Source organism: Bacteroidota bacterium, assembly GCA_016720935.1.
Classification (GTDB): Bacteria; Bacteroidota; Bacteroidia; order AKYH767-A; family 2013-40CM-41-45; genus JADKJP01.
On the sequence record JADKJP010000007.1, the window covers coordinates 1 to 115,343 of the forward strand.

General features: G+C 41.3%; 101 protein-coding genes, 1 other RNA gene and 4 pseudogenes (1 of these 106 running past the window's edge). 48 read left to right on the forward strand and 58 right to left on the reverse strand.

All coding sequences use genetic code 11. The annotated features are described in order from the left end of the window. Positions 1-1,339 precede the first annotated feature (1,339 nt). Positions 1,340-1,769: pseudogene (locus IPP86_14245) on the forward strand (hypothetical protein). 509 nt (positions 1,770-2,278) lie between these two features. Here the strand turns inward: IPP86_14245 and IPP86_14250 are convergent. Then, positions 2,279-3,029: pseudogene (locus tag IPP86_14250) on the reverse strand (hypothetical protein). A gap of 244 nt (positions 3,030-3,273) precedes the next feature. On the opposite strand from IPP86_14250, the gene IPP86_14255 reads away from it, so the two are divergent. From IPP86_14255 to IPP86_14295, 9 genes and pseudogenes are all read left to right on the forward strand, one after another. Next, positions 3,274-3,462 (forward strand): hypothetical protein, encoded by a 189-nt coding sequence (locus tag IPP86_14255; GenBank protein ID MBL0139668.1) that lies wholly within the window; start codon positions 3,274-3,276, stop codon positions 3,460-3,462. Positions 3,463-3,700: 238 nt separating this feature from the next. Beyond that, entirely contained in the window at positions 3,701-4,318 is a 618-nt protein-coding gene (locus IPP86_14260) for a Crp/Fnr family transcriptional regulator (protein MBL0139669.1), read from the forward strand. A 135-nt stretch (positions 4,319-4,453) separates the two neighbouring features. Continuing rightward, on the forward strand, positions 4,454-4,735 hold the full coding sequence (locus tag IPP86_14265; GenBank protein MBL0139670.1) for a rhodanese-like domain-containing protein: 282 nt from the start codon (positions 4,454-4,456) through the stop codon (positions 4,733-4,735). A gap of 127 nt (positions 4,736-4,862) precedes the next feature. Then, positions 4,863-5,180, forward strand: coding sequence for a rhodanese-like domain-containing protein (locus IPP86_14270; protein ID MBL0139671.1), 318 nt, complete (start codon positions 4,863-4,865; stop codon positions 5,178-5,180). Then, positions 5,173-5,460 (forward strand): hypothetical protein, encoded by a 288-nt coding sequence (locus IPP86_14275; GenBank protein MBL0139672.1) that lies wholly within the window; start codon positions 5,173-5,175, stop codon positions 5,458-5,460. Before IPP86_14270 ends, IPP86_14275 begins: the two co-directional genes overlap by 8 nt. 36 nt (positions 5,461-5,496) lie before the next feature. Continuing rightward, positions 5,497-5,794 (forward strand): annotated as a pseudogene (trxA, locus tag IPP86_14280) (thioredoxin). Positions 5,795-5,800: 6 nt separating this feature from the next. Continuing rightward, positions 5,801-6,246: pseudogene (locus IPP86_14285) on the forward strand (OsmC family protein). After that, positions 6,243-6,992 carry a thioredoxin gene (locus tag IPP86_14290; GenBank protein MBL0139673.1) on the forward strand — a complete coding sequence of 250 codons (750 nt, stop codon included), beginning with the start codon at positions 6,243-6,245 and terminating at the stop codon, positions 6,990-6,992. The pseudogene IPP86_14285 and the gene IPP86_14290 overlap by 4 nt, the downstream one beginning before the upstream one ends. 134 nt (positions 6,993-7,126) lie before the next feature. After that, complete coding sequence (locus IPP86_14295) at positions 7,127-8,419, forward strand: acetyl-CoA hydrolase/transferase family protein (protein ID MBL0139674.1); 1,293 nt, start codon at positions 7,127-7,129, stop codon at positions 8,417-8,419. 37 nt (positions 8,420-8,456) lie between these two features. Here the strand turns inward: IPP86_14295 and IPP86_14300 are convergent, their stop codons facing one another. Continuing rightward, on the reverse strand, positions 8,457-8,861 hold the full coding sequence (locus IPP86_14300) for an outer membrane beta-barrel protein (GenBank protein MBL0139675.1): 405 nt from the start codon (positions 8,859-8,861) through the stop codon (positions 8,457-8,459). Then, positions 8,825-10,990: a TonB-dependent receptor gene (locus IPP86_14305; GenBank protein ID MBL0139676.1), complete on the reverse strand. Its 2,166-nt coding sequence runs from the start codon at positions 10,988-10,990 to the stop codon at positions 8,825-8,827. The genes IPP86_14300 and IPP86_14305 overlap by 37 nt, the downstream gene beginning before the upstream one ends. A gap of 164 nt (positions 10,991-11,154) precedes the next feature. Here IPP86_14305 and IPP86_14310 point away from each other — a divergent pair, with 164 nt between their 5' ends. The 5 genes from IPP86_14310 (at position 11,155) to IPP86_14330 (ending at position 17,737) form a co-directional block, all read left to right on the forward strand. Next, complete coding sequence (locus tag IPP86_14310; GenBank protein ID MBL0139677.1) at positions 11,155-12,438, forward strand: replication-associated recombination protein A; 1,284 nt, start codon at positions 11,155-11,157, stop codon at positions 12,436-12,438. A 158-nt stretch (positions 12,439-12,596) separates the two neighbouring features. Further along, a complete protein-coding gene (locus IPP86_14315; protein ID MBL0139678.1) occupies positions 12,597-14,195 on the forward strand; it encodes a hypothetical protein in 1,599 nt (532 codons plus the stop codon). Next, positions 14,173-15,462, forward strand: a complete 1,290-nt coding sequence (locus IPP86_14320; GenBank protein MBL0139679.1) for a hypothetical protein — start codon at positions 14,173-14,175, stop codon at positions 15,460-15,462. Before IPP86_14315 ends, IPP86_14320 begins: the two co-directional genes overlap by 23 nt. A 2-nt stretch (positions 15,463-15,464) precedes the next feature. Further along, positions 15,465-16,274 carry a 3-deoxy-8-phosphooctulonate synthase gene (kdsA, locus tag IPP86_14325; GenBank protein ID MBL0139680.1) on the forward strand — a complete coding sequence of 270 codons (810 nt, stop codon included), beginning with the start codon at positions 15,465-15,467 and terminating at the stop codon, positions 16,272-16,274. A gap of 5 nt (positions 16,275-16,279) precedes the next feature. Then, the gene (locus tag IPP86_14330) at positions 16,280-17,737 is read left to right on the forward strand and encodes a T9SS type A sorting domain-containing protein (GenBank protein MBL0139681.1); all 1,458 of its coding nucleotides are present in this window, start codon (positions 16,280-16,282) and stop codon (positions 17,735-17,737) included. A gap of 35 nt (positions 17,738-17,772) precedes the next feature. Here the strand turns inward: IPP86_14330 and IPP86_14335 are convergent, their stop codons facing one another. The 6 genes from IPP86_14335 to IPP86_14360 form a co-directional block, all read right to left on the reverse strand. Continuing rightward, positions 17,773-19,746, reverse strand: coding sequence for a PD40 domain-containing protein (locus tag IPP86_14335; protein ID MBL0139682.1), 1,974 nt, complete (start codon positions 19,744-19,746; stop codon positions 17,773-17,775). 141 nt (positions 19,747-19,887) lie between these two features. Further along, positions 19,888-20,502 carry a 7-carboxy-7-deazaguanine synthase QueE gene (locus IPP86_14340; protein MBL0139683.1) on the reverse strand — a complete coding sequence of 205 codons (615 nt, stop codon included), beginning with the start codon at positions 20,500-20,502 and terminating at the stop codon, positions 19,888-19,890. A 93-nt stretch (positions 20,503-20,595) separates the two neighbouring features. Further along, positions 20,596-21,498: a bifunctional 5,10-methylene-tetrahydrofolate dehydrogenase/5,10-methylene-tetrahydrofolate cyclohydrolase gene (locus tag IPP86_14345; protein MBL0139684.1), complete on the reverse strand. Its 903-nt coding sequence runs from the start codon at positions 21,496-21,498 to the stop codon at positions 20,596-20,598. A gap of 54 nt (positions 21,499-21,552) precedes the next feature. Beyond that, positions 21,553-22,887, reverse strand: a complete 1,335-nt coding sequence (gene ffh / locus IPP86_14350) for a signal recognition particle protein (GenBank protein ID MBL0139685.1) — start codon at positions 22,885-22,887, stop codon at positions 21,553-21,555. Positions 22,888-22,981: 94 nt separating this feature from the next. Next, positions 22,982-23,743: an MBL fold metallo-hydrolase gene (locus IPP86_14355; GenBank protein MBL0139686.1), complete on the reverse strand. Its 762-nt coding sequence runs from the start codon at positions 23,741-23,743 to the stop codon at positions 22,982-22,984. Between the two features lie 21 nt (positions 23,744-23,764). Then, the gene (locus IPP86_14360; GenBank protein MBL0139687.1) at positions 23,765-24,049 is read right to left on the reverse strand and encodes a hypothetical protein; all 285 of its coding nucleotides are present in this window, start codon (positions 24,047-24,049) and stop codon (positions 23,765-23,767) included. Between the two features lie 111 nt (positions 24,050-24,160). Here IPP86_14360 and IPP86_14365 point away from each other — a divergent pair, with 111 nt between their 5' ends. The 5 genes from IPP86_14365 (at position 24,161) to IPP86_14385 (ending at position 28,154) form a co-directional block, all read left to right on the forward strand. Beyond that, positions 24,161-25,291: a Re/Si-specific NAD(P)(+) transhydrogenase subunit alpha gene (locus IPP86_14365; protein ID MBL0139688.1), complete on the forward strand. Its 1,131-nt coding sequence runs from the start codon at positions 24,161-24,163 to the stop codon at positions 25,289-25,291. Positions 25,292-25,312: 21 nt separating this feature from the next. Then, the gene (locus tag IPP86_14370) at positions 25,313-25,675 is read left to right on the forward strand and encodes a hypothetical protein (protein MBL0139689.1); all 363 of its coding nucleotides are present in this window, start codon (positions 25,313-25,315) and stop codon (positions 25,673-25,675) included. Between the two features lie 10 nt (positions 25,676-25,685). Continuing rightward, entirely contained in the window at positions 25,686-26,000 is a 315-nt protein-coding gene (locus IPP86_14375) for an NAD(P) transhydrogenase subunit alpha (GenBank protein MBL0139690.1), read from the forward strand. A gap of 40 nt (positions 26,001-26,040) precedes the next feature. Next, on the forward strand, positions 26,041-27,423 hold the full coding sequence (locus tag IPP86_14380; protein MBL0139691.1) for an NAD(P)(+) transhydrogenase (Re/Si-specific) subunit beta: 1,383 nt from the start codon (positions 26,041-26,043) through the stop codon (positions 27,421-27,423). A gap of 314 nt (positions 27,424-27,737) precedes the next feature. Then, a complete protein-coding gene (locus IPP86_14385) occupies positions 27,738-28,154 on the forward strand; it encodes a nucleoside-diphosphate kinase (GenBank protein ID MBL0139692.1) in 417 nt (138 codons plus the stop codon). A 27-nt stretch (positions 28,155-28,181) separates the two neighbouring features. Here the strand turns inward: IPP86_14385 and IPP86_14390 are convergent, their stop codons facing one another. Next, positions 28,182-28,475, reverse strand: coding sequence for a DUF721 domain-containing protein (locus IPP86_14390; GenBank protein MBL0139693.1), 294 nt, complete (start codon positions 28,473-28,475; stop codon positions 28,182-28,184). A 32-nt stretch (positions 28,476-28,507) separates the two neighbouring features. Beyond that, complete coding sequence (gene recF, locus IPP86_14395) at positions 28,508-29,623, reverse strand: DNA replication and repair protein RecF (protein ID MBL0139694.1); 1,116 nt, start codon at positions 29,621-29,623, stop codon at positions 28,508-28,510. A gap of 187 nt (positions 29,624-29,810) precedes the next feature. Between recF and IPP86_14400 the strand changes: the two genes are divergently transcribed. The 4 genes from IPP86_14400 (at position 29,811) to IPP86_14415 (ending at position 33,179) form a co-directional block, all read left to right on the forward strand. Next, positions 29,811-31,226, forward strand: coding sequence for a tetratricopeptide repeat protein (locus tag IPP86_14400; GenBank protein ID MBL0139695.1), 1,416 nt, complete (start codon positions 29,811-29,813; stop codon positions 31,224-31,226). Further along, complete coding sequence (locus IPP86_14405; GenBank protein MBL0139696.1) at positions 31,223-31,990, forward strand: phosphosulfolactate synthase; 768 nt, start codon at positions 31,223-31,225, stop codon at positions 31,988-31,990. The genes IPP86_14400 and IPP86_14405 overlap by 4 nt, the downstream gene beginning before the upstream one ends. 66 nt (positions 31,991-32,056) lie before the next feature. Then, positions 32,057-32,545, forward strand: coding sequence for an LEA type 2 family protein (locus tag IPP86_14410; GenBank protein MBL0139697.1), 489 nt, complete (start codon positions 32,057-32,059; stop codon positions 32,543-32,545). Between the two features lie 55 nt (positions 32,546-32,600). Beyond that, positions 32,601-33,179: a DinB family protein gene (locus IPP86_14415; protein MBL0139698.1), complete on the forward strand. Its 579-nt coding sequence runs from the start codon at positions 32,601-32,603 to the stop codon at positions 33,177-33,179. Positions 33,180-33,357: 178 nt separating this feature from the next. On the opposite strand, the gene IPP86_14420 is transcribed toward IPP86_14415, so the two are convergent. Further along, positions 33,358-34,407: a T9SS type A sorting domain-containing protein gene (locus IPP86_14420; GenBank protein MBL0139699.1), complete on the reverse strand. Its 1,050-nt coding sequence runs from the start codon at positions 34,405-34,407 to the stop codon at positions 33,358-33,360. Between the two features lie 138 nt (positions 34,408-34,545). Here IPP86_14420 and IPP86_14425 point away from each other — a divergent pair, with 138 nt between their 5' ends. Further along, positions 34,546-36,198 (forward strand): HAMP domain-containing histidine kinase, encoded by a 1,653-nt coding sequence (locus IPP86_14425; GenBank protein ID MBL0139700.1) that lies wholly within the window; start codon positions 34,546-34,548, stop codon positions 36,196-36,198. An 18-nt stretch (positions 36,199-36,216) separates the two neighbouring features. Further along, a complete protein-coding gene (locus IPP86_14430) occupies positions 36,217-36,918 on the forward strand; it encodes a response regulator transcription factor (GenBank protein ID MBL0139701.1) in 702 nt (233 codons plus the stop codon). 149 nt (positions 36,919-37,067) lie between these two features. Here IPP86_14430 and IPP86_14435 read toward each other — a convergent pair whose 3' ends face one another. Further along, a complete protein-coding gene (locus tag IPP86_14435) occupies positions 37,068-39,317 on the reverse strand; it encodes a T9SS type A sorting domain-containing protein (protein MBL0139702.1) in 2,250 nt (749 codons plus the stop codon). 58 nt (positions 39,318-39,375) lie between these two features. On the opposite strand from IPP86_14435, the gene IPP86_14440 reads away from it, so the two are divergent. The 3 genes from IPP86_14440 to IPP86_14450 are packed head-to-tail and all read left to right on the forward strand — an operon-like array spanning position 39,376 to position 42,021. Next, positions 39,376-40,050, forward strand: a complete 675-nt coding sequence (locus IPP86_14440) for a hypothetical protein (protein ID MBL0139703.1) — start codon at positions 39,376-39,378, stop codon at positions 40,048-40,050. Between the two features lie 7 nt (positions 40,051-40,057). Beyond that, a complete protein-coding gene (locus IPP86_14445; protein ID MBL0139704.1) occupies positions 40,058-40,945 on the forward strand; it encodes a PD40 domain-containing protein in 888 nt (295 codons plus the stop codon). Next, on the forward strand, positions 40,942-42,021 hold the full coding sequence (locus IPP86_14450) for an FAD-binding oxidoreductase (GenBank protein ID MBL0139705.1): 1,080 nt from the start codon (positions 40,942-40,944) through the stop codon (positions 42,019-42,021). Before IPP86_14445 ends, IPP86_14450 begins: the two co-directional genes overlap by 4 nt. Here the strand turns inward: IPP86_14450 and IPP86_14455 are convergent. From IPP86_14455 to rnpB, 3 genes are all read right to left on the reverse strand, one after another. Further along, a complete protein-coding gene (locus IPP86_14455; GenBank protein MBL0139706.1) occupies positions 42,014-43,249 on the reverse strand; it encodes a M48 family metallopeptidase in 1,236 nt (411 codons plus the stop codon). The two genes, IPP86_14450 and IPP86_14455, sit on opposite strands and share 8 nt — an antisense overlap. Positions 43,250-43,256: 7 nt before the next feature. Then, complete coding sequence (locus tag IPP86_14460) at positions 43,257-45,347, reverse strand: hypothetical protein (protein ID MBL0139707.1); 2,091 nt, start codon at positions 45,345-45,347, stop codon at positions 43,257-43,259. Between the two features lie 169 nt (positions 45,348-45,516). Next, positions 45,517-45,909: RNase P RNA component class A (rnpB, locus tag IPP86_14465), an RNA gene on the reverse strand. 227 nt (positions 45,910-46,136) lie between these two features. On the opposite strand from rnpB, the gene IPP86_14470 reads away from it, so the two are divergent. From IPP86_14470 to IPP86_14490, 5 genes are all read left to right on the forward strand, one after another. Continuing rightward, complete coding sequence (locus IPP86_14470) at positions 46,137-48,506, forward strand: TonB-dependent receptor (GenBank protein ID MBL0139708.1); 2,370 nt, start codon at positions 46,137-46,139, stop codon at positions 48,504-48,506. Positions 48,507-48,534: 28 nt separating this feature from the next. Continuing rightward, a complete protein-coding gene (locus IPP86_14475; GenBank protein ID MBL0139709.1) occupies positions 48,535-49,443 on the forward strand; it encodes a DUF4249 domain-containing protein in 909 nt (302 codons plus the stop codon). Between the two features lie 52 nt (positions 49,444-49,495). Continuing rightward, positions 49,496-51,661, forward strand: coding sequence for a TonB-dependent receptor (locus tag IPP86_14480; GenBank protein MBL0139710.1), 2,166 nt, complete (start codon positions 49,496-49,498; stop codon positions 51,659-51,661). A gap of 67 nt (positions 51,662-51,728) precedes the next feature. Then, the gene (gene trxB / locus IPP86_14485; protein MBL0139711.1) at positions 51,729-52,673 is read left to right on the forward strand and encodes a thioredoxin-disulfide reductase; all 945 of its coding nucleotides are present in this window, start codon (positions 51,729-51,731) and stop codon (positions 52,671-52,673) included. A gap of 66 nt (positions 52,674-52,739) precedes the next feature. Then, complete coding sequence (locus tag IPP86_14490) at positions 52,740-52,985, forward strand: 4a-hydroxytetrahydrobiopterin dehydratase (GenBank protein ID MBL0139712.1); 246 nt, start codon at positions 52,740-52,742, stop codon at positions 52,983-52,985. 22 nt (positions 52,986-53,007) lie between these two features. Here IPP86_14490 and IPP86_14495 read toward each other — a convergent pair whose 3' ends face one another. From IPP86_14495 to IPP86_14510, 4 genes are read right to left on the reverse strand one after another with little or no spacing between them, the layout of a single operon-like run. After that, the gene (locus tag IPP86_14495; protein ID MBL0139713.1) at positions 53,008-54,612 is read right to left on the reverse strand and encodes a WG repeat-containing protein; all 1,605 of its coding nucleotides are present in this window, start codon (positions 54,610-54,612) and stop codon (positions 53,008-53,010) included. Positions 54,613-54,664: 52 nt separating this feature from the next. Beyond that, positions 54,665-56,317 (reverse strand): S8 family serine peptidase, encoded by a 1,653-nt coding sequence (locus IPP86_14500; GenBank protein ID MBL0139714.1) that lies wholly within the window; start codon positions 56,315-56,317, stop codon positions 54,665-54,667. Between the two features lie 3 nt (positions 56,318-56,320). Next, positions 56,321-57,058, reverse strand: a complete 738-nt coding sequence (locus IPP86_14505; GenBank protein ID MBL0139715.1) for a hypothetical protein — start codon at positions 57,056-57,058, stop codon at positions 56,321-56,323. Positions 57,059-57,074: 16 nt separating this feature from the next. Beyond that, complete coding sequence (locus IPP86_14510) at positions 57,075-58,109, reverse strand: alkane 1-monooxygenase (protein ID MBL0139716.1); 1,035 nt, start codon at positions 58,107-58,109, stop codon at positions 57,075-57,077. A gap of 151 nt (positions 58,110-58,260) precedes the next feature. On the opposite strand from IPP86_14510, the gene IPP86_14515 reads away from it, so the two are divergent. The 3 genes from IPP86_14515 to IPP86_14525 are packed head-to-tail and all read left to right on the forward strand — an operon-like array spanning position 58,261 to position 61,885. Then, the gene (locus IPP86_14515) at positions 58,261-58,923 is read left to right on the forward strand and encodes a carboxypeptidase-like regulatory domain-containing protein (GenBank protein MBL0139717.1); all 663 of its coding nucleotides are present in this window, start codon (positions 58,261-58,263) and stop codon (positions 58,921-58,923) included. 12 nt (positions 58,924-58,935) lie between these two features. After that, positions 58,936-61,452, forward strand: coding sequence for a TonB-dependent receptor (locus tag IPP86_14520; protein MBL0139718.1), 2,517 nt, complete (start codon positions 58,936-58,938; stop codon positions 61,450-61,452). A gap of 34 nt (positions 61,453-61,486) precedes the next feature. Then, the gene (locus IPP86_14525) at positions 61,487-61,885 is read left to right on the forward strand and encodes a hypothetical protein (protein ID MBL0139719.1); all 399 of its coding nucleotides are present in this window, start codon (positions 61,487-61,489) and stop codon (positions 61,883-61,885) included. A gap of 3 nt (positions 61,886-61,888) precedes the next feature. Here IPP86_14525 and IPP86_14530 read toward each other — a convergent pair whose 3' ends face one another. From IPP86_14530 to IPP86_14545, 4 genes are all read right to left on the reverse strand, one after another. Next, positions 61,889-62,692, reverse strand: coding sequence for an SDR family oxidoreductase (locus IPP86_14530; protein ID MBL0139720.1), 804 nt, complete (start codon positions 62,690-62,692; stop codon positions 61,889-61,891). A gap of 15 nt (positions 62,693-62,707) precedes the next feature. Next, positions 62,708-64,123: an FAD-binding protein gene (locus tag IPP86_14535; protein MBL0139721.1), complete on the reverse strand. Its 1,416-nt coding sequence runs from the start codon at positions 64,121-64,123 to the stop codon at positions 62,708-62,710. After that, positions 64,104-65,501 (reverse strand): hypothetical protein, encoded by a 1,398-nt coding sequence (locus tag IPP86_14540; protein ID MBL0139722.1) that lies wholly within the window; start codon positions 65,499-65,501, stop codon positions 64,104-64,106. Before IPP86_14540 ends, IPP86_14535 begins: the two co-directional genes overlap by 20 nt. Before the next feature lie 69 nt (positions 65,502-65,570). Next, entirely contained in the window at positions 65,571-67,400 is a 1,830-nt protein-coding gene (locus IPP86_14545) for a T9SS type A sorting domain-containing protein (GenBank protein ID MBL0139723.1), read from the reverse strand. A 198-nt stretch (positions 67,401-67,598) separates the two neighbouring features. Here IPP86_14545 and IPP86_14550 point away from each other — a divergent pair, with 198 nt between their 5' ends. Then, complete coding sequence (locus IPP86_14550) at positions 67,599-67,958, forward strand: DUF3127 domain-containing protein (GenBank protein MBL0139724.1); 360 nt, start codon at positions 67,599-67,601, stop codon at positions 67,956-67,958. A gap of 98 nt (positions 67,959-68,056) precedes the next feature. Here IPP86_14550 and IPP86_14555 read toward each other — a convergent pair whose 3' ends face one another. Next, entirely contained in the window at positions 68,057-68,548 is a 492-nt protein-coding gene (locus tag IPP86_14555) for an FKBP-type peptidyl-prolyl cis-trans isomerase (protein MBL0139725.1), read from the reverse strand. Positions 68,549-68,647: 99 nt separating this feature from the next. Between IPP86_14555 and IPP86_14560 the strand changes: the two genes are divergently transcribed. Then, positions 68,648-69,658, forward strand: coding sequence for a metal-dependent hydrolase (locus IPP86_14560; GenBank protein ID MBL0139726.1), 1,011 nt, complete (start codon positions 68,648-68,650; stop codon positions 69,656-69,658). Positions 69,659-69,823: 165 nt separating this feature from the next. Here IPP86_14560 and IPP86_14565 read toward each other — a convergent pair whose 3' ends face one another. From IPP86_14565 to IPP86_14580, 4 genes are all read right to left on the reverse strand, one after another. After that, positions 69,824-70,609: a (Fe-S)-binding protein gene (locus IPP86_14565; GenBank protein MBL0139727.1), complete on the reverse strand. Its 786-nt coding sequence runs from the start codon at positions 70,607-70,609 to the stop codon at positions 69,824-69,826. A gap of 139 nt (positions 70,610-70,748) precedes the next feature. After that, complete coding sequence (locus IPP86_14570) at positions 70,749-72,059, reverse strand: (Fe-S)-binding protein (GenBank protein ID MBL0139728.1); 1,311 nt, start codon at positions 72,057-72,059, stop codon at positions 70,749-70,751. Positions 72,060-72,245: 186 nt separating this feature from the next. Continuing rightward, the gene (locus IPP86_14575) at positions 72,246-73,229 is read right to left on the reverse strand and encodes an MCE family protein (protein MBL0139729.1); all 984 of its coding nucleotides are present in this window, start codon (positions 73,227-73,229) and stop codon (positions 72,246-72,248) included. 74 nt (positions 73,230-73,303) lie between these two features. Continuing rightward, positions 73,304-74,614, reverse strand: coding sequence for an N-acetylmuramoyl-L-alanine amidase (locus IPP86_14580; protein ID MBL0139730.1), 1,311 nt, complete (start codon positions 74,612-74,614; stop codon positions 73,304-73,306). 25 nt (positions 74,615-74,639) lie between these two features. Between IPP86_14580 and IPP86_14585 the strand changes: the two genes are divergently transcribed. Next, a complete protein-coding gene (locus IPP86_14585; GenBank protein ID MBL0139731.1) occupies positions 74,640-77,204 on the forward strand; it encodes an LPS-assembly protein LptD in 2,565 nt (854 codons plus the stop codon). 151 nt (positions 77,205-77,355) lie between these two features. On the opposite strand, the gene IPP86_14590 is transcribed toward IPP86_14585, so the two are convergent. Next, positions 77,356-77,874 carry a GNAT family N-acetyltransferase gene (locus IPP86_14590; GenBank protein ID MBL0139732.1) on the reverse strand — a complete coding sequence of 173 codons (519 nt, stop codon included), beginning with the start codon at positions 77,872-77,874 and terminating at the stop codon, positions 77,356-77,358. Positions 77,875-77,970: 96 nt separating this feature from the next. Between IPP86_14590 and IPP86_14595 the strand changes: the two genes are divergently transcribed. Then, entirely contained in the window at positions 77,971-78,723 is a 753-nt protein-coding gene (locus tag IPP86_14595; protein MBL0139733.1) for a toxin-antitoxin system YwqK family antitoxin, read from the forward strand. 57 nt (positions 78,724-78,780) lie between these two features. Here the strand turns inward: IPP86_14595 and IPP86_14600 are convergent, their stop codons facing one another. From IPP86_14600 to IPP86_14615, 4 genes are all read right to left on the reverse strand, one after another. After that, positions 78,781-79,248 carry an ABC transporter ATPase gene (locus IPP86_14600; protein ID MBL0139734.1) on the reverse strand — a complete coding sequence of 156 codons (468 nt, stop codon included), beginning with the start codon at positions 79,246-79,248 and terminating at the stop codon, positions 78,781-78,783. A gap of 88 nt (positions 79,249-79,336) precedes the next feature. Continuing rightward, positions 79,337-80,593 (reverse strand): MFS transporter, encoded by a 1,257-nt coding sequence (locus IPP86_14605; GenBank protein MBL0139735.1) that lies wholly within the window; start codon positions 80,591-80,593, stop codon positions 79,337-79,339. Between the two features lie 48 nt (positions 80,594-80,641). After that, positions 80,642-82,531: an ABC-F family ATP-binding cassette domain-containing protein gene (locus IPP86_14610; protein MBL0139736.1), complete on the reverse strand. Its 1,890-nt coding sequence runs from the start codon at positions 82,529-82,531 to the stop codon at positions 80,642-80,644. A 108-nt stretch (positions 82,532-82,639) separates the two neighbouring features. Continuing rightward, positions 82,640-83,182: a hypothetical protein gene (locus tag IPP86_14615; protein MBL0139737.1), complete on the reverse strand. Its 543-nt coding sequence runs from the start codon at positions 83,180-83,182 to the stop codon at positions 82,640-82,642. A 562-nt stretch (positions 83,183-83,744) separates the two neighbouring features. Here IPP86_14615 and mgtE point away from each other — a divergent pair. After that, positions 83,745-85,124 (forward strand): magnesium transporter, encoded by a 1,380-nt coding sequence (gene mgtE, locus IPP86_14620; protein MBL0139738.1) that lies wholly within the window; start codon positions 83,745-83,747, stop codon positions 85,122-85,124. A 30-nt stretch (positions 85,125-85,154) separates the two neighbouring features. On the opposite strand, the gene IPP86_14625 is transcribed toward mgtE, so the two are convergent. Continuing rightward, positions 85,155-86,030 carry an alpha/beta fold hydrolase gene (locus IPP86_14625; GenBank protein ID MBL0139739.1) on the reverse strand — a complete coding sequence of 292 codons (876 nt, stop codon included), beginning with the start codon at positions 86,028-86,030 and terminating at the stop codon, positions 85,155-85,157. 379 nt (positions 86,031-86,409) lie between these two features. Between IPP86_14625 and IPP86_14630 the strand changes: the two genes are divergently transcribed. Beyond that, positions 86,410-87,936 carry a SulP family inorganic anion transporter gene (locus tag IPP86_14630; protein ID MBL0139740.1) on the forward strand — a complete coding sequence of 509 codons (1,527 nt, stop codon included), beginning with the start codon at positions 86,410-86,412 and terminating at the stop codon, positions 87,934-87,936. A 29-nt stretch (positions 87,937-87,965) separates the two neighbouring features. On the opposite strand, the gene IPP86_14635 is transcribed toward IPP86_14630, so the two are convergent. Both IPP86_14635 and IPP86_14640 read right to left on the reverse strand, forming a co-directional pair. Continuing rightward, a complete protein-coding gene (locus tag IPP86_14635; protein MBL0139741.1) occupies positions 87,966-88,751 on the reverse strand; it encodes a DUF1573 domain-containing protein in 786 nt (261 codons plus the stop codon). A 10-nt stretch (positions 88,752-88,761) separates the two neighbouring features. Next, complete coding sequence (locus IPP86_14640) at positions 88,762-90,159, reverse strand: peptidoglycan synthetase (protein ID MBL0139742.1); 1,398 nt, start codon at positions 90,157-90,159, stop codon at positions 88,762-88,764. 114 nt (positions 90,160-90,273) lie between these two features. Between IPP86_14640 and IPP86_14645 the strand changes: the two genes are divergently transcribed. Further along, positions 90,274-91,116: an MBL fold metallo-hydrolase gene (locus IPP86_14645; protein MBL0139743.1), complete on the forward strand. Its 843-nt coding sequence runs from the start codon at positions 90,274-90,276 to the stop codon at positions 91,114-91,116. On the opposite strand, the gene IPP86_14650 is transcribed toward IPP86_14645, so the two are convergent. From IPP86_14650 to IPP86_14705, 12 genes are all read right to left on the reverse strand, one after another. Beyond that, complete coding sequence (locus IPP86_14650; GenBank protein ID MBL0139744.1) at positions 91,102-93,234, reverse strand: ComEC family competence protein; 2,133 nt, start codon at positions 93,232-93,234, stop codon at positions 91,102-91,104. The two genes, IPP86_14645 and IPP86_14650, sit on opposite strands and share 15 nt — an antisense overlap. A gap of 83 nt (positions 93,235-93,317) precedes the next feature. Continuing rightward, entirely contained in the window at positions 93,318-94,472 is a 1,155-nt protein-coding gene (locus IPP86_14655) for a SpoIID/LytB domain-containing protein (protein MBL0139745.1), read from the reverse strand. A gap of 1 nt (position 94,473) precedes the next feature. Beyond that, positions 94,474-95,598: a lipid-A-disaccharide synthase gene (gene lpxB, locus IPP86_14660; protein ID MBL0139746.1), complete on the reverse strand. Its 1,125-nt coding sequence runs from the start codon at positions 95,596-95,598 to the stop codon at positions 94,474-94,476. After that, positions 95,598-95,888, reverse strand: a complete 291-nt coding sequence (locus IPP86_14665) for a hypothetical protein (GenBank protein ID MBL0139747.1) — start codon at positions 95,886-95,888, stop codon at positions 95,598-95,600. The genes lpxB and IPP86_14665 overlap by 1 nt, the downstream gene beginning before the upstream one ends. Positions 95,889-95,892: 4 nt before the next feature. Next, positions 95,893-96,189: a hypothetical protein gene (locus IPP86_14670; GenBank protein MBL0139748.1), complete on the reverse strand. Its 297-nt coding sequence runs from the start codon at positions 96,187-96,189 to the stop codon at positions 95,893-95,895. After that, on the reverse strand, positions 96,173-96,961 hold the full coding sequence (gene surE / locus IPP86_14675; GenBank protein MBL0139749.1) for a 5'/3'-nucleotidase SurE: 789 nt from the start codon (positions 96,959-96,961) through the stop codon (positions 96,173-96,175). Before surE ends, IPP86_14670 begins: the two co-directional genes overlap by 17 nt. 152 nt (positions 96,962-97,113) lie before the next feature. After that, complete coding sequence (locus IPP86_14680) at positions 97,114-97,566, reverse strand: Hsp20/alpha crystallin family protein (protein MBL0139750.1); 453 nt, start codon at positions 97,564-97,566, stop codon at positions 97,114-97,116. 326 nt (positions 97,567-97,892) lie between these two features. Then, the gene (locus tag IPP86_14685) at positions 97,893-98,921 is read right to left on the reverse strand and encodes a hypothetical protein (GenBank protein MBL0139751.1); all 1,029 of its coding nucleotides are present in this window, start codon (positions 98,919-98,921) and stop codon (positions 97,893-97,895) included. Between the two features lie 22 nt (positions 98,922-98,943). Further along, entirely contained in the window at positions 98,944-99,996 is a 1,053-nt protein-coding gene (locus IPP86_14690) for a hypothetical protein (protein ID MBL0139752.1), read from the reverse strand. Between the two features lie 151 nt (positions 99,997-100,147). Next, complete coding sequence (locus IPP86_14695; GenBank protein ID MBL0139753.1) at positions 100,148-100,999, reverse strand: hydroxymethylglutaryl-CoA lyase; 852 nt, start codon at positions 100,997-100,999, stop codon at positions 100,148-100,150. Continuing rightward, positions 100,986-101,537: a redoxin domain-containing protein gene (locus IPP86_14700; protein ID MBL0139754.1), complete on the reverse strand. Its 552-nt coding sequence runs from the start codon at positions 101,535-101,537 to the stop codon at positions 100,986-100,988. The genes IPP86_14695 and IPP86_14700 overlap by 14 nt, the downstream gene beginning before the upstream one ends. Next, positions 101,534-101,998: a DUF4920 domain-containing protein gene (locus tag IPP86_14705; GenBank protein ID MBL0139755.1), complete on the reverse strand. Its 465-nt coding sequence runs from the start codon at positions 101,996-101,998 to the stop codon at positions 101,534-101,536. Before IPP86_14705 ends, IPP86_14700 begins: the two co-directional genes overlap by 4 nt. Positions 101,999-102,145: 147 nt before the next feature. Here IPP86_14705 and IPP86_14710 point away from each other — a divergent pair, with 147 nt between their 5' ends. Together IPP86_14710 and IPP86_14715 are read left to right on the forward strand one after the other, a co-directional pair. Further along, positions 102,146-102,826, forward strand: a complete 681-nt coding sequence (locus IPP86_14710; protein ID MBL0139756.1) for a tetratricopeptide repeat protein — start codon at positions 102,146-102,148, stop codon at positions 102,824-102,826. Between the two features lie 44 nt (positions 102,827-102,870). Next, positions 102,871-103,368, forward strand: a complete 498-nt coding sequence (locus tag IPP86_14715) for a 6,7-dimethyl-8-ribityllumazine synthase (GenBank protein MBL0139757.1) — start codon at positions 102,871-102,873, stop codon at positions 103,366-103,368. Here IPP86_14715 and IPP86_14720 read toward each other — a convergent pair whose 3' ends face one another. The 8 genes from IPP86_14720 to prmC all read right to left on the reverse strand — a co-directional run bounded on the left by IPP86_14720 (position 103,369) and on the right by prmC (position 112,847). Then, positions 103,369-104,472 carry a T9SS type A sorting domain-containing protein gene (locus IPP86_14720; protein ID MBL0139758.1) on the reverse strand — a complete coding sequence of 368 codons (1,104 nt, stop codon included), beginning with the start codon at positions 104,470-104,472 and terminating at the stop codon, positions 103,369-103,371. Positions 104,473-104,599: 127 nt separating this feature from the next. Further along, positions 104,600-105,058 (reverse strand): SAM-dependent methyltransferase, encoded by a 459-nt coding sequence (locus IPP86_14725; GenBank protein ID MBL0139759.1) that lies wholly within the window; start codon positions 105,056-105,058, stop codon positions 104,600-104,602. Positions 105,059-105,259: 201 nt separating this feature from the next. After that, positions 105,260-107,371 (reverse strand): TonB-dependent receptor, encoded by a 2,112-nt coding sequence (locus IPP86_14730; protein ID MBL0139760.1) that lies wholly within the window; start codon positions 107,369-107,371, stop codon positions 105,260-105,262. Continuing rightward, a complete protein-coding gene (locus IPP86_14735) occupies positions 107,335-108,234 on the reverse strand; it encodes a TonB-dependent receptor (GenBank protein MBL0139761.1) in 900 nt (299 codons plus the stop codon). The genes IPP86_14730 and IPP86_14735 overlap by 37 nt, the downstream gene beginning before the upstream one ends. A 172-nt stretch (positions 108,235-108,406) precedes the next feature. After that, positions 108,407-109,285 carry a 4-hydroxy-tetrahydrodipicolinate synthase gene (locus tag IPP86_14740; GenBank protein ID MBL0139762.1) on the reverse strand — a complete coding sequence of 293 codons (879 nt, stop codon included), beginning with the start codon at positions 109,283-109,285 and terminating at the stop codon, positions 108,407-108,409. Further along, complete coding sequence (locus tag IPP86_14745) at positions 109,282-109,809, reverse strand: hypothetical protein (protein MBL0139763.1); 528 nt, start codon at positions 109,807-109,809, stop codon at positions 109,282-109,284. The genes IPP86_14740 and IPP86_14745 overlap by 4 nt, the downstream gene beginning before the upstream one ends. Positions 109,810-109,842: 33 nt before the next feature. Continuing rightward, a complete protein-coding gene (gene ligA, locus IPP86_14750) occupies positions 109,843-111,927 on the reverse strand; it encodes an NAD-dependent DNA ligase LigA (GenBank protein ID MBL0139764.1) in 2,085 nt (694 codons plus the stop codon). Positions 111,928-111,965: 38 nt separating this feature from the next. Then, positions 111,966-112,847, reverse strand: a complete 882-nt coding sequence (prmC, locus tag IPP86_14755) for a peptide chain release factor N(5)-glutamine methyltransferase (protein MBL0139765.1) — start codon at positions 112,845-112,847, stop codon at positions 111,966-111,968. 79 nt (positions 112,848-112,926) lie between these two features. Here prmC and ribD point away from each other — a divergent pair, with 79 nt between their 5' ends. Beyond that, the gene (gene ribD / locus IPP86_14760; GenBank protein MBL0139766.1) at positions 112,927-113,967 is read left to right on the forward strand and encodes a bifunctional diaminohydroxyphosphoribosylaminopyrimidine deaminase/5-amino-6-(5-phosphoribosylamino)uracil reductase RibD; all 1,041 of its coding nucleotides are present in this window, start codon (positions 112,927-112,929) and stop codon (positions 113,965-113,967) included. 52 nt (positions 113,968-114,019) lie between these two features. Continuing rightward, a complete protein-coding gene (locus IPP86_14765) occupies positions 114,020-114,931 on the forward strand; it encodes a M20/M25/M40 family metallo-hydrolase (GenBank protein ID MBL0139767.1) in 912 nt (303 codons plus the stop codon). A 74-nt stretch (positions 114,932-115,005) separates the two neighbouring features. Here the strand turns inward: IPP86_14765 and IPP86_14770 are convergent, their stop codons facing one another. Next, positions 115,006-115,343, reverse strand: partial view of an acyl-CoA thioesterase gene (locus IPP86_14770; GenBank protein MBL0139768.1) — the 3' portion only. It continues 73 nt past the right edge of the window; the window shows 338 of its 411 coding nt (coding positions 74-411); its start codon lies off the right edge, out of view — the gene reads right to left on this strand; it ends in the stop codon at positions 115,006-115,008.

Below are 115,343 nucleotides of genomic sequence, written 5' to 3' on the forward strand. Positions count from 1 at the left end.
TCGTTCCTCACGAATCTTTTGAAGCCCCCCAGCCAGCCCACAAGCACGGCTTATGCAGTGGCTAACACACGAAGCCAGCCCTTCCACTACATCTATGGTGTTGCCGCCATTTTTAAACTGTCATACTTTTTGTGGCTATGCTCCCCACGCTTTTGGCACATTGCCTGTTCCGCTTCGCTACACAGCCAAAGAGCCAAGCCAACACAAGCATAGCAACAAAAAGACGCTGCACTCCAACCACCACCACCGTTTCGCTTATGCCAGTATAAAAATTGGCGGAAGCATACTTAAACATAATGCGGTCTTATGTGTTCGCTTCGCACAGCCACCCATCGCTTATGCAAGCATCCCACCGCAGTGGCTGTCACATAAGTCGCCATTATGTTAAGTAGCCAACACCATAGCATCCCGTGAAAAACGGGATGAAGCCGTGCTTTTGCCACCGCACCCCCAAAACCCTCGACACCCCGCCTCCCTTTCAATGGTGCAGTAAAAAATAAAGCATGAATTTATCTATTGCCATGTGCTTGCGGTAGGTTCATTCACTTCATCTCCATTCCGTTCAGGCGTTCCGTTCATTCCGCTTCGCTTCATTCTCTACACTATCCTTCACTACATTCCGCCTACGTTCATTTCACCAACCTCAGCACCGCACAGCAAAAGCAATTCCTTCTCTGCATTCCGCAAAGCCATCACACAGGCTTTCCGTGTCATGGCATTTGCTTATCCCACGCTACAATGGCTTTTATTTTTTGATAAGTTTCAATAGCCGCCAACGCTTCTAAGCAAACTGCTCATGCCACTCCAAGCCACCAACCCGGTTTGCTCCATTCCGTTCAGTCATTGCATTTGCTCTTGACCCACCGCACGATTGAAAGCGGTATGCTTTATTTTTTCCTGCGAAGTGTTTACCCCAGCCGACCCACGAAAGACATCTCCGTTCCAATTAAAATTTTATGATGATTGATAAGCATTGTAGAAATACAATTCGGATTTCTTTTTTCTAAAGGAGAATAGAAGTTGAAAAGATGATCCTGAAAAAAATAAAAATAAAAAGTGCAGCAAAGGTAGGTGGCTGGCACAGGCCAACGCTTGAAAAAAACCAAAAGACTACGGCATAATGAAAGGCAAATAATCTGTTTATTTTTTTATTGGTATTTGCCTTTCACCCTTCGGGACTTATTCCGTTTCCTTTTGGTTTTTTAGCCACGCCACCTCTGCGATTGCTTTCTTTTTTTTTCTGTTTTTTTCTTTGTCAAATTATATATGTGTTGCGTAGCGTAAGCGAAGCAGGGCAGTTGCAAAGATTCAAAGCAGCTTAAAATTTAAAGCTACAATCATGCACAGTCCAAAGTTTCAAACGTACAGCCCAAAAAATCAAGCCACAGAGTTTGAGTTTTACATCCTTTGCAAAGGATTAAACAGCGGTAAGCCTCTTACTGCACCTTGTCCAAATTCATTTGTTTGCATCTGCAAAAATCAAAAGCAAAAGGATTTTTTATTTCTGGCTGCTATTCGGTTTATGGAAAGCAAAGCATTTTCATCAGTTGCTCACTGGTTCCGTTATTCCGTTTATTCGGATTGCTGAATTTAAGCAAGAGGTAAGCACTCAGGCAGCAGTGGTAAGCACACAGGAAAACGAATACACCGCAACAGTTGATAAAATCAAACAACTGGAAGAAAGGGAAAAGAATATCCGGCAGCAATTGGCTTTAATAAATGACCTGAAAAGAGCCATGATTTACCGGCACTTAAAAAGCAAAATGTAGGGCAGCCCCTTACATGATACTGCTCGTTGCATAAATAAATTTTCATGTGCAAAGGTAGCATGGCGGGCAGACGCACAAAGCCAACCTAAAAAAACCAAAAGACTACGGCATAAACACAGACCCACCGCACAAGGCTATCATTTATTCCGTTTCCTTTTGGTTTTTTTATCCGCCATGCTGAGAGATGCACATAAAATTTATTTATTATGCAAAAGCATCCTCGTATCAGTTCCGGCAGCCATCCAGGCATTTGCCCATTTACTCCGCAGGTCCTTCATCAGTTCTTGCAGCTTTCACCTCATGCATATAGCCGCTATGTTCGCAAGTCGGCTATCATTGCCCAGCATCACACAGGCGTTAGGGTTTATCGCCTTCCTTGTGGTTGTTGCCTTTGGCGTTATCCATCAGGTGTTCGTCAGCTTTCAGCATTGCCCTTTTAGGGGCTTTGCTAAAAGAAAAGCCCCACCAAATCGGCAGGGCTTTTTCCTAACTGAAAGAACGAACAATTTTTATGCAGCATCAACGATGTTCAGCACGTTGTATGAGCCATTTTTAAGCGAATACTGAATACCGTTCACTTCCTGAAAGAACTCAATCAGCAACAGGTAAAACTTAGTGCCAGTACCAGCAGGAACACCGGCAGGGAGTAAGTGTTACAGGAGTGTTGGTTCCATCAATCGGCAAGTTGGTTACAGGACTGTACTCAATTGCACTGATTTCGTTGGTGAAGTCAACATTTGCAAAAGCACCTTTCATGCTGATATGTGTAGCCCCAGAAGGATACGAAATATCATTAATCGGTACAAACGCAGGAATGTTGATTACTCCTGTAAGAGGCACAACCGTAAAGGGTGCAAACATCACACCACTCAAAAGAGCTTTGTCGTTGAAATCAAAATCTTTCAACAAAGCCAATGCAGCAGGATCAGCAATACCATCGGCAACGGTGCGTTCACCACGAGGAGAAGCCACATCGTAATTTTTGATTTGCGTCATGATTTGAGTTAAACGACTGGTAACACGATTGTCAGCAGCGTTCATCATCAAATTACGAACTGCATTGCGGAGAACTTTACCGGCAGTTGCGGAGCTTCCAAATTCAGAACCGTTTTCACGGGTACGCTGAAAGTTTGGATCATTTGCAATACGGTCAGCAGATACACCACCTTTGGTTTTCACCAGGTGACCATCTTGTGTTTTGTAGAAGGTTAACTCATCCAGAGTTCCTTCAATTTTTAGAATACCTTTTAATTTTGCCATTGCTTAAAATTTTTATGAGTTAGTAAAACCGTTTCTTTTTTAGCTGTTTTATCAGCATTTGAAAACAAAAATAGAAGCAGTATTTAGGCTATGCAAAAGTTGAAAGTCATCCGTTCCGTTTCTTCCGCATTATTCCAACAAACACACTTTCACCGCCTATGAAAATGATTTATATTTGCAGTATCACTTTCATATTTGAAGTATATCATCGGTATGGATAGTGTATAAAAGTATAATTGAAATAATGAATAGACTGTGCATTTATCCGAAGGACATTCAGGTAATCACAGGCAGAAGCGACAGGTATGGAAGAAACCTCATCAAGAAGATTAAAGATCACTTCAAGAAGCAGCAGCACCAGGTTGTTACTGTTGATGAGTTTTGCCAGTACATGGGCTTGCAACCGGAAACAGTTGCAAAGCAACTTAGGTAAGTAGAAATCTTATCTTTGCTTTTGTCTATGATAAGGCACAGCACACCCTACCATCAACAAAGATTTTTCTTTTCTTTGTGTAGCGTTTTCCCTTGCTTAATCAGTTGTTGTTGGCTATTTGTTGCCCAATCTTCGGAAAGCCCTGATATATAAGGGTTCACTATTTTTTGTATCGGGAAGTGATACGTTCACATTACATTTCAATTTCAATTTGATTTCAAATACATTTCAGAAAACAATGACCATCAGCTCCACCCTCTTTAAAGATGCCTCTCTTGTAATTGATATTGAAAAATATTCAAAGCACAAGCAACTGGAAAAGGATGACATCCTGATGGAAACAGGCGATGCAATTCAGTTCATTCCGATTGTACAATCCGGTGTCCTGCGTATTGTACGCCAGGATCCTGATGGCAAAGAGGTATTTCTGTATCATTTGTATCCCGGACAAACCTGTGCCATGGCGCTCAATTGTTGTCAGACCGGGAAAAAGAGTATGGTGAAAGCGATTGCTGAGGACAAAACGGAAATCCTGCTGATTCCGGTGCAGCAAATCGAAGACTGGTTCAAATACCCGGAATGGCGTTCCTTTATTAATACAACGTACGGAAACCGGTTTTCCGAATTGTTGAATGTGATTGACATGATTGCTTTTAACAATCTTGACAAGCAACTTCTTCATTATCTGCAACAAAGAGCAAAAGCTGTGAATACCAAAGCTTTATACATTACACACCAGGAAATCGCGGATGAATTGCATACTCACAGAGAAGTTGTATCCCGGCTTTTAAGAACCATGGAAGAAAAAAAGATGGTTATTCTGGGAAGAAACACCATCGAACTCCTGCTCGATTGACAGTTTCTGCATTTCAATTATAGAAATTCTGCTTTTTTAATTCTCTCTTTTCAATTTTTATGATTTATCCAACAATTGTCACATGGACAGCGGTTGCTTGCCCCGACATTTGCATAAAAATAAGCAGATATCTAAATGGAAAAACTAATTCAGGAACTCCGTAATGGCAATGCCACAGTAGTTGACGTTCGTTCTTCACTTGAATTTATGGGTGGACATGTAGCAGGTAGTATTAACATACCTATGGACGAAATAGAAGAACGAATTGAAGAATTGAAAAAAATGAAAAATCTGATTCTTTGTTGCGCCAGTGGCAACAGAAGTGGCATGGTTGCCGATTATCTAAATTCAATTGACATCCCTTGTCACAACGCAGGCTCATGGCTTGATGTAAACTATTTACAACATTCAAAATAAAAAGAATTATCATCACTATACACACTACACGCTTCACTCTACACACTTCACACTACACACTTCACTCTACACACTACACACTTCACTCTACACACTTCACACTACATACCTCACACCTTACTAAATCATGCTCTCTCTCCTCAAAAAAGCTTTCGGAATCAGTCCATCTGTAAATGTCCATGAATGGATTCAGAACGGCGCCATCATCGTAGATGTAAGAACACCGGATGAATTCAGATCCGGTCACATCAAAGGATCGCTGAATATCCCGTTGAACAATTTGCCGGGACAATTATCAAAAGTGGATAAGGAAAAACAAATTCTCACCTGTTGTGCTTCCGGAATGCGTAGCTCTTCCGCCCGACACATTTTGAAGTCAAAAGGATTTGTGCATGTACACAATGCCGGAAGCTGGGTTAGTTTAAAAAGTATTTCAAATGATTAATTCTCTTGTACGATCACTTGCTGCCTGGAACCTGGTTCGCTGGATACGCTTTGGTTTGGGAACTTCCCTGCTGATTCAGGGAATTGTCTACAAAGATTCCTTGTCGGGTTTATTTGGTGCATTGTTGTTCTATCAGGCAATAACCAATACCGGATGTTGCGGTGTGAGTGGATGTACAACTGATCCCAATCCGAAAAATTCCTCACAAAACAGTATTACCGAATTCGTGGAAATAAAATCGAAACCTTCAGAATCTATAAAACAAAATTCTCGCTCCTGAATTTAGCTCAGGTTAGAGATATAAAACCAAAATAAAATGTCATCCTTTCAAGAATTAATCAGTTCCGGAAAACCCGTACTGGTCGACTTTTCCGCAGAATGGTGTGGTCCATGTAAAATGATGGCCCCGATCCTGGAGCAGGTAAAATCCAATGTCGGCGACAGGGTTACAATCATCAAAGTTGATGTGGATAAAAATCCTGGTGCCGCGGGAATGTATCACATCCAGGGGAGTGCCTACGCTGATTTTATTTCAAAACGGAGAAATAAAATGGCGTCAATCCGGTGTTGTACCAGCCGATCATCTTACCAATATCCTCTCAAAATTTAATTAAAAGACTATGGAAAAGGTTCATTATTATGATGTAAATTTGAAATGGGATTCGGATCGCAAAGGAACTATGAATTCGCCGGTGCTGACTACTTCCATAGAAGTCGCGACACCTCCGGAATTCGCAAAGGGAATGCCGGGAATCTGGTCTCCGGAACATTTGCTTGTCGCTGCCGTCAATTCCTGTCTGATGACAACCTTTCTGGCCATTGCTGAAAATTCTAAATTGGAATTTCTTAGTTTTGAATCCGCAGCAAAAGGGAAATTGGAAATAGTCGATGGTAAATTTATGATATCGGAAGTTGAACTGATGCCAAAACTTTCGATTGCTAAAAGCACTGATCCGGAAAAAGCATTACGAATACTTCAAAATCTGAAGCTGCCTGTTTGATTTCTAATTCAGTTAAATCAAAAATAATATTCAACCCAACAATACTCGTTCCTGAAACCATATGAGAAAATTCTTATCTGTTCTTAGTCTGCTTGTTTTTATTTCAACTGTATCATTCTCCCAAAATTCAGCAGAGAAACCTGCTCCTAAGACTCAAAGCAGCACTCCGATTTTAAAAAATCTGAACGTTATTGCATATGATCTGTTGATACAAAATAAAAATGACATTCAGATTGTAGACGTAAGAACACCGGAAGAATACAAAGGCGGACATCTGAAACATGCCATGAATATGGATTTCAGAAGTTCTGATTTCAAGACCCTTATCAGTACTCTTGACAAAAGCAAACCGACATTTGTTTATTGTTTATCCGGTGGTCGCTCCTCCTCTGCCGCTACTATGATGGCTGAAATGGGATTCCGGGAAATTTACAATATGGAAGGCGGAATGATGAAATGGAATGCTGCAGGCAAAAGTGTTGAAAGCGCGAACGATGCCGCAAATGAACCGGGAATGAGTCCTGAAGATTTTAAAAAATCACTTTCACCGGATAAATATACTCTGGTTGATTACAATGCAACATGGTGTGCACCTTGTAAAAAGATGTTGCCGGTTCTGCAGTCACTTGCCAATGAAAAGAAGGATAAAATGATTCTTTTATTGATTGATGCTGACAAAAACAAAAATCTGCTGAAGAGCAAAGGCATTGATGCTATCCCATATCTTGAATTGTATAAAAATGGCAACCTGCTATGGAAGCATAACGGATACATTGAAAAACAGAAGCTTTTAGACGAAACAAAATTATAAAACACTGATTCATGTCATCTGACATGATTTTAATTGAACATTTTTTCACTCTTTAACAGTTCATTTCTTCAACTTATTTTTTCCTGGCGCAATCAAACTTTTCTTTCCTTTGCACCACGAAATTATAGTCATTTATGATTGACAGGTATATTTATTCCAGAGCCGATGAGGCATTACGTGTAATTAAAAGTGGTCAGCGAGTATTCATACACGGAAGTGCCGCTACGCCAACCTACATGTTACAGAAGCTGGCGGAAAGAGCTCCCGAACTCAGAAATGTTGAACTGGTGTGTATCAGTGTTCTAGGTGATTTCCCGGTAGCCAATCCGGAATACGCGAACAGTTTTTATACAAATTCATTATTTGTCTCAGAACCCATCCGACAGGCCGTTCACGATGGCCGGGCTGATTATGTTCCGGTGTTTCTCAGTGAGATTCCGGATCTGTTTCGGAATAACATTCTGCCATTGGATGTCGCTATTGTACAGGTATCCATTCCTGACGAACACGGCTATTGTTCCCTTGGTGTTTCTGTTGACATTGCCCGTACAGCTGTAAACCGTTCAGCACATGTTATTGCTCAGGTGAACCCCCAGATGCCAAGAACACATGGCGACGGAATGATCCATGTAGATGCCTTTCACGCACTTGTTTATGCGGATGAACCGATCCACGAAATGACTTTTGGAGAACGGGTTTCAGATGATGAAAAAAGAATTGGTGAATACATCGCGGAATTAATTCCGGATAAAGCGACGTTGCAAATGGGAATTGGCGCTATTCCCGATGCTGTACTCAGTTTCCTGGGAAATCACAAAAACCTTGGAATTCACACAGAGATGTTCTCGGACGGAGTAATTGATCTGATCGAAAGTGATGTCATCAACAATAAATTCAAAGTCAAACATCCGGGCAGAAGTGTCACCGGTTTTTGTCTGGGATCAAGAAGATTGTACGATTATGTGCACGACAATCCATCCTTCGCTTTTCATGACATTGATTATGTAAACGAAGTTTCTGTGATTCGTCAGAATCCTAAAGTACATGCCATTAACAGCTGTATTGAAATTGATCTCACAGGACAAATTTGTTCAGATTCAATTGGAACATATCAGTATTCCGGAGTTGGAGGACAGATGGATTTTATGCGTGGTGCGGCATTATCTGAAGGTGGAAAACCAATCATCGCGCTTGCATCCAGAACCCGTAAGGGTACTTCGCGAATCGTTCCATTTCTGAAACAAGGCGCCGGTGTTGTAACTACACGTGCACATGTACATTATGTTGTTACGGAATTTGGTGTCGCTTTCCTGCTCGGAAAAAACCTCAGACAAAGAGCACAAGCCCTGATCAGCATTGCACATCCTGATGACAGAGAAATGCTGGACCGTGCAGCACACGACAGGTTTGGTGGAAAATTCATTTGATTTGATCAGAACGTTTTAATCTGATCAAATTCATTCATCAGAAGTCAATCATTTCAGGCGTATCCTGTTGTGGCATATTTCCACGTTGATTCTTTTTTCTCTGGAACAGATTGCTGTCTTGTTTTCCAAAACGATAAGTCAGTGTCAGCATTCCAACTCTGGATTCACGTGTCCGAATCATGTGGGAAATGTAATAATCGTTAAATGAAGTGATGTCCATTTTTCTGGTGCCAAAAACATCCGTTACATTCAGACTTAATGATCCTTTTCCTTTCCACAAATCCTGTCGTATCCCCGCATCTACTCCACTCATTCCTTTAAATCGTGATATCGGGCCCTTGAAGGGTGACATGTAATTGCCTGTTAGCTGAAATCCTGTAGTCTTTCCTAATCTCAAATTGACATTCAACCTTGCTGACCACTGTGTAGAAGCGCTTTGCAAATCCGCTTCAATATTTTTCCGTTGATCGTATTCTGATAAACATTAAAACTACCCATGACATTGCCGAGCTTATCCATTGTATACCGAAGGATTGCTTCCGCTCCGATATTTTCAGACGAACTGTAATTGATAAAAGTAGCGGTAGAAATCCCGGTTGTACCGTCAATGGTCCGATAGCGTGAAATCAATTGATCGGTGTGACGATAATAAACTGTTGTAGTCAAATTAAAATTGTTGATCATTCTTGAATAACCCAATTCAAGTGAATGAATAAATTCGGGTTTTAATTCCGGATTCCCTTTCCTGAGAAATAAGGAGTCAGAATAATCCACAAAAGGATTCAAGGAACGCATTTCCGGTCGGTTAACTCTTCTGCTATAGGAAATTTGCATATCCTGTTTATCAGAAATTATATATTTCAGAAAAGCGCTTGGAAAGAAAGCAAGGTAATCCTTACTGAAAGAAGTTGACTGCGACCTGGAATTTCCATTCGTCAGCGTTTGTTCAGCCCGTAAGCCGGCATTGTACTCAAATTTTTTCCATTTCCCTGTGTACATTGAGTATGCCGCAAAAACCTGCTCATCAAAAATAAAATGATCGGATTTTAATGCATTGGTGAGGTAGTCTGATCCGGCACTATCGAGGCTGGAAATGATCTGATCGTTATCGAATTGACGCAAGGTATTTTTTAAACCCGCTTCAAACTTTGAATTGTCTTTTATTGGCTGGACAAAATCAATCTGACTGATGATGGTCTGATATGTATTCAGGTTATCACTCAACTGATAAGGTTTATCCTTGTCAAAATATTTGCTGCTTGATAAACTACTTTCTTCTGTTCTTTCATTGGAAGTATAATTAACACTACCGGAAAGCTCACGCTTAGAACCTGTCCAGGTTCGTTTGTAATCCAGTCCTGCATCATAACTCGTGTTTTTATCTACTTCAGTAGACATCGTGTAATAGCTTTCATACACATTACCAAGACTATTCATAAAAGAGTAATCCGACTGACCAGGCTGATCATTTTTCCGTCTTGTAACGGAACCATTTATCCCAAGAACATTGTTTTTATTGAGATAAAAATCAGCACCGATTTTTCCGGTGTGAAATTCAGATTTATTTGTGGAATGTGAATTGTACTCATAGGAATACCGATCTTGTCCGGGGAAATAATTATCCTGATCGCCCGATCCGGTGTTGGTACGGTTTTCATGGCGAAATGAATAGTTCGCATAGAGATTCATTTTGGAACTCCTGTTGTTGAGTCCAAGCGAAAAGTTGTACTTGTCGTTGGTTCCAACTCCGGCAGCGACATTTCCATTCATCCCCTGCAATTTGCCTTTCTTGGTTTTGATATTGATGATTCCGCCCATTCCGTCAGCATCGTATTTCGCGGATGGATTTGTAATGACTTCTATCTGATCGACAGCACTGGCAGGGATCTGCTGAAGAACTGCTTTTCTGTCACCACCCAGCATGCCGGAGGGTTTTCCGTCGATGAGGATGGTAACATTTTCTGTTCCACGCAGACTCACTTTTCCATCCATGTCAACATTCACGGAAGGAATATTGGAAAGTACTTCAGTAACAGTTCCTCCGGTATTGACTATGTTCTTATCGACATTGTAAACTTTTCTCTCCAGTGAATTGATCAGGTCTGGCCTTTCAGCGGAAACATTGACTTCTTTCAATCTGGCAGTACTTGGATCAATAGAAATAACTCCTGCATCCACTTCAACATTTTGCGGAGTGATGACCATCGGTTCAGTATATTGAATTCCATATCCAAGGATGGTAATCTTGAGACGAAAGCGCCCCATTGGTAAATCTTCTATGAGAAATTTACCTTTTGTGTCGGTCAGTGCACCACCAACCATAGAAGAATCACGGGGTTTGATCGCGACGACGGAAGCATACTCGACCGGTTTATTGGTTTTGGAATCAATGATTTTCCCTGACAATTTTCCAATTTTAGGCATCGCGTTACGCAGGGAATCCGAACCGGGTCTGTTCATCCTCCCTGAATCCTGTGCTTTCAGAAAAAAACCTGCGCTGACAAAAAGCGCGATGAGAAAAAATAATCTTATGGCATTCGTTTGCTTTTCCATCGCTGCAAAGGTAATCATTTGGGTAGGTCAGACTAACTATAAATATTTCTTCATTCGTCCTTAAGAATCGTTAACCTGTTCAAGTTCAAGGATCGAGAATGGAGAATACAGAATAAATTATGCTGATTCTGAATGAAAATTGAACCGCCTTTGTAAGTATCTTTATCGGATCAAATTCCAAGATGACACCACTGGCAGAAAGGATGCGCCCAAATGATCTTGACCATTATATTGGCCAGGAACATCTTGTTGGCGAAGGAGCAATTCTAAGACGCTCCATTCATTCAAATTCAATTCCATCAATTATATTCTGGGGTCCTCCGGGTGTTGGTAAGACTACGTTAGCCGGAATTATTGCACGTCAACTTCGCAGACCTTTTTATGTTTTGAGCGCTGTAAGTTCAGGTGTAAAAGATGTACGGGAAGTCATTGAAAAAGCAGCCCGGTATGCTACGGAATTGAAAGAAGTTCCCGGGAGCCCGGTTTTGTTCATCGATGAAATTCACCGGTTCAGCAAAAGTCAGCAGGATTCATTATTGGGTGCTGTTGAGAAAGGACTTGTAACACTCATTGGCGCGACTACGGAAAATCCTTCCTTCGAGGTAATCTCTCCATTGCTTTCAAGATGCCAGGTCTATGTGCTGAAAGAATTATCAAAGGATGATCTTGTGCGAATCCTGGATCAGGCGATGAAAACAGATCCGATTTTACAAAAACGTAAGATAAGACTTGAAGAGACTGAATCATTACTTCGTTTATCAGGTGGTGACGCACGCAAATTGCTGAATCTGTTTGAACTGGTTGTCAATACTTTTCCGGAATCTGAAGAAGCCGTGATTACAAACGCTGTTGTGCAGGACATCGCCCAGGAGAAAACTGCTCTTTACGACAAAGGTGGTGAGCAACATTACGACATCATCAGCGCGTTTATAAAATCCATGCGAGGTTCTGATCCAAACGCGGCAGTGTACTGGCTTGCAAGAATGATCCGGGGAGGAGAAGATCCATTGTTCATTGCGCGCAGAATGGTCATTCTCGCTTCCGAAGATATTGGGAACGCGAATCCTACCGCTATGGTAATTGCAAATGCTTGTTTTGAAGCTTGTCAAAAGATCGGTTTTCCGGAAAGCCGGATCATACTTTCTCAAACTGCCGTATACCTCGCATCTTCGGCTAAAAGCAACGCGTCTTATATGGCAATTGAAGAAGCATTGTCGCTGGTAGATAAAACCGGTGATCTTCCGGTGCCTTTAAATATCCGCAATGCACCGACTAAACTCATGAAAGAGCTTGGTTATGGTAAAGGCTATGATTACGATCATTCGAAGGAAGGAAATTTCGCTAAACAGGAATTTTTACCTCAGGGAATCAGTGGAAGTAAATTATATGATCCGGGAAACAATCCAAGGGAAAATGAACTACGCTTATTCCTCCAACATCTTTGGAAGGAGAAATACAATTATTGATTCAATATCATATCAACCCTCAGTAAATTCCTGATTTTTACCTAAGGTCTCTGATCGGAATTCACCGTTCCTGAATCCAGAATAGGAATGACCTATTCGTGACATTCCCCTGTTCAATGTTCTAATATTTTTTTGCATCTTTACGCAGAAGCAGACTTGTGAAAAAAACACTCATCCCTCTACTTTTTCTTTCCCTCCTCTTCTTACAGTTTTCCTGTAAAAAAGAAAATGATCGTCCTCAATGGGATGTCGCTGTGATAGGTCCGATCCTGAAAGCCAGATTGAGTATTGACCAGTTGATCGCCGATTCATTGCAACAGATCAATCCGGATGGATCGGTAAGTTTATTTTATTCATCGGATGTTTTCAAACTTGATCCTGATTCTCTGTTTAAAATTCCGGATACAACATTAAAGACCCTGAACATCTGGCAATTCATTCCATATCCAGTTCAACCCAACACTCCATTCTATAGTGTAAATAACAATATTCGATTGGGAATTTCAGGTCCTCAGCTTACAGAAGTATTAATCCGTTCAGGTAAAATAAGACTTGAAATTCGAAACACATTACCAACCAAAGTAAAAGTGACCTACATTATTCCGAAAGCAATGAAAGATGGTTTGCCTTTTAAAGTTCAGGAATATGTAGACTCCGGGTCTGTAACATCTCCGGTTACTTTTAGTGGAACATATGATCTGGATGGATATTTATTTGATCTTACCGGTGCTGCCGGAAATCAAACCAACACGGCGTATTACAATGTTGAAGCAGTATCTGATCCCAATGGCCAGGTGTTCACTATTTCAATGGGCGATACTTTAATTAATTTAAATACTGTCATTCTCAGTCTTGTTCCTGAATATGGAAAAGGATATCTCGGCCAAAAGACAATTCATCAGACCAGCGAGGTAACATCCGGAATTGGCAGGTTAATTCAAAGTGGTACTGTTCAGCTTGACAGTCTTTCGATGGATCTTAAAATTGAGAACGGACTTGGAGCGGAAATTCAGACCTTGCTATCATCTTTTCAATCAAAGAATGAACACACCGGAACTACAATTGATCTCCTTGCTCCTACTGTATTGAATCGTTACATCAATCTCAACAGGGCTACTGAAACCGGGAATCCTTTATCACCTGTGCGCCCAACCTATACCACTATTCATTTAGACAATTCAAACAGCAACCTGATTAACCTTGTTGAGAATTTACCGGATAGATTTTTGTACGATCTTGATTTCAGTCTGAACCCTTTGGGTAACGTTTCAGGCAATAGCGATTTTCTATATCGTGACCATTTGGTGAATACACATCTGACGCTTCAATTACCATTAAGGTTTGCATTGAATCAGGTTCAACTCGCCGACACACAGGAAATCGCGACATCGGATCTGTTGAATCTCGATCCGGTTGGACCCTCAACTTTCACGCTTCTTGCTGATAATGGCTTTCCATTTACCATGGATCTTCAGCTGTTTCTGTTGAATGAAAACGGTGTAATGACCGATTCTCTGCTCATACCTTCTTCGATTGCGCAAGCCAACACCGATGCATCCTTCAGGGTAATTTCCCCTGTAAGAACCAAAATACCAATTCCGGTTGACGCATCCCGCAAGCAACATTTGCTTGAGGCGAAGAAGATGGCAATCCGTGCAAAATTCACTACTCCTTCTTATCCCGGCCTTGTACAGATGTACTCGGATTATCACCTGGACCTGAAATTAATTGCTGATGGAATTTATTCAATACGTTAATTTTCTGAAACGCTGTCTTATTCTTTTTTGCTTTTTCCTTTTCGCTTCAATTCATTTGAAAGCAGGAACATGGCTTGATTCTTTCGGGAAGGATACACAAAAAAAGTCGAAGATTGAATTAAGTACAGGATATGATTTCGCGAGTGATGCTATCACGAATAAACTTGCCTCTTCTTATTTTTTCGCCAGATTCATCAATACTGATATGAAAGATGAGGTCAGCAAAAATCTCTTTGCCGTAAATCGTTTTGGGGCTGATGCAGGTTACGCGATTACTTATTCGCAGCAACTGGATAAATTATTTCAGAAAGAAGGATTTTCATGGAACATCGGCATTGCCGATCTGAATCATCTTCACAGCAGTTTTACCCGCGATGCGTTTGAAATTTACTTCAGAGGAAATTCTGCATATGCAGGAAAAACCGCGGAACTTGGAGAGTTTGATTTCAGTTTGCTCCATTACCAGCAATTCACTATTGGTTTGTCAAAAGAAAGCAAAGGAAATCGGAGAACATATCTCTATCAGGCCGGAATTAGTTTTAATAAAGGACAAAAATTTCAAAGTATACATTCCGATCGTGCCAATTTGTTTACATCCGCGGATGCAGAATTTCTTGATATCGATTTTAATATTCACCTCAGAGGAAGTGATTCTTCCAGTACTGGACTCGGATCAATGAATGGAATTGGTGGCTCTGTTCATCTGGCAATCACGATTCAGGATGAAGATAAAAACGAATTCAGTGTACGGCTCAGCAATCTTGGTTTTATTCAGTTCAACGATAAATCCTATTCTGTTCCTGCCGACAGTTTATTCCGTTTCGAAGGAATTGACGCGAGTTCACTATTTGATTTTTCAGATTCCATCAGCACCAATGTTTCCTCAGACAGCGCGTTTGTACAAGGATTTTTACACAGAAGAAAAAATGAATCCTTTCAATATAATTTACCGGGAAAACTTTCATTGAATTATTGCAGGCATCTGAATAACCAAAATAGTATCAATATAGGTCTGGAACAGATTTTTTTCAGTTCCTATCTTCCCCACGGCTGGTTCCGATTTGAACATCAATTTAAAGAAAGACATCGACTTGGAGTAATGCTTGGTTATGGTGGATACACTCTCTGGCAGGCAGGTTTATCCTATGAAGTAAAAATTGGTCAAACATGGTTTTTAAAGCTAGCCAGTCAGAACCTGAGCGGATGGTTAAATACTAAATCGGGAAGAGCTCAGGGAGCTTTCGTATCTTTGTCAAAATATTTATAATTATGTTAAGTAATATACCGCACCTTCGAAATTTAGATTCAGGAAATTTCTTTCTGATGGCCGGTCCATGTGTTGTCGAAAGTCCGGAAATGTGCCTGATGATTGCTCGCAGGGTTAAAGACATTACTGATCGATTATCCATACCCTATATTTTCAAAGCGAGTTATCGTAAAGCCAACCGTACACGTTTGGATTCATTTACCGGAATTGGTGATGAAGAAGCATTGAACGTATTGGAGACTGTAAAAAAGGAAGTTGGTGTGCCGATAGTAACCGACATTCACGAGAGTCATGAGGCAGCTTTTGCCGCACGGGTTGCTGATGTCCTGCAGATTCCTGCTTTCCTGTGCAGACAGACCGAACTTCTTGTTGCAGCTGCTAAAACCGGAAAAACCGTCAACATAAAAAAGGGGCAGTTCCTTTCCGCTGATGCGATGAAATTTGCAGTAACAAAAGTTCGTGAAGCAGGTAATCCGAATATTATGCTCACCGAACGTGGAAATATGTTTGGTTACCAGGACTTGATTGTAGATTACAGAAACATTCCAGCGCTTCAGAAAAACAATGTTCCTGTTATTCTGGACATCACCCACTCTCTTCAACAGCCAAATCAGAGTTCCGGAGTAACCGGGGGAAAACCGGAATTAATTGAACTAATTGCGAAAGCCGGTATTGCGGCAGGTGTTGATGGCATCTTTGTGGAAACTCATCCTGATCCGGCTAAAGCTCTTTCAGATGGCGCAAACATGCTTCATCTGGACTTGCTTGAAGATTTGTTACGCAAACTGATATCGTTGAGAAAAGCGATTTGAAGCCTATGAAAATCCGACTCCCACTCCTTTTTATTTGCATATTCTTATTTTTTTCCGACCTGAATGGCCAATCTATATTTATCAGGACATTCGGTTTCGGACGAATGAATGAAGCTGCCTGGATTGGTCAGACGGCAGATTTGGGATATGCAATCACGGGATCTACAACAGGTAGCTGGAATGAAGTTCCTGATATGTACCTGCTAAGGACGGACTCCAGCGGTACTTTTTTATGGTCACAATTGTATGGCGGGAATAACATCGATCAATGCAAAGCAACGTTGATGACTTCTGACCATGGATTTATCCTGGCCGGGTACACAAATAGTTTTAATATTAATAACGATTACAACGGCTATCTGGTAAGAACCGATTCGATTGGAAATCTCTTGTGGAGCCGAACTTATGGTACATCGAACTGGGATCTGATTGAATCCATTGCACCAACTTCGGATCATGGATTTATTACTGCGGGAACCAGTTATGGAACAAGTAATGGACGACCAACCGGTTGGATACTTCGATTGGATTCTGTCGGAGGAATTGTTTGGGAAAAATTCCTTGATTCCCCATTTGATCTACAACTGAAAAATATAATTCCTGTTCAAGACGGTAACTTTGTCGCCTGTGGATATTTCATAGACTCAAATACATCAAAAGACGAGGCATATGCGGTTAAAATAAACGCATCCAACGGTGATACACTTTGGAATTATTTTTATCAGGGACCTGAAGCTACCAGATTCCATTCGATCACTGAATACAATTCAGGAAGTCTGGGATTATGTGGTTATATGCTTACTGCAGCGGACACAAACCGCGATGAATTAATTTTCGGGTTAAACTCATCAGGAATTAAAATATTTGAAAATCCTCTTCATGAGAATGGCAAAACCGAAGGGTTTAATAAAATCATGTACGTGAATGATACCCTTTTTGCTGCGGGCTCTACTTCTACTTTTGGTTCGGGAAATCAGGATTACCATTTGATGAAATTTGACACTTCCGGAAACTTCATCTATGCAGCGAATTGGGGTGGAAACGATGATGAAATCTGCTATTCATTTGTGCCAACTTCAGATACCGGTTTTGCATTAATTGGAACAACAAAATCATTTGGACCAACTTTTCAATCCATCATGCTGGTGAAAACCAATCATGCATTGACAACTACCAATGTCGTGACAATAAACGTCCCGGAAATTAGTAAGGAAAATCCATTTTCAATTTACCCAAATCCATGCAGCTCATTACTGACAATTTTTCCAAATAAACTTCAAAATTCAACAGAAAATTATTCTATCCGGATTTTTTCATCTGCAGGGATACTGATGAAATCTATTTCAAATAAAGGAGAATCTTTGCAGATTTCAACTGAAGAATTTCCAAATGGATTGTATTTGCTACAAGTTATTTCTATGAAAGGAAGCACCTACAATTACCGGATAATCAAAGAGGATTGATTTCAGTTTAAGAGATTAACACTCGTCGCGTCCCTTTAATTGACTGATAAAATTGTAAACTCCGTTCTGCGGTTTTGAGAACGACCCGAATCCGTGGAATTATCAGCAACGGCTTTTGTATCCCCATAACCTTTAAACTCTAATCTGGTTGAGGCAATTCCTTTTTGGATCAGATAATCATAAACTGATTTTGCCCTTTTCTCCGAGAGTTGCTGATTGTATTGCTTACCTCCGACATTATCAGTATGCCCACCTACTTCAATCCGAATTTTAGGATTCTTGTTCAGGAAAGAAATGAGTTTTCCTAATTCGGCCATGGATTCATCTTTCAAATCATATTTGTCAAAATCGTAAAAAATGTTTTTAAGTACCACACTTTGTCCGACTTTAATCGGTTTCATTCCAACATCTTTCAACACAGGATCTTTTGATGATTTTGAATCTTTGAGCTGGAAATTTTCTGAGTAAAATAGGTAACCGTCTTTAGAGACATTCAATGCGTAACTTTTACCGGTTGGCAGACACACCAGAAATTCTCCATTTCCACTATTTGATGTTGAACTGACCACTGTCTTTCCGGTAGCCAGATCAATCAATTCAAAGCTGGCGGCAAGTGGTTTCTTCGTTTCAATATCATACACTTTACCTTTCATGTAAGTCACCGGTTGAGGTCGCATATTTTCAGGCAACGCGAATTGATACAAATCCAATTGACCTTTTCCTCCCGGACGATCAGAGGCAAAAAATGCAAGTTCACCGGAAGGACTAACCAGGAGAGAATTTTCATCCGCTGTCGTGTTGATCGGATAGCCAAGATTCACCGGTTCTCCCCATACGCCCATAGGATTTCGTTTGCTCATGAAAATATCCAGTCCGCCCATACCCGGATGTCCGTCAGAAGAGAAATACAATGTCTGATCATCCGGATGTATGAATACCGACATTTCATCACCGCTGGTGTTAATTTTATCGGAAACGGAAACAGGTTCGCTCCATGCGGAGTTATCACCGATTTTGGATACAAGAATATCGCGTTGGGTGCGGCCATCACTTCCCTTTATTGCACGTACAAAATAAAGTGTTCGTCCGTCCGAAGAAAAGGAAGGTTGACTCTCCCAAGCTCCGGTATTGATTGGAGCTTCCAGATTTCTCGGCGCATTAAATTTATCGCCCACTTTTTTCGCGATAAAAATATCACAGCTGCCATTGGTTTTTCGTGCATCAGAGCTTTCAAACATTTCCTCACAGGCAGTAAAAAAGAGATATTGCCCGTCCGCGGCAAGAGAAGGTGCGCCTTCATTTCCAGCTGTGTTGATTTCCGTCACGGCCAATGCTTTTGTCCAATGTCCGTTTTCAAAATGGCTCAGATAAAAATCTTCCTGTTGAGAGTTTCTGCCTGATGTGTATTGCATTCTGATTCTTCTGGTGAACAAAAATGTTTTTGCATCCGCAGTGATGGCCGGGAAATATTCCTCCTCACCAGTATTGATACTATCACCCAGGTTTACCGGATTAAATGGCACCGGATTTTTTACCGCCTGTTCTGCAAACGCACAGTTTTCTATCATTTGCTTCGCGTTGGTGACCAGATTCGCTTTTAATTTCGGATAGGTGATAAATTTCTGGTAATGCAATTTCGCGTCGCCATAGCGTCCGGCGAGGTATTCACTTTTGGCAAGAGAAAAATAATTATTTGGAAAAAAATCAGGATTCAGGCGAATCGCTTCATTGTATGCTTCAATGGCTTTTTCATAATTCCGCATATCTGAATATATGTTCGCTCGCAACATAAACGCTTCAATAAATTTCGGATCAGCCTGGATGGCTTGTTCGAGGGATTCAAGCGCTTCCTTATTTTTCCTGGAATCGTAATAATTCAGCGCTGTATCAAAACTCCTGACGGCTTTGGGTACAGAAGTGGTGTATTCCTGTTGAGCGAAAAGTACGCTTGAAGAAAACAAAATGAGAATAAAAATACCGGTAAAGAAGTGATTGAATTTCCCTTGCATATTGAAGATGATACGGTTTGAAACAAATATACTGCCACACTGATTATGCAAACCCGGGCGTGAGAATTTTCATCACAGACTTTTCAACCAAATCCGAAGAAAAAATTGTCTTTAATGTCTGGATTTGGATCAGCGAAACTACTATGGAATCTGCAAAATTTTGTGCGTTTGCAGCGAAATGGTCCAATCGGGTGATTTCATTGCATAATCAACGATCAAAGGGCTTACCTTATTGAATACCGAATATTCCGGTTGTAAAAAAAGCATGCAGGTATCTTTCACTTTCAAACGATGTTGTTCAGCCCAGCTGAAATCACTTTCATTGTAAACAATCACTTTCAATTCATGGGCTGCATTCAGGACTTCGTCAAGAGGTCGTTTAAACTTTTTAGGAGAAACACAAATCCAGTCCCAATCACCCGTGAGAGTATAAGCACCTGATGTTTCAATATAACATTCAAGTCCCAGCTGATGCAAAGCATCGGTTAAGGAGGACAAGTCGTACATAGCAGGCTCTCCTCCTGTGATTACCACGCGTTTTGCTCCTGACTGTTTTACATAATCCACCATCGCATCAACAGTGACCAATGGATGTTTTCCTGCTTCCCAGGATTCTTTGACATCACACCAGACACATCCAACATCGCAACCACCAAGACGTAAAAAATAAGCTGCCTTTCCGGTATTCGCGCCTTCACCCTGTATGGTGTAAAAGTGCTCCATTAAAGGATAGGCTATTGAATTCTCTGCTGACATGTATGCGAATTTCTGAAAGGCAAAATCAAAATGGATTGCCCAAAAAATATGGGTATTAAACTGGTAAATAAATATTTTATCCGGTAATATGTTTCAGGAGATCAGCTCCCCTTTCCAGAATTCCACTTCGCCTTTTGCTGCACGGAGTGTATTCTGTAATAAACCGATAATGGTCATCAGACCAACTCCTCCGGGAACTGGACTCAGGTATGCTGCTTTGGAAGATACATCGTCAAAATCTACATCACCTGCGATTTTATAACCACTCTTGGTCAATGTCGATTGTTCACGGGTGATGCCAACATCAATCACCACAGCACCTTCTTTTACCATGGAAGCTTTTACAAATCGAGGTTTACCGATTGCAGCAATAAGGATATCCGCAGTCCTGGCAATCTCTTCGATATTTTTGGTTTTGCTATGACAGATAGTAACTGTGCAATTTCCGGGGTTGCTGTTTCTGGACAAGAGGATACTCATGGGCATTCCGACGATGTTACTTCGCCCGATGACTACACATTTTTTCCCGCTCGTTTCTATCTGATAATGCTCCAGCATCAGGAGAATTCCGAGTGGAGTCGCCGGAAGATAGCAAGGTTGATTTTGAACCATTCTTCCAACATTCACCGGATGAAATCCATCCACATCTTTTCTTGGGGAAATGGTTTCCGTCACTTTCTGTACTGCGATATGTTTAGGCAAAGGGAGCTGAACAATCAGTCCATCGATTTCCGGATCATCGTTGATCTCCCTGATTTTTTCGAGCAATGTTTCTTCAGCGATGTCTTCAGGGTAACGTAACAAGGTCGATCGGAATCCTACATCCTCACAGTTTTTTGCTTTGCTTGCAACATAGGTTTCGGAAGCACCGTCATTTCCGACAAGGATCGCGCAGAGATGTGGTGGTCTTTGTCCGGCTGCAATCATGGATTTCACTTCGGAAATGATCCTGGATTTAGCACTCGCAGCAGTTAATTTACCATCTAGAAGAATCATGGCGTATTGGATCAAAGAAAAACCTGTAGATAATTCCACAGGTTTTTCAGGTTGTTATTTTCTCATTCCGGGCATATTGCGCATCAGTTTGGCTGCCTGATCTTTATTGGAAAAGACCCTCATCATCTTCCGCATTTCTTCAAATTGCTTGAGCAGTTTGTTTACTTCCTGCACGGAAGTTCCACTTCCATTTGCAATACGTTGTCTTCTGCTTCCGTTGATCAGGGAAGGATTTTCCCGCTCCTGATGTGTCATCGACTGAATAATCGCCTCGATATGTTTAAAAGAATCGTTGCTGATGTCAATGTCCCGGATCGCTTTACCGACACCCGGAATCATGCCCAGCAGATCCTTCATGTTTCCCATCTTTTTTATTTGCTGGATCTGAGAAAGAAAATCATTAAAGCCAAACTGGTTCTTCGCGATTTTCTTTTGCAGTTTCGCCGCTTCAACTTCATCGTATTGCTCCTGGGCTTTCTCAACGAGAGAAACAATGTCTCCCATTCCCAGGATACGGTCCGACATCCGTTCAGGATAGAAAACGTCAAGCGCGTCGAGCTTTTCCCCGGTTCCTACAAATTTGATTGGTTTATTAACTACTGATTTGATGGATAATGCTGCTCCACCGCGTGTATCACCATCAAGCTTGGTGAGTACGACACCGTCAAAATTCAAACGATCATTAAATGCTTTCGCGGTATTAACAGCATCCTGTCCAGTCATCGCGTCAACGACAAACAAAATTTCATTCGGATTGATCGCCTTTTTAATCGCGGCGATTTCATCCATCATTTGTTCATCAATTGCCAGACGACCGGCGGTATCAATGATGACTACATTCCGGTTTGTTTCTTTCGCGTGTTGAATACCACGCATCGCGATTTCAATCGGATTTTTATTTCCTTCTTCGCTATAAACCGGAACATCCAATTGCTCACCCAGTACTTTCAACTGGTCGATCGCTGCAGGACGGTATACGTCACAAGCAACAAGCAATGGGTGCTTTTGCTTTTTGGATTTAAGATAATTCGCGAGTTTACCTGATAATGTAGTTTTACCGGAACCTTGCAGACCCGACATCAAAATGATCGCCGGATTTGAATCCAGATTAATGTCAACCTTTTGCCCGCCCATCAACTGAGTCAGTTCATCATGGGCAATTTTGATCATTAACTGTCCGGGAGAAACTGCTGTCAGTACGTTTTGTCCGAGTGCCTTTTCTTTTACTGTATCTGTGAACTGTTTGGCAACTTTAAAGTTAACGTCAGCATCCAGCAATGCTTTCCTTACCTCTTTCAGAGTTTCGGCTACATTGATTTCCGAGATTTTTCCTTCACCTTTCAGGACTTTAAAGGCCCGTTCAAGTTTATCGCTGAGACTTTCGAACATATTGAATTACAGTATTATATACACCTTTATGCAAACCAACGGAAGAGATTTCCGGGGACGTAAAATTAGGAAAAGAAAGGGGAATCTTCCCTATTTATACTTCTATTTTTAAGCCATCGTAAGCACAACGGATATATGGGGGAAGTTCTTTGTCAACGTCTTCGTGGCGACCCATTTGGTGACTTAAATGGATGAGCCATGCCTTTTCGGGTTTAAGTTCTTCGATCAATTCAACTGCTTCATTAAGTGTAAAATGAGAAACGTGCCTTTCCCTTCGTAAAGCATTAAGCACCAAGTATCTGGAACCCTTTATTTTCTCTTTTTCCGATTCAGAAATGAAATTGGCATCTGTGATATAGGTGAAGTCATTCATTCTAAACCCAAAAACAGGGAGATTGAGATGCATCACTTCAATTGGGGTAAACCGGATACCTTCTATTTCAAAAGGGAGGTTGTGTACTGTATGCAATTGTAATTTTGGAATACCGGGATAACTGGCACCGGAAAACACATAAAAGAATTCTCGTTTTAAAGCCTCCTGGACTTGTGGAGTGGCATAGACATCCATCGCCTTGCCGGAGAGGTAATTATAGGCTCTTACATCATCTAAACCGGCAATATGGTCTTTGTGTTCGTGCGTAAACAGAACCGCGTTCAGATGCTTCACATTTTCACGCAGCATTTGTTGCCGAAAATCGGGTCCTGCATCAATGACAACAGAGACTCCATCCTGTTCGACAAGAATAGAAGTCCGTAGGCGTTTGTCTTTGGGATCCCTGGAAGTACAAACTTCACAATTGCATCCGATCATTGGAACTCCCTGAGAAGTTCCGGTACCGAGAAAGGTGATTTTTATCATGTTCTCACCCTTCCAAAATTAGTCAGTAGTTGAAAAATTGATTTCGGTTTGACGGACTTCCTGAAGAAAACGAAGGTATTTTTCATCCATCAGACTCTCGTCAAGAGTAAGCGATTGAATGGCTTCTATGAGGTATGAAACTTTGGCTTCAACAGGGGCAAACTTGTTGAGAACAATGATTTTGGATGATTCGATGACACAACTACCGGATTTAAAATTGCCCTTTTCATTACGGACTTTATAGCCGGCAAGCGTTAATAATTCTTCCAGTTTATCAAGTGTATGTTGCGTGAGTTTTACCATGCCGCAAATATAGGCTTTAGGATGAAATGCCGGCATATCCCGAAAGCCGGTTTTCCACATAATGGATTTTATTGTTTTCTTTGCACCTCCTCAACCGAAAACAAATTTGCAGTGAAAGTAATTATCCCAAAAGAAACAAAAGAACGAGAACGCCGGGTGGCTCTGTCGCCGGATGTTGTATCGACACTTGTCAAAGCCGGTTTTGAATGCCTGGTTGAAAAAGAAGCAGGTATGCAATCCTATTTTGCCGATAGCGCTTACGAAAGTGCCGGTGCTCGTATTCTCAGTGACCGAAAGGAGCTCTACAGCCAGGCAGATATTGTCTTGAAGGTAAACGCTCCTTCTTCCGAAGAAATCAGCTGGATGAAAAAGGATGCTGTACTCATCTCCCTGATGTACGCGGCTACCAATCCACAACTGGTTGAAGCATGTGTGAAACAGGGAATCTCCGCCTTTTCCATGGACGCGATTCCCCGGATTTCGCGGGCACAGAAAATGGATGTTCTGAGTTCTCAGGCAAACCTTGCAGGTTACAAAGCGGTCATCATTGGTGCCGCGTCTTTGGGTAAAATTTTCCCGCTCCTGATGACAGCTGCAGGAACATTGAAACCTGCAAGAGTTGTAATCATGGGCGCAGGTGTCGCCGGTCTGCAAGCTATCGCGACCGCGAAACGTCTGGGCGCGATTGTGGAAGTGTCGGACATCCGACCGGAAACAAAAGAACAAGTGGAATCCCTTGGAGGAAAATTCATCGAATTAAAAGGTGATGATTCCGTAAAGCTGGAAGGCGGTTATGTAAAAAATGTTTCCGAAGATTTTTTGAAAAAACAACAAGCCCTCATTACCAAACATATTTCTGAAGCGGATCTTGTGATTACTACAGCCCTGATCCCCGGCCGCAAGGCACCTGTACTGGTAACGGAAGATATGGTCAAAGGGATGCGCATGGGTTCTGTAATTGTGGATATGGCGGTTGAACAGGGCGGTAATTGTACATTGAGTGAATTGAACAAGCATGTGGTTAAACACGGTGTTACCATCATTGGCGAAGGCAATCTTCCCAGCCTGCTTCCTCTCAATGCGAGTGAACTGTACGCCAAAAACATTTCCGCGTTTCTGACTCACCTTGCCGCTAAGGAAGGTTTCCGTTGGGAAATGGAAGAAGAGATCACGAAAGGTTCTTTGATCGTTCACAAAGGTGTGGCTGTACATCCTTCCGTCGCACAAGCAGTTCCCGCTTAATTCTAACTTTTCATTCCACAGATGCAAGATTTAAATTTCAAAAACTGGACAGAGAATTTCACACAGGCGATTCTGTCTTCCGCCATTGATTCCGGCAATCATCATGCAGCTATGTTTTTGCATCTGAAGTTGAAGGAATCCGTAAAATCTCTCAGTGAGGTTTGCTCAAAAATTCACACCTCCTCTACTCCTTCTGATTTTTATTATACACTCTGTGTATTCATTCAGGAGGCAAAAAATACATTGTATTGGTACGAACGTTCGTTGGAATACGAACAGGTAAATTTAAATAACTCCCAACTCATTCTGAGCCAGGGAAACAGTATGATCGAAGTCCTGGAAGCTGCCCTGCGGGTAATCAAGTACCAGGAGTCAATAAATTAAAATATAGAATATGAACGCTATCCTTTCTTTTCTGGGTGAAAATATCCAGATGATTTACATCGTGATCCTCTCCGTATTTGTGGGTGTTGAGGTGATTAGTAAAGTTCCATCAGTACTTCATACACCTTTGATGTCAGGAGCTAACGCGATTCACGGAGTTGTGATCGTCGGTTCCATCATTGTGATGCTCAACACAGAACCGGAAAATATTTTACTGCTCTGTCTGGGCTTTGTTGCCGTTGTACTGGGTACTCTCAACGTGGTAGGAGGATTTGTGGTGACAGACAGAATGCTGGAAATGTTCAAGAAGAAAGAAAAAAAGTAAGCTCTCTTTTCATTAAGACAAACGATCGAAATTCATTGTTATGAATCAAAAATACATCCTTGATATTATATACCTGATTGCCTCTGTCACTTTTGTGATCGGATTAAAAATGCTTAGTGGTCCTCAAACTGCCCGACGCGGAAACCTGTGGGCCGCTTTCGGAATGACGCTGGCTGTGATCGGCACCATTGTAATTCACGATCTGGTATCACCGGTCATTTACGGATTGATTCTGGGCGCGATTGCCATTGGTACCGTGATTGGATGGATGACTGCCAAGCGTGTGAAGATGACAGCAATGCCTGAACTTGTTTCGCTGTTCAACGGTATGGGTGGAGCTTGTGCCGCTTTAATTTCTTTGCTGGAATTTCACCACAACATCGGACAACCCGGTAGAATCGGAATTATTATGGCCGGGATGATCATTGGAAGCGTTTCTTTTTCAGGTTCCATTATCGCCTTCATGAAACTGAATGGTACATTAAAAAAATCCATTCGCCTGCCTAACTACAATACCATCAACACCGTGATGATGTTTGTTACTATCGCCAGCGGTATTTACATGACTGTAAGCGGTACCGACAGCGTTGCATTGTTGCTGGGTGTATTCGCATTGGCCCTGGTTTATGGGGTTTTCTTTGTAGCTCCAATTGGTGGTGCTGATATGCCGGTGGTTATTTCATTACTGAACTCATTCACTGGTCTTGCTGCCGCTTTTGGCGGTTTTCTTTATGGCAATCAGGTCATGCTTACCGGTGGTATCCTGGTAGGTTCCGCAGGTACATTGCTTACACTGGCGATGTGCTCGGCGATGAATCGTCCGTTGTTTAATGTCATCTTCGGAGCATTTGGTGAAACAGCTGCTGCAGGCGGTGGTGGTAAAACGGGTGGTTCTGTAAAAGATATCAGTATCAGCGATGCGGCTGTTTTGATGAACTATTCCAAAAAAGTAATCATCGTTCCCGGATATGGATTAGCTGTTGCTCAGGCTCAGCACGTGATTCATGAACTTGAAAAAATTCTGGAAGAGCGCGGTGTGGAGGTAAAATATGCAATCCATCCTGTTGCAGGACGTATGCCCGGACATATGAACGTACTCCTTGCTGAAAGTAATGTGGATTATGGAAAACTTGCAGAAATGGAAGAAGTCAATCCTGAATTCAGCAACACGGATGTAGTACTGGTCGTTGGCGCGAATGACGTTGTGAACCCGGCAGCTAAAAATGATCCTTCCTCTCCAATTTTTGGTATGCCGATTCTGGAGGTTGAGAATGCACACCATATTATCATCAACAAGCGCAGTATGAATGCCGGTTATGCCGGTATCGACAATGAACTTTTCTACAACACGAAGACAAGTATGCTCTTTGGTGATGCCAAGGATGCGCTTTCCAAACTTGTTGCGGAGTTGAAGACGCTCTGATTGTTAGTGCTTAGTGGTTAGTGCTTAGTGCTTAGTGGTTCGATGTTGGAGCCACGCTGTTTTTTCATTAACAAATTCCAAAAACAAAATATTTATTCTGCGTTTCCCATATCTGGTACCTAGTACCTGGAACTGAATACCATGGACCATGCACTAACCTCTAACCACTAAGCACTAAGCACCAAGCACTAAGCACTAACCACTAAGCACCAAGCACTAAGCACCAAAAAAATAGCGAGCCATTTACAGAGGGATACTTTCAAATCCGCTCGCTTTTCTCTACTTTTGCGACCTGTAAAAATCAAAACAAAAATATGTCAAACAGAACCTTTACAATGATTAAACCGGATGGTGTCGCCAACAATTACATTGGCCCGATTCTGGCTAAAATAAACGAAGCAGGCTTCCGGATTGTTGCTATGAAATACACCCGACTCACTCCTGATCAGGCAAGCCTGTTTTATGCTGTTCACAGTCAGCGTCCATTTTACAATGATCTGGTAAAATACATGTCAAGTGGTCCGATTGTAGCTGCTATCCTTGAGAAGAATAATGCTGTAGAAGATTTCCGTACTTTGATTGGCGCTACAGATCCGGCAAAAGCCGCTCCGGGCACCATTCGTAATCTCTTCGCGAAGTCCATTGAAGCCAATGCAGTTCACGGTAGCGACAGTGACGAAAATGCCGCGATCGAAGGCAGCTTCTTTTTCTCACAAACAGAAAGATTCTAAGAAATAGAATTTTGTGATTCCGGTATCTTACCGGAATACAATTTCATCAATTACCACAGCTCCTGCTTCTTTGTTCAGGAGCTGTGTTATTTTATCCCTGTCCTGAAAAAGCTCCTGTCTGAGAGAAGCGGAACTAAGGTTTACAAATAACTTCCTGTCGATGATCATCAATTCAGTGGTGCGGTGCGCGACGGCGGGGCCCATGACTTTTTCCCAGGATTGAATCAACTGAAATTTGTTCATCTTTTCTTTCAGATGAAACTGATTCAGCATCTCGTCAATTGCCGCTTTTATCGGCCGGTCATTGGTTCTCTTCGCCATACTTCTGGTACTAAATTTTTGTATTGCAAAAATCAGATTTCAATTTTCGAAGTTGAAACAACACCATCTTTCACCTGGAAACATCGGATACCGAGGCCGATATCATCGAATATTTTTTGAATCCTCTCAGGATGTGTATCTGAAATCAACAACTGTCCGAAATTATCTTTACTAACCAACTCCATCAGTCGGGCAACGCGGTCATCATCGAGCTTATCAAAGATATCGTCCAATAACAATATTGGCTTGATCCCTTTTACCACTCGAATGAAATCAAACTGCGCGAGCTTTAGAGCGATCAGGAATGATTTTTGCTGACCCTGTGAAGCGAATCGTTTGACAGGAGCGCCATGGATCATAAATGCAAGATCATCTTTGTGAATACCCACAGTGGTGTATTGCACTGCCCTGTCTTTTCCCTGCGCATTTTCCAACAGCACACTAAAATCTCCATCATTCAATTGTGAATCGTATCGGATATCAATCTCTTCTTTGCCACCCGAAATGAATTCATAATACTTTTTGAAAATCGGAATGAGCTCCGCGATAAATCGTTTTCTGACGGAATGAATTTTCTCCGCGAGTCTTACCAGTTGCAAATCCCATGCGGCGAGTGCGTCCGGTTCAAACTTCCGCTGTTGTGCAGCTTGTTTCAGCACACTGTTGCGCTGGGTCAGCACACGTACATAGTTGATCAGATCATCCAGATACAATTTATCGTATTGTGAGATAATACTGTCCAGAAATTTCCTTCTCTCTTCACTTCCCTCCGTAATCAGACTGGTATCTGTCGGAGAAACCATAACCACCGGAATCAATCCAATATGATCCGCTAGTCTTTCGTATTCCTTTTGATTTCTTTTGAAGACTTTTTTCTGATTGCGTTTGATACCGCAATAAACTTGTTCTTCTTTTCCATTCAATTCAAAGACTCCCTGGATCATAAAGTATTCCTCACCGAAACGGATATTTTGTCCGTCGATAGGGTTGAAATAGCTTTTGCACATCGACAGGTAATGCACCGCGTCGAGCAGATTGGTCTTGCCTTCTCCATTGCCACCGGTAAAGGCATTTGCAAAAGGATCCAGGAAAAGTTCCGCTTCAGGGTAATTTCTGAAGTTAATAAGGGACAGTTTTTGAAGAAACATGGGTGTTTGCGAAGGTACACAGGAACCCTGAAAGATGCACCTTTATAGGGTATGAAAAATAAAAACCTTGAAATTCCTCTCAATTAACCATATCCTGTGAATAACTCTGATTTCACAAAATTGAAATTCGCTGTAATTTCTTATCTTTGATGAAAGCATTCTCTTTAAGGAGAACTAACCCTTTTGCATGGAAGAAGAATTTCTGAATCCGCGCGACGAAAATAGTCTGGTTCGTCATTCCATAGAACGGTATGAGCAAATGATTCGCAACAAAGATGCTTACTTCTTTGATGTTGAAGCATTTTTAAGTATCATCGACTATTACATCGAACGTAACGATCCGGTGAAGGCCCTGCAGGTTGTTGAATTCGGACAATCGCAGCATCCCGCATCTGTTGAGTTTCTTTTGAGGGAGGCTCAGTTATTGGCAATGGTGGACCGTTATTCTGAAGCGCTGAGTATTCTTGATAAAGCGGAACAGATCACTCCTACTGACCCGGATTTATTCATGATCCGTGGTAGTATTTATTCTCAACAACAAAAATTCGAGCTTGCAATTGAGAATTTCAACAAAGCCATTCCACTCGCTGATGAATTGGATTTGTTGTATTTGAATCTTGCATATGTATACGAGAGCTGGGGTGATTACGACAAGGCACTCACCTATCTGACACTTTGCCTGGAGGACAATCCGGAGAATGAAGTTGCGATGTATGAGCTTGCCTTTTGCTTTGAATTCACTGAGCGTTTTCAGGACAGTATAGATTTTTATCTGAAATTCATCGACAAGCAACCGTATTCTTTTCCGGCATGGTACAATCTGGGAAATGTGTACAACAGGATGCATCGTTTTGATGACGCCTTGGATGCTTATGATTATTGTCTGGTTATCAAAGACGATTTTTCTTCAGCATATTTTAATAAAGGAAATACACTGGCAAATCTTTCCCGATATAACGATGCTATTGAATGTTATAAAAAAACATTTGAATTCGAAGCACCGGATGCCCTCACCTATTACAACATTGGTGAATGTTATGAGCAACTGGAAGATCTGCATCGTGCCAGGGAATATTACAAAAAATCTACAAAGCTCGATCCCAATCTGGCTGAAGCATGGCTCGGTATTGGGATCACATTACAGAATGAAGAACGTTGGTTTGAAGCGACTCGTTATATCAAAAAAGCGCTGGAACTCGATGAACACAATGCTGAATTCTGGTTTGCTCTCGGTGACGCGGAATACCATATGGAGAATTATGGTGCCGCGGAACAGGCCTATCAAAAAGTTCTTGATCTGGAACCGGAAAACCATGATATCTGGCTTGAGTATTCACATTTGCTCATGGTCGACAACCGCGCGAAAGAAGCTCTTGAGTTAATTGAAAACGGTCTCATCTATCATCCTGATGATGCTGAGATCCTGTACCGTATGGCTTGTTATCATTACAGCATGGGAAACATCCGCGAATCTTATCACACTCTTGAATCAGCTCTCGATAAAAATCCACACCTTTGCCACACAATTTTTGAATATGCACCGGTCATGGAAAATGACCATAACGTGCTTGAGTTGATTGATCATTACAAAAACAGAATATGAATTTTATCCTGGACCAGGTACCGCAGCGGACAGCAAAGCCCCGTGAGCATGGTTTAACCATGATTATGGACAAAGGACTCGGCGTTCGTCAAACAGAAGATTTTATTGAATCCGCATCTGAATTCATTGATATTGTAAAACTTGGATTTGGAAGCTCAATGATCACTCCAAATCTTGAAAAGAAAATAGATGTTTACCGCGCTGCCGGAATTCCGGTTTATCTCGGTGGTACTCTTCTCGAAGCATTCATTATTCGCAATAAGTTCGACGATTACCTGCGTCTTATTGAAAAACTGAGATTGAAACATGCTGAGGTGAGTGACGGAAGTATTTCCCTTCCTCACTCGAAGAAACTTGAATACATCCGTCAACTTGCTAAACATGTTACGGTAATCACGGAAGTTGGCTCGAAAGAAGAGGGTATTATCATTCACCCGAACAAGTGGATCGAAATGATTGAAAGCGAAGTTCAGGCCGGTGCCTGGAAAGTGATCGCGGAAGCAAGAGAGAGTGGTACTGTAGGTATCTATCGTCCAAGCGGAAAAGCACACGTTGTCCTGATCAATAAAATCATCTCCAGGATTCCTCCTGAGAAAATGATCTGGGAGGCTCCGAATAAAGGCGGACAAACCTATTTTATCAAGCTTCTTGGCGCGAACGTCAATCTCGGTAATATCGCTCCGAATGAAGTGATTGCTGTAGAAGCATTACGGATTGGCTTACGTAGCGATACGTTTTTCCAGTATCTGGATGTGAAATCTTAAAGCAATCAAGAAAACTGAAAATAGTTTTCTATCCTTCTCTGTTTCTCCCCGACTGTCACGCAACAGATGCCAACAATTTCGTTCCGTTTTCTTATTTATTCCGGACTTTTCTGTCTGCTCTCCATAATGAGCAGTTGCTTCAGTACGTTACCCGTAGAGATCAGAAAAATTGATCAGCTTACCGTTAATTCTGCAGGAAATCAGGCTGAAGTCAGCTTTAATTTGATGCTCCACAATCCGAACAATTGGGGATTCAGGATAGTGAAGATTCAGACTGAATTGAGTATCGATCAGAAGAACCTTGGAACGGTTACGCTTCCTGACAACCTTCGGATCAAAAGAAAAGCGGATGCGGCTCTTCCTATCCACATCGGAACGACAACACAGGAATTGCTGACTATTCTTCCCGGAAGTCTGGCCGCGCTCTTTGGTTCGAGCAGTATGGAATCGGTAGTAAAAGGAAATATTACATTCGGGAAATTTATTTTCAGAAAGAAATATCCATTTGAATTAAAACAAAAGATTGACAGTAAAACATTACAAAAGATATTCTGAAGATTCTTTTACGCGTTTCAAAAATCACTGAGAAATTTTCAGAACTCCATTCAACATGACTCAGGAATCAGATTCCACAAAATTAGTTTCAGACTGGATCCAAAGACTGGATGCTATTTCTTCGAAGGTTGAATTTGAATTTTCCGAATTGAATGCATCACAATTGAACTGGAAAACAAGCCAGAATAGCTGGAGCATTGGACAATGTCTGCTCCATCTGGTTGTATCGAATGAAAAGTATTTTCCAATCCTGGATGCTTTGAATTCAGGAAAATTCAAAGCAAGCTTCTGGCAAAAAATCAATCCACTCTCCTCCTACACAGGAAGAAAAATGGCGGAATCATTGGGGGCGAAAATCATCAAACCCTTTGTTGCACCAAAATTATTTGATCCCGGAAAATCCGCGGTACGTTCTGTTATAATTGCAGATTTTATCAAACATCAGGAACTTTTAAAAAGCAAAATCAGTAACTTGAAGAATCAGGATTTTCAAAAAACAATAGTATCCTCTCCTGTCGCGCCACTGATCACATTTCCGCTGAAAGATTGCATTGAAATTCTGATAGGACATGAAGAGCGGCATCTTGCACAAGCCCTTCTGGTGAAAGAGAATCCGGGGCTCTCTGCTTTGTGATCTGAACAGGATCAATCATTTGGTTCCGGGGAATAATTCAATGAAGTTTTCAAAAAAAAAATCCCCCCGGATTAGCGGGAGGACCTTCTGTTTAACCAATCAAGCTACTCTACCAAGAATTTGCTTTGATGGTATCCTGCGACCCAGCAGGATTTTTTTTGTGAGGGAAAAATTTCCTTTATTCCACAATAATTTTTTTCGAAATGCTTTTATTACCCTGTGCTATTTTCAGGAGGTAGTTCCCTTTTCCTTTATCTGAAATATCGATTTGGTTGGAATATTCCCCTGAAAATTTCTTTAGAGTTTCGTGGAAGACTTCCTTACCATTCGGATCGAAAATACTTACATCTGTATCACCCTCCGTATTCAGATAAAAATCGAGATCAAATTTTCCGTGATTCGGATTAGGATAATAACGCAAATGTCGCAATGACTCCTTCTCAAAACCGGATTCTTTTTCTGAATTGTTGATTTCCGCGGGCTGTGAACGTTTGAATACAAATGCTTTCTGTCCGTTTTTTCCAATGATTTCCTTTTCAAAAACCGGTGCATCTTCTCCCTCATCTCCAAAAAAGATGAGATGGTCTTCATCATCCACGCTGTCGATTCCATCAAACTGATCTTCTATTGAGCCGGAATGATGTTTAATGTGATGGTCTTTTCCGGCATGAAATGAAAAATCCATGGTTGAAGGAAAATCCGGTGGGACCGGAATTTCAGGTAATTCCGGCATTTCAAAATCAAATGTGAAATTATTGGTATCCGAAGAATTCACTTCGATGTGAATATTGTGCATTTCTTTGCATACTTTTTCCAATTCCGCTTTTGCTTCTCTCATCGAATTTTCAACCTCTTTCTCAATTTCGTCCTGTTCTTTCTCACCAAGTGTTGCACCATCAAAATGCATAACAATTTCTTTCTTCCTCCGTGATTCTTTTTTAGCAAGCGGGGCATCAGGAGGAGTTGGAATTTTCATGGATATATTATACTTTTCCTCCAATTGTTCGAGTAATAATTCAATAGCTTCCGGATCAGTAGTGCTGAGTGAAGTATCAATGCGAGTTGTTATCCCATTTTCTTTTTTTGTGATCTTTATTGAAACAGAATTCTTGTCTTTCCTGCTCCTTTGAGACTGAGGCTCCTGGGCAATAGCAAGCGAAACACCGAGTAAGATCACAGCAGAAACCAGTGCTATCCAGGCCAGAAGTTCTTTCGGATGTCTTGTCATTTTTTGAGAGATTAATTTTGAACGTGTACCAAAAGTAATGTCATGATAGTATCACGGCAGTTAAAAGGGGGTTAATCACTGTTAATATTTGGTTAAAATCGACAGTCAAGTGTTAAGGCTCTGTATTTTTGCAGCTGTATGAATAAAAACAGGATTCGGTGGATTATCGCGCTAATGAGCATCGCCTTGCTTGGGATTATCACCCTGCAGGTATACTGGATCATGCATGATATTCAGCTAAAAGAACAGCAATTTGAACAAACAGTAACTCAGGCCATGAGCGCCATTGTTGACAGGATAGAAACCAATGAAGCCATGACTATCCTGCATGACCGTATTTTCGACATTGATCCTGCCAAAATCAGCAGGATGATGATGAATGATACCATGGAAAGTATGGATCAGGAGGAACCAATTCCGATCACCATTACGGACACAAGTATTGAAATACCCGATATGCCAATGAGTCCGCCACCGCCTATTTGGGAAGATCTGGACAATGCGGATATCAATATTGAGTTTCACCGTCCGGGGAGCAATCAGACATTCCTGCGTTTACAGCGAAGGAATTTTGTGCATACAGACTCAATTTCTCAGCATACATTCAGATCATCGAGGATCATGCGCTTTTATGGCGACTCCGCTGAGGTGATCATCAAGCAAAATGAAGAGAAAATCAAGGCCCGGCTTGAAAAACTAAATCAGGTGATGCACAAAATGGCCGTAGAATTTGCCGGCCAGGATGACGACATACGAAAACGTATTAATCCAAAAAACCTTGATTCACTTGTAAGTTACGAATTAAAAAATCGCGGTCTTGATATAGATTATAATTTTGGCGTTTTAAATGGAGAAAGTAATGCATTTGTGTTAACTAAAAATTCATCTCAGACTGACGATCTTGCCAACTCTAAGTACCGAACTTTATTGTTTCCAAATGACATTGTTGCAAAACCGGATTTTCTCATCTTGAATTTTCCGAATACAATTGAATACCTGCTTGCCAGCATGTGGCTGATGCTCATCAGTTCCAGCCTCTTTACGCTCATCATCCTGTTTGGATTTGCCTATACCATTCAGGTTATTTTCAGGCAGAAAAAGTTGTCGGATATCAAAACCGATTTTATCAATAACATGACTCACGAATTCAAAACACCTATTGCAACAATTTCATTGGCAGTGGATTCAATCAAGGATCCAAGGGTTGTGGCGAATCCGGAAAAAATGAATTATTTCACCCGAATCATCAGGGAAGAAAATAAGAGAATGAATGTACAGGTTGAACATGTGCTGCAGATGGCCCAACTTGAAAAAGGTGAATTGAATATCCGTCATGAACCTGTTAATGTGCATGATGTAATCCAAAAAGCAGTTGATCTGATAAGTTTACAGGTAGAGAGCAGAGAAGGTCAGATTCATTCACAGCTTCTTGCAGAAATCCCGATGGTTGAAGGTGATCCAATACATCTTTCAAATGTGATTTTCAACCTGCTCGATAATGCAAATAAATATTCCCCTGAGAAACCCGTTATTGAAGTACGCACTGAAAATTTAGCAGACGGCCTTCTTATTAAAGTAAAAGATCAGGGATCTGGAATGACCAAAGAAACACAAAAGAGAATCTTTGAAAAATTTTATCGTGTTCCAACAGGAAATATCCATGATATCAAAGGATTTGGCCTTGGACTTAGCTATGTAAAAGCGATTATCGAAAAACATCGTGGCTGGATTATCGTAGAAAGTGAACCAAACAAAGGAAGCACATTTGAAGTATTTCTCCCCTATAAGTAACCCCCAACTACTCTAAATATGAACAACAAAACAAAAATTTTACTGGTAGAAGACGATCCAAACTTTGGTTCTGTTCTTAAAAACTATCTTGAACTAAATGAATATGATGTCAAATTGTGTACAGATGGTTTTGCCGGTTATGACCAGTTTGTTTCCGGAAAATACGATATCTGTATTCTTGACGTTATGATGCCTAGAAAAGACGGCTTTACTCTCGCGAAGGAAATCCGGGAGAAGGATGAATACATTCCGATTATTTTCCTCACAGCTAAAACCATGAAAGAAGACATGCTCAGTGGTTTCCGTGTAGGCGCGGATGATTATGTAACAAAGCCTTTCGATTCCGAAGTGCTTTTGTATAAATTGAAAGCGATCCTGAAGCGCAGTACTGAAAAGGGACACGACCCTTCTCAAAAAGAGTTTACTGTAGGGAACTACCATTTTAACTATGATCACCGCAGCATCAGCATCAACAATGAATCCCAGAAATTAAGTCCTAAAGAGGCGGACCTTCTTCGCATGCTTTGCATCTATAAAAATGAACTTCTCCCCCGTCAGAAAGCACTGAAGGAAATCTGGGGTGATGATAATTATTTCAATGCGCGAAGTATGGATGTATTCATTACGAAGCTCCGTAAATATTTAAAGGATGATCCTTCTCTTGATATCATCAATATTCATGGAAAGGGTTTCCGACTGATTGATAATGCCGGAGGTTGATTTCTTCTTAAATGATTTTTTAAAACATCACATCAGTAGCATGAAATTTCAATAAATAAAAAAAACGCCCATTGAGGCGTTTTTTTTATTTCCGTATTATTCTGTTCTCGTTTAAAGAATTTTAAATACTCCCCTTAAGATCAGACAAATTAATGGATGATCAGTTTTTTTGTCATGCTGCTCCCTCCTGCTGAAAGCCGGATGAAATATACGCCGGATTGAAAATTGCTTGTATTGATATCAAGACGATGATCAGTGATAATGAGTTTTTCATTCATATAAATCATCCTTCCACTGATGTCATGGATTTCAACGGATGCATCACCATTCTCAATGGATGTATTCAACCAGATATTATCTCTGGCAGGATTCGGATAGATAAAGAAGTTTTCAATTGTTTTATTTTCAGGAATGCTGAGTGTATTGTCCAATGTGATACTCTTTGAAAAGGATGCGCCAAAGTCTTTTACATAGTACAACACATTTCCATCAATTTTATTTATACTGAAAAATCCCTGCCCTCCTCCATAACAACATAAACCATCGCCATAGCTGTCATAGACACTTACAGTATAACAACCATTTGCGAGGTAAACGGTATCATTGGAAATCGCGTAAGCTCCGGGAAAAGCCGGACGTGAAAAGACAACGTTGTCATTTGCATCACGGATGTCCCAGGAAGCTTCATTTGGTGAGCCATCATTTTTCAATTGAATCCATAAACCATTTGCATTTATGATATTGGTAGCTACAAAATCGGAATTCATTGTATCATCAAAAACAAATTCATCAGGACTTAGATTAGGATTCTCCAGGTATGCAGTGAACGTATGATTTCCTGCTCCATAGATAATTGCAGGCAAGTCAATACTGATTGTATCAAGAAAATCAAGGGACCCTGTCCATTGAAGAGAATTCACCGTAGAGCCATCAATACCATAATTTATAGTGAGCGAAGTCAATGGATTGGTTCCATAATTTTTAATCAGGATTTGCGGCTGGGTTCCGTCACATACCGGATTGAGACGATTGTATTCAAAAGCTCCATTCGGTTTACGGATTTCAAGAATTGCGGCGTTATTGCTATAGTTCAACTGATCATAAAAAATTGCCTGTGACTGTATATAATATTCCGGTGGATACCAGCCTGAAGGACCTCCGGTAACTGTGTATGGTTGCATGTTATAATCAACCACCAATGAACCTCCCGGCTGAGCGAGTGAACTCACATTGTAGTCGTGGGGAGTTACATAAGATCCCGGACACCAATTCGCGCGTTGATAAAACCAGGTACTGGAATAGCCGGGAGCGCCTTGTGGATAAAGTGGATTGTTACCACAATCTGATCGCCAGAGATGCTGTGATAAAGTATCGGTACCAGCCACCAAATGGTGTGTCACGTCATAGAATTCCGCTACATTCTGATTCGGGTAACCTCCAAATCCATGTCCGGTAGTGACCAATCTGATTTTCGAGTAAACTGCCTGAGAATCTATCGAAATTGAAATCGGCTGCAAATGATTTTCAATTGGATTGCCGGTGTTTCCATAGGGAAAAGTTCCATTCCACAGATTGGTAATTTTATATGGATGTATCGGAGGTGTTCCTTCAATGAAATAGAAGTCAGTAGTGACCTGCCAGCCATTGCTGTACCCGCAAACATAAGTATACAAAGTAACACTGTCTTTTAACAAGGGTTTGTAATCCGATACATCATACCATAAAACAACACCTTGTCCATAGGGAGTAATAGCTCTGGCAATTTCAATCGGCTCAATGACTTCAAACGGATCCGAATAAACCGAATCAGGGAGATAATAAACCATGGAATCGGGTTGAACCAGAACAGAATCTGTTGCTATTCCATTGGCATCAAAAACATACTGATTGTAATAGGAAGGCCAGGCTGTGAGAGTATCTGTAGGAGAAAGCGGATTAAGTGTATCGCTGTAGAAAACTATCTGGAGGGATGGAAATGGGACTGAATCTATGCTGCTGGTTTGTGTGTTGTAAGAATACTGATATGAAGTATCTCTCATAAACCAGATTGAATCCTGTCTGTTCCCATCTACAATAAAATTCGGAGCAATGGTAAGCGTTGAATCATAGGTACCTGTATGACGAAGCAATTTTAATGTCGCGATTCGATCATAAATATCGCAACCAAAAGCAGGACAACTTAATTCATAACGCAACATCACTTTGTACGAATTCAAAGTATCAGAAGGAAATGCAAAAGTTCCCGTTCCGGAATTACAATTTTGATGGAGATAATTTTGAAAGCCATGGACAACAATTGTATCCCCGGGAGCCGCATAAGAGTTTCCGGGCCCGACAATTCCGTAGAGGCTTAAAAAAATCAAAAAGAAGGTAGTTCTGAAGTATTTAATTTGAATCATCTTACTTAGCTTTGGTGCAGGAATCAAAAATAAAATAAAATAACGGTTATCCGGTATTATGTCGTTCTACCTTGCCATAATCTGCTATATCTCCTCATTCGTCATTGCATTGGTTTTGATGATATTGGGTAAAAATCTGGGAAGATCCCGGTTTTTCCTTATTGCCGGGATGCATTCCATTCTCCTGTTTGGATTCATAGCATCCCTGATATTACGGCCGGCAAATACACCTGCTTCTACTTTTAATTATTTTTTTCTGATCTTTTTTTGTTCAGGTGTAATGCTCAGTGGCTGGGTATGGAGGATCACGCTGCCACTTCCAATCCGTATCTATTTCGCTGCTTTCATTATAGGGTTTCCGATGTTTTTGTTTTCTCCATCCATGATGGTCAATTTTTTGCTGACGAATAAATACACGGACTCATTTGGTCCTGCATTTAATGTTCAGGGAAATCTCTGGCTGGAAACCCAGAATACAGTTGCAAAGGAGGATTCCATTCCGCATTACAAGCTTATTCGTAAACGCGGCTTATACAGAGAGACAATAACAAGAGATCTTGTATTCCATGGCAAAGTGGATAGTATAAAACTTATTGAATTAAATCCCGGAGCAATGGTCTCCATTCGCGGCTATTCCTCCAGAATAACTTATGTAAGTACTGAAATTGACAGCGTTGATCTCGAAATTTCGCTTGCATCCAAAAAAAGAAACGGCATAGAATATCATTTATAAAATTATCATGAAACCAAACAGGCTATTTATTACTTTATCATTGATTTCATTTTGTACACTTTTGTTCGCGCAATTACCGGACACAGATATCTTTTTAACCGGAATTAAAAAAGAAGGTGGCAAATACACATTTACAACACCAGAGAACATTACAAAAAGAATAGGCTACGACAATCAGCCTTGTTTCAGTAAGGACGGAAAATCCATTCTGTATGTGAGTGTGGTTGATACGACACAATCGGATATTTATTCTGTGGATTTAGGAAGCAAAAAGATTAGTCAGCTTACCAACACCAAAGAAAGCGAGTTCTCCCCTACTTATAGTCCTGATGGGAAAAACCTGACTGTGGTTCGGGTAGATCAGGATTCAGGTCAGAGAGCATATTTATTACCTGAAAATTTACTTACATCCGCTCAACAAATCAAAGGCACTGATTCGATAGGCTATTTCTGCTGGCTCAACGATTCTCTATTATCCATGTTTATCCTTGGTCCTTCAAATACACTTCAGGTGCTGAATACTCATAGCGGACAGCGTACGTTAATTGCAAGTGATATTGGTCGCTGTTTAAAACTGGCACCGGATAAGAAATCACTCAACTTTGTTGTGAAAGCGAATGAAAAAGAATGGTTCATCTATTCAATGAATATTCAGACATTAAAAACAGAAAGATTGGTTCAGACTATTTCAGGCAATGAAGATTTCGCTTTCCTGCCTGATAACACTTTGTTGATGGGTAGTGAAGGAAAATTGTATAGCTGGAAAGCCGGATCTGACACTCAGTGGAACGAACTGGCAGATTTTAGTTCAACGGTTCATGCTTTTTACAGGATCTCTGTAAATGCTGATGGTTCAAGGCTTGCTTTGGTTGCATTCACAGGACAAAAACCATGAGTCAAATAAACGAACTTGATTATCTCATCGTCGGACAAGGGATCGCGGGTTCGTTGTTATCTCACTATCTACTCAAGCTGGGAAAAAAAATTCTGGTTGTAGAGCCCTTTACCGCTTCATCTTCATCACAAGTAGCAGCAGGCTTGGTTCATCCAATCACCGGACGTCGTCTTGTTAAAACCTGGATGGCTGACACTGCATTTCCCTTTGCGTTTTCATTCTACAAGGAATTTGAAAAAGAAACAGGAACCAGCCTATTCCATTCCATGAAAATTCTGGAAATCGTTACGAACGCGAAACAGTGGAATGACTGGAGCGGCCGTAAATCAGATCCTGAAATGCGGAACCTGATTGGTGAGCCAATTGATGAACAAGAGTACAAAAAGGTTTTACAACCATTTCTTCATTTTGTACCTGTATTAAACAGCGGCTGGTTGAATATGCCCGCATTTACGCATTCAATCAAAACAAAACTTAAGGAACAAAGTCAATTTCTGGAGGAACACTTTGAGCATGATAAGCTAGAAATTAGTAATGACGGTGTTTCCTACAAAAATTATCAAGCCGGAAAAATCATTTTCTGCGAAGGATATAAAATCTCAGAAAATCCATTTTGGTCATGGGTTCCAATGTTACCTGCAAAAGGAGAAATTCTCACGATAGAAGCTCCGGAACTTCCGGAGAATCATATTCTGATGAAAAGTATTTTCATTGTTCCTATTGGCAATACTTTGTTTCGTGTCGGTTCAACTTATTCCTGGAATCCTTTGGATGAAATTCCTACTGAAGGTGCTTTGCAGAAATTAGTGGAACAATTAAAGGAAGTAATCAATGTTCCATTCACAGTTGTCGGACATAAGGCTGGTGTCAGACCAACCGTCAAAGACAGAAGACCATTAATTGGCAGACACCCTGTGCATGAAAACCTTTTTCTTTTTAACGGACTTGGAACAAAAGGAGTATCCCTTGGTCCATATTTTGCGTCACATTTTATTGATCACCTTGAAAATGGGTCTCCGCTTGACCCGGAAGTAAATGTCAGTCGGTTTAAAGATCTCTACAGGAAAATCAGTTAACCGGATTTTGCAAGGCTTTCAATCTTTCCAATAATGGAGGATGAGAATAATGAACAAAAGCATAAGCCGGATGTGGAGTAAGGTTGCTGAGGTTATCCACAGAAAGTTTTTTCAAGGCAGTAACCAGATCAGCAGCATTACTGGTTTTTCTTGCAAAAGCATCAGCTTCGAATTCATGTTTTCTCGAAATCACATTCATGAAAATACTCAGCAGATGTGAAACCGGAGTATACAGGATTCCAAAGGCAAGAATATTTAAATGAAAGGAAGCGTCAATTGAACCGAGAGCAATTGCAAGTTCCTTATTCCCGAGAAAAAATGACAAGAAAAAAAACATTAGTCCTGTTTGTAACAATCCAAGCAACAAACCGGTTCGCGTATGTTTCAGCTGGTAATGTCCCGTCTCATGAGCAAGCACCGCGACCAACTCATCCGTAGAATGTTTTTCAATGAGGGTATCGTAAAGTACAATTTTCTTTTTCTTTCCCAGCCCGCTGAAAAAAGCGTTCGCTTTTGAGGATCGTTTGGAACCGTTCATCACAAAAATATTATTCAATGCAAAGCCCGCATTCCGGCAATATTTTTCAATGGCTGTTCTCAACTCTCCTTCCGGTAAGGGTGTCAATTTGTTGAACATTGGAATAATCCAGGATGCATAAAACATGGTAGCGAAAAGCATGATAATGGAAACAGTTAGCCATGCCAACCACCAGAAATTCGATCCTGTGCCAGTATAAATCAGCACCAAAACAGATAGTAAAATTCCCCCGATAATTACTCCAAGCAACATCCCTTTCAGTTTGTCCGCAATAAAAACAGAGGGAGTCATTTTGTTGAAACCATATTTTTCTTCAATTACAAATATTTTATATAATTCAAACGGGATTTGTAACACTGCTGATCCAAAAGATAAGATCCCGAAAAAAAGCAAAGCCAAAAGTACAGGGTGATTTGTGTATTGCCGGAGAAATAAATCGAGCCAGCCAAAAACACCCAGACTAAGCATCAGAATTGTAATCAGGAGACTTAGTCCGCCTGAAATCCAGGAAAACTTCTGATTAGTTTTATAGTACTGTTGACTCAATGCGTACTTTTCCGGATCGTAAATGTCTTTACATGCTTCGGGCAACTCAGGTTTCAGCAATTTCAGATTCAGCAGATCAAGTACAAATTCAAAAATTGAATCCGCAATCAAGATAAGCAGCATAAAAATGAGCAGCGGATGCATGTTTCTATCAATAAGCTCCTGCCCTCTTTCTCAGAAACCATTCAAGGCTTAGTAAAGCAAGCAAAAGGAAAAAGACCAATTTGATATTCACCAGATCCTGGAGTTTGTAATGAGCGTAAGAGACGGTTTTAATGTCCTCCCTGGCTAACAATGCATTTTGCAGTTCCGTCAATTGATTTGGATAAAACAACTCTCCGCCATTTTTATGAGCAAAATTGTACATCAGTTGATGGTCAGCGGAAGTCTCAGTTTGTTCTGCCTGCAGAGCGCTTACAGAGAAAGCACCTTCTGCGGTGTATACTTTATCACCCAACTTAACGGAGGATTTATATTTGTATTCTCCGGCACTGAGATATCCTGCACTGAGTGAATATGCTCTTTCCGTCTTTGAAAAAGTATACGGAAAGGATTTCTTTTCAGTATTTGTGATGGTCAGATTAATATCAGGAGTATTGATCAATTCGTAATTGTCATTGTATACTTCAGCATCAAAGCTGACGGGTTCATTTTCAGCAAAACTGTTTTTCACACTGATTTTAAAATGTGTCTTATTTTCCCTGGTACAGAGATTTTGAATGGTTTTGGTCAGAATTTCAGTAAAGGCATTAAACTGATCGTGCTGACGAAAATCCGCGAGCTTCCATCTCCAGATTCCTTCTCCGCACAAGACTCCGGTTTTTGATTCTCCGGATTCAAAAAACACCAGCAATGGATCTTCAGTAGAAACAGCGCCAATTTGTTGATTCAGCAATACCGCATTTGACGCAGTCAATGTATATCTGCCGAACGGAGCTAACAAGGGAGGAAATTCAGGCAGGATGTGTCGCGTCTCATCACTGAGTGTGAAAAGCGAAAATCCCGGGTTCACTGCTGCCTGTACAGGATTCGATTTATCCAGGCTTCCGGAAATGCTTAGTCCGGTATTCAAAGCGTTGAAAGCACGAACATTTGTTTGTGTACCCAGAATATAGAGTATCGGAATTCGGGCTTCGGCTGCTTTACGAATGATCGCAGCTGCATCGTGTTTTCCGGATGGAAGGTTGTGCAGAATCAGCAAATTATAATCCCTTAATGATTCATTTGCATCCTCAACACCTGCAATTTTCACTGCGTAGTTCTGAGATGCTTCTATTGTGGTTTTGATTACTCCCAAATCCGGATGCGGAGCATCAGAAACCAGGTATATTTTTTGTTTGTTCTCGAGTACTTCAATATAAATATCCCGTGAATTGTTATCCAGAGTTATTTCTCCATTGACACTGCTCAGCGAAAGTTTGTAGTGAAGAATACCCTTCTTTTTTGCATCGAGGATAACCGGAACTTCCTGATTGAAATTATTTCCACTCACAGAAATGGTGCGTGAAAACAAAACGACAGAATCTTGTTTTACAGTAAGTGTTGTCTGAGCACCGGAACATTGTTTCGCGGCAACCATTATTTGAACAGGAAAGGAATTGCCCAGATAGACAATTTTGTTAAAGGAAACGTTTTTGATCAGAAGATCTTTCTGTATGCTGGTATCACCAAGAGCAATTGTATAAACCGGCACTTTCAAACTTGTACCACTATAAACCGGGTTGCTGCCCCTGTTGTACAGACCATCACTCGCGATGACCAATGCACCTACATTTCTGTTTCCATAACGTACATTCACTTCATCCAGAAGTCCGGAAAAGTCAGTTTGCTGTTCATTATATGTATAATCAATATTCTCTTGTATTCGGTCACCCCAGGATATCGTTTTGACATCGTACTTGTCTTTAACGGCATCTATAAATTTCTGAACATTTCCGGGGTATGTCTGACGATAATAGACCGAATCTTTATTCAATAAGATACTTCTGGAATTATCCTGAGCGAAAACAAGGATGGGTTTTTCTGTTTCCCTGGAATTGATTTTGATCAAGGGCGTTAAAAGCAGGAAAGCCAGTATGGTAACAACAACAGCCCTGAAAACAAAAAGCATACGGCGCAGCCAGACATTTAGTGCTTCCAGGCTTTTTTCATTTCTGTAAAGCAAGACTGCGTAACCAATGCCAAGGGCAATGCAAAATATTAACCACCAAAGCGGTTGTTCTGTAATGAGTTGAAATTTCATACCGGGTCGTCAAATATAATCAATGAAAACGATTGCTATGAACTGGATCAGAAGAACGTTTGCACAAACGAAATATTCACAAGAACAATGAATGGAAAATGAGTTTAAGCGATAAAAATCCCTCATGTTCCCACTAAAAACAAAACGTCCTCCCGAAGGAAGACGTTTTGTACACCGTTGATTTGTAAGCCGGGTTCTGTCCCCTGATGCAAGCACCAGGGTTTCTATCATTTATCTGGGATGTCATTTGCACAACACCTCTATCGACCTACCCGCCAGGGGTTTGGACGAGCCGCCCTTACTGCCCAAAGGCATACCCTGACTTATTTGGTCTTTCAACTCCTGAGGTTTTCCCGCGCATCCATCGCTGAATACGCCGTGAGCTCTTACCTCACGGTTTCACCCTTATCCCGCTGTAGCGGGACGGTTTAGTTTCTGTGGCACTATCTGTAATCTGAGAATTTCTTCTCAAACTCCTTCCTGTTAGGAAGCAGGACGCCCTTTGTTGCCCGGACTTTCCTCCCTTCTGACGAATCAGAAAGGCGATAGAACCATCAACGATGATAAAGAACATTTCTTTCGACAAAGATAGCAAATCCTAAGGGATGCCGTTTAGGTTCAAGGGGAAACGGACGGGATTGCATTTCCGTCAAGTCCGGAAGTGTCCGACTATACAATCTTCTGCATTTTAAATATTTAATAACATTTTCATCGAAGGCTTTGCCTATTTTTGCGCCGTCAAAAACAATCGCTCCTTTCAAGCGTTGTTTTGTAATCTTTAGCCCCTTTATGAAATTTAAATTACGCTTCCTGCTCTTCCTGTTCATTTCTATTTTCACAATGTCCGTTTCTGCCCAAAATCATACAGTGAGTGGGTTTGTTAAGGAAGAAGAAACAGGTGAATCTCTCCTCGGAACCAATGTTTACATCAAGGAAACACTTAAAGGTACCAGTACCAATCAATACGGTTTTTATTCAATTACCGTTCCTGCCGGGAAGTACACTCTTGTCTTTTCCTATCTCGGATTTGTCACACAAGAGATGCCCCTTGATTTGAGTGCCGACAGAAGAATAAATGTCAGCCTCAAAAGTGTTGCCATACAGACAAAGGAAGTCAATATTTCAGCTGAACGTGAAGATCGTAATGTCCAGAGCATTGACATGGGCAAGGAAAAAATTGAAGTTGAAAAAATCAAACAGCTTCCTGCCTTCATGGGTGAAGTGGACATTTTGAAAACGATTCAATTGCTCCCGGGTGTTCAATCGGCCGGGGAAGGCAACAGTGGATTCTATGTGAGAGGTGGCGGTCCAGATCAAAATCTGATTTTACTTGATGAAGCCAATGTTTACAATGCTTCGCATTTGTTTGGTTTTTTCTCTGTGTTCAATGCGGATGCAGTGCAAAACATCACCCTTACCAAAGGTGGAATGCCGGCTAATTACGGAGGCCGACTTGCCTCGGTTCTCGACATTCAAATGAAAGAAGGGAATAACCGGAAGTATAGTGCTGAAGGCGGTATTGGTTTCGTTTCATCCCGATTGACTATCCAGGGTCCGATTAAACAAGATACAGGATCATTTATCATATCGGGAAGAAGAACATTTATTGATTTGTTCTTCAGCCCTCCTTTCGTTAAGAAGACTTCGAATATCTATGGAAATAAATATTATTTCTATGACCTGAACGCGAAATTAAATTACCGTCTGAGTGACAGGGACCGATTGTTTATCAGTGGTTATTTTGGAAGAGATGTATTCCGTTATAAGAGCCCGGATTCTGATTTTTCAATCAATGTTCCCTGGGGAAATACGACGGGTACTCTACGCTGGAATCACCTGTTCAATAATAAATTGTTTATGAATACCGCTTTGATTTATACTGATTATCAGTTTGAATTCGAAGGCGGACAGGATGCTTTTACATTTAAATTATTTTCGGGAATTACAGACTATAATTTAAAAAGTGATTTCACCTGGTTACCAAATGTGAAACACAATGTAAAATTCGGCGGGCAATATATTTTCCACGTGTTTGTACCCAGCAATGCTTCCGCTAAATCGGGGGATGTGGTATTTGACCTCGGAAAAGTTCTCAAGAATTATGCGCATGACGGCTGCATCTATGTAAACGATGAATTTGACCTGAGTAATACCATCAAATTAAATGGTGGATTAAGGTACACCGTATTCCAGCAGGTGGGTCCGTTTGATCGTTTCAACAGGAGCCCCACCAATGGGAATGTTATAGATACGGTTCATTATGAATCAGGAAAAAATGTGAAGACCTATTCAAACCTTGAACCACGTTTTTCCACACGTTTTAGTTTGAGTCCGCGCTCTTCCATCAAAGCGTCTTATACACAAAACTATCAGTATATCCACCTCGCCTCGTTGTCAGGAGTTTCTTTGCCTACTGACACATGGATCCCAAGCACAGACCAGGTGAAGCCTCAATTTGGCACTCAATATGCTTTGGGTTATTTCAGAAATTTCAAGAACAATACTTACGAAACTAGTCTGGAGGTATATTATAAAGAAATGAAGAACCAGGTTGAATTCAAAGAAGGTTACCTTCCGGAGAATACTGTGAATGACAACATCGACAATAATTTTGTTTATGGTAAAGGTTGGAGTTACGGTGCCGAATTATTTTTAAAGAAAGCAAAAGGAAACTTCAGTGGATGGATTGGATATACTCTCGCCTGGACCAAGCGTAAATTCCCTGATTTGAACCTTGGCAACACATTCTTTGCCAAGTATGACAGGAGACATGATGTTTCCGTTGTACTGACTTATGAAATGGGAACCCGCTGGGTATTTGGCGCAACCTGGGTTTATGCGACCGGAAACCTGAATACTTTCCCTCAAAGATTGTATGTATTATCAAATGGTGATGTAGTACAGGATTATGGCGGGCAAAGAAACAATTACCGTTTGCCGGCCTATCATCGTCTGGATCTGAGTGCAACGATCAAGAGTAAACCCGGCAAGAAATACGAGTCCAGCTGGAACTTCAGTATTTTCAATGCTTACAACAGGTACAATCCATACATCATTTATTTTGATTCAAAGACGGAAGAAAATTCCATTGAAATTCAGGCAAAGCAAATTTCCCTCTTCCCTATTATCCCCAGTGTCACTTACAATTTCAAGTTCTAAGGCAATTCTCAATTTCAGCAAACGAATTATGAAAATAAATAAACACATCCTTTTCCTTTTCTCTGTTGTATTTTCTATATCAGTGCTTACTGCCTGTGAAAAAAATGTGACAGTAGAAATACCAGAAGCCGATACACAATTGGTTGTGGAAGGCTATATTGAAACGGGCGTCAATCCATTTGTCATTTTGTCAAAGACACTTCCCTTCTTCGGGTCCATTAATACCAGTACGACAAGTTTACTTGCCAATACAGTTACAGGTGCTTTGGTTACCATCAATGATGGTACCGTTATAGATACCCTGAAACAGCTTGCCGGAGTGGATTACGGTATTTACACTACTACGAATGTAGTTGGAGAGGTTGGCAAATCATATATTCTCACCGTTGTTGTAAATGGTAAAACACTTCGTGCAGTCACCAGTATTCCCAATCCGGTTCATCTTGACAGTGTCTGGTGGAAAGTGGATGGACAAAGGGACTCACTCGGGTTCGCATGGGCACATCTGACAGATCCTGATACGCTTGGTAATTGTTACCGTTGGTTTGCAAAAAGGATTAACAGATATACCTATGGTGATGATATTGGAAAGGTGAAAGACTCTATCTTTATTGCTCCACAAGGATCCGCATCGGAAGATAAATTTTTCAATGGACGTAGCTTTGATTTTAATGCCTTCCGTGGACAATCCAAAAATTCTCAAAAGGCGGATGATCAGGATTTCGAAAGAATATTTTTCAATCGTGGCGATACGATTGTTGTAAAATTCTGCAGTATCGATCGGGCTCACTTTGAATTCTGGAGAACTGAAGAAACCCAGATTGGGAATAATGGAAATCCATTTGGCTCCCCTGCTCCTATCACTTCTAATATTGAAGGAGGACTCGGAATCTGGGGTGGATATGCTACCACCTTCGATACTATCATCGCGAGATAATTAATTCAATACTCATGCGGAACGCCTACTTTCGTAATCCTTTACAGATTACGTGAAACGAACAGCCTTTCTTTTATCCTGCATGATTTTATTCTCTTTGCTCAGCAAAGCACAGGGAGCTTTAGAATTTCATGTCACTGACAGTATCACAGGATTCCCCTTATTTGGAGTGTCTGTAGGCATTGAAGGCACCAGTCTGGGCAGTACAACTGATGCAAATGGAAATATTTCATTCAATGAATTAAAAAATGGGAATTACGAAATCGCATTTGTATTGATTTCCTACAAACAAAAAAAAATCCCGGTTACTATTCCAACCCGAATACCGTCTCCAATAAACATAAGACTAGTTCCTCTTCAACAAGATTTGAATGAAGTAATTATTAGTACAACCAGAACAAATTCAAGAATTGAAGATCAACCGGTAAAAATAGAAGTGATCGGAACGGAGGATCTTGATGAAGAAAGTTCACTCGAACCGGAAACAATATCTAGTTTGCTCGGAGATCTTGCAGGTATCAGCACTCAGCAAACGTCGCAGGTCAATGGAAACACTGAAATAAAAATCCAGGGCCTTGATGGTAAATACACCAAACTCCTTCGGGACGGATTGCCTCTCTTTGAAGGTTTCTCAGGAGGATTTGGAATTCTTGATTTGCCACCACTGGATTTGAAACAAGTTGAACTGATCAAAGGTCCCGCCTCAACTCTTTACGGCAATGGTGCAGTTGCAGGACTAGTCAATCTTATCTCCAAAGAACCGGCAGACAGCACGCAGTTGACTGTTGATTTGAATCAGACTACACTTTCTGAAACCAATTTGAATGCCTACTATTCGAAAAAAGGGAAAAACACCGGCTTGAGTATTTTTGCCGGTGCAACCCATCAATTGCCAGCGGATGTGAATCATGACGGTTATTCAGATGCGCCCAAGAATGATAACGTATTTTTTCATCCCCGATTTTTCTTTTATCCAAAAAACAAATCTCAGATCAGGATTGGAATATCTTATTTAAATGATCGAAATATGGGAGGTAAAATGGAAGACATTGGCAAAGAAATTCCGGCTTCTGCTACATTTTACTCCCTTGATCGGTCACAAAGATTTACCATTGACTATGCCTACATTCAAAATTCAGATTCCAAAAACCAATGGAATATCAAAGGAAGCATGAGTAATGTGAGTCGCAATACATTATTTAAAGACGCAAGGATTGAAGTAAATCAATTGCTTATTTATCAGGAGGTAAGCAGAAATTTTAATTTTAAAAAACACACTCTGGTTACAGGTGTGAATTACAATGGATCTTACTATAGTTTGCTTACCAATCACAATCAGATTTATCAGGAAAAGGGAAATTCATTGATCCCCGGAATATTTTTTCAAGATCACTGGACCATCAGCTCCTATTTTATTTTAGAAAGCGGCTTCAGAGTAGACCTGACAGATTTTGAAAAAGTCATTCCACTTCCGGCAATTTCTTTGCTTGCGCATTGGAATAAGCATCTGAGTTCAAGAATTGGTGCGGCCTTTGGTTACCAGCTTCCCGAAAATCTTCCTTCACAAATTTGGGAGTCAGGACAAACAATTATTCCGGAATCGCATGCAAAAGAAGAAAGATCTGCAGGCTGTAATGGTGACATTCAATACAAATCATTTTTTGGGAAGACAACTATCACCCTGAACCAATCATTCTTCTATACAAGGATTCAAGACCCGGTTGTATTTGTTGATTCATTTCCAAGAGTTCTGATTTTGAATGATCCCGGAAATATCACCTCTATGGGAACAGAAAGTTATGTTCGTATTGAACGTGATCCCTTTGAAGTGTATCTGGGATATGTGTACACCAATTCTGAAAATCTCATTTCGGAAAAACACATTCATTCCATCCTGGTTTCACCGCACAAATTTGCCGGAACCTTAGTTGTGGAACCCGTGGAATCCTGGAAATTCGGTTTCGAAGGTGCCTACACTTCTTATCAATACTTATCCGATGGCCGTAAAGCTCCCGGATTTTGGTTTGGAGCATTAATGGCTCAACATCATTTTCAGAAATTTGTGATTACGCTGAATTGTGAAAACCTGTTTGACTTTAAACAAAGCGATCACGAAAATCTCGTCGATGCTACCACACAACCTCCTCGTTTTAAGGATGTATGGGGTCCTACACTGGGTCGTATTGTGAATCTGTCGATCCGATATTCAATCCGCTAAATGAACGGTATTTTGAAGTAAAAATCCATTCCATTTTCGTATTTTTGCATTCCAATTCGGAGGAATTATGTCAAACGAAAATGAACATGTAAAATGCCTGATCATCGGTTCCGGACCGGCAGGATATACAGCAGCCATTTATGCTGCGAGAGCGGATATGAAACCTGTAATGTACCAGGGATTACAACCGGGCGGTCAGCTTACCATTACCACTGAAGTAGAAAATTATCCGGGTTATCCAAAAGGTACTATGGGTCCGGAAATGATGGAAGATTTTAAAGCTCAGGCTGAGCGTTTCGGAACAGATATTCGCTTTGGTTATGCGACGTCCGTTGATTTTACCGGACCTGTACATAAAGTTGTTGTTGATGAAACAAAAACCATCACAGCGGATTCCGTGATCATTGCTACAGGTGCTTCCGCAAAATGGCTGGGTCTTGAATCCGAACAAAGACTGAATGGTTTCGGTGTTTCCGCCTGTGCAGTTTGCGACGGTTTCTTTTTCAAAGGACAGGATGTTGCCATTGTTGGTGCCGGAGATACGGCGGCGGAAGAAGCAACCTATCTTGCCAAGCTTTGTAAGAAAGTTTATATGATTGTTCGTCGTGATGAAATGCGTGCAAGTAAAGCCATGCAACATCGTGTATTGAACACTCCGAATATTGAAGTGTTGTACAACAGCCAGACGAAAGAAGTTGTCGGCGGAAAATCCGTTGAAGGGGTGATTGTCACCAATTCAAAAACCGGAACTGAGCGTACATTGGAAGTGACAGGATTCTTTGTCGCGATTGGACATCAGCCCAATTCAGACATCTTTAAGCCCTGGCTCGAAATGGATGAAACCGGTTATATCAAAACAATTCCGGGAACGTCAAAAACGAATATCGAAGGTGTATTCGCAGCCGGTGATGTAGCTGACAAAGTTTATCGTCAGGCAGTAACAGCCGCTGGCACAGGATGTATGGCAGCATTAGACGCGGAGAGATATCTGGCAGGCAAAGGGATACATTGATCAATACAGTGCTTTGACATTGTACAGGCATATTTTCAGGTTTACACACTTTCAAATTGAACCATCATGTGGAAAGAAGAAAACAATTGTTTGTGTGCCAATTTCGAATTTAAAGATTTTATTCAGGCTTTCACCTTTATGACAAGGGTGGCTTTTGTAGCTGAAAAAATGAACCATCATCCTGAATGGAAAAATGTATGGAACAAAGTTGAAATTCGCTTGTCCACTCACGATGCCGGGGATATTGTAACAGAAAAAGACAAAAAATTAGCCGCCGAAATTGATAAGATTTTTCTGGAATTCAGGCATTAAAGACAACAGAAATGTATTTTGTTCAACGAATGATATATTCTTCGTGTGGCATCATCTTATCCCAGGTTGAACTTGCATTTATGGTTATCTTGTAGTTTGTGCAATCACAAAATAAATTCTTTCCTCTCACAAAGCAGCTGCGACTGCTGGTTATGCACAATTCTTTTGAATCATAGACAATTCCTTCATAACGGATTTCATTCTTTTCAAATCCAAACTTATTTCCGAGCTGATATCCGAAGGACCATGAAGTACCCGAAACCCAGTCCGGAACATAGTAAACCATTGCCCAGGCTTCTTTCTCAATTTGATTTAAAGGTGTGTAAATAACATGATAACCATCTGACATTCGGGCAAAAGTCCATTGTGTACCTCCCCGATCCGCATTGTAAGTAGTATACAATTTGCGGGAACCTCTGAGTGCCTTAACGGCACAGGCTAATTCCTTCACTTCATTTCGTTTGTCTGACATGCCAAGAGTTTCATCAAATCTGAAATTCTCCATAGCTGAAGTGTCTACTCTTGTAAATTTGGTGAATGACTGGAAGTAAATATCATTCAACTGGTCGATGTCAAAGAAGTCAAAGCCTGTATTTAAATTGTTCTGATAATCCGACAAAGCCCACCGATCCTCTTTTTTTAACCAGACATGTTCATGATCTTCGAAATAAATGTCCTGGTAAACCGCAGGAATCACCATCCTTGAATAACTGTCCATCAGTCCGAATAAACTGTCTACCTGTACTATAATTCTCTCGTTATATGTTTCAATGATCTTATAAGGCAAATTATTTTCCGGATGCATAAAATCCTGTGTCAGAATTTTATTTCCGTCGAGAGTTTTGAGATAAAAAATTCCTGATTCCAGTCGCTTTATATCCGCATATTCTTCACTTAGTTCCCCGGTAATCAGATTAAAGCCGACTTTATTCCCACCTTTATTGCAGATTGCTGCATCTCCGTTAATGAATATTTCCCGGTGGCCATTTACGTATCTGAAACATTCCAAGTTTGGGTGTGGAGCACAATCATATTCAACAGGAAGAATATATTTTTCCTTCAGCAAAGAATACAAGCCAATTTTATTTCCAATCTTAACCGAAACCAGATCTCTATGAATTGTTGAATTGATATTGACTCCGTATTTGTACTCTTCTTCACACTGTTGGTTTTTCCCATGTGACTTGTCCACCATCCACTTCTTTAATTTGATCAATTCATGACCATTCGAATTGACAATACCAATACTATCTTCAACTGAGAATAAATAATATTTGTTGTAATTCCCGTGCAAACGATCAATCCGTTGGTAACGCATTGGTACTACTACCTGACCCGTTGTATCAATCAACCCGATACGTTTTTTTCTTTCTTTGATTTCCAGAACTCCATTTTTACTATTTTCAATTTCCGCTTTCCGATCTGCCGAAGTGTACAACATTTTTATTTCCGCGAATCCGTCTTTGAATGTGGAAATTTCATAAGGTTCATCGAAGCGATTGAGAAGGTTCACTTTCGCATAAAATTGTTTGTGTTCAGGATCATAATACCCTTCAAGACTTTGCTGTGCCTTCGAATTCAGATTGAAAATAAAAAGCAAGACAAGCAGATATGTCCGAATACTCATAGTGTAAGTGGGAATGGAAATCAGAAGGAAATTCAGCTATCAAAGACTACATTCAAATCTTCACGATCTTTCGTAAATAAGATTTTGTCTTCGAAACAACACGGACAAAATAAATTCCTTTGCGCAGTTCATTCAGCGAAGGGAAAGTGACGATTGTTGATTTTCCACCTGCAACTTCATTTGATATAGTCTGAACTTCCCTTCCCAATTCATCAATTATACTCAATTGAATGGTCTGATTAATTCCGGAATAAAAACTGATTTCAAAATTCTGATTAAATGGATTCGGATAAACACTCAGTAGATTGTCTTCACCGGAACGATTAATGATTGTTCCACCCAGCAACAGATCCGCAACAATAAAGTTAGGGATACCATAACCCAGAGAATCTCCCGGGTTGTTGTAATAATTTGCACTGGCTTCGATAGCATGGAGTACTTCCATATTTGTTTTCAAAGGATGTGCCTGCCACAAACAAGCCGCTGCTCCGGCAAGAACCGGACAAGCGAAGGAAGTACCGCTTCCTCCACCGATAGTACCATCGGAATATGAAATTGTGGTTGAGGATCCTTTGGCAGCAACATTTGGTTTTATATCACCATCAGAAGCCGGTCCCCAACTGCTGAACCCTGATTTGTAGCCAAACTCGTCTACCGACGCCACACTAAGCACACTATCTGCATCGGATGGAGCGGAGATATAATGCCATGGAGAATTTCCCGAATTGCCTGCACTGACTAAAATCAACATTCCCTTTGAGGCGGCAATATCAGCACCCAAGCTGGAAGGACAGGTATTTCCATTCATATCAGCGTAGGTGTGACTCTTTGTTGTATCCTCGAAAGTAGAATAGCCCAGGGAAGACGAAATCATGTCCGCTCCTACGCTATCCGCGAATTCAGCTGCGGAAATCCAATTGTATTCTTCTATAATATTTTCGGTTGGATCATCTTCTGATCTCAGCAACCAGAATGATGCATGTGGCGCAGTTCCGACCAATTGTCCGGGGACATTTCCCGCAATACAAGAGAGTACTGACATGCCATGCGAATTATCCTCATAAACGGAAGCTTCATCAGCTACAAAATCCCAGGTACCCAAAATTTGTCCGGCTGATCGGATACTGTCAAATGGTGCAAGTTGATCTACAGAAAAGAAACCGGCATCCAGCACAGCGATGGTCATTCCTTCGCCTTTAAATCCCGCGTCATGTAAATATTCACCATTCATCAGATGAATCTGATTAAATGACATTCCATAATCCAGGCTCTGAGAACGAGCAAGGGATGCTGTTGAATTGTAAGGAACTCCGCCGGTTTTAAATTTACTTTTCCCATGTGAATTTGGGCGCATCCGGTTTACTGTTGTACTGCTAATTACATAGGGAAGAGCGGAAATTGCCTGGAGCTGAGTTGAATCACATTCGACTGTTACACCGTTCATCCATTTCGAACGTGTAAGTATTCTGGCTCCGGTATTCTGAACACCCAGAACGTATGAGGGATTTACTGGAAGATCATTATCGACGATTGCGATGTTTTGTTGTGCTCTTCTGGCAATTGCCTTTGCAGACAAATAATCCGAAGGAACAGAAATGGAATAAGGTGAATTCAATTTATCCGCGAAGCGAATGAAATGCTTTGTATGTGATTGTGCCAGGCTCAGACAAGGAATGAACAAGAGGCACATGAGTCTTCCAAACATGACTTACCTTTTATAGTTTATTACTTTTAATTGATACTCTACTCCATTCAGAATCAAAACAAGTCCGGAAGGAAGGTGAACAGTGTTCAGGCTGTCTTGTTGTTTGAATACCATTCCTACATGATTAGCATAAATTTCCTTTTTCAAAATCCGGTTGACATTTGATGTAAAATCATTTTGGATGACCGTCACCGACGAATCGAAATTCAAACCATTTAAAGAGAATGGAACATGAATATCCTGGTAGAAATAATCTTCTTCAATAAAATAATTATACGCGTTCCCATTCCAGGTTTTTCTTTCATTAATGGGAAATGAAAGTTTTACAAAACGGATATTGTCTTCAACTCTCTGCGCGGAAGTATTTGTCATTTTTGCAGTCCATAGATTCAGAAAATCCCAGGGAAGTGAATCATTCAATCGTTTGAATCTTGAAATCCGGTAGGCCCAATCCCCTTCCGCGTCCACAAAACCGGAATCAATTTCTTCTCTTATCTGGAAAGAGTAATCATCAATGGCAGTATCGAGATTGAATGGATCATCAATATCCAGGTGAACGATGGAATCGGCCTGGTATTCTATCCAAAATCCCGAGTCGAGCGGAAAATAACCGGCATAGGAATTCTCTATCGAGGGTTGAACGGAATCATCTTTGCAGGATGATAAACATAACAACAGAGCAACACCGATCAGGGAAAATGAATTTCCTAAAGAAAAAATGGTATTTCTGTTTTTCATCATGCTCAAAGTGCCAAGATCAGGCAGCAGATTTTTTGAAATTATCCCGATACTCTTTCAAACGTTTATGGATGACATAAAACCAGATTGGTGGAATCAGCGCAAGATAAATAGCTGAAGCATATCCACCCGGAAGAACCGGACTTTTTTCAAACGTCAGCAAGGTATGATAAGGTTTTGAAGCATAAAAATGGTGGTCGCTATGCCGGCTCAAATCGATCAGGATAAAACGGCTGATGACTTTATCGGTTTGCCAGCTATGGGTTTCGTTGACTCTTTCTTTATCAGTTCTGGATAACCCGTAATGTTCGATATAATTGGTGTATTCCAGGAGAAAATTGGCTGTTAAACTTTGTAAAGCAAATGCAAGTAATGCTATTTTACCTAAAATAAGAGCAATCAAAATATAAAATATACCTGACAAAGTAATATTGACCAATACATAATTCCTTGATCCGAAAGGGTTCACACTTTCATTTTTCAGTCTGGCTGATTCTACCTGCCATGCACTGGTCATTTGCCCGAAAACTGATCTGATAAAAAATCCATAGAGGTTTTCTCCATATTTCGCTGTAGCAGGATCGCGGTCTGTACCTACCCATTTGTGATGAACACGCAGATGTTCAACATAAAAATAGAAATTACTAACACTGAAGAGCAGCAGTTTTCCAAGAACCTGCCAGATTTTTTTCTTCCTGTGTATCATTTCATGGGCAATAATGAGAGAGCTTGATCCTGAATGTACTCCTGTCGATAAGGCCATCCAGAAAATTTGCCAGCCTTCAACCTTTCCAGTCTTTATGGCCATGAAAAATGCTGTTAAGGAGAAAACCTGCATTACAAAATGAAGAACGAGGATTAAATCAGGGACAAAAGCAGATGCATTCACATCCTGCTTTTTATCTTCCGGGAAAAACCACTCCAAAAAGGCAAGAAAACCAAGGGAAAAGACCAGGTTCGAAAGCACCCACCATCCGCCAGCCAAGTTACCGGCAACGGTCATGATTCCGGGCAATAAACTCCAGAAATACTTGTAATTACGTGACGCCGACATCTTAAGCCTGATCTCTTATTTTACAAATTTAATCAATTCCATGAGCTAAGTTGACAGTGTATTGTAACAATTTATCAGACTTTTGTACGTTGATGACCGCGTTGATTTGATTTGAAATAAGTTGATACCTTTAGCCTGTGAATTGAACTTAATGAGAACGACCCTAACCCTTCTGATTGCATTTTTATTTCAGGTTTTGAGTGTTTCCGCACAGGAAAAAAATCTTGAAGCCAATGACCTTGTTCAGTTTTCTGGTATCGTTGTTACCAGTGACAGCCTGAATCCGGTTCCCTACACGAGTATCATGATCAAGAATTCTTACCGTGGAACAGTCGGGGATTATTATGGTTTTTTCTCATTTGTCGCCAAGATGAAAGACACCATTGAATTTCTTGCCATCGGTTATAAAAAAGCAGTGTTTGTTATCCCTGACACTCTGAGTGACCACCGATGCTCCCTGATACAGTTGTTAAAACCTGATACTATTCTTCTGCGGGAAGTAGTCATTTTCCCCTGGCCAACCAAAGAACAATTTAAGGAAGCTTTTCTTCGTTTGCATGTACCTGCTGATGATCTCTCCAGAGCTGAAAAAAACATGGACCCGGGCCGACTTGGAATTTTGTCAGCAGCAATGCCCATGGATGGAAGTATGAATTTCCGGAATTCTATGGAACAGCAAACCAGCAGACTGTATTATGCAGGTCAGTTACCGCCGAATAATTTATTGAACCCGGTTGCCTGGTCACGTTTTATACAAATGTGGCAAAACGGAGATTTTAAAAGAAAAGACAAGACACTTAAAGACGACAATTAAGCGCGACAGCCTATGATGACGAGAGGCCTCTTCACCTCCCTGCTTTTACTTTTTATTATTTCCGGCTTTAACGTTCAGGCCCAACAGTCAAGAATCTTTGGAACCGTCAGGGATTCCTCCAATAAACCTGTTTTTGGAGCTACTGTAGCTGTTTTTGGTAAACCAATTGGTGTTTCTACTTCAGAAAACGGTAGTTATTCACTCACACTTCCTTCCGGACAAGTATTTAAAGTGGTCTTCAGTTTTACCGGCTTGAAGGCTGATACAGTTATTGTTCAACTTAATCCGGGAGAAGAAAGAAATATCGATAAGAAACTCCGTGACCGTGTTGTCGAAATGGGAACAGTTGTGATTGAAGAAAGGTCCATGAAGTCATTGAACCTTACCCGAATCGATCCAAAAGTTGTTTCGGTGATTCCTACTCCAAATCAAAGTATTGAAGATCTGATCAAAACACTTCCGGGTGTTGGTTCAGCAAATGAACTGAGTTCTTCCTATTCAGTAAGAGGTGGTAACTATGATGAGAACCTGGTTTATGTAAATGATTTTGAAGTCTACCGTCCATTATTGGTACGATCCGGACAACAGGAAGGTCTTAGTATCATCAATCCTGACATGGTGGAATCGATCCAGTTTTCTGCCGGAGGTTTTGACGCTGTGTATGGAGACAAACTTTCCTCAGTCCTGGACATTAAATACCGAAAACCGAAAAAGTTTGCCGGTTCAATCAGCGCCAGTATGCTCGGTGGATCTCTTGAACTCGAAAACCGGAGTAAAAACAAAAAGTGGTATTACATGGCAGGTGTTCGCCAGAAATCAAATCAATACCTTCTGAATACTTTTGATACCAAGGGTGAATACAAGCCTTCATTTACTGACGTACAGTTACTCACCGGTTTTGATTTCAGTAAGAAATTTTCAGTTGAAATTTTTGGGAATTATGCCCGAAACCGATATAATCTTGTTCCGGAATCGAGAGAAACCAATTTCGGAACCATCAATGACGCGAAACGATTTACCGTTTATTTTGAAGGGCAGGAAATCGACAGATACCAAACATTTACCGGCTCTTTTTCAGCAACTTACAGGCCGGCAGATAGTATCAAGCTTAAACTCATCGCCAGCGCTTACCGAACTGAGGAAGAAGAGAATTTTGACATCCTCGGCCAGTACTTCCTGGATCAATTGGAAAATGATTTCGGAAAAGACAATTTCGGAAATGTCGCTTTCAATCTTGGAGTCGGTTCTTTTCTCAATCATGCCAGGAACAAACTGAATGCGACAGTTTATAATGCTGAACACAAAGGTGAAATCGTCAGCGACAATTTGTTGTGGCAGTGGGGCGTAAAAGTCCAGCATGAAGAGATTGATGACAAACTTCATGAATGGTATTACAACGATTCATCCGGATTTTCCATTCCTTCTCCAAGAGACAGCATCAATCCGATGATCACTTTAAATGATGTGGTTATATCGAAATCCAATCTCTCTTCGAACCGGATTTCAGGATACATTCAAAACACCTGGCAGATTCTCGATCGGAACAAATTAATTCTGACAACAGGTGTAAGAGCTAACTATTGGGATCTGAACGAAGAACTGGTCATCAGTCCACGAGGTTCTGTAACCTTCAAGCCTGATCCTAAAAAGAGCTTGAATGTTCGTGCTGCCGGTGGTGTGTATTACCAGCCTCCATTTTATCGTGAGCTAAGGGACCTTGATGGTAAACTGCATCCTGAAACCAAAGCGCAGAAATCGATCCATGCAGTGCTTGGAGCTGATTTCACTTTCCTTGCTCTTGGCCGGGAGTTCAAACTTACATCAGAAGTCTTTTACAAATCGTTAGATCAACTCATCCCTTACAAAGTCGATAATCTTAGAATCCGTTACCTCCCGAATTTCAGTTCCAAAGGATATGCAAGAGGAATTGATTTTCGTCTGTTTGGTGAATTCGTTCCCGGCGCTGAGTCCTGGGCGAGTTTATCCATCCTTCAAACGGAAGAAGATGTGAAAGGCGATTTTTATTATGTTCGATACAATGCCGAGGGTGAAGAAATTATTCCCGGCTTTACTTATGACAACATCGCTGTTGACAGTACCAAGATTGAACCCGGATATATTCCAAGGCCGGCGGATCAGCGTGTAAATTTTGGCCTTTTCTTCCAGGATTATTTACCAAAATTCCCAACTTACAAGATGTCCCTGAGTCTGCTTTTTGGAACGGCACTTCCTTTTGGACCTCCGGGAAAAGACCGTTACAAAGACATCCTCCGTACACCCACCTACCGACGGGTTGATATCGGCTTCTCGAAACAATTAATCGGGGATGAAGTAAAACATAAACCAAAGGGTAAGTTCCTTGGGAATTTAAAATCTCTTTGGATAGGAGTTGAAGTGTTCAACCTCCTGCAAGTAAGCAATGTTGCGTCTTACAACTGGGTAACCGACATCAGCAATGCCAGGAGATATGCCATTCCGAATTATCTCACATCCCGTCAACTGAATGTAAGGGTAAATGCCCATTTCTAGACCTTCGAACATTGAAAAAATCTGCGCTGTCGAAATGAAAAATATTTTCCGCCTGATTTTGCTTTTTCTTTTTCTTCAGGTCTCTGCATCAGGGCAACAGGTAATTTTCTGTGAAAGTGTGAATGACAATACCGGTGAGCCTTATCACGCCAGTTCGTATTTTATTATCGGCAGTAATGGAGGGTCGTTGATGATGTTGTTGAAATTATCCGATGTGATCAATTCGAATACTCTGAAAATTGATGTTTTCAAAATTGACGAGGAGACAAAAAAAGAGGTTTTTAATAATACAATCAATGCCAATCCACAGCCTCACTTCACCTGGATAAAAAAAGAAATTGAATTTCATTTGCCCGGTGAATATGTCGTTTATGTATACGATGCTGTCGATCGTCTTATAGGTGTCGGCAAAGTGCGAATTGTGGTGAGTTGAGTTTTACCGGAAAGGTGAATCCGGCTCTTTCGCCATATGATTGTATACTACCTTATCCATCATCCCCGGAAAAAATTTGTTCAGGAAAACCGTTAGTTTCCCATCTCTTGTCATGATGATGTCCCGCTTTCGTCCTTCCACAGCTTTGTAAATTCTGCGAGCGACTTCCTCCGGTTGCATCATCTTCTTTTCATCCCTTGGCGATTCTCCCTGGGTATTTCCATCAGCGGCCAATGCAGTATTGCGGATATTGGAAGCGGTGAAACCCGGACAAGCTACCAAAACATGTAAACCGGTCTTGAGATTTTCGGTACGTAATGTCTCTAGAAATCCCTCCATCGCAAATTTGGATGCTGAATAACCTGTTCGTCCGGGCAATCCTTTCTTTCCGGCAATTGAAGATATTCCAACAACGCTGCCCTTTGATTTTAGTAAATGAGGCAGCGCGTACTTCGTACAATATACTGTTCCCCAAAAATTAATGTCCATCAACTGGCGAATCACATTCAGATCAGTTTTCTCAAAAACTGCACGCATGGAAATTCCGGCGTTGTTAATCAGTACATCAATACGTCCGAATGTTGCCATGGTCTCTGCCATCAAGCGCTCACAATCACTTTCTTTGGAAACATCTGTTGCCACAATGAGAGCCTTCCCTCCTGCTTTTTCAATATCCTTTTTCACGGTTTCCAACTGATCCACTTTTCTGGCAGCGGCAACCACATTGTATCCGTTCCTCGCGAATTCGATTGCGAGAGATCTGCCAATTCCTGAAGAAGCTCCGGTAACAACAACGACTTTTTCCATTCTGCCAGTATTGGATCAATTAAGATTTTTATCCGGAAATATTTTCCCCGGATTCAGAATACCTCTTGGATCAAACAGGTTTTTAATGCCTTTCATCAGATTCATTTGAACAGAATCGAAAGGGATGTCCATGTAATTTTTCTGAACATAGCCAATTCCATGTTCTCCTGAAATCGTTCCACCCAGAGAAACACATAACTGAAAAATCTCCCGGATACCTTTTGGAACCTCAGTGTCCCAGTCTTCATCACGCATTTCTTCCTTGATGATATTCACGTGTAAATTGCCATCGCCGGCATGACCATAACACACGCTCCGGAAACCATATTTCGCTCCGATCTCTTTTACACCTTTCAATAATTTCGGAAGTTCCGCTCGTGGCACAACTGTATCTTCTTCCTTGTAAATGGAATGGGATTTTACCGCTTCACCTGCTGAACGGCGAGCACGCCAAAGATCAGCTTTTTGCTGAGCCGCATCCGCGAATAAAATTTCATCACAATCGTATTGATAAAGGACTTCAGAAATTTTTTCACAATCCCTGAACAAGACATCTTTATCATTTCCATCCACCTCAATAATCAGGTGTGCCTGGATGCCCTCTTTCAGTGGAATTTTTACATCCACGAACTTCATCACATATTCGATGCAATCACGTTCCATGAATTCAAGGGCTGATGGTGTCACTCCCGAGCGAAAGATCGCGCTCACTGCCTCACATGCACGTTCCGCGCTGAAAAAGGGCACCAGCATGAGAAGGTTTTCTGTAGGCAATGGAATCAGTCTGACCACAATTTTAGTAATCACTCCAAGTGTTCCTTCGCTGCCAATGATCAACTGTGTCAGATTGTAGCCGGTTGAATTCTTCAACACATTGGCGCCTGTCCAGATGACTTCTCCTGTAGGTAATACTACTTCACAATTGAGAATGTAATCCTTGGTTACACCGTATTTCACAGCCTTTGGTCCACCAGCGCATTCAGCAAGGTTACCTCCAAGAAAACAACTTCCCCGGCTTGCAGGATCCGGTGGGTAAAAAAGATTTTTCTCCATCACCGCATCCTGAAAAACCTGATTGATAACACCCGGTTCAACGGTAGCCTGGAGGTTTCTTTCATCGATTTGAAGAATGGAATTGAATCGTTCCATCGCGATGACAATTCCTCCATGCACCGGCAAGGCACCGCCACTGAGTCCGGTTCCGGCACCACGCGGAGTGGCAGGTATATTTTCTTTGTTACAGAATTTCAGGATGGCGGATATTTCCGCTGCAGAACGCGGCTTCACCACGACTTCAGGAAAAAAACGCAAATCCTCAGTATAATCGTGTGAATTATTGCTCAACACCTCTTCATTGGTGAACACAAATTGTTCTCCCACAATTTTTTGTAATTCCTGAAGGTGCTGCTGCTTAATTTTTGTGTACTCCACTTTTGCTTTTATTAACGGTTGATTTTTTCTTCAATTTATCTATATCGTGATTGAATGAATAGGTCATCACTTCGATACTTCCTGTAGCATCTCCGGCATCATCGCCAAGAAAATAAATAACATTGCCCAAAACTTTGGTACTGATGAGATGTGCCATTCCGTATACTGTTGAATCCGCATATTCAAAACGAATTTTCGATCCGGTATCAGGAATCGCGATGTAAGGCATCAAAGTGCTTTCAGGATGAGTAAGCTTACTTCCAAGAATCATCTGGTTGTGGGGCATCTCTATGAAATCCTGAAATATTACATCAACAGGTGATTCGATTTTTTGAGTTTGAACACCGGCGCGATCAAAATGAACCACCATACTGCCCGAGGTACCGGTACTGTAATCTGTCCTGTAAATGGTCAGGAAGGCTCCACTCTTGCTAACATTGAGGTTCGTAGCGTAGCAATCACTGATGCCTCCGTTATAAAATTTTTCCCTGAGAATTTCTCCATTACGATTGTATTTCAATAAAGGTACATCGGACCTGTCGCTGGTATGATTGGCAAATCCGCTGATGTACAAGTGTGTTGAATCATCAATACAAAGGAAGGAGCCTGCATCATTTTCCGCGAAAACTCCGTTATAGATAGTCGTCCACTTTTGGTTTCCGGCAGAGTCCATTTTTTGAATCAGAATATCGGATGTATGTGGTGCCGTGTTGCAATTCCCAACAATATATACATTACAGGAATCGTCGGTTATGACTGCGTTTCCTATATCCATCGTCAAAGAAGCATAGTTGCGTTTCCAGGAAAGGCTACCATCCGGACGAATGCGGTATGCCACCATATTCAACCCTGAATCGGAAGAAGTTTCTGCCCCTGTAACAAGGATATTTTCCCGTTCGTCAACAGCAATCGCCACTGGAGTATCAAACCCGTGAGCAGGACCGTCGAAATGCAAATCAATAACAGGAACACCTTCTGTCGTATATTTCAAAATCAGTATATCCGTATTTCCGGTTTTATCCTTACTCATACCGGTAATCAGAATATTTCCTTCTACATCCAGACACATAGCAACCGGAATATCATCTCCATGATCCGGGTTGTCGTAAATACGACGCCACTCCTCTACCCCCTGAGGATTAAATTTGAAAAGCAAAATATCCTTTGCGGAATCAGGGATTGATGTAGTACCAAGTACAAAACAGTTTTTGGCTTTATCTATTTCTATACTCCTGGCCTTGTTAATGCTATTCAGAGAATTCTTGAGGGTATGTTTCCAACCCGGAATTACCTGACCATTTGAATTACCATAAACAATACTGAAGGCAATAAATAATAAAGACAGGCGTAAAAAAGAATTCAATTTCAACTTGATCATAGGGCATCAAAAATAACAAAAAAAATGCCCTGGAGATTTCCAGGGCATTTTCATTTTGAACTAAAAAAATCAGAGAATTACCATCCGTATTACCTGACTTTTAGAACCGGAAAGTAGTTTAACCAGGTAAACACCGGAATGCAGATTGTATCTATGAGGATCCACCTCTATTTGATATTTTCCCGCTAATTGGTCGGATGAGGAAAGAACAGCAATAGACTGCCCCAATGCATCCGTAAGTTCAATGTCGACTTTGCCTGCATTCACCAGGGAATAAGTTACATTAAACACACCTTTGGAAGGATTGGGATAAGATTTAAAAGAAACTACTGAACCGACAGGGTTGATACCAACAGTTGACTGAATTGAGATCGTATCAATAGTGACCGTTGGTCCACACTGATTGTAAGCATATAGGGAAACAATGTAGGTTCCGATTCCGGGGAAATCATGTGTGATTGCAGTTCCGGATGTCATTTCTACAGGTGATCCATCACCCCAAGACCATTTCAGTGAATCAGCACCTGCAGCGGTAGCCATGAAATTCACAGTGGTATTGCTTACAGTATATGTATAACCTGCCAACGGAAATGAACCAGCTGATTGCTGAGTCAGTGAAATAGGAACAGTCACCCAGTTGTTATCGTCATTTGATTCCAGCATGTTATTTTCAGGATCTGTAATTGAAACGATGTAATAATCACCATTACAAATTGTTGCAGGTAAAATGATTCCCATTCCATTGAGGCTGGAACTGTAGATGTCCAGATTCCCTACATAAATTCCCTGGTCACGGGAACAACCGGTTACGGATCCAAAATCCGAATTGGCAATGTTCGCTTTAGAAAGCGGGTTTCCTGCAGAGTCAACGCAGTAGCCGAAATCGGAATCACAATCACCAAGATTCACCAGGCAAAAACTCTGTTTATTGCCTTCGCCGATTCGTGGCCAGTTGCGTGCATCCGGATCAGGAGTAGCTCGACGCAGGGAGAAATCCGCCCAATTGTCAACGTGTACGTGACCATGTGAAGGGTGATAAGTCATAGTACCTGCAGGGCGATCAAAAAACGTCATCGAATTTCCATCTTTGTGATAGATCCTTTGAGAAATAAGTTCTTTCGGATAAGAGCCATCAGGACAGGTTGTTGTTGAACAGGGAACAGGAACAGAATCACAATAGCATGAATTGGTTCCATGAATTTCCAGCGGGCCCCAACCAATATTTGGTGTTGCATTGCTGAGTGTGATATTTCCGGCAAATTCCTGATGTCCATTTGCAATACACATTGCTGAAGCAGTCATATCGGGTAGCAAATCACAATCAGTTGACAAACCATCCGGACACTGACAACCACCTGGATTTGCACTACTGCAGGCACTATTGCTTTGTGTAGGATCAGCAGGAGGATTCATCATAAAGGTGATGTTCACATAATGAAAAGAGCCTGTATCAGCAGGAGTAAAAACGTCTCTCAGAACGAGGTTCCAGGTACCATTCGGGTCGGAATTATCATTGAAAATATTCACCGATTCCTGGGGGAAATAAGAACCATTAAATGGTGGCGCAGCAAGCTGAATCCAGCCTCCGGTTGCATTTTCCGTGAAACAGGTGTTCGGATATCCGTTCCCATTTCCTCCCTTTGTGTCAACAAGAAGTACCTGTTTACCGTCCGGACTTTGGAGTCTTACCTGGAGGTCAGCAGAAAACTGATGTGTAATTTTCAGGCAAACCGCTCCAAGACCATAACTGGTATTGATGGACGTTGGCAATCCGGAAACCTGGATAGGGATAAAAATATCCGTATTAGTGTTCGGGATCTGGGTCCAGTTGGTGTTGCTAAAGGTTTGAGCCCATAACATTGCCGGAAAAAGAGCAAAGAATGTAAGGAGTTTCTTCATGCTGATGGTCTTAGATTAGAAATTTAGGAATGTTGTAAAAATATAAAAAGAGGCCAATAATCAGCTCATCCTTAATAATTTTCAAAGAATTGTCCACGTTTCTGATGGTTTTTACATGGTATAAATTATGAACAGAATGTCTGAAAGTGGAGAGAAGACGATTTTACTGTTAACTTTGGCGAAAATCAACCTATCGTTATGCAAATTACCGGTATACTTAAAGTAAAGAAATCCGAGCAGGTCGTGAACGACCGATTTAAAAAGAGAGAATTTGTCCTGACTGACAATTCCTCACAGTATCCTCAGCACATCAGTTTCCAGCTGACGCAAGATCGTTGCGGTCTTTTGGATTCAGTGCAACCGGGTGAAAATATTACAGTTCATTTCAATCTTCGCGGACGTGAATGGACCAGCCCTCAGGGGGAGATCAAATATTTCAATACTCTTGAAGCATGGAAAATCGACAAAGCCGGTGCATCCACAGGTGGAGAATTCAACCAGTCGGTTCCGGATTATGAAAGTATGCCGGCTCCTGCGAAAGATGATTTGCCTTTCTAAACCGGGTTTATAAGGACATAGAATTAACAGAAAAGCAGAAGTGGATTCAGAAGGCTAAACCCTCAGAATCCACTTCTGCTTTTTTATATTATTCAAGATTAGTGAACGTGGCCGTGAGAGATTTCCTCTTCAGTTGCTTCACGAACATCAACAATTTCTCCTGAAAAATGAAGAGTGTGTCCGGCAAGTGGATGATTGAAATCCATTTTAACAGTTTTTTCATCATAACCCAGAACACGTCCATTCAGGACATTCCCCTGGTTGTCACTCATCGGCAGGACGTTTCCGATTTTTAAAATTTCAAAATCGATCACATCTTCTACTTTGAAAATATCAATTGGCAGACTGATCACAGCAGTTTCATCCGCGTCGCCATAAGCGTCCATCGCTTCGATTACGAAATCGAAAGAGTCACCGGAACCTTTTCCTTCAAGGCCTCTTTCAAATCCTGGAATCATCATTCCTACTCCATAAAGAAAGCGAAGTGGTGATGAAGCATCCGCCGTTTCAATGTGTCTCTTTTCTTCTGTCGGAAGATTGGCCTGTAACCGATAAGTAACGGTAACAACTTTATTATTCGCAATTTGCATCTTGGATTTTTTTTTGACAAAGTTATATTTATTTTAATTTGTAACCTGTACTTTACGAATAATTTCAAGAACCCGAATACTTCTATTTGCCTGATTATTATGGATTCACTGACTCATACTGTCCTGGGTGCCTGTGCCGGAGAAGCACTGGCAGGCCGGAAACTAGGAAAAAAAGCAATGCTTTGGGGTGCACTTGCCAATAACCTTCCGGATATTGATGTGATTACTTCCGGTTGGATGAACCAGGCGGATTCCCTGCTTGCCCATCGTGGATTTACGCATTCCATTTTGTTTGCTCTCCTGATGACTCCAATTCTGGCCTGGTGGTTCAAACGAACAGTGAAAAATGAACAGATGTCCTTTCAGAACTGGTTGATTTTATGGGGCAGCGGTTTGTTTTTTCATATCGGAATAGACGCATTGACAGCCTATGGTACAGGATGGTTTGAGCCTTTCAATCATCATCGTGTTTCTTTCAACATTCTATTTGTGGCTGATCCATTTTACACGATTAGTTTGCTCATTGCAAGTATCGCTTTGCTTGTACTGAAGAGCTCCAGCAATTACAGAAAATTCTGGATGCGTTTTGGTTTGCTAATTTCCAGCGTTTATATACTGTATGCTTTCAGCAATAAATACAGTATCGACAAAACATCCAGACAAAATTTCAGTGAACAAAATATCAATGAAGTAAATTATTTCACAACTCCTACTCCACTCAACAACTGGCTCTGGTTCATTGTCGCGAAAACAGATTCAGGATATTATACCGGATATCGTTCCTTGTTCGACAAAACAGAACACATTGATTTTACTTATATAGCCAGACAAGATTCTTTGTTGCAGCAATATAAATCCAATGATGAAGTTCAAAAACTCATCCGTTTTTCAAAAGGATATTACTGTGTCGAAGCAATGGGTGATACCGTTCTGCTGAGCGATCTTCGATTTGGCCAGATTACAGATTGGAAAAACGGAAAATCACATTTCGTATTCCGCTATGCACTTAATAACAATGTGAACAACGATCTGATTATTCAAAAAGGAAGAATGGAAGGATCGGGGAAAGAAGCGCTGGAGGCTTTGATTGAGAGGGTAAAAGGTTATTAGTTATGAATTATGAGTTATGAGTTATGAATTTTGAGTTATTAGTTATTAGTTATTAGTTTAGGAATGAAGGGATGATTTATTAATGAAAATTTTTTTCACAAATCATCAATCTAAAATCTAAAATCAGCAATTCCCAAATTCAATTCGCCCCTCGTCCCTACTGTTTTACAAATCCGCAGCTTTTGCAATAAGCTCCGCAATGTCGAGGACTTTCACGGATTCTTCTTTGTTGAAATTTTTAACTCCATCGGTCATCATGGTCATACAAAAAGGACAACCAACAGCGATATAATCGGGATTTAATGCGAGAGCTTCTTCGGTACGTTCAACGTTTACGTCTTTACTCCCCTTTTCCGGTTCTTTAAACATTTGAGCACCACCGGCACCGCAGCAGAAACCTTTGGCTTTGGAACGTTTCATTTCGGATAATTCCGCATCCAGTTTCTCGAGGACTTCACGAGGAGCTTCGTACACATTATTTCCTCTTCCCAGATAACAGGGATCATGGAAGGTAATTTTTTTACCCTGAAAACTTCCACCCTGAACTTTTATTTTTCCTTCTGAAAATAGCTTCTGTAACAATTCGGAATGATGTACGACCTCGTAATTACCACCCAGCTCAGGATATTCGTTCTTTAATGTATTGAAACAATGCGGACAGGCAGTTACAATTTTTCGTATTCCATATCCATTCAAAACCTGGATATTCATCATCGCCTGCATCTGGAATAAAAACTCATTCCCGGCTCGTTTCGCGGGATCTCCGGTGCAGCTTTCTTCAGAACCCAACACGGCATATTTAACTCCGGCATGATGCAGAATTTTTGCAACCGCACGAGTAATTTTCTGAGCTCTCTCGTCAAAACTCCCCGCGCAGCCTACCCAGAAAAGTACATCCGGTGCTTCTCCCTTTGCGGCGTATTCAGCCATTGTTGGTACCTGGAAATTCATTTGATAGTGAAGAGTGAATGGTGATTAGTAAATAGTTGTTCGTTGTTGGTTATTGGTTGTTGGTGACGTGAAATGATCTGAACTTACTTTTATCCTTCAACCTAATTTTGAATTTTGACTTTTGAATTTTAACTTAATTCTATGCTCCTTCTTCCGCCCATTTGAACCGATCTGCCTGGGCAAATTGCCATGGAGCACCATTGTTTTCAATTTTACTAAACATCCCGGCCAGTTCTTGTGGAACTTTTGATTCTTCCATCACAAGATATCGGCGCATGTCGACAATGATACTGAGCGGATCAATATTCACAGGACAAGCATCCGTGCACGCATTGCAACTTGTACATGCCCACAATTCCTCTTCTGTAATATAATTCAGCAATGATTTATCGTCACGGAAATCTTTGCCATGCTTGTCGATATTTTTTCCTACTTCCTCCAGTCGATCACGTGTGTCCATCATGATTTTCCGGGGAGAAAGCAGTTTGCCTGTTTGATTAGCCGGACAAGAAGAAGTACATCGGCCGCACTCAGTGCAGGAATATGCATCCATCAATTGTTTCCAGGTGAGATCATACACGTCTTTGGCACCAAATCGTTGCGGAGCAGCATTGGGATCTGTCGGAGGAGGAACCGCGGATGGATCCAGCATCAGCTTCACCTCACGGGTGACACTTTCCATGTTTGTGAATCTTCCTTTTTGCTCCAGGTTGGAATAATAAGTGTTCGGGAAAGAAAGAAAAATGTGGAAGTGTTTTGAATACGGAACATAGTTGAGAAACAGAAGAATCCCGACAATGTGAAACCACCAGCAGAAACGTTCAATCATTTCCAGTGATTCACTGCTCATTCCGGAAAACACATTAGCGAACATTGAACTCACCGGGAAAGAACCAGCCTGGATATAATGTCCGAAGCCTCTGCTTTGAAGGATGCTGTCGGTGGCGTTCATGGTCAGGAAAGCAGTCATCAGCAATACCTCTGTGATCAGAATGATATTCGCATCTGTTCGTGGCCAGGAGGTCATTTCTTTCATCCAGAACCGTTTTAGCTTCAGGATATTTCTTCTTGCAAGAAATACAAGCACTCCAACCAGCACAAGCAGTGCCAACACTTCAAAACATGCAATCAGAAAATTATAGACCGGTCCGAGTGAAGCAAAAAACCGATGTGTGCCAAAAACACCATCGATGATAATTTCAAGTACTTCGAAATTAATGATGATAAATCCAACGTACACAAAAATGTGCATGATTCCTGCAACAGGTCTGACCACCATTTTTGATTGTCCTAGCGCTACACGAACCATGGTCATCCAGCGGTCGCCGGAACGATCATTCCGGTTTAAATCCCGGCCCAGACGAATATTGCGTATAATTTTCGAAAGGTTTCTTGAAAACCAATAAGAAGCCGAAACGAAAAGCAGAACGAAAACTATTTGTGCAATCATGCTTTATTGATTCAATATTTATTGATGAAAATTAAGAATCGGAATCATTCACCGTTTTTTCATCCACTAAAAGCAAGCAACAAATTAAAGTCTACTCACTCCATATGTTTTAAAGACCAGAACCATTCAACCAACCACCAACCACTAACAACTAACAACTAACACCTAACACCTAACACCTAACAACTACTTCCCGCTCTCCGCCTTTTTCTTCTTCCCTCCAAATGAAATCAAAGAAAGATTGATATATCTCTTCGGATTCTCATGTAAATCGGTGATCAGTGCATCGAGGTTTCTCGCTGTCGAATTCAGATTATTGTACAAACTATCATTCGTTGCCAGTTGACCAAGTGAGCCTTCTCCTTTGTTCATTCCTTCAAACAATATTGCCGTTTGCTCCAGTGTTTTCTTCGCGTTATCTATCGTCAGGGCCAGATTTGCTTTCGCAAGTGTATCCGAGATAGATGCGAAATTGTTCAGGATATCCGCAATCTTGTCGTTGTTATTTTTGATATTAGTAGTAATGGATTCAAGATTGTCGAAGATCATCCGTAGACGACCTTGCTTTGCCAATACTGTATCCATATTCGAAGCGATATTCTGAATAGAATACAGAGAATTGGAAATACTCTCAAAGGATCTTTTGAGATTATTTTTTGTCTCTTCATTGAACACACCGCGAAGAATCAATAAAACCGAATCCAGTGAACTCAGAAGATTTTCCGCTTTCAGTTTGATTGGTGCGACCTGTGCACTGACTTGTTCTGTCAGACTACTTTGCATCGCGCTCTGAAGTGTATCGCCATTTTGCAATTCATCTTGCGAATCACCAAAGACCATACGGATGCCTTTTGTTCCCAGAAGATCTGTACTGTAAATTTCCGCGACGGAGTTTCTCGGGATCCTGACTTTACTGCTAACGTGCATACTCACTAAAATCTTTCCGGAAAAGTCAGGTAAAAGAATAAGGTTTCTGACCAGACCCACTTTCATACCATTCACCAAAATGACATTACTCGCTGTTAATCCGTCCACTCTGTCGTAGATCGCATACACAAGTTTCTGGCTGGTGAAAAAATCTTTTCCCTTCAGATAATTTACCCCCCATAACATCAGGGCGATGCCGGTGGTAACAATCAATCCGATTTTTGCTTCTTTCGATAGTTTCATAGATCTCTTTCCTGCCCTGTTAAAGGATTTCCGATATGTATCGTACCGGAAAAGTTCTTAAAAGTAAGTATTTTTTATTTCTTCTTTAGTCGCTCTCTTGCTTCTTTGATACTGATCCGCTTATTGTTGAGATAAGCCACTACAAAGGCATCCTTGAATCCTTTCACACGCATTTCATCCTGCAATTCAACAGCTTCTGCCATTCCCTGAACTTCACCATAAACGTATTTGTACATTCCTTTTTCTTTCTCTTCCCTCACATCTTTCAGGCCTTTGAATTTTGAACTTCCTTTAACAATTTTTGAAGGAGAAATCAAAATCTGTACACCAAACATTAATGATTCATCCGAATCTACAGTTGTCTTATCGTTTTCTTTCGGAATATTTGGCACAACAACTTTGTCCTCTTTCGGGCTTTCAGTATTGTTTTCTTTTCCTTCGCCTGAATCGGGTTTTGATTCGTTGCCGGATGACTTGACAGCAGGAGTTGAATCGCCTGACTGACTTGAGGACTCCTGCTCAATCTTCTCCTGTTTTATGCCGCTGGACTCAATCGCGCTCTTATAACTCTTGAAAGCATTGTAAATACCATGCGATACTTCCTGCTGGCCTTTTTCTGAATCAAGATATTTTGCTTCCGCAGGGTTGGAGAGAAAACCTGTTTCGATGAGAATACTTGGCATTGCTGTTTTGTACAAAACAAGGAAACCTGCCTGCTTCACACCACGGCTTGGCCGGCCTTTGGCTTTGAGTTCCTGCTGAACAGAAGATGCCAGCTTCAGACTTTGATCGAGAAAAGTATTTTGATAAAGTGAAAAAATAATGTTCGCTTCCGGACTGTTCGGATCAAAACCATCGTATTGCTTGGTGTAATCTTTTTCAAGAAGTACGACTTCATTTTCTCTTTTTGAAACCTCCAGATTGGCTTCTGACATATGCAATCCCATTACCCAGGTTTCAGCGCCCAGGATTTCCTCGTTGCAGACATCCTTCTTCTTTTTCTTGTTGTAATAACAGGCTGAATTGCAATGAATGCAAATAAACAGATCAGCTCTTGCGTTATTCGCGATGGCTGCGCGCTGGTGCAGCTCTACAAATACATCGGTCTTACGTGTGTAGATGACTTTTACATCCGGAAAATGATCCTCGATGTACTTGCCGAGCTTCAAAGCAACGCCCAATGCCACATCTTTTTCTTTCACATTCTTTCCCAGACAGCCGGAATCATGACCGCCATGCCCTGCGTCGATCACAACCTTGGTCACACCATAAGGGCGGGATTTGAAAGGAGTGAATGAGGTGGAAATAAGTAAACAACCAATTGCCAGTAGTTTACCAACAAAAGGAAGTCCGGGACGATATTTTTTCGTTAGTTTTGAAGCCAAAACAGAGGCAAAATTTTACGTAGAATTGTTACGGCAAGTATCCAAAATATCAACCCCGCTTTTAGCGCTTTTCCTGCTTGTTTTTCAACAATTTGCTGTTGGTTCAAGAGTTCCCGCATTCCTGTCTGAAACCGCTGTTTTAGCGGATTCTGACAGCCTGATAAAACCCGTCGATAGTCTAACAATTGTTGCAGATACTAACGTAACTGACGACAATGTATTGAAATCAAAAATCCATTACCATGCCACTGATTCCATACGAGTCGATGTGGAGCAGGAAATTGTGTATCTGTATGGTAATGCAAAGGTTGACTACGAAGATTTGCATCTGAAAGCGAATTATATCCTCATCAATATGGGGGAAAAAGATCTGTATGCGGAAGGAACCACAGATAGTACCGGAGTATTGACCGGTACGCCGGAATTCTCTCAGGCTGATCAGCAATTCCGTTCCAATTCAATCCATTATAACTTTGAATCCAAGAAAGGTAAGATCGGTTATGTGATCACCCGCGAAGGTGAAGGCTATATTCATGGGGAAGTTGTGAAAAAGGATCCGGAGAATAATTTCTTCATCAAAAATGGTTTGTACACCACCTGTGATCTCGATACACCTCACTTCGCCATCCAGGCCAATAAACTCAAGGTCATTAGCAATAATAAAATTGTGACCGGTCCGGCTTACCTGACTATTGAAAACATCCCTACTCCATTCCTGATCCCTTTTGGATTTTTTCCAAATAAAAAAGGCAGAAGTTCAGGAATCATCTTTCCTGCATTTGGTGAATCAACAGAACGAGGATTTTATTTCCAGCACCTCGGCTATTACTTCGGGTTCAGTGATTATTTCAATCTCGCGCTCACTTCTGATTTGTACACAAAAGGAAGTTACACACTCGATCTCTCTTCCATTTATAAAAAGAGATATCGTTATTCAGGAACTTTAAGACTCAGCTATGCAAAAAGTCTGACGAGCGAACCGGAGCTCCCGGATTTCAGCAGTGTGCAAGATTTTCATGTCAACTGGACACATAGCCAGGATCCGAAAGCGAATCCTTACCGTTCGTTCAATGCGACAGTAAACGCCGGTACATCGAAGTACTATCGGAATACGATTTCTTCGGTGAATAATTTCCTGTCGAATACATTCTCCTCTTCTATCGCCTACAGCAGATCCTTCCCGGATAAACCCATGAATCTGGGGATATCACTAAATCATACACAGAACACGATCACACACGACATTCGCATCACAGCTCCGGATGTGAGTTTTAACATCGCCAGGATTACACCTTTCAAACGGAAACATGCTATAGGTGCGCAACGCTGGTTTGAGAAAATCGGAACTTCTTATTCTTTGCGTGCGACAAATTTTGTTCAGACAAAAGATTCTTTACTCTTCGAACAAAATACGCTTGACAACATGCAAAATGGAATACAGCATTCCATTCCCATTTCAACATCCTTCAATATCCTGAATCATTTTACGCTGAGTCCTGCAGCGAATTATACCGAACGCTGGTATTTTAAAACCACAGAATACGAATGGAACAATGAATTGAATAAAACAGATACTATTAAAAATAAAAAATTCAAAGCAGCACGAGAATATCAGTTCAGTCTTGGATTAAATACCAGAGTCTATGGCATGTATCAAATGAAAAGAGGTCCTGTCGCTGCCGTAAGACATGTGATGACTCCCAATGTTTCATTTTCCTATCGTCCGGATTTTAGTTTGCCCGGCTACGGTTATTACAAAACAGTCCAATACGATACGCTTGGGAGAACGAGAACTTATTCCATCTTCCAGGACAATGTGTATGGTGGTCCGGGTGGTGGTAAATACGGAAGCCTGAACTTCGGTCTCGACAACAATCTTGAAATGAAAGTCAGGACGAAATCAGATACCGGTGCTACACTGAAAAAAGTAAAATTGCTTGAAAGCCTTCGATTGGGTGCCAGCTACAACCTGATCGCGGATTCCATGAATTGGAGCGCATTGTCGATCAGTGGTCGTACTACACTGTTTGACAGGATGAGCGTCAATTTTGGCGGTGTCCTGAATCCTTATGCCTTTGATGAAAACAATCGTGATTACAACAAATATCTGAAAGACCAGAATGGTCATTTGTTCCGGTTGACATCCGCGAATATTTCTACGAATTTTTCACTCTCACCAACGAAGAAAAAAACCAGTACAAAGTTTTCAAAACAAGAGATTGATTATATCAACCAGCATCCTGAAGAATTTGTCGATTTCGAAATTCCTTACAACTTAACCGTCAGTTATACTTACAGTTATTTTAAAACCGGCAACGCTGCTCCTGTTCAGTCACAATCTGCAAGTTTCAACGCGGATCTCAGTCTGACTCCCCGTTGGAAAATCGGCTTCAACAGCTGGTATGATTTCACCGATGGTCGCTTCACCAATGCCAGCGTCAATATCTACCGGGATTTACATTGCTGGGAAATGCGCCTGAACTGGACACCATTTGGTTACCTCGAAGGCTACAATTTTCAAATCAACGTGAAGTCATCCATTTTGCAGGATTTGAAATTGTTGAAGAAGAAGGAGTTTTATGATCGATGAGTTCCGAGATTTTGGATTTTAGATTTTAGATTTTAGATTTTAGATTTTAGATTTTAGATTTTAGATTTTGGTTCTTAGTAAAACTGATACCTCTACTAACCACTAAGCACCAAGCACTAAGCACTAACAACTAACAACTAACAACTAACAACTAAACACGTCTCTTCATCAAATAATCCTCATCTTCCGCGTCGCCGAGTTTGAACATTTTTGAGCCGAAGATTTCGAAGCCATAGCGTTTGTAAAAGTTGATGGCTTTGTGATTATCGATGTTTACCCCGAGCCAGATCCATTTGTTCTTTTCTTCGATAGCAATGCGAAGACATTCATCCATCAGTGCTATTCCGGCCTGTTGTTTTTGAAATTTCTGATAGATATAAATACGCTCAACTTCTATTACCTGTTCGCCATTAAATTCATCATAGGTACGATCGCGGCGCATCTTGGCGTAGCCGGCGAGTTCATCGTCTGCAAAAACAAAAAGGAATGTGTTTACCGGAGTATTTAATAAATCCTTTTTTATTTTTTCTTCCTTGAAAGCATCCGCAAGATAAACCCGCATGTCTTCTTCGGTATTATAATCCTTCCAGGTTTCATAAAATGTTTCCCTGCCCAGACGGGCAAGCAATTCAGATTCATTCGGCAATACCGGTCGGACGCGAAGCTGCATACTATAAGTTTATGCCCTAAAAATACAGAAAACATGTAGAATTCATCCTCCGTTCAGGTATTCCATTAATTTTGCGAAACAAATTCGAATGTGATTATGAAAAAAATCTTCTTTACCCTGTTATTTATCGCACCTCTGATGGCCGGTGCCCAGCAAACCCAAAAAGCTGCAAGTCCCATTCTCAAGGCGGAAAAAACTGAAAACAAGGCGGATACAATCATTAAAAAGGATCCTTCTGACCCTTCACGTGAATACATAGTGATTCTGAATTTCAAAGGAGTCATGACTGAACAAGGCACAAAAGTGAATGGCAGAAAGCACGGTGTGTGGCGTGAATATGCAAATGGTAATGGAATTCTTTCCAAAGTCACGGAATACAACATGGGAAGAAAGAATGGAGCATGCATCACACTATCTGTGATTGGACAGGTGACTGTTGACGAAACATATGTCAATGATACTTTGCAAGGGAAAAGAACCGTCTACCAAAGTAACGGCCGTATCAAAAATTCAGAAAACTATCTGAACGGATTACTTACCGGTGAGAGAAAAAGTTATTACGACGATACAAAAATTCAGGAAGAAGCTCTTTACAAAAACGGTGTGCGTGATGGTCTGAGCAAATGGTACAAACAAAACGGAAAACCTTCTCTTGAATACAATTATAATAACGGAAACCTCGAAGGCCAGGCAAGAGAATACGATGATAACGGTGCTTTGCTGAGAGAAGGAATGTATACCGGAAATAATGAAGAAGGCGAATGGAAGGTATACAAAGACTCAGCTGTTGTCAAAAAAGTCATTTATAAATCAGGACAAATTATCAGGGAGATTCCGTTGAAGAAATAAAGAATAATTTGAAATAGAACATAAAAAAAGGTGGATCCTGATTGGTCCACCTTTTTTTTATACTTCGAGTAAGGCCTTGTGCCAACTGTCTTTCAGTGGTATTTCCCATTTCGAATCCAGCTCGGCTTTGCTTTGAACGAGATTGTTGAAGACAATTGTCTCAGCATTGATCTCGCCTTTTTCATATTTCTCTTCGAAGGCATCACGTTTTAAAACCAATACCTTCTCCCCTTCTTTGTAAGCAAAAAGCATCCGGTTCATCAGGGAAAGATTCATTTCTTTCTCCAGCTGCTGAACAAAATGAACGGATTTGTCAATCGAACAACCTGCAGCTGCTGCTTGTTTTTCATCAATCATGACAATGATGAATCGATTGTATCGGATTTCAGAACTTGCAAGCAATGCTTTATCGTGGGCTGTCCAGTTATCGAGGAAGCTGTTTAAGCTTGCTTCAATTTTCTTTATTTCATCTGCTGTAAATTCACGGTCTGACTGATAAACCCAGACCCGGGAATGTGAAGGCATGGAGGTAAACGGGCTGTACATAGGATTTCTTATTAAGGGGTATAATACGGATCAACAATCCATTCTTTTGCAAAGATACAAAGAAGGATTATTCTTTTGGATGATGCCGTTCACGCAAATCGAGTTTGCGCAACTCCGGCAAAGCAGCGCCCGCCGCAGCCACTGAACCCAAAGCGATAGTGCCTCCAATAACCACAGAAGGCACCAAACCCAATAATTTAGCCGCGAATCCGGATTCAAAAGCTCCTATTTCGTTGGAGGAACTGATAAACATCGTACTGACGGAAGAAACTCTTCCCCGCATGTGGTCAGGTGTTAACAGTTGCATAATCATCGATCGGATGACCACGCTGACGTTATCGAACGCTCCGCTGAGGGCAAGGATGAACAATGACAAATAGAAATTTCTGCTCAGCGCGAAAGCAATCATACACACCGAAAACCCGGCGACACAATAGAGCAATTTGTTACCGGCATTCTTCAAAGGAGGATGACGTGTCATGTACAATGCCATCAATACGGAACCCGCGAAGGGAGCTGCTCTGAGAAAGCCAAACCCTTTTTCACCTACATGCAAAATATCGCTCGCGAAGATGGGAAGCATTGCTGTCGCTCCGCCAAATAAAACCGCGATCAGATCGAGTGAAAGCGCACCCAGAATAGCCTGGTTGCTGAATACAAACCGAAGACCTTCACGGATACTGCTCATCATTTTTTCTCCCGGTTTGATTTCCTGCACCGGTTGAGGCGGGATTCTTACAATTTGCAGAAATCCAAAAAACATAATGACGAGTACCGTGATGTAAGAAACATTTTTTCCGAAAAAACCAAGCATCAATCCGCCGCAGGAAGAACCCAGAACAACAGCTACGTGCCAGAAGGTACTGTTCCATGCGGAAGAATTCGCGTAGGCTTCGCGAGGAACAACCTGTGTCATCAATGGAAACTGAGCCGGACTGTAAAATCCCCGCAGAATTCCAATTCCAAACATGATCATGTAAAAAGGAAAAGCCGATTGTTGTGCAATGGGTAAGTCAGCATAATGATAGGAAACATAGGTCAGCAACAGAGTACACAAAAACATCAGGCCCTGAACCCACACGAGAATTTTTCGTCTGTCATTTCTGTCGGAGACATAGCCACCGTACAAAGCCAGACCTACAGCCGGTATCGCTTCCGCAAGACCGATAAATCCAAGTGACAATGGATCATGTGTGATTTCATATACCTGCCAGCTGAGTACCACAAACTGAATCTGCAAAGCCAGTGTGAGCATGAATTTGGAGAAAATAAATCTCCTGAAATTCAGATGGCGGAATGCGATGAAAGTTTCTGTATTGCCTATGATTGGTTTGCTCATGCCGGGGAAAATGCAATAGAAAAATAATTTTAATCAGGCCAATTCGGATAACTCCAGCCAGCGCATGGTTTTTTCATCGATACTTTGAATGACCACTTCCATGCGGTTGGCCCATTCCTGCAATTGTGTATGTGTTGCCGAACTTCCGCTCATCTTTTGTTCGAGTTCTGTTTTTTCATTTTCGAGAGCTTCAATTTCTTTCCCTAAAGTTTCAAACTCAAATTTCTCTTTGAATGATAATTTTTTCTTCTCGGTCTTTACCTGTGTGTCTTTTTTCTTTTGCTCTTCTACTTCCTTACTTTTCAGTCGTGCTGCTTCCTTTTCTTTCTCCTCTTCCACCATTCTCCATTCGGTATATGTTCCGTTGTAATCACGGATCACACCATTTCCTTCGAAGATAAATAAATGGTCTACGAGTTTATCCATAAAATACCGGTCGTGACTCACCACAATCAGGCATCCTTTGTAATTCAACAGAAATTCTTCGAGGATTCCCAGCGTGAGCAGATCAAGATCATTCGTCGGTTCATCGAGAATAAGAAAATTCGGATTCAGGATCAACACCGTGAGCAGATGCAATCTTCTTCTTTCACCACCGCTCAGTTTTGAAACATAAGTGAACTGTTGCTCGGGTGGAAACTGGAACAGATTCAAAAACTGTGAAGCCGATACTTTGGAACCATCACTCAGCTGAATCACTTCAGCATAATCCTTCACTACTTCTATTACACGTTTGTCATCCTTCAATTCAAGACCTTGCTGAGAGTAATAACCAAAGATGATGGTATCCCCAACATTGATCTTTCCAGAATCTGGTGTCTCTTTCCCTGTGAGAAGGTTCAGAAAAGTGGATTTCCCGGCGCCATTCTTTCCGACAATTCCAATGCGTTCTCCGGTCCGGAAAGTGTAATCGAATCCGTTCAGGATGGTAAGTTCATCATACTTTTTGTGAACTTTTTTCAATTCAATGACCTTCCCTCCGATCCGGTTCATTTTGACATCCAGTTCGACGGCTCCCTGTTTCTTTTTTCCTGCAGCTTTATCTTTTAATTCATAAAAAGAATCAATTCGCGCTTTGGATTTTGTTCCCCGTGCTTTGGGCATACGTCGCATCCATTCGAGTTCGGTACGCATGAGATTGCGGGCCTTGTCAGTTTCCCGTTCTTCGTTCCATTCGCGTTCTGCTTTCTTCTCGAGGAAATAGGAATAATTTCCTTCGTAGGTAAATAATTTCTGATGTTCCATCTCGATAATCTTATCGCAGATATTATCCAGAAAGTAACGGTCGTGCGTAACAAGTAAAAGCGAAAGTTGAGAGCGTGTGAGAAATTCTTCGAGCCATTCAACCATGTCGACATCGAGATGGTTCGTTGGTTCATCCATGATGAGGAGATCCGCCGGCTCGATAAGCGTTTTAGCAAGCGCGATTCGTTTTTTCTGTCCACCGGAGAGTTGTCGTACAGGCTGATCGAGATGATGGATATTCAATCGTGACAGAACCTGACGAACTCTTACTTCATAATCCCAGGCATGCGCGTCATCCATTTTGGAGGCAGCTTCTTCCAGGGCTTTTTGTGTGATTGGTGAATGTGCTTCAGCATCTGCTTCCAGACAGGCTTCGTACTCTTTGAGTAAACGAATGATCGGATTATCCATACTGAAAATAACTTCCAGTACGGTTTTCTGTGTATCCAGAAACGGGTCCTGATCGAGATAAGCGACACGAATATCCTTACGCATGGTAACGATTCCGGAATCCGCTACATCCTGACCGGCAAGAATCCGCATCAGGGTTGTTTTTCCGGTACCATTCCGTGCAATCAGTGCAACTTTTTCTCCTTTTGAGATACCGAAACTGATTCCATCGAAAAGAACTTTCTCCCCATACGATTTCGACAAATTTTCAACAGACAATAAATTCATAGACCAGGTTCAGGAATCAGTGTGACAATAAAACGGACGCCAGAGAAGCCTGTGGGTTCGCAAAGTATTTAATTGCAATATGCTTGTTATCAGTGAGAGAATCATTTATCAATCCTTACTCCCCTTCTCTCCAACAAAATGATCCGTTGTGTATTTAAACATCACATTAAAAGTGGTGAGTGAACCGTAACAGCGTGTAATGTATTGCTGCATGTTGACCTTGTCTTCTTCCGTGAGCTTATCATGTGCATTGATCCTTTGCTCCAACACCCGCAAACGATCACGCAGCATCACGATCTTATTGAAAAAAACATCGATTGGTACTTCTTTGGATTTCAGTGAAGAATCTCCCGGTTTCATGATCAGGGTTCCACCCGTCCACTTTTGCCCGATTTCAACCCGTTCCTGTAAATCCGAGTATTTTTTGATGATGTTTACCAACAACACTTCGATGTCAGCCAGACTGACAAGGTCGTTATCCGCATCATTCGCGTCAATGACTTCCAATTGCGCATCTGTTCTTTCAATATCGCGCATGCCGTGTTGCATGAAGGTGATCACGTATTCTTCAGGTTTCATCTGAACAATCACTCCATCGCCATATTGCGGATGGCGAATCCTTGATCCGATACCCAGGGAGATTTTTTGCATAAGGATGATTTATGTGACAAATTTAACGATTATGATGGGATTATTTAAGAAGGAAGTTCCATGTTCGAAGTTCAAGGTTATTTAGACAACTCCCTCAACCTCAAATCCAACCTAGAACATCGAACCTCGAACCAATATTAGCCATTCTAAACCAGTATGGTTAAGGGATGTTAAACTTTGTCATTTTACTGTAATTCCCCAAAAACCATAAAACAAGTTGAGACCTTATTCGTTCCTTGTTATAGTTTTTGTGTTCATGTTTTTCGTGTGGGGAGCCGTCAGGTGTAAATCTGGCGGCTCTTGTTTTTTTGAGGTATTAGGTATAAGGTATAAGGTATAAGGATGACATTCGTTTGTGAGTGCATTGTTTCATTTTTTCATAAAACATTTCCTCATTTACTCTCTTCCATCATTTAAAATGTATTTCTCAAAAATACATAACACACAACCTTAAACTCTGAACCCGGAACGCAAAACCCGGAACCTAAATATCTTTTTAAGACCAAAAGAAAACCCTATCTTCGAGGCCGGAGTAAATGGAATTTCTAATGGACGATCATCCATGTTTAGTGAACAAGAAAAAGAGCTGCTTGCCGACCGCATGGTTACCGGCAATCTCTACAAGCTGAAGCACTTAACCGGGTCCATTCAGCCTGAAGAGCTTGCCGAGTTGATCAATGAGTCTGCGCACATTGATGTCCGGAAAGTCTTCCAGGTTTTAGAAGCAGAAAAAGCGATTAAGACATTTGAAAATCTGGACTTCGACATTCAGATAAAATTGCTCAGCACTTTTAGTGTTGAACAGCTTTCACATACGCTTAACCAGATTTCTCCGGATGACCGGACTGCTCTTTTCGAGAAACTTCCTCAGGAGTCCCTACAAAAATACCTTAGCCTTTTAAGTGACGAAGAGCGGAAAACAGCCAACCAGCTGCTGCAGTATCCTGAAGATAGTATTGGTCGTTTGATGACACCGGATTTCGTTTCCGTGAAGGAGGATTGGACAGTTCAACAGGTTCTCGATCACATCCGGAAATATGGTAAAGACTCTGAAACACTCAATGTCATTTATGTAACCGATGCAAAAGGCTTTTTGCAGGACGATATAAAAGTTCGTGATTTCCTGCTCGCGCCGCTTGATAAAAAAGTCGGCGAACTGATGACTCGTCAGGTCGTTGCACTTTATGCAAGAGATGACCAGGAAAAAGCCATTGATATTTTTAAACAAACCAATCGTGTCGCCTTACCGGTGACTGACTTTAACGGATTGCTGCTCGGTATCGTCACCTTCGACGATATGATGGATGTAATCGAAGAAGAAGATACAGAAGATATCCAGAAGTTTGGGGGTACTGAAGCTCTCGAAGAACCTTACCTGAAGGTTTCCCTCAGGGAAATGGTCAGCAAACGCGCCGGATGGCTCATCATCCTTTTTCTTGGTGAAATGCTGACTGCAAGTGCGATGGGCTATTTTAATAATGAACTCAACAAAGCGGTGGTCCTCGCGCTTTTTGTTCCCCTGATTATTTCATCCGGTGGTAACAGCGGATCACAGGCCGCAACGCTCATTATCCGTGCCATGGCTCTTGGTGAAGTCACTCTTTCCAACTGGTGGAGAGTGATGCGCAGGGAATTTCTATCCGGTTTATTTCTCGGAACATTGCTTGGAATCATCGGATTCATCCGGATTGCAGCCTGGACGCTTTTTACGGATCTCTACGGTCCACACTGGTTGCTGATCGCCATCACCGTCGGACTCACACTGGTCGGAGTGGTTTTGTGGGGAACATTATCAGGTTCCATGTTACCGATGCTGTTAAAGAAACTGGGATTTGACCCTGCAGTTTCATCGGCTCCATTCATTGCAACATTGGTAGACGTAACAGGACTCATCCTCTACTTCTCCATCGCCTTTTTAATATTGCGAGGGACACTTCTCTGAGTAGAAAAAAATATTTACTTCTTAAAAGTGTCACTTGTTCATGAATTGAATGAGAACTCTTTCAAATTCATCTTTTGTTTCAACAAAGGGAAAATGTCCGCTTGAATCAAACATTTTGTATTCCGAATTTTTCAAGGCTTTGTGCAATTGCTCATTTGCTTCCGGTGGAGCAAAATCCGCTTCAGAAGAGCAAATCAGTGTTTTGCATTTTACTTTCTTCAACTCCTTTGTAAGATCATAATTCACCAGTGTTGAATCTTTATAAAGTGAATTCACCAGCTCAGCTGTCTTCGGATAATTCGGACGAAAAATCAAGGTGAGACTATCCGCATACAGTGGATTAAAAAATCCAGGTTTAAAGAGCAGGCGAAAGAACCGTTCCATCGTTTGTGGATTCTTGCTTGCAAATTCAGGACTTGATGCAATTTCTTTCTTTTCTTCCGCACTGTTCGGATCCTCACGTAGTTTCATCATGGCAAATGAACTGTCTCTCCAGTAAGAAGACTGAGGAGTTGTATTCATAAGAATCAATCTGTTCAGATGATCCGGAAATTTAACAGCATAACGCATTGCAATCAATCCGCCAAAAGAATGTCCCATCAGGTTCATTTTATCCATTTTAAAAAACGAACGAATTGAATCCAGATCATCAACAAATTGATCCATGGTCATGGTAGAAGGATCCACATCAACAGGCGATCTGCCGCTGCCGCGTTGATCATAAAAAATAAGACGGTATTTATTTGCCAGTGAATTCAGCTGCGGGAGAAAATAAGTATGTTCCATTCCAGGCCCACCATGCACAATGACAATGGGTTCACCTGAACCTATCACATGGCAATAAATTTTACCGCCTTTCACCGGAATGAAAAATTCTCTGTCTTCCAGTTTATTTTTTGCCGACATTGGAAAGGACATTATCATACTCAAACAAAAGATTGAGAAAACGCGAAGCAGCATATTCTGTTTTTTTGCAAAGATAAGGATGAAAAATCGAATCTGCTCTTCTGATTTTTGAAGAAATATCTTCGGAATGAAAGTAGGAATGAGACATAATGAATGATATCGGAATCCAGAATGAATTCAAATCATTCTTGATATTGATCAGAATTGTACATACTTAAACCTCTGTGAAGCAAGAGTATACACATGTCAAAGGAAAGCAAAAGTGGTGGCTTTGAATACATGAGCACAAATCAATAACTTCGTAAACTATATTTCGCGCGATAGCGAGTTGAAAGCAGCAATGGCTTTACCCAATTCCAGAAAATTAAAACTCTACAGAATGATATGGCTCAGGCATGATTTGCCGGCCGGTATGTCTGTGTTTTTTGTTGCCCTCCCCCTTTGTCTTGGAATCGCGCTTGCTTCAGGAGCACCTTTGTATGCTGGAATCATGACCGGCGTGATTGGCGGCTTGATTACATCCTTTATCAGTGGATCGCAATTGAGTGTTTCCGGTCCTGCAGCCGGATTAACGACCATTGTCGGTGCTTCGATTCTTGCATACGGAGATTATAGAATTTTCCTTTTATCAGTAATCATCGCCGGACTGGTACAGCTCATTATGGGTCTCCTGAAATTTGGCGGAGTCGCTTACTATTTTCCGTCATCAGTCATTAAAGGGATGCTTGCTGCGATCGGAATAATTTTGATTTCAAAACAAATCCCACTTGCTCTCGGCTACGATCAACCTGACTTCTGGAGAAGCGGCTTTTTGTCATTGCTTTCGGATAAAAATTTTCTTGGGAATTTTAGCAATTTCAATCATCACATTCGTCGGGGTGTTGTTGTGATCACTTTAATTTCAATTGGCATTTTACTGTTGACGAAAATTCCATTCATTAAGAAAAAGCTAAAAATCATTCCTGCTCCTCTCCTTGTTGTCATTGCAGGTGTCCTGTTGAATGAATTGTACCACTACATGATCCCGGGCATGGCCTTGAACCCTGCTCAATTGGTGAAAATTCCTTCCAACTTATTTTCTCAAATTCAGTTCCCTGACTTTACTTACATTTTTTCAAATTACAGAATCTGGGAAGATGGTGTAATCATCGGAATTCTTGCGAGCCTGGAAACATTGCTCTGTGTAGAGGCCATTGACAAATTAGATCCTCAACACAGGGTCACTCCTGTAAATCGTGAATTAATCGCTCAGGGAATCGGAAATATGGCATGTGGTATGTTGGGCGCTTTACCCATGACCGCTGTGATCGTCCGTGGAGCAGCAAATGTGGATGCCGGAGCACGAACAAAACTTTCTTCTGTTACACATGGTTTGTTTTTGTTGGTCAGTGTGCTCTCGATCCCTTTTTTAATGAACCTTATCCCCTACGCATCTCTTGCTGCCATTCTGATGATCACCGGTTACAACCTGAGCAAACCAAAACTTTTCAAAAACATGTTCAGCATGGGCCTGAAACAATTTCTGCCCTTTATTTTTACAATCGTCGTGATATTGTCAACGGATTTATTGATTGGAGTTACCATCGGATTGCTGGTTTCCATGTACTTTATTATCCAAAGCAATTTCAAAGCGGAATTCATGATTGAAAAAACTGTTCAGCACATTACAGAGGTTTACAATATCCGTTTGCATTCTACTGTGACTTTTCTGAATAAACGAAAACTACGTGTAGCTCTGGATAAAATCCCACCTTACTCAGTACTGACCATCGACGGTACAGATTCGCATTTTATCGATTACGATGTGCTTGAAATTATCAGTGAGTTTGAAAGCAAAGCACACGACAGGCATATTGAGGTTCATCTCAAAGGAATTGAAAAGGTAAATGTGCAAGCCATCCACTGAGCTTTATTTTGCTTCAAATCACTTCAGAATTATTTAATAATTTCTCCTGCCATTTCCAGCTTTAACTCCGGCATTGCAGGATCATTCAAATAAACACTGATTGAACGGGAATCTTTTCCTTCTTTTCCAAAAGAATCGAAATCAATTTTCACCATCGCGCTGTCTCCCGGAGCTATTGTTGTCTTGGAAAGAGATGTATGGATGCAGCCACAACTTGATTTGGCCTTATAAATCATCAAGTCTTTTTTACCATCGTTGTAGATCACAAAATCATGAGATCTTTTTTCTCCCTGGCGAATACCACCATAATTGAAACTAAGTTCAGGCACTCTTGCTTTTTGCACCAGCGCTGAGTCTTCCGCACTCATCGGTGGAAAAAACTGAAAAATGGTTGCGGTGAGATTGAGAAATTTAGTAGGCTGAATAGAGTCATTTGTAATCAGACTAATCCGGTCCATCACAAAACCATAGTCCTTTTTAACAGCTGCATCAAATGAAATTGCCAACCAACCTTCCCTTCCCGGCTCAAGCGATGTGTTACTTAAAGCCAATTGAAGATGCTCAGGGCTTTTGCTTCCTAAAGTCAGTGTAATAGGTCTGGAAGCGCTGTTGTAGATTCGAATGGTATCTTTTCTGATCGTGTTGTCCGCAATCCTGCCAAGATTTAAAGTACTTGAAGTGAACCGAAGACTGCCGGATTTTTTCGCGTATTTGTCCTGCAAAGTTGGATTGGAAGCTACAACCTGGTTTTGAGCACTGACAAATAAAATTTGAAAAACAAAGACGAATACGAGGATGAAAATTTTTCTTTCCATAATTCTAAAATTAATGTGATGTAGCAGAAATTGTCGGGCCTGCAATTTTTGTCGCGAAATCTTCCAGTGAAAGTCCATCAAAATTACCGGAACTCATCATCAAAAATACTTTTCCCTTCGGATCCATTTGGAATAAATCATTCACAAGACGTTTAGAATCCGTATAGATTTTCAATCCTGCATTTCCAAATGCTTCTTTCACACGTTCCGGAGATATTGGTTTTAGCTTTTTATGCTCAATTGTATGGGGATTAAAATAAACAATACCGATATCACATCCATCCATTGACCCTTTGTATTGATCCAGAAATTCTTCGTTAAGGCTGCTGAATGTATGTAACTCCATGCATGCAACCAGTGTTCTGTTCGGATATTGTTGTCTGACTGCCTCGGTAGTTGCTTTGAGTTTTGATGGAGAATGGGCAAAATCCTTGAACACTGCTACATCATCTGTTTTCGCCAAAAGCTCCAGTCTTCGGGCAGCTCCTTTAAACGATTGGATTGCTTTATAAAATTGTTCGTTTCCAATCCCAAGTAAATTACACACTGCACGGGCGCCTTCCAGATTCATCAGGTTGTGATCCCCGAATACAATCAATGGAATTTCGCCCGAATCCGTTTTCAACCAGGTTGTACCGTTTCGGATTTCATGTTTGGGAATTCCATAAGCTATCTTTGTCGCGGGAGTCGCAGACTGATCCACCAATTGCTTTACTTCCGGATCACATTCACAATAAATCAATTTACCGGACACAGGAACCTGATCCGCGAAAATCCGGAATTGCTCGAGATAAGATTCATAGGTTGGAAATACATTGATGTGATCCCAGGCTATGCCACTGATCAGGGCAATGTTGGCATGATACAAATGAAATTTCGGACGACGATCAATCGGTGAAGACAAATATTCATCGCCTTCGAGTACAATTATCGGAGCATCGCTCAAGCGAACCATGGTATCAAAACCCTCCAGCTTGGCTCCAACCATGTAATCAAAGTCCAGTCCTGATTGCCGTAGCACATACAAAATCATGGATGTGATGGTTGTCTTGCCATGACTACCACCGATTACAACACGAATTTTGTCTTTGGATTGTTCATACAGGTATTCCGGATATGAAAATATCCTCAATCCCAATTCCTTTGCACGTAACAATTCCGGATTGTCGGCCCTGGCATGCATACCCAGGATAATCGCGTCCATCCCGGCATTAATCAATTCCGGTTGCCATCCATCCTTTTCAGGAAGCAAACCGGCAGCCTTTAATCTGGACCGCGATGGCTCAAGGATTTCATCATCGGACCCGGTGATAAAGTAACCCTTTTGATGCAGCGCCAACGCAAGGTTGTGCATGGCGGCACCTCCGATGGCGATAAAATGGATATGTTGTTTCTTGCTATCTGTCATTTGAAATCGAAGGTAAATTTACTTTTTCGATCAGGAATAATCACCGGGAGCATCTTTCCACAGCGTTACGAACAGGCAAATTACGTATTTTGCGGCTTCTTAAGAACCAATAGTATGAAACTCTATACCATCGAGACCGGCAATTTAAAACTGGACGGAGGCGCCATGTTTGGTGTGGTCCCAAAATCAATATGGAACAAATTAAACCCTGCGGATGAAAATAACATGTGCAACTGGGCAATGCGATGTCTACTGGTGGAAGATGGGAATCGCCTGGTTTTGATCGACAATGGACTTGGAGACAAACAGGATCAAAAATTCTTCAGTTATTACTTTTTGAATGGCGATGATTCTCTTTCAAAATCGCTCCGTAAACATGGTTTTACAGAAAACGATATCACCGATGTCTTTCTCACGCATCTGCATTTTGATCATTGCGGTGGAAGTGTAAAATGGAATTCCGCGAGAGATGGATATGAACTCGCTTTTCCAAATGCAACCTACTGGAGTAATAAATCTCATTGGGATTGGGCCGTCAAACCAAATGCTCGAGAAAAAGCGAGTTTCCTGAAAGAGAATATTTTGCCGATCCAGGAAAGCGGACATCTGAAATTTATAGGTGACGGAGAAGAATTATTTCCCGGCTTCAAAGTACTGTGTGTAAACGGACATACCGAATCCATGATGCTTCCGATCATTAATTATAATGGAAGAACAGTAGCTTATTGTGCCGACCTGATCCCTTCCGCTGCTCATGTTCCTCTTGCCTATGTTATGGCTTATGATATGCGCCCGCTCATCACTCTGGAAGAAAAGGAAAAGTTCCTGAAAGAAGCTGCAGATAAGGATTACATTCTGTTCTATGAGCACGATCCCATTAACGAATGTTCCTCACTGGAAAAAACCGAAAAAGGTGCTCGTGTGAAAACCAGAATGGCTTTATCAGAAATCGGGTGATTTCTCCGGCTCCAAAAGAAAAGCCCCTTCCCTGCTTGTGGAATAAAACTGAATAGTATTCTCTTCACATAATTTCTTCCACTGTTTGCTTCGATATTCTGAATTACCCCCATCCAGGATCACCATCCTGCATTTTGGGTATTTCAACGCGAAATGAACAGGTGGCTTGTAATTATGACTGATTAACAGGTATTCCGCATCAGAAACATGTTCCATTTTTTGATTTGAAGGGTGAAGAATATCCAATCGTATTTCACCAAATTGAATCCTTCCGGAATTTATTGCGAACTGATTCCCGTCTGAAAAAGTGGTGTCACATTTTTCAAAGCTCAGAATTGTATTTCGCTCTTCAGAAATACCGGATTTAATTTCATATCCAACAGTAAGCATCTTTCTCTTCCCTGAATTTGCGATACAAAATGAATCAGCAAGAAGGAAACCTGTTCGACCATCGATGAGTTGTATACAAGTCTGCTTCGGAAAATGATAAACCACAATTTTCTCCTGTTCTCTGACTCCGATCTCCCGCATAAGTTGAAGAGATAGTAAAGTGGTAATTGCTATTCCACTCAACCAAAAGAAAACCTTTCTGGCTTCCTTAAAATAGATGCTTAGGAATAAAAGAGACAAATACCAAAATCCAAGACTCCATTCCGAGACATAGACATTTTGTATTAAAGAATAAGGCAATTGTTCAACAGTGTAAACGGAGAAATTCAAGGCCCACACTAATTTCCCGGCTATCCAGGCAATTTTAATTGCCGCAAACGTCCATGAAGAAAATAAAAGCAATAAAATCCCACCAAAAATAACTGCTGTTGAAATCGGAATGACCACCAAATTTGAAGGCAGAAAGTAATTCGGAAACTGATGAAAGTAATATAAACTCAAGGGAAAAGTTGCAACCTGTGCAGCGATAGAAACCGAAAGAATACTCCAGATTTGTTTCCCAAGCCAGGATTTAAAATAGAGTTTATTTTCAATGAACTTGTATAAAAACAAAATCCCACCAACGGCAAGATAAGAAAGCTGAAAACCCGCCTGTAAAATCAAGTGAGGAGAAAAGAACACAAACAAAGCGAGCATCGAAGCTCCAAGTGTGTTATATGTATTTGTTGATCGATCCAGAGTTTGTCCGATAACAATAAATGTAAGCATCATTGCCGAACGAAGTACAGAAGGTGAAAGTCCGGTCAGTAAAGCATAAAACCACAAAAACAGAATAACAATAATGGATCGTAGTAGCCGAAGTTTCTTGTGACGGGATAAAAAAGAAAGCAATGCCTGCAAGGCTCCGTAAATAATCCCCAGATGCATACCGGAAACCGACAGAATATGTAAAGCACCGGAAGCCGCGTAAGCCTGCATAGTTTCCTGATTGATTTCATCATCATACCCCAAAATCAATGCTGATAAGACTGCATATTCCTGTCCCTTAATTTCATTCTCCTGAAACACCCGGATCCATTGATCTCTTAAACCGATTGCCCACTCCACTAATCGCGAGGCTTTGTGGTGTTCTGTAATTATGAATTCGCCTTGTTTTAAATTCAGCTGATCATACACCTGATGGCTACTGAGCCATTTTTTAAAATTGAACTGCTCAGGATTTAGAGGTTCCTTAACTTCTTCCGGCTTTTTTGTAAACACAATCCTGTCGCCATAAGCAGGAATATCCTTCAACCCATCTTTATAAAAATAGATTAGCACTTTTCCGTCTACCACTTTCCAGATATGATCAGTTCTTTCCTGAAGAATTTCTGCTTCACAACGATATGAACTCCCCTTCTCTTTGGGAGCTTCCTGTATGACAGCCAGAAAAGATTCAGAACGATCAGAATTTCGAAAATGAAAAGGATAATTCTTTTGAGTATTTAAAAAAGTAAAGTTTATGAAGAGAATGAACATAAGAAGAAAAGAGGTCAATCCCAACATGAACACCCGAATACCCGAATATCTCCTTGACACGAAATAATAACACAACAAAAACGAAGAGAGCGAAATAGATAATGACGCAAATAAAACAAACCGGGATATTTCAAATGTTAGTCCTGCAAGTATTCCTCCAATGCAAAAAGGTAAAAGCCGCAGTACCGGCGTTTCATTCCAACTACGCATGGCGCAATGTAGAACATTGAAAAAATGTGATTCCCGGATTTTTAAAAAACCACCCGATATTCAACCTCAAATAAGAATGAAAATTATCTTTTAGGATTCTGACAAAGATTAAAATCTGTCACCCGGGTATCTCTAAAATAAAAATGAAGAATTTCTTCACAATGAAATCCCAATTGAGCCATTTCGATTGCTCCTTCCTGGCATAAACCAACTCCGTGACCAAATCCTCTTCCGACAAAGAGGATGGAATCCTCCTTCAGACAAACACTGAAAAAAGTAGAGTTTAGATTAAAATCATCACGAATTTTCTTTAAGGGCAGACCAATTCCTTCCGGTTTAAAACAAACCATACGTTTTTCCTGTTGAAAGGAAACGGAAGAATCAATATTTGCAGAATCAGGCAAAGCTGCACCATTAAGACTCAGGTATTTCACCCATTCATTTCTTGGAATTGATTTTTGCCAAGTGGAATGTGCGGACAAAAGACAAAAGGAATCAACGACGGATTGGGTATTATGAAGAGCTCCGCTCCATACGTCCTGCGCAGCAATAGTCTGTCCGCCACAATTGCTGTGATAAGGAGCTGCAATCAGGTTGTTCAATGTGTCAGCAATGACCAGATTGGCTGTTGCTCTGACTTGCTCCGGTATTGAATCATTAAATCGATTTCTGGAATTATACGCCTGACAATGGGTTTGATCACAAACAGAAAAACCTTCCTGAGCATGACGTTCCCGATGACTCATAACAAATGTACGGGCGAGAATTGACTGAACCTTTAAGAATTCCGTGTAGCTGACATTTCCAACTTCTGATTCCACCACAGCGGCGACATATTTCTCAATATTCAGTATGTTAATTAATCCAATTTTGGAAGAAACAAAACGCAGTTCAAGACCTCCATCATACGGTATCGTTGGGGTTTCGGGGTGATTGCTTCTTATGCGAAAAAAACCGGAATCATTTTCGGCGACAAATTTCAGTTCCTTGAAAAGCCCTCTTGGTTTGGTAAACTTTTTTAATTGCATCCGTGAACCTTTTGCTTCCACGCGAACAGATTCATCTTTACGGAGGAATAAAATCTTTTTCTGACCTTCATAGACAGAATAGCCGGAACCGGCTGCGATAAAGGTTACTGAAGTGGAAAGACCAATATTGTTTAGTCCAACCCGAATGTCAATACCAAAAACATTGATAGAAATGAAGCTTAACCAAATCACCAGACTTGCCTTTGACATTTCATTTTTTTTCTGAACTGAATTCAATCATCAGTTTGGCCGCTTTTGCAGAAGCTCCTACCCCACCCAGTATTTCAGCAAGTTCTTCATAATCCTTCAGAAGTTTCTCACGATTTCCTGTATGAAGAATTTTCTTCAATTCTGAAGTGAGATTTTCTGTGTTTAATTCTTGCTGGATCAATTCTTTCACAACTTCCCTGTTCATAATCAGGTTCACAAGGGAAATAAATTTTATTTTGATCAGTGATCTCGCGATATAATAGGAAACAATTCCTCCTTTATAACATACGACCTCAGGAACCTTCAGCAAGGCCGTTTCCAAAGTAGCGGTACCGGAAGTTACCAATGCAGCTTCCGAATGAGAAAGCAATTCGTAGGTTTGATCATGGATGACCGGGTTGGCATATTGCCCCAATACTTGTTTATAATAAGCACTCGTCTGGGATGGCGCACCGGCAATGATAAATTGATATTCAGGGAAAGATGACAACACCGATAACATCAGCGGCAACATGGTCTCGATCTCCTGCTTTCTGCTCCCGGGCAATAAAGCGATGATGGGTTTATCGGTAAGATTATTTTTCTTCAGAAAATCTGTTCTGGAAGGAAATGCTGATCGTTTCTGTGCAATAGCGTCGAGCAATGGATGACCAACAAAATCAACCGGGAAATCAAATTTTTTGTAAAAATCCTTTTCAAAAGGCAGGATGACAAACATTTTATCTACCGTGCGCTTTATTTTGTGCACACGTGATTGTTTCCATGCCCAAATCTGCGGAGAGATATAATAGAAAACACGAATACCGTTTGCTTTGGCAAATTCAGCGATACGTAAATTGAAACCCGGATAATCCACAAGGATCAAAACATCCGGTCTGTTTTCAAGCAAATCCTTTTTGCAGAGTTCAATATTTTTCAGGATTGTACGGAGGTTCATCACAACTTCGGTAAATCCCATGAATGCAAGATCCCGGTAATGTTTCACCAACACCGCACCTTGTTGAGCCATCAGATCCCCACCCCAGGCACGGAAAGTTGCACCCGGTTCGAGCGATTTCATCTCCTTCATCAGATTCGACGCGTGCAAATCCCCGGAAGCTTCACCTGCTATTATGTAATACTTCATCAGATGAATTTAAGAATGAATACCAAAATTGCATACGCAATGGTCGCGCCTAAAATCCCACGGGCAAATTTTTCTAACTGCATGGATAACCCAATAAAGAAGACCAATAAATTACTCAGCACCGAAAGACTGATTACATGCGTGTGAACATTTCTTCCTTTAAACACCATCAGTAGGTCCCACATTCCCACTTCATGATGGTAAATGCTTGCATACAACCAAAATGCGATCACCGGGACAAGGAGTCCGGATAATAATCCAATAAGAAAATGATCAATTCTATTTCGCATTGGCTTAACGATGAATATAACGGAAGAAGTAATAGAAATAAGCAAAGGAAACGATCACAGTGATAAATAATATTCCTTTTGCTGTTTTCTCACGCTGAAAACGAATGAGCAAAAATCTGAACAGAATAATATTTACTAAGATGGAAAACAACTGAACTCTTGGAGCCTGAAAAATATAGGGATTCCCATAATAATCCGCGAAACCAAGTCGGATAAATTCAAAAAGAAAATAACTCAGCGTTAAGATCACTGCACCTGCAAGCAGACCCAGAACAAAGGAATCATTAGTCCACTTTTTCAAGGTCATAATTCTGTTCATTAAGGAAAGAAATAGCGTGATGCGCGGTGAAATCAAACTGAACAGGAACAACGGATACATATCCGTTTGTCAATGCCCATTCATCAGTGTCTTCTCCTTTATCGCCATTCATAAATTTACCGGTCAGCCAATAGTATTTGCGTTTGTTGGGATCCAGACGTTCATCGAATTCTTCTACCCATTTTGCCATTGCCTGGCGGCAAACCTTTACTCCTTTAATATTATCCAGACTCAGATTCGGAATGTTTACATTCAGCAGAGTTCCGGAGGGTAATCCATTTTTCAAAACATTCTGAGCAATGAGACGTGCATAGGCACGGGCTGCTGAAAAATCCGCATCCAGAGCATAATTCAAAAGAGAAAATCCTACAGAAGGAATTCCTTCGATTGCTCCTTCCATCGCGGCAGACATGGTTCCGGAATAAATCACATTGATTGATGAATTACTTCCATGGTTTACACCTGAAACACAAAGATCCGGCTTCCTGTGAAGGATTTTGTCGATCGCGATTTTCACACAATCTACCGGCGTACCACTGCATTGATACCACTGATGTTTTGGGTACACCTCAACTTTGTCAAGACGTAATGGTTGATTGATCGTAATCGCATGCCCCATTCCCGACTGAGGACTATCGGGTGCAACCACTGTAATTTCTCCCAATCCCTCCATCGCCTGAACCAGGTTATGCAGTCCGGGAGCTGTAATTCCATCATCATTGGTCACCAGAATGACCGGCTTATCACGTTTCACGAATTATAATTTATACCGGATCAAACCGGTTTGTATCAGTTCACGAAGGTAGAAAATAAAGAGCAGAAATCGCGCTTACGAATATGTCCAATCACAAAAAAAGCTGCCGGGTCAATGCCCGACAGCTCTGATAAAAACAACCAACATAGAAATTATGATACTGCTATTTCCTTTACAGGTTTCTTCTTTGCTTCTTCTCTTTTTGGAAGAACCAAGGTTAATACTCCGTTTACATACTCAGCTGAAATGGATTCCGTATTCACATGATCCGGCATTGTGAATGTTCTGCTGAAAGAAGTATACGAAAACTCTTTCCTGGTGTATTTGGAATTTTCATCCTGTTTTTCTTCCTTCTTCTCCGCTTTAATGGTGAGTACACCATTTTCAACTTCAATTTTAAAATCACCTTTACTCATTCCCGGAGCAGCAAGTTCTACACGGTAGGATTCAGGTAATTCGCTGATGTTTACAGCAGGAAGGGATTTAAAAACATTACGTGGCAATACTTCTTCATTCACAAAATCCGAAAAGAAATCGGAAAAAATTGATGGAATTCCTGTGAAACGATCAACAGGTTTAGCGTTTTTGAATTTTACGAGTGTCATTTTATGTCCTCCTTGATTTTTAAGTTTGATGAACTGCACCCGACAAGTCCTGTACCAGAACCAAAAAATTAATTCTTTTTATATTTTTCAGACAAGTTGTCAAAAAATCAATGAATGTACTTGACAAAAAGTCCTGAAAGAAAAATCAAACCGACAAAATTTCAGCAAACAAAATGTACAAGCAAGTAGTAATTAAGATTCTATTCAGACAAAGGGAATTGAATATCTTGAAAATAAAATTGGAGGAAAATTCAGAACAGAATTCCTGAATCATCCTCCAATTTATAATGCGATCTGATTACCCGAACGAATCCGAATACTCTAGCTTATTTATTCAATGTTGCCTTCGCATTTTTGATCTCCTGATCAAAAAGTGATTGAGTAAGGTTGCTTTCATTTTTGAAGAAGAACACACCGCCCCAGTTGTAAACGATCTTTTGGTAATTCACCGCTGTTCCATCAATCTTCACAACAGTTCTGTATATCGTTCTGGTTGATTCGGTGACTGTTTCTTCGGTGACACCTTCGTGATAATCGGAATCTTTAATCTTTGGAACTGCTGCAGGTTTTGGTGCAGATTTGGTCTTATCATCAGCAGGTACATTTGTTTTTGAAAGCAGTAATTTCTTTGCTTCAATTTCTGCAAGCGCTTTTGCACGACGGTCCTGTTCTTCCTTCTCTGCCTTCAACCGTTGAGCGGCAAGGATTGAATCCTGACGGTTTTTATCTTCTGTTTGTTTACGGATTCGTTCAGCTTCAGCTTTTGCTTTGGCATCATTATCAGCCTGTGCTTTTGCCAATGCATCGTTTTTCTGTTTTTCAGATTCTGCTTTTGCAATTGAATCCTGACGTGCTTTTTCCTGAGCTGCAAGCAGACGACGGGATTCTTCGTCTTCCTTCTTCTTTCGTTCTTCAGCTGCAAGCTTCTCTGCAAGATCCGCTTTTGCCTGAGCTTCTGCTCTGGAGATACTATCGGCAATCGCTTTTTTACGTGCTAATCCAGCTGCTTCTGCCTGCGCAATGGAATCACGAGATGCTTTTTCCCTTGCCTTGGCTTCCGCTTCAAGTCTTGATTTTTCCTGGGCTTCCATACGCGCTTTTTCAGCAATAGCACGTGAAGTAGAATCAGCAACAAATTTCTCCCTGTCCTTCTGTGCAGCAAGTGCTTTGGCGGTAGAATCCTGGCGTTGTTGTGCTCTTGCTTTAGCAGCGGTTTCGGCAGCAGCGATGGAATCTGCAATTGCTTTCTTCCTGCTCTGTTCAAACGCTGATGCTCGTGCGATAGAATCTTGTCGTGCTTTTTCTCTTGCTTTCAAATCGGCTTCCGCTTTGAGTCGGGCTTTTTCCTGTGCCATTGCAGCCTGGTTGAGGCTATCTTCAACAGCTTTCTTTCTTGCCAGCTCCTGAGCCTGTGCACGGGTAATTGAATCCTGACGGGCTTTTTCTTCCGCTTTTAAGTTTCGCTTCCGCTAATGCTTTTGCATCTGCTTCAGCTTTTATTCTGGCCAGTGAATCCCTTCTGCTCTTTTCCGATTCAGCACGAGCAAGGGAGTCTTGTCTGGACTTTTCCCGGGCTTGTGCCAGAGCAGAGAGCTTTGCCTGTTCAGCTTCGGCCTTCGAAATGGAATCCTGTCGGGCTTTCTCACGAGCCTGCGCCAACGCATTTGCCTGAGCTTCCGCTTTCGCAATGCTATCCTGACGGGCTTTCTCTTTCGAAAGCGCCAGACTTCTTGCAGAAGCATCCGCGGTTGCTTTTGCAATGGAATCCTGCCGTGCTTTTTCCTGTTCAGCTTTCAATCGATCCTGTTCAGCACGCTGAGCCAGCAATTGCGCTTCTCTTGCTTTGACTTTTGCTAAAGAATCGTTCCAGACTTTGTTCAAAGAATCCAGTCTTGCTCTTTCCTGCAATCGTCTGAGTTCTTCGGCCTCTTTTCTGGCTATATTTTGTTCACTCTGGATTTGCTTGGAATAATTCGCATCGAATACAAAATCTTCATAGGTTGGATTATAGGAGAATTTTGCAACAGCTTTGTTCATTGCAGAATTCTGAGAAACGCCGGCAATGTCATCAAAGAGGTCAATTGCAAACTCTGGCGAATAGATAATATCCGTTAAATCCTGAGGAATGACAGTACTAAATTCAACCATTTTGGAAACGAGACCTTCTTTTCCAAATGTGATCGTATACTTTTTTTGAAAATCCAGCATGAAACCGAATGAACCATTATCCTTTGAAGTGACTGTCTGATCCGGGGTACCGGGAGCTGAAATCCTGATAACGACCCCTCCTATTGGCTTGTTATCCTTCCTGACTTTTCCGTCAATCTCTACATATTTTGCAGCCTGTGCATTTGCCAAATCCGGTAAAAATCCCAGAAAAAGAAACAGGTTTAAAAGGAAAAATGTAGTGTGTTTTAGGTGTTTATTCATGGACTATTAACGGAAATCCGCTTTTTTTATTCTTGTGCAAATTTAATCTATTGATTGAGTAAGAGAATGAATCTGAAGCGAATCAGCCCCTTTTTTTCAACAATTTGATACCTATTCGAAACGCAATACAGGGAAAAGGTTGCAGAAAAAATCAGTGAAATATCTCAGCTGCAAGCGCCATGGACTCCCTGAAGGCATTTTCATCAAGTCCAAGGGGTTCGTTTCCTTTAAAATAAGAGACAATATTTTCAGTAGCCAGATTTCCAACCAAATCATCATTGGCCATCGGACATCCTCCAATTCCTTTCAAAGCGGAATCAAATCGCTTGCAACCACTCATAAATGCCGCTTCCACTTTCTCCATCCAGGTCATCGGATGAGAATGCAAATGTGCACCGAACTCAACTTCCGGAACTTCCGGAATCAGATGTGAAAAGAGTGATTTGATGTTCTGTGGATTGCTTACTCCAACCGTATCCGATAAGGCAATGATCTTGATTCCCATTCCCGCCAGTTTACGAACCCATTGAATAACAATCTCCGGATTCCAGGGCTCACCATAAGGATTTCCAAAACCCATTGAAATATAGATGACCAGATTTTTATTTTTCTGCAAACACAATTTCTGGATCTCTTCAACCCGACTCAGAGATTCCTGAATTGTTGAATTTGTATTCCTCTTCTGAAACTCTTCTGAAACGGAAAAAGGAAATCCGAGATAAGTGATTTCGTCATAGGAAACCGCTTGTTCCGCTCCACGAAGGTTCGCGACGATCGCCAATAATTTTGTTTTGGTAGCGCTCAGGTCTAAAGCGGATAATACCTCAGCAGTATCCCTGAGCTGTGGAATCGCTTTGGGTGAAACAAAACTCCCGAAATCAAGAGTATGAAAACCAACTTTCAAAAGCGAATTCAAATAGTTCACCTTTTGTGCTGTCGGAATAAATGTTTCCCATCCCTGCATCGCATCTCTGGGACATTCGATTAATTTAATGTTGTTCATTTTGATTCGGGAGATGTATTTGAAGATTTTGTTCCAGCCATTCGTTGATTCCATCAGGCCTTACAAGTCTTGATGAAACGATGTTCCGGCTTTTGTCCAGAATAAAGATTGTCGGAGAAACAGAAATTTTATAAACGGATTTCAGACTATCCAGATGAATGGTATCTATCACATTGATCCAGGGGAAATTTTGCTCCTTGGAAAGTAATTTCCAGCCTTCATAATCACGATTTACAGGGATAGAATAAACTTCCAGACCATTTTCCTTCCATGTCGGATAATTCAATTTCATTTCCGGAAAAATCGCTTCACAAAAGTGACAAGAGGTCTCGTAAAAAAACAACACGAGATAATTCTCTTTGAGAGAGAACAATGATATTTCTTTTCCCTGAAGATCTTTTCCCTCAATATTCATCGCCTTACTGCCGATAGCAGGAACTGAGTATCCGCTCGCATCGGTTTGAGCATGACCTGACGAAGCAGTCATGAGCAGCAATGAAAAAAGCAGGATGGTTCGATTCGCTCTCAAAAGCATCATCGCAGGATCACGCCTTCGGCTTCGACCATCAGTTCCACTTTCGGCTCCTGAATGGCAGCGATTTCAGATTCACTTTTGCCGGCGTCTTTTGCATAATCACGAAGCGTTTCAACTGATGTTGTGTCCAAAAGAGCGGTACCATGGAAATAAGCAGTCTTTCCTGCGATATCCTTTGGTACAGTAAAGCTATGTTCTTTCATTTTAATGGTGACCGGTTCCCCGGTTTCATTCGCTATTGTAAACCAACATCCCTCCGACTGGCAAACTTCTGCTATAGGTCCTTTGACGGTGCAGGACATGCTGGTTTTTCCCGTCATCTGAGCAGTCAGATCCGTCATGGTAACAGCTCCGGTCGTATCAAAGGCTGCACCGAAGGCATTTCCGGTCTGTTTGTTTTCGGAACAGGCTGTCAGAAGCAGAATTACAGCCACAGGGATTAAAAATGTCAGTTTTTTCATCATTCTTGTTTTGATTCTGCAAAAATAGCATCTTTCTGTCAAGGAAAACTTTGTTGAAAAGTGATTCCTGGCTTCCCTGTGAAAAGGGATTGATAATATGGGAAAAAAGACTATTTTTGCAGCCTGTTTTTAAAAATCAATACCCTAAAAATGGCAGAAAAACCACAAGATCAAGACTTTATCGTTACCGAAGCGATCGGAAAAACGGAGCATTTCATTGATCAGAACAAGAAAAGTCTGGGAATCATCATCGCCGCCCTTATTGTGGCAGTTGGTGGCTACCTTTTCTATCAACGGGTTTACGTTGCCGGAAAAGAAACCGATGCACAAAAGGAACTTTTCCGTGCTGAAGAATATTTCAAAAATGATTCTCTCAAACTTGCTATCAATGGCGATGGCAACCACCCGGGTCTCGAAGAAATCGTGAACGAATACAGCGTAAGTCCATCCGGTAACCTTGCTCGTTACTATCTGGGTATGGCTTACATGAAACAGAAAGAATACGATAAGGCAATCGACATGCTGAAAAGCTATGATGTGAAAGACGAAGTGACTGGTTCGATTGTACTTGGCGCTATCGGTGATGCATACATGGAATTAAAAAATACTGAAGAAGCTGCCACTTATTATGAGAAAGCTTCAAAAGAAAATCCAAATACATTCACCACTCCAATCATGCTGATGAAATGGGCAAGCGCTCTTGAATCAAAAGGAAATTACAAAGGAGCTATTGATGTGTATGAACATCTCAAAAAGGACTACCCTTCTTCACCGGAAGGAGCTCAGATAGATAAATACATTGCCCGGGCAAATTCTCTCGCTGGCAACTAAAATAAAAAAACCGGACCTTGTGTTCGGTTTTCTTTTTTCAACCCATGTCTACTGCACATAAAAATCTCAGCGAGTTCGAACTGGCCAATACTCCTTCCGCATCAGGAATGCGTATTGCCGTTGTTGTATCCGAATGGAATACTGAAATCACAGAAGCCCTATTTACCGGTGTTCGTGACTGCCTGCTCGAATTGGGTTGCTCCCCTTCTGATATTCTCAGGAAGTCCGTTCCCGGGAGTTATGAGTTGGTCATCAGTGCACAGTGGATGGCTGAAACCCATCAACCCGACGCGGTGATTTGTCTGGGTTGTGTGATCCAGGGTGAAACCAGGCATTTTGATTTCATTTGTGACGCTGTTGCGAATGGCTTGATGAACCTCGGGATAAAATTTTCCCTCCCTTTTATTTTTGGCGTATTAACACCAAACACCATGCAGCAGGCTCAGGACAGAGCCGGTGGTAAACATGGCAATAAAGGTGTAGAAGCAGCGGTTACCGCTGTTAAAATGATCGCCCTGAAGAGAGAATTGAAGAATGCCTGATTATTCAGCAACAATCAATTGTCGCTGGCTGGCTTTTCCATCCACTACCAATCTTACAAAGTAATTCCCCGGACTCAATTTTTCTGTGTCATTGTTGAGCACAGAAATGTGACTTCCTGATTCATATTTTTGCTGCTGAATATGTGAAACTACCTGTCCGGAAGGATTCAGAATTTCTATACTCACAAGAGCAGGATGTTCCAGTTGAAAGCGAAGAACTGTCTTGCCATTAGTAGGGTTCGGAAACAACTCACGAATGGTCTGAAACTTAACTCCATCATTTATTCCTGACGAACTAGAAGGAAGTGAATCCCTGTAGGTGATTTGTGTTACGACATTGTTGTTGGTCGTATTGATTTGCAAAAGTGGAATGCCCTGACCAATACCCAACCATTTGTATTCTTTTGTAGTAATTACCGGTGTACTTATTCCATATCCTAATGAATCAATGTAAATACTATCACGCTCATGAATAGTAGTTAACACTCTGAGTACATCGAACGTTCCGAAAGGGGTAGTCAAAGACCCCCAACCATCAACTATGTTATTTCGTGTACGATTAACTTTAAAATACAATCCAATCGTTGAAGTAAGATCCAGTTCATAACCGCTGGTTGACGAATCCGCGTCACCAAAATTCATGGGTAAATTGTAAACAACATCATGAGGTGAATAAATAACCGGCAACGGCGCTCCATTCACTGAGGCTCCAAAACCAATCTGTTTGTATGCCGACGATGAGTTGTAGAAAAAATTATAGACATCCGAAATATTGACTTGTCCTCCAAGTCCAAAGGATGGTCCTCTCACCGCCTGATTCGCTCTGTTAGGATTGATGACATTGTCAAAAAAGACAATAGAATAAACAGTTGAGGTGCTTCCAACTGTCAGAAACGAATCCACCGTCTGGCTTGTGGAAGTCAACTGAGAATAATCCCATGTTGAATTGGCACCTGTTATTGTTGGGTCCATTCCTGAGAATGCTTGTCCTGTGCTAACCCGGAAAGTGTCTGAAGCACTAGGTAAGTCCGAGGTGGTAATGGTGATCTGTGCTGAAAGATCAAAAGAAATAAGAATAGCGACGAAGAGTATCAGTTGTTTCATTTGAGGTGATTTGACCTTGTAAAGATATTAGAATTAATCCAAACATATTGGAGAACTCTGAAGTCAGAATGAGGTTCTGATGATTCGAAGCATGAAGGAAAATACCAGGCATATTTTAGCCTGACATCTACCAATAATTCCGCATTAATTCCTTTGTCCAGGAAGGCTGATAAATTTCTTTTCGGGGTAAAAATTCGCGAAAAACCGGCTTGATATCCAGGACAGGTGTTCCATGAATGGCATCAAGACCTTTGACCACCAGAATACGTTCTTTTAGTTCTACGAACTCAACAATTGTTGCGCCCAGTTTATTCGGACGACCCGCACCGCGCTGAGCAAAAATTCCCGTTAGTGGCCATTGAGGATTGTCTCTGGGATGACGTGCACCACTTACAATTTTTGAATCCGGAAGTGAATTGAAATAAAATAGAATTTCCAGATGAGAAAATGCTTCTATGCCCAATATTGATTCTGAAGGAAAATCATCCATCAAAACAATTTCCGATAGTACTGTTCCCCAATTGTCGTCATCAGGCGTTGTTCTGGCATTGCGAACAAAAGCAACAGGTTTTAAAATAATTTCCATTAATTTCGATATTAAAATCAAGATGAATGGAACAAGATAAAAAATAGAATTCGTGGGGGAGGGGGGGGGAAAAAAAAAAAAAAAAAAGAAGGAAAAAAAACCCCCTTTTCCCGGGAGGAAGGGCCTCCTTCTCCCCCCCCAGAGGAGAAAAAACAGGGGGGGGGCCCGGGCCCCCCCCCCCCCCGGCGGCGGGTTACAAAATTACAATGGGCCGGCGGGGGGGGGGGGGGGAAGAGGGGGGGGCCCGGCCCGGCCCCGCCGGGCGCGGGGGGGGGCCCCCCCCCTCACCCCAACCAGGGCCCCCCCACCGGAAGGGGGCGGGGGGGCCGGGCCGCCCCGGGGCGCGGGGGGGAGGGGAAGGGGGGGGGGGGGGGGGGGGGGGGGGGGGGGGGGGGGGGGGGGGGGCCCAACCCCGCAGGGGAAAGGAGGGGGGAGGAAAAAGGGGGGGGGGGGCGGCGGGGGGGGGCCCCGGGGGGGGCCGGCGGGGGGGGGGGGGGGGGCGGCCGGGCAAAAAAAGGGGGGCCGGCGGGGGGGGGGGGGGGGGGGGGGGGGGGGGCCCCCCCCCCCCAGGGGGGGGCCCCGACCCCCCCCCCCCTCCCCCCCCAAAAAACCCCCGGGCCAAAGGGGGCGGGAGGGGGGCCGGGGGGGGGGGGGGGGGAAAAAAAAAATAGGGGGGGGGGGAATCCGGGGGGGGGGGGGCCGGGGCGGGGGCCCCCCCGCCCCCCCCCCGGGCCGGGGGGGGCCCGGGGGGCGGGGGGCCAAAGGAACCCGACCACCGGTGACCAGGAATTTTGTGAAGTTCTGAACAATCAGTCCTATCGTTGGAATAACAGTGCCTGATTCATTATCGATGAATTTCGGAAGATAATATCCTGTCGCAGCAGGATCCGTCAATGGAATTCCATCCGCATCCCTTTGAACACTCAGATAAGGATTCAATTTCGTCTTACTATTGTAGAGGTTCTGAATATCGAGGTAAACGTTCAGACTCCATTTTTTGAAAAAATATTTCTTATCGATACGAACGTCAAGCTGATGAAAAGCTTCGGTCCTTTTTGAATTCAGTTTTTGCTTATCAAGAATACCTTGTCCGGTGATGTCAAAATTTACTTTTTGCATTGAAGCGGCAAGCTGGTAAGGTGTATACGGACTTCCGCTGTTAAATCGGAAACGAGCTCCGATCTCCCAGTTTTTTTTCAGGTATTTACCGGCGGTCAGACTGAGAATGTGCTGGTAATCCCAGCTTGCAGGTATATATTTTCCGTTCAGATCCTGGAATTCACTACGTACAAAACTATAAGCGAGAATTCCATAGACGCTTTTGTTCAGCTTCTGTTGTATCAATACTTCAGCACCATATGCCCGGCCTTTGTTCGTTGAAATAACAGGAACTGTTCCTACAACTCCAAAATCACTTCCCTGGTTGGCAATACTCAGTGAATCCCTGAGATCAAAAGGATAGGAAGAATAATTTTTCAGAAAACCTTCAACGGTCACGCGTAACAAAGATGGTGTGGTGTATTCGATTCCTCCGACATAGTGATCGCAACGGATATAGGTTACTTCTTTATTCACGAGAGCGGATGCACTGTCACGATAGCCAAGAATAGTATACGCAGGCAGTTGGTAATACATGCCGGCATTCCCATTCAACCTGAATCTTTCGCTCAATGCATACGAAGCGGAGAAACGAGGAGAAAACTGATGGAACGGGTTCGACATTTCGGAATTATAATTCGTTCCATCGATTCTTAAGCCCAGGGAAACCGATAATTTATCTCCAAAAATCTCACGGCTCAATTGTGCGAATGCTCCGTATTTCAGAAGACTCAGACTTGAATTGTAATTGATTGTGCCGACAAAAGGCACTTTGTTAAAGGTTGTATTGGTATACCTGGCATCTTCCGCGCTGATTCCAAAAGTAATTTTATTGCCTTTGAGTCGGCTGGTGTGTTCAACGCGGAATTTGTTTTCTTCTTCGGAAGAGTTGTAATCGAGAATCAGATTATTCGGAGAAGAGTCATCATTCTTCGCGTATTTTATTGCCTGGTTGTTCAATGCATTTCTGCTAAGTACAACTGTATAATATCCATTGGCCTGGTAGTGTTTATAGATGATACCACCGGTGTAATTCCATTGAGAATTCACCGGAATATTTCCAAGAATGTATTTTTGAAAATCAGTTTCATTCTGGTCAAGATTCAGAGTCACATCATCAATGGCTCCCAAACCCAAAATGGTAATTTCATTCCTTGAGTCCAGTTTGATTTTTGATTTTACCAGGAAGTCATCATACTTAGGCAGAAAAGGCAATCCAATTGCTTTGAAAAGAAACTGCAGATAACTCCTTCTCGCCAGGATGCGATGAAAGTGGTCTTTTTTGAAAGTGGTCCTTCCACAGTAGCGGCCAGATCCGAGGCGCCTACAGTAAAACCATAACCCATTTTATCATCTTTCCCATCTTTCATTTTGAAATCAAGGACCGCGCTCATCGCGTTTCCGCGTGATGCAGGAAAAGCACCGGAATAGAAATCCACTTCGCGGATAAAATCTACATTGATCATTCCAACCGGTCCGCCGGTAGCGCCCTGGGTGGAAAAATGGTTGATGTTAGGAACTTCCACTCCATCCAGATAAAACCTGTTTTCATTCGAAGAACCGCCACGGATAATCAAATCGTTTCGGAAACTGGCGGTAGCCGCTACTCCCGGCAAAGACTGCAGTGCTTTTGAGATATCCCGATTCGCTCCCGGGTTTCTTTTTATTTCAACTTCCCCGATATTATGAATTGATACCGGTGTCTCTTCAATCTTGACGAAAGCAGATGGTTTGACAACCACCTCATCAAGGTTCCGGAGTTCTTCTTCCAGTTCAATTTTAATTTGAATAATTCGTGTAGGATTTACTTCAACATCAAACAAAGTGAATCTTTTAAAACCGATCACAGCGACTTCAAGATTGTAGACTCCCGGCTGAAGACCTTTTAATTCAAACGTACCGTTTTCTGAACTTGTCGTTCCGAGAGTAGTTCCGGTTATTGCAATGGGCGCAAATGGAACCGCTTCGTTATTTAGCTTATTGACAACAGTACCCCTGATGGTTCCTGTTTGGGCGGAAAGTTTGCCAACAAAACAGAACAAACACACAAATACCCAAATCCGACCTGTAATTTTCATTTTTTATAGTGATAAAGATCTTTGCGGATACAACAATTTGCCACATGAATAGTTTCATGCATGCATTATTTTATAAGGTTCGTAAAGGTGAATGATTCATCCCCTGACAGACAAAATTCAATTGCTAAAACAACAAATAATGCATTTTGGAGAGTAGGTTTAGCAGTAAAAATCAGGCTTTGAGTAGCGTTTCGAATTTGTTCATGGTGGATTTTCCAACACTCATCAAAGGAAGGCGAACATGTTCTGAACATACATTCAGCACACTGAGCAGGCCTTTTATTCCGGATGGATTTCCATCCACAAAAATGGCATGCGTGATTTCCAGAAGTTTATAATGCAATTTCCGGGCACGGTCAAAATTTCCATCGAGTCCGTGCCTGACCATTTCGGAAAAATCCTTCGGCATGGCATTCGCGATGACGGAAATCACCCCATCACCACCGCAGGCCAGCAGCGGCAAAGTGATGGTATCATCTCCACTGATCAGTAAAAAGTCCTTGGGACGGTTCTGAATGATTTTCATGGACTTCTCAATATTCCCGGATGCCTCTTTTATCCCAACAATATTTTTTACATCATGAGCAAGAGAAAGAATTGTGTCGGCGTCAAGATTGGAACCGGTTCTGGAAGGAACATTGTAAAGAATGACCGGAACCGGACTGGAATTGGCAATCATTTTATAATGCTGATAAATTCCTCTCTGTGAAGGGCGATTATAATATGGTGAAACCGATAAAATAGCATCCACTCCCGCGAAATCCCATTCTTCCAGCGTGTGAAGAATTTCCTGAGTATTGTTCCCTCCTAAGCCAAGCACGACAGGCACACGTTTATCCGTGATCTCAATGACAAAATCCAAAACTGCACGTTTTTCATCATTAGACAACGTAGCTGACTCTCCTGTTGTGCCCAGGGGAACCAGGTATTCTACCTTCCCATCAATACAACGATCAATCAGTTTTCGAAAACCTTTGAAATCAATACTTCCGTCTTTATGAAAGGGAGTGACCAGTGCGACTCCGGTGCCTTTGAGTTTATTTAAGTTCATGAATTCTGACTTCTAAGTTGACGTAAAAAAACCTGAATTTCTTCTATTACATTTTTAATCGGCGGATCATCGGTAATCTGAACCATCATATCATAACAATTCATGTAACGGCGATCGAAGCGACCAATGCGAAAACGGGCATGTGACATTGCCGATATGTAATGCAAAGGAAAACATTTACCTGAATTGAAATTGACGAGAATATCAAATTTCTCATTGATAAAATTCTGGACAATCGGATCTTTGGGAATTAACCTGAAATCAAGGTCTTTTTTGGTGAAAAAATCCAAACCATATTGAGCAAACTGTCCGGATGGTAATACTTTCTTATCAACATAACCCAATGCCAGAATTTCCTTTTTGTAAGTTGATCTGATTTGTTTTACATATGCTTTTACTACTTCATAGTCCCGTTCATCCGTGGCATCATACAACAAACCAATTTTTACGGCATCATCAAAGCTGACAACCTCACGTTTCATTTTGATCTTCTGAAGATCATTCTGAAACTTGAGTTGTCCCAATTTTGCGCGTATTTTTTTTGTCAGCTTCAATTATCAATTAATCATTTCGGAAAATTCCTTTTCTCCGATAATCCGAACATTCAGTTTTTTGGCTTTCTCCAATTTACTGGGACCGGCTTCATCACCTGCAAGTAGGAAATTAGTCTTTGCGGAAACTCCGCTTTGATTTTTCCCACCGTGCTGCTCGATCAGTAGCTTGATTTCATCTCGGCTGAAATTAGAGAAAACACCTGAAACTACAAAAGTCTTCCCTTCCAGTTTGGCACTGAGCTTCTTGGGAATGGAGGAAGCCGACAATTCCAGCTGCAGCCCGGCTTTTTTCAAATCATGAATCAATTGACGGTTAGCCTTTTCTTTGAAGAATTCCAGAACACTTTCCGCAATTTTTTCTCCAATTTCTTCTACCTGTAAAAGTTCTTCAAGTCCTGCGGCTTCCAAAGCTTCAATGGATTTAAAATGCAGCGCAAGTTTTTTTGCCACTGTTTCCCCTACAAAACGAATTCCAATCGCATACAAAACCCGTTCAAATGGAACGGTTTTCGATTCTTCAATTCCGTTTAAAATTTTCTTTACAGATTTATCCTGGAGGCTTATTTTCTTAGCCTTCCCTCCTTCTTCCGGTTCAATGATTTTCTCCAGTCCGATCAGGGAATCGTAATCAAGCTTGTATAAATCTGAAGGAGTATGTATCAATTTGTTCTCAAAAAGCATTTCCACTTTTCCTTCGCCCAGACTGTCGATATTCATGGCTCTCCGACTGATAAAATGTTCTATCCTTCCTTTGATTTGAGGAGGACAGCCATTTGAATTCGGACAATAATGCAAAGCTTCACCTTCTCTGCGGATCAGACTTGTCTCGCATTCCGGGCATTCACTAATATAGTGTACCGGTCGGCTTGTATCAGCTCTTTTACTTAAATCTACAGCTGTGATTTTGGGAATAATCTCACCTCCTTTTTCTACAAAGACGTGATCTCCGATTCTCAGATCCAGTTTTTGAATCTGATCCGCATTGTGTAAAGTGGCACGTTTCACAGTAGTACCGGCAAGTTGGACCGGCTTTAAATTTGCAACAGGGGTGATTGCACCTGTACGACCAACCTGGTAACTGATGGAGATTAATTCCGTGGAAACACTTTCTGCCTTAAATTTATATGCAATCGCCCATCGCGGTGACTTAGCGGTAAAACCAAGATCACGTTGCTGGGCCAGAGAATTCACTTTGATTACAACACCATCAGTGTCATAGGGTAATTCATGTCTTTTGACATTCCATTTATTGAGAAATTCAAAAATTTCGTCCAGACTTTTACAAATTTTTGAATGTTCACTGATTTTAAAACCCCATTCTCCTGCTTTTTGCAAGGACTCAAAATGTGTTTTGAAATTAATGGAATCTCCAAGAACAAAATACAAATAGCAATCCAGTTTTCGTTTAGCCACAACCGCCGAATCCTGCATTTTAATAGTTCCTGAAGCGGCGTTTCTCGGATTCTTCAATAATCGTTCAGAAATTTCCACATCATCATAGCCATCTTCACGCAACTGACTTTCCATTTCTGAATTGATGCGATCAAAAGAAGAACGTGGCATAAAGATTTCACCACGAATCTCAAATTCATCCGGATAATCTCCTTTTTTAAGACGCAGCGGAATACTCTTTATGGTTTTTACATTGGCAGTAATATCATCGCCCTGAACACCATCACCTCGGGTAACTGCCTGGACCAATCTTCCATCACGATACGTGAGACCGATCGCGACTCCGTCAAATTTCAATTCGCATACATATTCAACATCGTCACCGGTTACTTTCCTTACACGTTCATCAAAATCACGGAGTTCATCCTCGGAATAGGTATTTCCGAGAGAAAGCATCGGATATTTGTGTTTGACCGCTTTGAACTCTTTTGTAACAGCTCCGCCTACCCTTTGGGTTGGCGAATCAGGAGAAGTAAACTGAGGGTACTCTTTTTCAAGTTTTATCAGCTCAAGAAGCAATTCGTCAAATTCAAAATCTGAAATGACGGGCTTTGACTCCACATAATATTTATAATTATGCTCATCAATCAAATGAGTCAATTGTTCGATTCGGTGTTTTGCCTGTTGTTCTGTCATTCTTTATTCTATTCAAAACGTATTGAATCCACTACATCTTATGCCTTACGCCCTCTCACCATTCTGTCTTTTCCCTGGAGATCTTTTTTACATTCAACATTTTCAAAACCATACTTTTTCATACACTCCATTACTTCAGCACCAAAAGCTTCGTTGATTTCAAAATAAAGATAAGCTCCGGGCTTCAACATCTTCTCCGCAAACTCTGAAATTTTTTTATAAAAGATCAGTGGATCCTGATCCGGTACAAATAATGCCAGATGAGGCTCAAATTCAGTCACACGTATATGCATTAATGATTTTTCACGCTGCAAAACATAAGGCGGATTACTTACAATCAGATCAAATTTTTGTTCCGCCAGTGCAGGATTTTCTCCTAACCATTGTTGCCACCGCAAAATATCACCTTGTACAAAAGATATGTCTACAGCCAGATTTTTTGCATTTGCAGAAGCAACCTCCAGGGCTTCCGGAGAAATGTCAATGGCAACACCGCGACTATTGGGAATACGTTTCCGTAAACTGATGGCAATGCAACCACTTCCGGTTCCTACTTCAAGGAATTGCAAAGGTAATGCGCCATCTTCCTTTTTCGATGTGGATTCAATCCAGCGAATCAGTTCTTCAGTTTCCTGTCTCGGAATGAGGACATGTTCATTCACCTTAAATTTCCACCCGTCAAACCAGGCATGTCCCAATATATATTGAACAGGCATTCCTCTTTGCAGATATCCGAGCAATTCATTCAGCCGCATCAGCTCTGACATGTGAAGTTTGCGGTCAGCCTGCAAAACAAGGTCCGTTCGTTTAAATTTTAATTCAGATTCCAAAATGAGAAAGATGACTTCTTCAAGTTCTTCTTTGGAATACAGTTCGCCGAGATCAACCCGGAATTTTGCAACAAGTTCTTTCAGCTTCATAGACAGCTCAAAAATACTCATCCGCTTCAATTCACAATCATTGTAGTAACATTTGTTTCCAATTAATTACTTTCGCAGGATGACATCGGATGAGATATTCATGCATCGTTGCCTGGAACTGGCTGAATCCGGACTGGGCAAAGTGGCGCCAAATCCAATGGTTGGAGCAGTGATTGTTCTGGACGGAAAGATTATTGGCGAGGGTTTTCATCAGGAGTTTGGTCAGGCACACGCTGAAGTGAATGCGATTAATGATGCTTTGAAAACCCATCCCGAATCAGTTTTCGCCAATGCAACCATGTATGTTAACCTGGAACCCTGCTCTCATCACGGAAAAACGCCTCCCTGTTGTGATCTGATTATTCAGAAAAAATTCAGGAAAGTAGTTGTCGGTATGCAGGATCCATTTTCACTGGTAAATGGCGAAGGAATTCGTAAATTATCAAATTCCGGAATTGATGTAATAAATGGTGTTTGTTCCAAAGAAGCAATGGAATTAAACCGACGATTCATTACTTTTCATACTGAAAAAAGACCGTACGTTATATTAAAATATGCAAAAAGTTTAGACGGTTATATCTCCCCTATAGAGCCAAATCCCGAAAACAGATGGATAACCAATTCCTACAGTAAAAAGCTGGTACACAAATGGAGAAGCGAAGAGATGGGAATCATGGTTGGGACAAAAACAGCATTGATAGATAACCCGGAGTTGAATGTTCGTGAATGGTCAGGTAAAGATCCTCTACGCATTGTTATTGATCGTTCTTTAAAATTACCCTCGCATCTTCATCTGATGAATGGGAAAATCCGAACCTTAATAATCAATGAGAAAGAAAACCGGGAATCGGGATTGAACGAATGGATTCAGGTTAATTTTAAAGAGTCAGTTATTCCCCAAATTTTGAAAATTCTTTTTGAACGAAATATTCAATCAGTAATTGTAGAAGGCGGACAATTGCTTTTGCAAAAATTTATCGACGCCGAAACATGGGACGAAGCACGTGTTTTTACCGGAAATAAATGGCTGGGTAAAGGAAAAACCGCTCCATTGATTGAAGGAAAGGTAATTTCTCAATATACCATTTCTGATGACACATTGGTGATACTGAGAAAATAAACTCTGTCTTTCATTTATTCTGACATTTCATCCAAAACTCAAGAACAGATTTATGGAATTATTGAAACAACTTTGCGCTATTGCCGCTCCTTCAGGTGATGAAGGTCACATGAATGAATTTTTATTGGATTACATCCGGAAAAACAATAACAAGTGGAAAGTTCAACCTGAAATTTATTGCGGAGAAGATTTCCAGGATTGCATTGTACTGATATTTGGTAAACCGAGAACTTCCATCTATGCGCATATAGATAATATTGGCTTCACAGTCAGATATTCAGATCAATTGGTAAAAATCGGCGGGCCACATCTCAAGAGCGGAACAAAGCTGGTTGGACAAGATAGTCAGGGTACGGTACAATGCGAAGTAGTCATTGATGACGAAAATCATCTTTTGTATAAAGGAGATCGCGAGATTGACAGAGGAACGAATCTATCGTATTTTCCCGATTGGAGAGAAGACGAAAGCAGCGTTCAATGTTGCTACATGGATAATCGTCTGGGAGTCTGGAATGCATTAAAAGTTTGTGAAACTCTTGAAAACGGGGCCGTTGTATTTTCTTGTTGGGAAGAACATGGTGGTGGAAGTGTTCCCTATCTTTCCAGATTTCTTTTTGAAAAATACGGAATTCGAAAAGCGCTTATCAGTGATATCACATGGATTACGGAAGGAGTTCATGCCGGTAAAGGAGTAGTTATCTCCATGCGTGATACAGGTTTACCCAGAAGAAAATTTTTAAATCAAATTATTCAACACGCGCAGAAAAGCGGAATTCCTTTTCAGCTGGAAGTTGAAGGGTCCGGAGGAAGCGATGGTACTGAATTGCAAAAACAGCCCTACCCGATCGACTGGTGTTTCATTGGTGCCGCGGAAGAAAATGTGCATAGTCCGGATGAAAAGGTAAATAAAAAGGATATTACTGCAATGGTGGATCTTTATAAGTATCTGATGAAGGTCTTATAATAATTTTGGTTAAATCTTTTTTCACTACTGACCGGAATCATTCCTTTACTTGCCTTTCTGCAAGTGTATATATATTATATATCAAAATATTTCCCGATTGACTTTCTAAAATCTTCCGGAGCAGGACAAGGACGATTTGTTTTTCGATTGATGAAAACGAGGGTTGTGCTTGCTGAATTTAACAAGACTTCTTTTTCGTTGTATGTATCATATTCAAAATGAATACGTGCCTGAGGCATTACACGTATTGTTGTTCGAATGGTTAATACATCATCGTAAAAAGCAGGTTTAAAATATTTCACGGAAAAATCCAAGACAGGTAGCATCACACCATCTTCTTCCAGTTTCTTATAGCTAAAACCAAGGCTGCGTAATGCTTCTACGCGGGCCACTTCAAAATAAGCGGCGTAGT

Excerpts from the sequence above, each read along its gene's own strand:
- IPP86_14255 (MBL0139668.1), top strand. The coding sequence starts at position 3,274 with ATGAATAGACTGTGCATTTATCCGAAGGACATTCAGGTAATCACAGGC.
- IPP86_14260 (MBL0139669.1), top strand. The coding sequence starts at position 3,701 with ATGACCATCAGCTCCACCCTCTTTAAAGATGCCTCTCTTGTAATTGAT.
- IPP86_14265 (MBL0139670.1), top strand. The coding sequence starts at position 4,454 with ATGGAAAAACTAATTCAGGAACTCCGTAATGGCAATGCCACAGTAGTT.
- IPP86_14270 (MBL0139671.1), top strand. The coding sequence starts at position 4,863 with ATGCTCTCTCTCCTCAAAAAAGCTTTCGGAATCAGTCCATCTGTAAAT.
- IPP86_14275 (MBL0139672.1), top strand. The coding sequence starts at position 5,173 with ATGATTAATTCTCTTGTACGATCACTTGCTGCCTGGAACCTGGTTCGC.
- IPP86_14290 (MBL0139673.1), top strand. The coding sequence starts at position 6,243 with ATGAGAAAATTCTTATCTGTTCTTAGTCTGCTTGTTTTTATTTCAACT.
- IPP86_14295 (MBL0139674.1), top strand. The coding sequence starts at position 7,127 with ATGATTGACAGGTATATTTATTCCAGAGCCGATGAGGCATTACGTGTA.
- IPP86_14305 (MBL0139676.1), bottom strand. The coding sequence starts at position 10,990 with ATGATTACCTTTGCAGCGATGGAAAAGCAAACGAATGCCATAAGATTA.
- IPP86_14310 (MBL0139677.1), top strand. The coding sequence starts at position 11,155 with ATGACACCACTGGCAGAAAGGATGCGCCCAAATGATCTTGACCATTAT.
- IPP86_14320 (MBL0139679.1), top strand. The coding sequence starts at position 14,173 with ATGGAATTTATTCAATACGTTAATTTTCTGAAACGCTGTCTTATTCTT.
- kdsA (MBL0139680.1), top strand. The coding sequence starts at position 15,465 with ATGTTAAGTAATATACCGCACCTTCGAAATTTAGATTCAGGAAATTTC.
- IPP86_14330 (MBL0139681.1), top strand. The coding sequence starts at position 16,280 with ATGAAAATCCGACTCCCACTCCTTTTTATTTGCATATTCTTATTTTTT.
- IPP86_14335 (MBL0139682.1), bottom strand. The coding sequence starts at position 19,746 with ATGCAAGGGAAATTCAATCACTTCTTTACCGGTATTTTTATTCTCATT.
- IPP86_14340 (MBL0139683.1), bottom strand. The coding sequence starts at position 20,502 with ATGTCAGCAGAGAATTCAATAGCCTATCCTTTAATGGAGCACTTTTAC.
- IPP86_14345 (MBL0139684.1), bottom strand. The coding sequence starts at position 21,498 with ATGATTCTTCTAGATGGTAAATTAACTGCTGCGAGTGCTAAATCCAGG.
- ffh (MBL0139685.1), bottom strand. The coding sequence starts at position 22,887 with ATGTTCGAAAGTCTCAGCGATAAACTTGAACGGGCCTTTAAAGTCCTG.
- IPP86_14360 (MBL0139687.1), bottom strand. The coding sequence starts at position 24,049 with ATGGTAAAACTCACGCAACATACACTTGATAAACTGGAAGAATTATTA.
- IPP86_14370 (MBL0139689.1), top strand. The coding sequence starts at position 25,313 with ATGCAAGATTTAAATTTCAAAAACTGGACAGAGAATTTCACACAGGCG.
- IPP86_14375 (MBL0139690.1), top strand. The coding sequence starts at position 25,686 with ATGAACGCTATCCTTTCTTTTCTGGGTGAAAATATCCAGATGATTTAC.
- IPP86_14380 (MBL0139691.1), top strand. The coding sequence starts at position 26,041 with ATGAATCAAAAATACATCCTTGATATTATATACCTGATTGCCTCTGTC.
- IPP86_14385 (MBL0139692.1), top strand. The coding sequence starts at position 27,738 with ATGTCAAACAGAACCTTTACAATGATTAAACCGGATGGTGTCGCCAAC.
- IPP86_14390 (MBL0139693.1), bottom strand. The coding sequence starts at position 28,475 with ATGGCGAAGAGAACCAATGACCGGCCGATAAAAGCGGCAATTGACGAG.
- recF (MBL0139694.1), bottom strand. The coding sequence starts at position 29,623 with ATGTTTCTTCAAAAACTGTCCCTTATTAACTTCAGAAATTACCCTGAA.
- IPP86_14400 (MBL0139695.1), top strand. The coding sequence starts at position 29,811 with ATGGAAGAAGAATTTCTGAATCCGCGCGACGAAAATAGTCTGGTTCGT.
- IPP86_14405 (MBL0139696.1), top strand. The coding sequence starts at position 31,223 with ATGAATTTTATCCTGGACCAGGTACCGCAGCGGACAGCAAAGCCCCGT.
- IPP86_14410 (MBL0139697.1), top strand. The coding sequence starts at position 32,057 with ATGCCAACAATTTCGTTCCGTTTTCTTATTTATTCCGGACTTTTCTGT.
- IPP86_14415 (MBL0139698.1), top strand. The coding sequence starts at position 32,601 with ATGACTCAGGAATCAGATTCCACAAAATTAGTTTCAGACTGGATCCAA.
- IPP86_14420 (MBL0139699.1), bottom strand. The coding sequence starts at position 34,407 with ATGACAAGACATCCGAAAGAACTTCTGGCCTGGATAGCACTGGTTTCT.
- IPP86_14425 (MBL0139700.1), top strand. The coding sequence starts at position 34,546 with ATGAATAAAAACAGGATTCGGTGGATTATCGCGCTAATGAGCATCGCC.
- IPP86_14430 (MBL0139701.1), top strand. The coding sequence starts at position 36,217 with ATGAACAACAAAACAAAAATTTTACTGGTAGAAGACGATCCAAACTTT.
- IPP86_14435 (MBL0139702.1), bottom strand. The coding sequence starts at position 39,317 with ATGATTCAAATTAAATACTTCAGAACTACCTTCTTTTTGATTTTTTTA.
- IPP86_14440 (MBL0139703.1), top strand. The coding sequence starts at position 39,376 with ATGTCGTTCTACCTTGCCATAATCTGCTATATCTCCTCATTCGTCATT.
- IPP86_14445 (MBL0139704.1), top strand. The coding sequence starts at position 40,058 with ATGAAACCAAACAGGCTATTTATTACTTTATCATTGATTTCATTTTGT.
- IPP86_14450 (MBL0139705.1), top strand. The coding sequence starts at position 40,942 with ATGAGTCAAATAAACGAACTTGATTATCTCATCGTCGGACAAGGGATC.
- IPP86_14455 (MBL0139706.1), bottom strand. The coding sequence starts at position 43,249 with ATGCATCCGCTGCTCATTTTTATGCTGCTTATCTTGATTGCGGATTCA.
- IPP86_14460 (MBL0139707.1), bottom strand. The coding sequence starts at position 45,347 with ATGAAATTTCAACTCATTACAGAACAACCGCTTTGGTGGTTAATATTT.
- IPP86_14470 (MBL0139708.1), top strand. The coding sequence starts at position 46,137 with ATGAAATTTAAATTACGCTTCCTGCTCTTCCTGTTCATTTCTATTTTC.
- IPP86_14475 (MBL0139709.1), top strand. The coding sequence starts at position 48,535 with ATGAAAATAAATAAACACATCCTTTTCCTTTTCTCTGTTGTATTTTCT.
- trxB (MBL0139711.1), top strand. The coding sequence starts at position 51,729 with ATGTCAAACGAAAATGAACATGTAAAATGCCTGATCATCGGTTCCGGA.
- IPP86_14490 (MBL0139712.1), top strand. The coding sequence starts at position 52,740 with ATGTGGAAAGAAGAAAACAATTGTTTGTGTGCCAATTTCGAATTTAAA.
- IPP86_14495 (MBL0139713.1), bottom strand. The coding sequence starts at position 54,612 with ATGAGTATTCGGACATATCTGCTTGTCTTGCTTTTTATTTTCAATCTG.
- IPP86_14500 (MBL0139714.1), bottom strand. The coding sequence starts at position 56,317 with ATGTTTGGAAGACTCATGTGCCTCTTGTTCATTCCTTGTCTGAGCCTG.
- IPP86_14505 (MBL0139715.1), bottom strand. The coding sequence starts at position 57,058 with ATGATGAAAAACAGAAATACCATTTTTTCTTTAGGAAATTCATTTTCC.
- IPP86_14510 (MBL0139716.1), bottom strand. The coding sequence starts at position 58,109 with ATGTCGGCGTCACGTAATTACAAGTATTTCTGGAGTTTATTGCCCGGA.
- IPP86_14515 (MBL0139717.1), top strand. The coding sequence starts at position 58,261 with ATGAGAACGACCCTAACCCTTCTGATTGCATTTTTATTTCAGGTTTTG.
- IPP86_14520 (MBL0139718.1), top strand. The coding sequence starts at position 58,936 with ATGATGACGAGAGGCCTCTTCACCTCCCTGCTTTTACTTTTTATTATT.
- IPP86_14525 (MBL0139719.1), top strand. The coding sequence starts at position 61,487 with ATGAAAAATATTTTCCGCCTGATTTTGCTTTTTCTTTTTCTTCAGGTC.
- IPP86_14530 (MBL0139720.1), bottom strand. The coding sequence starts at position 62,692 with ATGGAAAAAGTCGTTGTTGTTACCGGAGCTTCTTCAGGAATTGGCAGA.
- IPP86_14540 (MBL0139722.1), bottom strand. The coding sequence starts at position 65,501 with ATGATCAAGTTGAAATTGAATTCTTTTTTACGCCTGTCTTTATTATTT.
- IPP86_14545 (MBL0139723.1), bottom strand. The coding sequence starts at position 67,400 with ATGAAGAAACTCCTTACATTCTTTGCTCTTTTTCCGGCAATGTTATGG.
- IPP86_14550 (MBL0139724.1), top strand. The coding sequence starts at position 67,599 with ATGCAAATTACCGGTATACTTAAAGTAAAGAAATCCGAGCAGGTCGTG.
- IPP86_14555 (MBL0139725.1), bottom strand. The coding sequence starts at position 68,548 with ATGCAAATTGCGAATAATAAAGTTGTTACCGTTACTTATCGGTTACAG.
- IPP86_14560 (MBL0139726.1), top strand. The coding sequence starts at position 68,648 with ATGGATTCACTGACTCATACTGTCCTGGGTGCCTGTGCCGGAGAAGCA.
- IPP86_14565 (MBL0139727.1), bottom strand. The coding sequence starts at position 70,609 with ATGAATTTCCAGGTACCAACAATGGCTGAATACGCCGCAAAGGGAGAA.
- IPP86_14570 (MBL0139728.1), bottom strand. The coding sequence starts at position 72,059 with ATGATTGCACAAATAGTTTTCGTTCTGCTTTTCGTTTCGGCTTCTTAT.
- IPP86_14575 (MBL0139729.1), bottom strand. The coding sequence starts at position 73,229 with ATGAAACTATCGAAAGAAGCAAAAATCGGATTGATTGTTACCACCGGC.
- IPP86_14590 (MBL0139732.1), bottom strand. The coding sequence starts at position 77,874 with ATGCAGCTTCGCGTCCGACCGGTATTGCCGAATGAATCTGAATTGCTT.
- IPP86_14595 (MBL0139733.1), top strand. The coding sequence starts at position 77,971 with ATGAAAAAAATCTTCTTTACCCTGTTATTTATCGCACCTCTGATGGCC.
- IPP86_14600 (MBL0139734.1), bottom strand. The coding sequence starts at position 79,248 with ATGCCTTCACATTCCCGGGTCTGGGTTTATCAGTCAGACCGTGAATTT.
- IPP86_14610 (MBL0139736.1), bottom strand. The coding sequence starts at position 82,531 with ATGAATTTATTGTCTGTTGAAAATTTGTCGAAATCGTATGGGGAGAAA.
- IPP86_14615 (MBL0139737.1), bottom strand. The coding sequence starts at position 83,182 with ATGCAAAAAATCTCCCTGGGTATCGGATCAAGGATTCGCCATCCGCAA.
- mgtE (MBL0139738.1), top strand. The coding sequence starts at position 83,745 with ATGTTTAGTGAACAAGAAAAAGAGCTGCTTGCCGACCGCATGGTTACC.
- IPP86_14625 (MBL0139739.1), bottom strand. The coding sequence starts at position 86,030 with ATGTCGGCAAAAAATAAACTGGAAGACAGAGAATTTTTCATTCCGGTG.
- IPP86_14630 (MBL0139740.1), top strand. The coding sequence starts at position 86,410 with ATGATATGGCTCAGGCATGATTTGCCGGCCGGTATGTCTGTGTTTTTT.
- IPP86_14635 (MBL0139741.1), bottom strand. The coding sequence starts at position 88,751 with ATGGAAAGAAAAATTTTCATCCTCGTATTCGTCTTTGTTTTTCAAATT.
- IPP86_14640 (MBL0139742.1), bottom strand. The coding sequence starts at position 90,159 with ATGACAGATAGCAAGAAACAACATATCCATTTTATCGCCATCGGAGGT.
- IPP86_14645 (MBL0139743.1), top strand. The coding sequence starts at position 90,274 with ATGAAACTCTATACCATCGAGACCGGCAATTTAAAACTGGACGGAGGC.
- IPP86_14650 (MBL0139744.1), bottom strand. The coding sequence starts at position 93,234 with ATGCGTAGTTGGAATGAAACGCCGGTACTGCGGCTTTTACCTTTTTGC.
- IPP86_14655 (MBL0139745.1), bottom strand. The coding sequence starts at position 94,472 with ATGTCAAAGGCAAGTCTGGTGATTTGGTTAAGCTTCATTTCTATCAAT.
- lpxB (MBL0139746.1), bottom strand. The coding sequence starts at position 95,598 with ATGAAGTATTACATAATAGCAGGTGAAGCTTCCGGGGATTTGCACGCG.
- IPP86_14665 (MBL0139747.1), bottom strand. The coding sequence starts at position 95,888 with ATGCGAAATAGAATTGATCATTTTCTTATTGGATTATTATCCGGACTC.
- IPP86_14680 (MBL0139750.1), bottom strand. The coding sequence starts at position 97,566 with ATGACACTCGTAAAATTCAAAAACGCTAAACCTGTTGATCGTTTCACA.
- IPP86_14685 (MBL0139751.1), bottom strand. The coding sequence starts at position 98,921 with ATGGCACAGGAAAAAGCCCGACTCAAAGCGGAAGCCGATTTGAAAGCA.
- IPP86_14690 (MBL0139752.1), bottom strand. The coding sequence starts at position 99,996 with ATGAATAAACACCTAAAACACACTACATTTTTCCTTTTAAACCTGTTT.
- IPP86_14695 (MBL0139753.1), bottom strand. The coding sequence starts at position 100,999 with ATGAACAACATTAAATTAATCGAATGTCCCAGAGATGCGATGCAGGGA.
- IPP86_14700 (MBL0139754.1), bottom strand. The coding sequence starts at position 101,537 with ATGATGCTTTTGAGAGCGAATCGAACCATCCTGCTTTTTTCATTGCTG.
- IPP86_14705 (MBL0139755.1), bottom strand. The coding sequence starts at position 101,998 with ATGATGAAAAAACTGACATTTTTAATCCCTGTGGCTGTAATTCTGCTT.
- IPP86_14710 (MBL0139756.1), top strand. The coding sequence starts at position 102,146 with ATGGCAGAAAAACCACAAGATCAAGACTTTATCGTTACCGAAGCGATC.
- IPP86_14715 (MBL0139757.1), top strand. The coding sequence starts at position 102,871 with ATGTCTACTGCACATAAAAATCTCAGCGAGTTCGAACTGGCCAATACT.
- IPP86_14720 (MBL0139758.1), bottom strand. The coding sequence starts at position 104,472 with ATGAAACAACTGATACTCTTCGTCGCTATTCTTATTTCTTTTGATCTT.
- IPP86_14725 (MBL0139759.1), bottom strand. The coding sequence starts at position 105,058 with ATGGAAATTATTTTAAAACCTGTTGCTTTTGTTCGCAATGCCAGAACA.
- IPP86_14735 (MBL0139761.1), bottom strand. The coding sequence starts at position 108,234 with ATGAAAATTACAGGTCGGATTTGGGTATTTGTGTGTTTGTTCTGTTTT.
- IPP86_14740 (MBL0139762.1), bottom strand. The coding sequence starts at position 109,285 with ATGAACTTAAATAAACTCAAAGGCACCGGAGTCGCACTGGTCACTCCC.
- ligA (MBL0139764.1), bottom strand. The coding sequence starts at position 111,927 with ATGACAGAACAACAGGCAAAACACCGAATCGAACAATTGACTCATTTG.
- prmC (MBL0139765.1), bottom strand. The coding sequence starts at position 112,847 with ATGAAGCTGAAAGAACTTGTTGCAAAATTCCGGGTTGATCTCGGCGAA.
- ribD (MBL0139766.1), top strand. The coding sequence starts at position 112,927 with ATGACATCGGATGAGATATTCATGCATCGTTGCCTGGAACTGGCTGAA.
- IPP86_14765 (MBL0139767.1), top strand. The coding sequence starts at position 114,020 with ATGGAATTATTGAAACAACTTTGCGCTATTGCCGCTCCTTCAGGTGAT.